This is a genomic window from Desulfuribacillus alkaliarsenatis (assembly GCF_001730225.1).
GTDB classification, from domain to species: Bacteria; Bacillota; Bacilli; order Desulfuribacillales; family Desulfuribacillaceae; genus Desulfuribacillus; species Desulfuribacillus alkaliarsenatis.
This window is the reverse complement of sequence record NZ_MIJE01000001.1, coordinates 1-115,343: the sequence shown is the minus strand read 5'-3', so window position 1 is coordinate 115,343 and position 115,343 is coordinate 1. Positions and strand designations below refer to the sequence as shown.

The window sequence follows — 115,343 nt, the reverse complement described above, 5'->3', positions numbered from 1 at the left end:
CTCGAATAGCTTCGCCAACTATAATATCACTTGGATTCCTCGCCAAGGTATATCCTCCCTTAGCACCACGAATGCTTTTAATTAAATTTGCTTTACGCAAATCAACAAATAGCTGCTCTAAGTATTGCTCAGGAATATTCTCACTAGCAGCAATAACACGTAGTGGAATTGGACCTTGATCAGCTTTTAATGCTAGGTGGGCTAATGCCATAAGACCGTAATGACCTCTCGTGGTTAGCTTCATTGCTTCAGCACCTTCCTCTTCTCTATAACAACCTACTAATCTCGACTAATTTAGTCTGGATTGTATGCATGTAAACTCGACTAATTTACTCACCATTAAGTATATGCCTATATTTTAGTATTGTCAACATAGATTATGTATATGAAAATATTATACCTAGAAAGAAAAAACTACTCAATTGAGCAGTCCATTTTCAAAAAAAATTAATTTAATTCTTGTTCTTGCTGTTGTTCTTTACATGCAGTGCATGTACCATATAGGTCCAAACGAACTGAGTCTATGTTATAGTCTGTCTTTTCTTCAGCTTCAGCTAATAAGTCGGTTATTGGAGATCCCCAGAAATCAGCAACTTTGCCGCAGCTTTTGCAGTATACATGGTAGTGTTCCTGTATATTTCCATCAAAACGGCTAGCTAAATCTCCATATTTAAGTTCAATCACTAGGTTATGTTCTTTTAACAGGTTTAAAGTATTATACACTGTAGCCAAGCTTAAGCCATAACAATTTTCACTGACATTCTGATATATCTCTTCCGCAGTCGGATGAGTATCCGTTGACTTCAAAAAAGATAAAATTTTCAAACGCTGTGGTGTCACTCTAACATTACAACTATGCAGCTCACGAATAATCTGTTGAGTCTGTGTAGCCATGCTCCCCCCCCCTAACCTTTATTCTAAGTTTATAAGCAATTTAATCTAATAATACCATACAATATTTACAAAAGCTATAATTAACATTTTATATATTAAACTGCTTGTATAAAGAAATCGATATCGACGAACACTATAACTGCACTACCATAGCAAATTAATCAAAGGAGGTACTAAATATGTCTGTAGTAGATAACTTTGATGAGTGGAAGAGCTATTTATCAAAGCGCATTCAGCAAGCAGAGTCGATGGGTGTCTCCCAACAGGATATTCAGCAAGCAGCTAGCCGAATTGGAGATTTTCTTGCTGAAAATGTTGAGCCTGACATTAGAGAAAACCAATTGTTAAAAGAGCTTTGGCTTAATAGTTCGGAAGACGAACAACAAGCAATTGCCAACGCATTAGTGAAAATGTTAGACAGGTAACGCAAGAAAGGCTGTCCATCTGGACAGCCTTTTACCTTTAGTAATACTTATAGCTATATCTAATATCATCAGCTATGACGCAAGCATCTAGCTTTGCATTGCCTGCTTCATTTCAGCCGCAAGCTGCTCCATAATAACTTTTACTGGTAGAATTTCATTTATTCGATGGGCATACTCACCTGAGAAAACTAACCCACCTGAAGCATCACCATCTACTGCTCTTTCTAATGCATCAAGAATACAGAAACGTTGACTGCATACCTTTAAGCAAGCTTTACACTTTTCGACCCCTATGTCTGTACCTGCTATTCGATCAGTAAATTCATTTCTAAGTGCACGACCTGGCAGACCAACAGGACTATCTATAAGCACTGTTTCTTCCTCAGGTACCGATTGTATAAATAACTGTTTAAAGGAATCAGCAGCCTCACATTCTTCACTTGCTACAAAACGTGTACCCATTTGCACACCACTTGCACCTAGCTTGAACATCTCTGCAATATCATAACCGTCAACTATACCACCAGCTGCAATTACTGGAATTTTAACCTCTTTAACAACCTCAGGTAAAATATCTTTCACTGATCTATCAGTGCCTAAATGTCCACCAGCCTCTTTACCTTCAACAACGATTGCTGCAGCACCTAAACGCTCTGCTAATTTAGCAAACTTTGCCGTTGAAACAATCGAGATAATTGGAACATTGTATTCTTTACTCCACGCAAACATATCGCGGGAAAAGCCTGCACCAGAAATTACGAAATCTATTTTCTCTTCCATAGCCGCTTTCGCTAATTCTGCGAATTTTCTAGCAGCAAATAAAATGTTCACACCTATGTAACCCTTACCAAGTGTAAGCTCACGTGCCTTTCTGATTTCAGCTTTGAGCTGCTCTATACTTAAACCAGTTCCTGCTATGATACCTATACCACCATTATTAGCCACTGCCGCTGCTAATGTTGCGGTTGAAACACGGACAGCCATTCCGCCTTGAATGATTGGTAGTCTAGGCATCATATGAGCGATTTTTAGTTGCGGTATTGTAAACACTTCTAACTCCTCCTATAGTCTAACTGTTCTCTATAACTATATAACACAATAATGATTATGCCATAAAAACTTGACCGAATAAAGGTTTTTTCTAAAGATTTGTATTTAGCTTGTACATCAATTATATTTATAATTAGCATATAGTTTATATTATTTGCTATTAAACATCAAAAAAATTAAGGAGTCAACGATGGAACAACCGTTATTATATTTGATGATTGCTATTGTTATCGGAGGCATAATTGGTGGAGGAACAAACCTCTTAGCCATTAAGATGTTATTTCGGCCTTATACTGCTCTATATGTTTTTAATTATAGATTACCCTTTACACCAGGCGTCATACCTAACAAGCAAGGCCAGCTAGCAGAAAAAATTGCATCCGTAGTATCTAATTATATCTTAACTCCCCAAGCAATTTCTCAAGGATTAAAGAATACTGGGATTCAAACAACTATTCACGGTAGCTTAATTAATCAATTTGACAAACTTAAGCATAACCAGGAACCAATTGGCAAATATCTATCTAGCCTTGGACTAAAGCAACAAACAATTTCAGAATATGTTACTAGTGCATTGTTTAGACAATTAATAAAAGCGAATAATCCAGCATTTGTTCAGGGTCAAACGCAAAAATTCATCGACCATTTCGGTGACATTCCTTTAAACAAGCTATTACCAGAAGCACTTCTATCATCAGTTGAAAACAATATCGATAAAGTAATCCCAGTAATTCTAAAAAACATTGCTAACAATTTAGAAGAAACAGAAACGAAAATTGCTATTATTCAAATGATTGATCAGACCCTAGAGGTGAAAAATCCACTTCTACGTAAGCTGTTATTCACACTAATTAACGATTCTCAACTGCAAAATCAGATTATCAAGAAATTGCAAAAGCTCATAGAAAGTGAAGCTATACATAATCACATAGAGCAACAGCTATCTAGCCATTGGCATAAAATTGTCTCCTATAGTCTTACAGACCTTAACAATAAGCATCCAGAGGATTTTGCCGAGGTTTTACAGGCTTTAAATCAAATAACACATAAAGGCCTCCAGCGTAGTCTACATAGCGAACAACTCAAGGACACAATAAAAGAAGAAATTGAACGCTTACTAATTAAAGTATGGCAAACACGAATCTCAACTTTCCATAGCTTGGCTGAACCTTACATCAATAATATTGTGGATTGGGTGGTCAGTAAGGTGCTAAAGCATGTTGAAGAAAATCTTGGGGAGTTATTAAGTCAATTAAACATTCATGAGATAGTTAAACAGCAGGTGTCATCTTTTCCAGCTACTAAGCTTGAGGAAATGATACTGCAGGTAGCTAAAAAGGAATTGCACTATATAGCCTATATTGGGGTCTTATTAGGAGGTATTATGGGCGTTATACAGTTTTTAATTCTATACAACACCCTTTAAGAAAATTACTTGTCACATACGAATATGCCACTTGGCGCATATTCGTCCTTCTTAATGTCTTTAACGAATACGTGAATTCTTTCCTTAGGTGCACCAGTTGTTTGTTCAACAGCTTCTGTGACTTTCTCAGCTAAAGCTCTTTTTTGCTCCATAGTGCGACCTTCTAGTAGTTCAACAGTAACAAAAGGCATTTAATTCCCTCCTCTTCTTGAAGTACGTTATTTTTTTTAAAATTTTATGTAGTCAATGATATTATATCTTAAATCTTATTCAACTTAAAGCAATAGACACAGACATAAAAAAACAAAGACCTGTACACCGTACAGGTCTAACCTCTATGCTATCACTGATTTTGTGGAAATTGAGACTGCATATAGCCCTGAAACTTCTGGTAAGCTTGACTAACCTGTTGCTGATCAGCATTTTGCGGGCTGTACCAGCCCTTCTGACTCATAAGCTGGAATAGTTTCCGTTGGCACTGTAGAGTCTCTTGCATGATATTACTACAGGATTGATGTAAGCTAGGATTACTTGCTTCAATAGTAGCAGTATGATAAAGATTAGAAGCATGCTTCTCAAGAGAAATCATTTCGTTAAGAATATCCCTATCATTTAACATTGGAGTTTCTGGCACTTGCTGCTTCTGCTGCATCTGCCCTTGCCCTTGTTGAAGTTGCATGAATTATCCCCCTTTTAAATTAGTCGTACATTAATCAAATCAGATTAGTTATTGCATCTGCCCTTGAGTTGTACCCTGTAACTGAGTTAACATAGTTTGGTAATGTCTCTGGTGCATTTCGCAAGCTTGCTGGAAAGCCTGTTTTATTTCTGGACAGGCTACCGTTTGCATAGCATCGTGATATTTCTTCACCATTAACAATTCCGTATTTAATTCATCTTGAATATAAAGTAAGTCTTTGTCAGAGAGTTGATTTTGACCCATCATCTGTGTCATAGTTCAACCACCTTTCAGATTGGTTTTTGAAAAGCTTTTTGCAAAGCAGTCTTTGCAAGCTTTAGTTTTTGTTAATTCACATAGGCATATACGACACAATATTTACAATGTAACGTATTTAAAGGTTATATTTCTTGTTGCCTAATAAATGCTGAATAATAATGTATGTGTAGATTGTTAATAAAAAGCCAGTAATATTTATGAAAAAACTGTATAGAAAACGCCAATTCACATGTTCAAACATACCAGTTACAACCATAAACCATTCAAATGGTAAAAACATGGCGTTAGCTATTAGCAATAGCAAAACACCCCTCAGCGGATAGCCCCAAGGGTAAAAATAAGTTAGAAACACACCTCCCCCATAAAGTCCGATTATATAAAACAACGGCAATTCAAACACTTGAATTCCTGGGTTATGGAATGTATACATACCACCCTTCGCTAATGGTGAATCAATCATTATAACTAAAACCATACCAATAATACCAGCAATCCAAAGACGCTTGAAATTCTCCCATTTAACCAGCAAAATACAAATTCCCCAGATAGCTATCGCAAATAAAACCCAAATAATAGCCATTATAATAAACCCCTTTTATCAAGAAGCTTACACCAAGCTATAATTGCAATTGATATTAAAATAATAATCACTAAATATATACTCCCCATGCAAATACCTCCTAATTTAGTTTTTTTACAAATTTTGTTCCATACCACCCTAGAGCCATAAAAACAGTTACATCAACGAAAATACTACCTAGGTGATTCCAATGCACATATTCCAATGCGTCAATAATCTCAATAATAACTTCAAAAACAAAAAACAACGACACAAACACTAATATATGTAAGCTTTGCCACCACTTATCCTTAGGCAAATATTGTACAAACAGAACCGCCATTGTAAACACCGGCCCAAATGTAAAATACAAAGGTGAACCATGAAAAAAATAGCCATCTCCATGAATATAGTACAAATCTAAATAGCGGGCATTTACATCTATGGAGAGCTGAAAAATAATCGCTAATGGACCTGCAAGGTAAGCTTCGATTGGCTGATTTTTTCTAATTAAAATAAAAAAAATAATCCAACTAGCAATAAACACGGTAAGCCAAGGCAAATTTACTCCCCCTTTTCCATAAGTTATCTGTTATAAATTGCCCTAGTAAGCAAAAAATATGTTAAAGCAGCTTTATCAAAAAGATTCTAAAAAAATAATTTTTGAAAATTCGGGGGGATTATTAATGAAGGTAGCTATTATTGGTGCAGGCTTATCTGGACTTTCCTGTGCCCACGAATTAGAGAGAAACGGTATCCAACCTACAATCTTTGAGCTTAGACATACCGTAGGTGAGCTATATAACCACGTTGGCGCTTTACTTCAATTAATCTATAGACCAATTAAAGAGCCTTTAACATTTATTAGACGAAACTACGGCATACATCTTTCTCCATTGGCTCCGTTAGAGTCAATTGAAATGAATACGGTAAACCGAACGAGAACGGTTACGGGCAATTTAGGCTGGTTTTTTGTACGTGGTCAAACGCAGGGAACTTTAGAAAATCAAATGGCATCACAAATTAAGAGCCGCATTATTTTTAACACCTACGGTACAGTAAATGAACTAAAGGAAGAATATGACTACGTCGTCGTATGTACTGGCAATAATTCACAGCCAGCAATAGAAATGGGTTTAACACAGACAATTTTGCAAACATGGGTGCGTGGGCAGGTTGTATTAGGGGATTTTGATCCTAATAAGTTAATCATGTGGACAAACACCAATTACATGAAAAGTGGTTATGCGTACTTAACACCATTTAGTAAAGAAAAGGCATCATTGATTCTGATTGTTCCTAACACAACCAGAGAAGAGTTGGAATATTATTGGAACCTGTTCGTCGATATTGAGAAGTTAAATTACCACGTTGTCGAACAGTACGAAGAAGATCATGCAGCTAACCATGTATATCCAAAGCAAGTCGGTAATGTTATGTTTGCAGGGACAGTCGGAGGATTCCTTGATCCTTTCTTAGGCTTTGGACAATTCTCAGCAATAACTAGTGGACATTTAGCCGCCCGTGCAATAATAACTGGCGAATCATTCAATACCGTATCTCAGCAGCTATCTGACACTATCAACAGTTCTATTGCAATTCGTGAGCGTATCGATACATTAGACAATAAGAAATACGACGTCCTAGTTACCTTATTAGGCAACCCCATTATGTCGAAACTAATATATGGTACTAACTTTAACTATATTAAATATACAGCCAGTGCTTTAAATATGTTTAATAAAATCTTTCCAGTTAAGCCTGAAAAATAAACAGACAACTGACTTATAGCTTGCCTTTTACAACTTTGGATTAAAGTTTTTACGATATGAAATTACCAGTAGTAGTAAAGGGATGAAAACAGCAAATATTGCGGCTACATATGGAAGAATAGCCCGAAAAAAAATATTTAATATGTGTAAATTCGGAAACATTACAATTGATATCAAGATAATTAGCACCCCGATTGGAGGGATGATTGTCTTATAGCTAGGGATACGAAACCATTGGCTTGTCATAAGCACACTGAAGTAGTACATCATAATCATCTTCACAGTAATACCGCCGACCCAAATCGCAAATATGAACGCATCGAGTCGTTGAATAAAGTCGTGGATGTCAATGTTTCTGACTAAATATAAGGCTGGAAATATGAGTTTAGCAGTTCGTTCAGGACCAAAAATTGCAATCGCTAAGACGCCTAGCATCATCATGATACCAAGGACTGCAACTGAACTAACAGCTACATGAGTCAGTCTATAATCAAACTCGCGCAAATATGGAGTTACCATAAAAACTATAATAACAACTTGACTTAACCAAGTGAATATTAGTAATCCTCCATGTAAAGAAGGCATTATACCATGATACAAGATTGGCGTAAAATGCTTTAGCTGTATATCAGTTATATTAAACAAAATGACCAGTATTAGAATTAGTATCCCTAAAGGTGTTAAGATTTCTGAAACACGACTAAATGTCTCTAATCCATGGAATGCCCCATATGCAGCAACTAAAATCATTGCTATAGAAACCGCTAAAATTGGGGTTCTCATTAAAAACACATTTAACATAATCTCATTCAACTCACGCATAATTAGGGCCGCAATAGTTATAAAGGTGATTATATATAATAAAGATACAATTCTTCCAAGAATATGACCAAGCAATGTATCACAACTGTCGACAATATTTCTACGACCTACCCGCAACTGTAGTTTACAAGCAAGCCAGACAGTTACCATAGAAGCAGCAGTGCCAATAATAACTGATATCCAGGCATCTTCTCGGGCTACATCCGCTACATAGTTAGGCAAGAAGATATCCGCCGTTGAAATAACAAATATGATGCATAAAAAGAACAGCTGTTGCAAGCTGATTCTTCCACCTTCTATAGTCAATGTGTCTAACGGTCTTTTATCATTCATATTAACACTCCACTTATTTAAATGGACTAATTGTCACAGCTTCCTTAGGCCTTGTCATCGTATCTATTTTTTGCTGTAAGAGTATAATAAAGCGCATTTCATCATCACGCATTTGAGCAAATGTCTGTCTGGCTTCAGGATTAGTCATAAGTAGCATCCAATCGTTAAAGAAACGCTGTTGATACATACGGTCGTGTAATAAATCTTTAAACCACGAAACTTTATTCAATGTAATAACCTCCATATGTCGTAGTATTAATTAAACTAAGTGTAGCTTGTCCATCTTATCCTTGAGCATTTTAACATGCTGCTCATCTTGAACGATAAACTCCTCTAATAGTTTTCTTACTTCTATATCATCAATAATCTGAATAACTTTAGCTGTCTTCTTTATCATCTCTTCCTTACTTTCAACAGCCTGATCAAAAGCTACTTTAGTCAATTCAATTTGCGATACACCGCCAGCCATAATGCGTCCTCCTTTTTTTCACTTGTTTAATATAGCGATTTCTTCAATTTATTGTTCACATATCTTGGGGTTTTATGCAAAATTCTCAGATTCTGTGTAATACGATTTGACTACGGAAGTTTTCAAAAAAATCTGCTATAATGGAACATGGAGGTGAAATTATGCGTTCTACGTTATTATCTACTTTAGCAATGAGTATATTAGTCTTTTCTGTTATAACCATCGTGCACATGGAGCGTCAGTATGACATTAATGTATTAGCATATTTCACCGTAGCTTCTATTAATCAAGAAACGCATCGTAGCAATCAGCTTCCTAACGAACTAATTACTAACGAATATGATAAGGATAAGGAGCTTAAAGCTTCAGAGCGCCCTCATTATGTAATTAAAGCACAGCTTAATCCTAATAAGGCTGTTATACACGGCATTATGACTGTAAAAACTAGTTTGCCAGCTAGTAATAATCTAGTTTTTAATAATTATCCCCCTTTCAACATGAACAATATGAGCATTGACGAGGTTAGGGTATTTGACCAAGAGGTTAACTTTCAATTTAACAATAACCGACTAACTATCCCCCTGAATCTATCAGAGGAAGAAATATACAGAGCTAGTGCAGATAATCTATCCGTAGAGATTGCTTTCACTACTAAGGTTCCACAGCTAGGTACACGCTTTGGTGTTAAAGACGATATCTGGCTGTTAACTACCTGGTATCCATTACTCGGAGTGAAAAACCAGCATAACCAATGGTTTACTAGACCTATTCCCGTCGGTTTTGGAGACCCATTCTATTTTGAGCATGCTGATTATGATGTATACTTGCTAGCCCCCGATAACATTAAATGGGTTACAAGCGGTAGTCTCGTAAGCCAGACAACGCTGGAAAATAATCTAGTAAAATACCACTGGCAGGAAGAAACGATTCGCAACTTCGCCCTTGTCGGCAGCAAGCATTATACAATTTCTGAACTAGCAATGGATGATGGGGTAACTATCCAAATTGCTTTAACAAGTGACCGCTATCTTGAAACTACTAAACAGATACTAGAGTATAGCTATCCGTTGTTCAAAGATGTATTCGGTGCATTGCCATACAATACTTTGTCTGTAGCAGAAACGAGTTGGGGAACTAACTTTGCTTTGGAGTATCCGAATTTAGCAATATATTCAAAGGACTTATATTCACAGGGTAATCATGAGCACTGGCTAGTCCATGAGTTCGCACACAATTGGTGGTATAATGCCGTTGGTAATCATGAAATTACGGACGGCTGGATTGATGAGGGCTTAGTAGAACACGCCGTAGTACTATATTTGGAGCACCGTTATGGCAGAGAACGAGGTCAGGAGCTGAGAAATTATTTCCGTAACCAGAATAGACAACTGATAAACAGGAATCCGCTGATGCGAATGAATAAAACACTAATGGATTTTCAAACCCAATCTGACTTCTTCAATAGCTGGTATTATCGTTCGGCAGATATGTTCTTAACATTGCGTGAAGAACTTGGGGAGATTAAATATAACTACTTCCTAAGGACTTTATTCGAAAATAATATCGGTAGCATTATCGATATCGAGGACTTAAATAGAGTTTTACGTGAAACTATAAAAGGAAATCATCAATACTTTGACACATGGGTTAATCAGCCCTTTAGCATGACGCCATTTGAATTGCAGGCTACACCTTTACCAGTGAAAATTAACGGTCAGCATATCCCTGATAGTCAGGTTCATTACGTAGACTGGGAGCTGTATGTACCACAAAAGGCCTTTGAAGAAGTGCTATTTTCTAACACCAGCAGCGCTATAACTATTACTGAAAGTAACGGTCAAATTTACTATAATGACCAAATTGTCTTCAGTTTACCTGCTGTAATTACTGACAATCAAGTCCTGCTTCCACTTGAATTAATTAAGCACATTAGTGAGCATCAGTTTGTCTGGGATTACGAGCGAAATTTGTTAACGATTAATGTAACTAGATTGCATAGATAAGGGATTGGTTCAAATGAACCAATCCCTTATCTATGTCGCTTTTACTCTATTGAAATTAGCTTTATATAGTGCTAATTGATTTATTGTACGCCGTCAAGCGCCCACGTCTTTAACTGCTGTCTTGATAGCTTACCACTACGTGTCTTAGGCATTTTCTCTACCTGATAAAACTCGTGTGGTATGCAATCCTTAGCATACGTCTTCTCAACTAATGAAACCAACTCACATTTCAATTCATCAGACCATACATGACCATCCTTCAACCGAATGAACGCATGGCGTAGCTCACCCTTAATTATATCTGGAATACCTACGACACCAGCATCAGAAACTGCTTGGTGCTGCTTCAACAAATTCTCAAGTTCTAAATGATGGTGCTGGTAATAGAAAGGACTCCAAGCTTCAACCATTTTGAACACCTCACTTTTGTATTATTACATATGTAACATATTCAGACTGTTATATAACTATTATATGCACAAACTAGTTTTTTTGCAACAATAAATAAAGAGCCATATCATTTTTCAATGTATGACTCTTTATTTCATCACTAATGTCATTCACCAACTTATTATATTTTGCATAGGCTAATATCATCAGTAAACTAATATAGCAATTCTACAGCATTCTGACAATCAACCATTCCCATACCTTGCATATTTCGTTCAATTCCAGCTAGTTTTATTGCTGTTGATTTTAATATTTGTCGAACTTGCCCAAAATGTAATTGAGGATATCTCTCAAGCATTAAAGCAACAGTACCAGCAACGTGAGGCGTTGCCATAGACGTACCTTTTATTCTTCTTGTTCCACCATGCAACCAGCATGATAGGATTTCTACACCAGGTGCACAAATATTTACTTGCGGACCTCGGCTACTAAAGTTTGCAATTTCATTGTCTTCAGTAGTTGCGCCAACTGTAATTGTAAATGGGTATTTACCAGGATAGCCGACAGTCCCATCTGGTCCATTGTTACCTGCTGCAGCAACCATTATAGCGTCTCGCTCATATGCTTGATGGTATATTTCTTCAAGGGTTGGATTTGAACTACTAGTTCCAAAGCTCATGTTAATTAGCCTGATATCATTTTCAACACACCACTCTACCGCTTTACCTAAATCGGATAAAAGGGCTTTGCCATTTCCATCAAAGGCTTTAACAGGATATATTTTAGCTCTAGGTGCCACACCTATTAAGTTGCCAGCACCACCTATAGCAGCTATTGTCCCAGCTACGTGCGTTCCGTGACCATTATCGTCTTTAGGAGCTTTATCTGGATCTAATATGTTGATACCTTGTCGTAAATTCGGCTTAAGCATAGGGTGACTGAGATCTACTCCTGTATCGATAACTGCGACCCTTACCCCTGCCCCTGTATTTCTCTGCCATACCTCAGGGGCACGAATTCGATCAACACCCCAAGGAATAATAGTCTTTTTCGGTAGCTGCGGTGTAATAAAAGGAAACAAGTAAGGAATTGGTTTAATTGATATTTCTATGTCGTCGTCGACCCTTAAAACATTAGGATCTCGTAAGAGCTCTTGTTTATTACAGTTGGCGTCTAGTCCACAGCATATTGCCCTTATGCTAGGTAGTGCTCGTATCGGTATTACGCCTTTATGCTTTAAATAATTAATACTTCTAGTAATCTCATTTTCTGAGTACCAATTTTTAAAAACAATAATTTTTCTATTTTTCACTCTATTAGCGTACAGCTTTTTATAGTGTCTGCCAGCTACTGCTACGAAGGCAGTAACCGCTAGTGGAATATAAAAACGATATCCCATACACATCACTCCAATACTTTTTAAAAGAAGGTGATTCTATGACAACGATGAAGCGTCGTCATTTGTTCCATCCATTTATGCCTAGAAGATTTTCACAAACTCAACCAGAAAACGTAGAAGCTAGCAAAGAAACTAGTGCTACATACCCTGGTATACAATATCATCATCCATTCGGAAGATTGTTTGCACCCTATCCGAAGCTACGTCCTGACGAAACTACTGGATCAAATCAATACACTCCAGTTGATCCACTCTTTGGCCCTGATCAAGATGTTTCAGATTCAAATAACTTCGAGTTGGAAAAAAACATTTTACCAATAGGTGACTCCCTTAACATTAATGCGATTCATTCATTGACTAAAGATGTAATATCTACACTGCATACCGTTGATAAATCTTTAGATATTGTGGTGAAAACCCTGACCGTGCTTGACAACTATAATATAAATCTAGCCACTATTACTGGGAAATCCGCCTCTAGCTCTGGTGGTCCAAACATATTACGTTTAGCAACAGATTTTATAAAAAAAATAAATGTTAACCAACTCGAGCAAACAATAAGCATTTTACAGTCACCTATGGTAGTTGAATTATTAAAAAACGGCCTTGATTTTGATGCTGATGACTCAAATAGTGATAATAGTGAGAATACTAACTAATATTTTATTAGCAGTATATGAGCATGGATTCATATCGACTGTGTAAATAACTAGATTAATTAAAAATAGGCTAGCGTATATTAGATGGGTATAAAAAAAGCTGTTGCAATTGAACTTGTTTGTTCTGCAACAGCTTATGACTATTCCTATCTTCCCTGATACAAGTGAGCAGTATTATTAGCAAGCATAGCAAGCTATAATCACTAAAAGTATAAATAACACTAAAATCAATGATAGATTATCCGTTACGAAGCACATAATTTCACCACCTTTCTGTTCATCCGCTTAATAGAACCCTGGAGTGAAGAAAAAGAAGAAGAACAAAAATGCAATAATTAATATCCACCAAATTCCAGAACCTGATCTGCATCCACATGCAGTATGAGCATCTTTCATAGTACCTACCTCCTTCGTGTATTTAGTTTATTTTATGGCGCTAATATAGCATCTGCAACAAGCATACGCCTAATGTTTAGCCTATTTTAACTACTTACAGCTAACATCTTAAAAGTACTATGATTTGCTATGTTTATTTAGAAATTTTTCGATAGCCTGTGGATCCTTTGGGTTAAGCCCTGAGGTTTTAATATCCTTAGCTAGTTGATTTATTTGACTTTCAGTAATTGGTATATTACTAAACATGACTAACAACCTTAGCATTTTTTTAATTTGAACTTCGTCTTTTAATGTCTCTGGGTCTACATTTTTTAGCATATTTATAATTCTTTTTTCGTGTTTTCTAAGTAATTGCAACACCTTTTTATTTTCATATATACTGCTCAATAGATATTTCACTCCCTAGCAGAAATTGTTCATAGCAAAACAAACCGCTACACGCGGTTCGTTTGTTATTGCACCCTTACCTTAATCGTTATAAATACCATAGTCCCAACCACGACGACGTCTGCGACTATGTCCAGGCCCTATAAAAAACCCTGGGAAAAATCCTTGTCCTGGAAAGAACCCAAAACCAAAGCCAGGTGTTATGCGTCGATGTACACGGCGACGGCGTCTACGTCTGTGCCCAGGTGGATACCAATACTGTTGTGTTTCTCCTAAGCCTTTATAATCAAACTGATTACTCAATGCATTCACCCCCTTATGATATTCCTATTCACAGTATCTATTAAGATAGGATACGGCTAGTAAAACTAGCCGTATCTAACCAATATTTAACTAGCATCTAGGTCTGCCAACAGGACTGCAATAGCAAGCTATAATCACTAACAAAATGAATAATACTAATATTAACGAAATGTTATCAGTTAACCAAGCCATATTTTCACCACCTTTACATGGACATACTTACTAAACGTTACAATAGCAAGCTATAATCACTAACAAGATGAATAATACTAATATCATAGAAACGTTATCTGTTAACCAGCTCATGATTTCACCACCTTTCGCAGTTCAAACATGATTTTTCATAGAAACATATAAACTTTTGTTACCATGTTTCTTGATATATAGTCTATGGACGATTATCAGCTTTCGTAATCGACATTCACCCATATAAAGCGCCCGTTTTTTGTAAACTATTGACTCACCATCCCCAGTTAGCTCGCATAGGCTATAGGTGTATAGCTTATGAAAGGGCAGGTGACAACTATGAACAAACAAACCCAAAACGTATCCTTAGGTAAACAAAAGGCAAAATCAAGTCGAATAGTAAAATCTAAAGGCAAAAAGACTGCTATTAAAACAAAGCCAAAGTCTACCAAGGACAAATCTATTAGCAATCAGCAAGTAAGTACAGAAAGTGTATCTAACGCTCTCAACAACGTCTCAAATATCGATACAGTTACCATTAAGAATGTTCATAATATAACTAAGGAGTTAATAACTACACTCTATACAGTTGAAAAATCATTACTATTACTAAATAAACTAATATCAATCATGGATAACTATAAAATCAATCTTAATAGCTTAAACAAAACTGAACTTTCAGGTGTTCTGAAGAAATTGAATTTAGAGCAATTAGATAAGGCTGTGCATTTACTACAAAAGCCCGAAATTATCGGATTGCTAAACAGCTTAAAATCATCCACAGAGTCAGAGCAAAATAAACAAGTATAAAAACAAATACGACTAGCGCGAACTAGTCGTATTTGTTTTCTTTCTTATACATTACAATAGCAAGCAATAATCACCAACAAGATAAATAACACTAAAATCATCGGAAGGTTACCAGTAAGAAAGTGACTCATAATTTCACCTCCTTTTAAGTATTAGACTATTAAGTGATTTCTCATGATATAGTATGATAGATTGAGCAATATGTAATAAACAGATGCCTATTTTAGAGCCTAAAAAAAAGCTGCTGAGAATTATTAACTCAGCAGCTTTCTAACTATTCAAATTTTAGTTAATGTTATTTCTTTTTGTTCTTAATATCACTTAAAACCTTATTTATCGAATCTGGATCTTTAGGATTAAGCTTTTGGTTTTTTAACATATCAACGATATTGTCAAGTTTCGTGTCATCGGCTTTAATATTTGCTATTTGCGCTAGCGTCTTTAAAGTTTCCTTTAACTGTTTTTCGTTGTTTAGTGACTCTGGCGTTATCTTTTTCGCTAACCCTTTTAATTGATTACTATGCTGATTGAAAAAGTTTTTGAACTTTTCATCTTCAAAAATATTGTTCTTGCTCACCGTTTCTCACCCCTTCATTGTTTTCATTACTAATGTATGAAGGAGCTTAATAATTGGTTAGCCTATTTCTTGTGTATTATTATATTTTTCGTAAATTGCTAGGAAACATTTGACACCTACAGCTAAACTATCTTCATCAATATCATATTTGGGATGATGCTGCGGATAATTGAACTGCTTCGCGTGATTACCAGCACCTACAAAGAAAAAGACACCTGGAATTCGCTTTTGATAATAAGAGAAATCCTCTCCACCCATGACCGGGGGAATTTGTATAATGTTTTGAGTGTCAATAACCTTGCTGAGCTCTGCTGTCACTTCTTCAGTTAATGACTCATGATTATTAACTGGTGGGTAGCCCTCGATGTATATCAACGTATGTTCAGCGTTATATGTTTTACACACTAGAGTGACAATTTCATCAATGCGCTGTTTGATTTGTGCTCGAACCTCTGGTAGGAAGGTTCTAACTGTGCCAGTTAATTTTGCTTTATCGGCAATGATGTTAAAGTTCGTTCCAGCATGTACTGTCCCAATCGATAGAACAGCCGAATCTAAGGGGTTGATATTCCTACTAACAATCGTTTGCAGACTCTGTATAACTTGACTGGCCACAATGATAGTATCTACTGTTTGGTGGGGCATTGACCCATGACCGCCCTTACCCTGTATATTGATGATAAAGCGGTCTGCGGCTGCCATCATCACCCCTGGTCTGATTCCTATTTTGCCAATTTCTAAGGACGACCATAGATGTAAGCCAAAAATTCTCTTAACATTACCTAAAGCACCTGCTTCGATCATCGGTATAGCTCCACCTGGAACCTGCTCCTCTGAGTGCTGAAATATTAACCGTACACTTCTCTTCAGCTTGCCTTGTAGCTGCATTTCCTTTAATACCTTAGCTAGACCAAGTAATATTGCCATATGACCATCATGACCACAGGCATGCATGACTCCCAGCTCCTTGGAAGCGTATGAGCAGTCTTTACCTTCCTCGATAGGTAATGCGTCAATGTCTGCCCTGAATGCAATCTCTTCGTCTGTTAATCCAGGAATCAGCGCAACAAAGCCTGGCATGCCTTCGAACTCCATAATATCTATTTCCATATCTCTTAACCATGCTTTTAGCCGTTTGACCGTTTCCCATTCTTGGTTTGAGATTTCAGGAAATTGATGTAATGTTCTTCGCCATTCACTAAGCTGTCCTATAAGCTGACCATCTATATATTTAAACCAATCACTAATTGATTTTGGCAAAGGAATTACCCCTCTCGTTTTAAGCAGGATTATATTCGTTATTGTACTTCTATTCATTAAAATACGTTGTTATATCATACCAATCTGCCCTTTTAAATTGCAATGGATCATCGTGATACACAAACATATAATATGACACTTGTTCCTCTTTATTACCCATAATATCATATTGAAACACTTCTATATGTACACGTTTACTCAGATTTCTCATGTTTAGTTCAGCGTATTGTGGAAAGTATTTTTGCACGATGTCTGGATTGCTTAGCATCGCTTGCTTGCGCTTCTTGAAGCCTTCTGGTTGAAACTCCATAATAAAATCAGGAATTTTCCCATGGGGGCTAAGTCTGATAAAATCAAATTTCAATGTCTCTTGAATCCTTAACAAAAATACTTCATTGCATGCTGAAGGTTCTATTTTCGATTCCTCTAAGCAGCGTTTAGAGAAACCATATAAGGTATTATACATTGACCCTTGACTATGGGCGCGTTCAAAGACTCCCACTTCCTTACAATAATCTGCAAACTGCTCATAAAAATCGAACGGTTTAGTATTTAAGGTTTTTATTAAAAGCTTTAACGATTGATCGAACTGATGGGAATTATAATAATGGTCTAATGTATGCTCAATCTCTTTTAGTTTTATAATTTCCTTGTAGCTAAGAACGCTAGTCATTAACACTTCATACGGTGGTTCTGATGTATATACGAGTCCGTAATCACGTTCACGTGCTCTAATGCCCGAGCCTTTGAGGGCTTTCAGGAAGCCCATCTGTAGCTTGTCTGGCTGTAATTCATATACATCATTAAAGGATTTGGCAAACTGCTGATACCCTTCATATGGTAGGCCGACAATCAAATCTAAATGCTGATGAATATTGCCACCTGCATGAATCTCCTCAACTGCCCGCTTTAGCTTCTCAAAGTTCGTTGTTCGTTGTATCTCCGTTAATGTACGTTCATGGGTCGATTGTACACCAATTTCGAACTGAAACAAACCTTGAGGGGCTTTTTGTAGAAATTCAATCATATCATCCGTTAATAAATCTGCAGATATTTCAAAATGAAAGTTTGTTTTCCCTTGTTGATTATCAATAATCCACGTGAATAATTCCATGGCATATTTAGGGGCGCAATTAAAGGTACGGTCAACAAATTTAACCTGCTTTACCTCTGCTGCGATGAACTTTAATAAATCCCTTTTCACCCTGTCAATTGGAAAGAATCGCACACCTTGGTCTGTAGATGATAGACAGTATTGACATGAATAAGGGCAGCCCCTAGATGTTTCATAATAGATAATTCTGTGCTTGTATTGCTCTGAATCAAAACCCTGTTCATATGGTGACAATATATTGGATAAATCTTTAATCCTTCCTTGCTCTGTGGCTGGTCGTATCTCCTTTGCACTTGAAACTCGGTAGCTAACGTTATTAGGCAGAAAATAATCAAGGTTTTTTTGATATTTTTCTTGATGATGCCCCTGAAGTTCATAACAGATTACTTCAGCAAAGGCATACTCTCCCTCTCCACAAATAATATAATCAATTTCTGGATATTGTAGTAACAAATTATTTGAGTCAAAGCTGACCTCTGGCCCTCCAAGTATTATTTTAATATTTGGTGCAACTTTTTTTAGATTTTTAACAATTTTAAAAATCATTTCTATGTTCCATATATAGCAGGAAAAGCCGACAATATCGGCTTTCATTTCATATATATTAGCTGCAATATCTGAAGCATGCTGATTGATTGTATACTCCGCTTTTTGTAGCTCAATCGGACATTTTTTATAAGCATGCTCTAGGTAATAATTTTCTAGATACCTTATAGCAAGATTGCTATGTATGTATTTTGCATTTAAGGAGACTAGTAGTACCTTTCCCCTGTGGGCTGTATGTATCTTTTCTGTCATAGCTAGAATTCTCCTTTATATAACTTATACATTGCTATACTTTGTGAACTTAGTTTCACCTTTAATTATTGGTTATATAAAGACTTATTTCGATATATTACAGAAAAAATCCTGCATATACAGAATTTTATTTAGATTTAGATTTGTATTTACTGTTGTTTTAACATTTTTGCCGTTTTCTTTGCAACAGCCACTGACCCTTCTATTGAAGGCCAATTCAAATAATCACCACAGAATAATAGCCCTTTATTTATATTTTGTTGCTGTTTAAATTGAAAATCCTTGACCTCCTGTGCTTTATTCACGTAAGGATGTGGTAGCCCAATAGGTACATCATACAACTTTGACCATGTTACGTGTTCGCGATATCTTGTAATCAATTTTTCTGCTTCCTTAAGTATCATTACTTTCTTTTCTCTTTTATTGTATGCTGATAGTTTTTCCGTAAAATGGGTATGTGTGTATAATGTATGTAATCCATATGGCTCTGGTACATGCTTTCTGAATTTCTCATGTTCAAGCGTTATGCTTGATACACCAGATGTCTCCGTAGGAGGGACAATAAAGCTATATGCACCAGGTCTAATTCTATGATTATATCCAGTTATAAGACTAGTGGTTTGTGTATACTTCTGTTTTTCTAGAAAAATAGTTTGCTCTAATGTTAAGTCTAAAGCCTTTGGAAAAAGCTCCAACGCCTGCATGCTCGGTATAGCAACAATAACCTTTTTTGCACTCCAAAGCTCTTGATAGTTTTGACGATTACTTGTTACGACAGTCCAACCATACTGCGTCCTTATAAGCTGCTCCGCTTTTTGCTCTAGCTTGACATTTAACTTTTTTGCTAAGGCTTCAGGCAGCTTCTTCAAGCCTCCACGGAAAGTATATAAGTGAAAAGAGAGTACATTTTTAAGCATTGTCATAAATAATGGATAACTGGCCTCAGCTGTGCTCATAAAATATAAGGATGAAATCATAGGCGATATGAAGCTTCGTAGTATATGTGGATTTAAGCGTTTAAATGCGTACTCCTCCATAGTTAAATTATCAATCCCTGCACTTTTTTCAATATCCTGATGGCTAATTTTCGACCAGTTTTTCAAGGTGTCAAACATTAGGTTTTTTAGCTTGATACGATCTCTAATCTTAAGCCCTGGTGGAAGCATCAGATGCCAGGGTGACTCTTGGTCAGCTAATTGAAATACCCCTTTCATTTGTATAAACATTGCATTATGAAATCGTTCTAGGTCTTTTTCAATCCCGAGTTCTTTTATTAACCTAAAGGTTTCATTATAGAACCCCCCTAAAAACTGAGCACCCACTTCATATGTGAAGTCGTCAACCTGCTCCGTATATATTCTTCCACCAACACGGCTATTTGCTTCTAAGACTAGTACTTTGTGTCCCTGTTTCTGAACTTCATACGCTACAGTTAAACCCGAAATCCCAGCACCAACAACTATTATATCATAATCGCTGCCCTCAATTCCGTTAGTTGCACTTTTGCCAATATGCGTCTCCATCCAATCGCTCCATAGAGTGTATTTTACCTAACTGTCTTTTCTTCTTTTCTTCTCTATATATAATTTACTATGTTTGATTAAATATACAGAAATTTACATATAAAAAGCACACCTTCTAATTAGTAGATGGCATGCTTTTATAGCTTATGATTATGACTATTTCGATTGTAGCTTTAAATTTAATTTAAGAAATGACTAAATCTTCGATTACAACACTTAGCTGTTTATTCAAATCAATAACCTGTGATGAGGTATTTAATCCACCATCAAGTTTAATTATTGGTCTAGTTGGTACTTCAGGATTTGCTTGCATAACTTCTCCAATTCTACCGTCGTTCAAGCGAATTTTGCAGCCAACAGGGTAAATGGAACAAGAACGGAATAGCAAACGCAAGATATCTAAATCAATTTGTTTACCTGCAATCCCCCATAGAACTTCAATTGCCTCAGATGGTGTCATCCGTTTCCTATATGGTCTATTTAGAGTCAGTGCACTATAAACATCAGCAACGGAGGTGATGCGTACAAATTCTGGCAATGTCCCTTTGTGTAAATTAAATGGATATCCTTTACCATCAAGTCGTTCATGATGCATTAATGCGATACAGGAAATATTATAACTAACCCCTAAAGATGATTGGAGTAATTCATGTCCGTAGATTGTGTGTTTTTGAACTTCTATAAATTCTTGCTCATCTAATTTGTTCTTTTTATTTAAAATTTCAACAGGTATTCTCACTTTCCCAATATCATGTAAAGCTGCCCCAGTACCAAGCTCATATAATGTCCTTCTAGAATATCCTCTTTGACAGCCAATTAATATCGCTAGTACCGCAACATCGACGGAATGTATAAAGGTATATTTTTCCCTATGGCGAATATGCTCAAAGCTTTTTAATACGTTGTTGTTATTAAAAATCATATCTGCCATGTTTTTAATCGTATTGGCAACAGGATTAATATTAATAGCCCTATTATTTTGAACATCATAAAATAAGTTGTCCAAAACATTTTTTGCATCTTCATAGCATTTATTAAATTGTTGATCGACATCAGTTGCCTCAATGGCAATTTCTTGGACTCCCCACTTCTTGAGTCTGTCAATAATTTTATGATTTATTATTATTCCGCGAGGTAGCAACCAATTACTTCCGCTATAGATGTCTTCAGCTAGTACTTGTCCAGGTGTTATAAATTCTGTAGATACCTTCATTTCACTACTACCACCTTAATCATATACTTATACCAATAGGGCATTCGGTAATTCAGTTAGGTAAATTGCCAATTTAAAACAATACACCCAGTCACTTATTTCACACTATTTAGGCAAATTTTACAAGTATTGAAAACAACAAAAAACAAGACTCAGACAAGAGAGTCTTGCTTAATCTTCAATTCTCTAATATTCTTTTAGAAATACAGTTTTCTTATGGTTTCTTTCGTATTCGACATATTTCGACACACTTCGACATGCTTTGATTATTATATATAGCTTTATTCTGCTTGCAGCCGATGCAATGTTATCTCTGGTCTAGAATTATATCTAACATTGATAGCACTTTGCCCTAAGCCAGCACTGATATACATGCGTTTACCTTTGTAGTCTAATAAGCCTTTATACAAATTCTGCTTAGGTAGCACACCCATAGGGTATAACCTAAAGGCATAAGGAAAATCACATTGACCGCCGTGAAAATGTCCCGCTAAAAGATAATCGACTTTATGGCGCCCATCCATATGAAGTATTATGTTAGGATCATGGGTTATGACAATTGAAAGAGCTCGTTCATCTATGTTAGCGTACGCTAATTCTAAGTTGCTGCGACGTAAATGGTAATCATCAATACCAATAATATTGATATCCTTACCCTTATAATTAATTTGAATCGACTCATTCTGTAGAACCTTGCAATTATAGCTCTCCATAATCGCAATAAGCTCGTTAACCTTATCTCCAAGACGATAGTCGTGGTTTCCTAATACTGCATACATTCCGTATTTAGGCTGTAAACGTGCAATATATTGCATGTATACAGCCCATTTTGGCAAATTACCAGGCTCATCTAAATAGTCACCCGTTAAGACTATCATATCAGGGTTAGTACCCTTAATCTGCTCATACATCTTTTCTGGCGAAACTGAAATTCTTTCCATATGCATATCTGATAAATGCAGAATTCTCATCCCACATACATTTTCTGTACAGCCTGGCAGGTCAACATCTACCTCCTGAAGTATCGGACGGAATGTGTTCCAATATCCATAGGACAGGATAAAGCTAATTATAAACATTAAAATCACTATCAAACCTTCCACACACTCCCTTAAATTATAATTTACCGTATAGGTACCCAGTAACTATACTAAAGATTAGCCAGCTAATTACGCCATCAATGCGAATTAATCTAATTGCACTCTTTTCAGGCATTTGTAAAAAACCAACCCTTTGGTATAGCTTGAACACTAGTCTTGGTGAGACAATTTCAATCATAGACCAAACCGTCACTAGTGCTGAGATAATTAATAGTACGAGAATTAACATTACTGGACCACCTTGTTATTAGTTTACTACATATAAATTATTATATAAGGGTTTTCGCAAAAAGTTAACATAACATTCGATTTTCATTTATACTTCCTACATATTTTAACAAGAAATTAACGACATGTATAGTGGCTGACAAGTAAAAAGAGGAGCTCTTTAGCTCAAGCTCTCCCCTTTTGTTAACAATATTCAATTACAAGAAATACTGCTGATGTTTTCTACTACTGGAGCTTTTCTAATACTGCAAATATTTCCTCATTATTTGGCTGCTTCTCAATTGGATGAACATCTATGAAGCGGATAATCCCTTCTTTGTCTACAACAAATAAAGCACGCTCAGAGATACCCTCTGCTCTTAAAATGCCGTACTTGTCTGTAACTTCTCCATGGGGATAGAAATCTGAACAAAGCGGGAAAGATATACCTCCTAATGACTTCTGCCAAGCATCATGACTAGGTACACTATCAACACTCACACCCACAACTTGGGTGTTTAATCCTTCAAAACGCTGAATTTCTTTTTCGTATGAAGGAATTTGGTTCGTTCAGACAGGTGTCCAATCTAATGGATAAAATACAATAAACACATTTTTCTTGCCTTTAAAATCACTTAGCTTAACAAGCTCCTGTGGCCCACATGCCTTCAGTTCAAAATCAGGGGCAGGGTCGCCTACTTTTAATGTTTTAGTTTCAGTAGCACCTTCTGGCATAATTATCCTCCTTTTATTCTTAATTGGAATAATACTTATATTATTATTTGTATAATTCTGATTCAAAGTCAACTTTTTTCATGTAAACCACTAATAAATTGTGGAAGTTTTGTTTTAAAAACTGCCAGCTTCTTTATGCATGCTTTATGTTGTTTTAAGAAAAGATAACTATGAGGGAGATTAAGGAGGTGAGACTATATGAACTTTATTTGGTTTTTAATCATCGGTTTAATCGCAGGTTGGGCAGCTGGTAAAATTATGCAAGGAAGCAGTTTCGGAGTTGGTGGTAATATCATTGTCGGTGTAATTGGTGCTTTTATCGGAGGATTCCTATTTGACCTATTAGGCTTTACAACTTATGGGTTGATTGGATCCATTATTACAGCTACCATAGGTGCCGTATTACTACTGTTTATTGTTAACATGGTAAGGCATGGTGAAGCCCGTGTTGATAAGGATAACAGAGAATAAGAATAACTCCTCACATATAAATAAGCAGGGATACTAAAATTATATATCTTAGTGCCCCTGCTTATTTGATACTAAGATTCATCTTCGCAACCCTCTACCCTCGGCTGAGTTGGATCACATTTAGGTGCTGGTAATGAAGTTACTTGGGCCAGCTTATGCAAGTAATAGCATTCTTCCCGAGCCATATGGTCAAACATAAGTGTATCAGTCACTGTAAGAAATCTATTTTGTTTTTCTAATCCTTCTAGCTCACGTAGGAAAACCTTAAAGTCCCAAATGTCTTGGGCAACCTGTTGGTTAAAACGATCAAGCCTAGGAAAAGTGCGTAAACCTGTTCGCATATAATCGCAAAGTTCAACTGCTTTAATATACATTTCCTCAAATCTTAGTGTAAATGATTCGCTCTGGTCAATGACATTCTTCTCAATCATATCGGCATCACCCATGACTGCCGCCGCATGGCCTGCTGCATCGAGTAGCCACGCTAAATGTAAGTCAATCGCTTCTATGATAGGCATTTGCTGCTTTAGAAGCATACAGAGCACTTGTAAATACTCCTCCACTTCTGTAACCATATGATTTAGAAATGTTGGCGGTAAACCGATAGCAATATCTCCTACTAAATGACGCTTAATTAAGTGTAGCTTGAAGTTTCTTATTTTTTCTGAATATAGTTTAGCTTCCTTGGTCAATTCTATTAACTCTGCCTCACTAAGCTTAGCACGTGATTTATTTAGTAATTCGTCAAAGGTACATATAAAATAATGGGCATGCTTTATTTCTTCTTGCTCTGATGTTGACAGCGTATTAAAGATAAACCGCGCGTGGTCGCCTAAAACCTGTAACCAGAATTGATGTTCAAAAATTGCGGCTTGCCGAAAATCCATACTCAAATTCATCCCTCCTATGTTTCATAATTAAAAAATTAATCAAATCAAAAAACCACATACATACTAGATATATGTGCCTTTGTAGACATTTAGAAGGAATTATTATTAAACACAAAGGGACGGTGCATCACAGCAGAACCGTCCCCTTGTGTTCTATTTTAGATTGTCTGGATTTAGGCCTTTGAGTTCATCGATTACGAACAGACCATCTTTACGGATTAACCTACCATCAAAGTACATTTCTCCACCGCCGTATTCTGGGTTTTGAATGCAAACAAGATCCCAGTGGATGGCTGATTTGTTGCCATTACTCGCTTCGTCATAACACTTCCCAGGGGTTAGGTGGAAGCTTCCGCCAATCTTTTCGTCAAACAGCGTGTCCTTCATTGGTGTATGAATATAGGGATTTACGCCAATGGCAAACTCACCGATATAGCGGGCACCTTCATCTGTATCAAAGATTTCGTTAATCTTTTCTGTGTTATTAGCAGTTGCCTTAACTATCTTGCCTTTTTCAAATTCTAGTCTTATATTCTCATAGGTGTATCCCTGATATACTGCTGGTGCGTTATATGTAATATAGCCATTAACAGAATCTTTGACTGGAGCTGTAAATATTTCTCCGTCCGGGATATTCATCTTACCATCGCACTTAACTGTTGGTATATCTTTAATAGAGAACGTAATATCCGTGCCTTCTCCTTTTATATGAACTTGATCTGTTCCATTCATTAGTTCAACTAATGGATTCATCGCTTTAGACATTTTTTCATAATCCATGTTACATACGTCAAAGTAGAAGTTCGTAAAAGCTTCTGTGCTCATATTAGCAAGCTGTGCCATAGACTCGTTCGGGTAACGCATTACGCACCATTTAGTGTTCGGAACACGCTCTTCACCATGCACCTTATGCATTAGCTTTTCCATATAGAGCTTCATCTTATCTCCAGGCACATCTGCTAGCTCATTAGCGTTATTGCCGCCACGAATACCTATATAAGCGTCCATAGTCTTCATTCTAGCTAATTCCCATTCACCCACTTTACTGAGCTGCTCGCCAGTAGCTTCCATTAGTAATTGGCGAGTAATTTGCGGGTCTTTGATTGTTATATATGGATATGCTCCTACTTTATAAGCTTCCTTAATCAGCTCTTTAACAAGCGGAATGTTCTGCCCTACAACTTCAATGAGAAGCTTCTCTCCTTGCTTTAATTCAGTCGAATAATTCACCAGTTTGTTAGCTAGTTCTTGTACTCTAGGGTCCATATTTGCCTCCTACTTCATTTGTTACCTATAGTATATTCCCTCAGCATTCTTTTACAATTCACAGGATAATCATCTGCAACCCTAATTATTAACCCTAATTATTACTGTTGTCTAATTCTTCATTAACCATTCGGTTTAAGATATGATTAATACCAACTGTGCGCTCGACCTCTAGTACAAAAGCAATGCCTTTCCCTGGCTTATCTAATTGTGCTTTTTTCACGATAGCTTCGAGTACTTTATTGGTTAAACTACGCTCTATTAATGTAAGTACAATTTCCTTTTCAGGCTCAATTTGAAACGAAAACAGTTTTGCCTGTTCATGTATACCCGTGCCCCGTCCAAATATAATTGTCCCACCTTCTGCTCCAGCTTCCTTAGACGCATCCACGACTAAATCCGAGTTTCCCTTATTAACAATTGATACAATTAAATCATACAAAAGTGATTTATCCATCCCTCTGCCTCCTAACAGTCCATGCATATTTGACCTTTTAACAAATGACAAATACCTGCTAATTTTTTCGCATCTATTACAAAACCTACACCTGTTCCAGGTTTATCTAATTTGCCAGCTTTCTCAATTGCCTGTAATACTATATCTACCTTATCCTCACTAACTAGAGTTAGGGTAATTTCTTTTTCAGGCTCGATTGGAATTCCCAGGAACGTGTGCTTCTCGTGAATCCCCGTGCCCTTACCAAGGATAATCGTACCTCCTTCAGCCCCTGCTTCCTTTGAAGCTTTGACTATCTTTGATGCTATTCCTTTTTTTACAATGGTAACTAGAAGCTTATGATTCGTATTCAATGTCACGTTCATTCTCTTTCTCCTTCCTACCATAGAGCGCGCCGAGCGTTAGTACTGCTAATATCGGCGCAAGCGCTACTAGCGTTATCATTCCAAAACCATCCATTAGCGGGTCTCTACCTTCAGTAACTGTTGCTACACCGACTGCCATCGCCATAATAAACGTAACAGTCATCGGACCTGTCGCAACGCCTCCTGAGTCAAAGGCAACTGCTGTAAATGTCCTATCATTAAAGTAAATCATCAGTAGTGCTAACAGATACCCTGGTATTACAAAATACCAAAGGGATATTCCTAGCAATATTCTTACCATCGATAATGCTACGGATACGGCTACACCAATTGACAAAGTATAAAGTAATACCTTTTGCGGTATGTAACCACCAGATACCTTTTCCACTTCGTGATTTAAAATTCTTACAGCTGGCTCAGCGTAGGTCGCTACAAAACCAAAGACAAATCCGATGGGGATTAAAAGCCATTTGTAACGCATCTCGCCCATAATAGTTCCCATCATTTCACCTGCTGGTAAAAAACCAACATGTACCCCTTGCAAGAAAAATGCTAGTCCTACAAAAGTCAGGGCCATACCGACAAATATATCACGTACTTTTTTCATCGGTAGCTTTAGAAATACAAACTGAAAAAATAAAAATAAAACCAATAATGGAATGAGCGCCATTGAAACTTCAACTAATACATGCCCAAAGCCCTCGAAAATTTTAATCTTCATTGATAAATCACCCCTAGTATTAAGACAGCCAATACTGGTCCTATAGAAGCTAATGCCACTAGTCCAAAACCATCTGAAGATGCAGTTTTACCTCGTAGAACTGAAGCAACACCAACACCTAAGGCTAGAATAAACGGCACCGTCATCGGACCCGTTGTAACCCCACCCGCATCAAAGGAAATTGGTACAAAATGCGGTGGAGTAAAAGACGCAAGCAAAAATACTAAACCATATCCTACTACTAAAATATAGGTGATTGGAATACTTAAGATAATCCGCACCATTGCAAGACCTACAAATATAGCTACCCCTAATGCTACGGTATAAATCAGTAAATTCCTTGATATTTCACCATCTGAGACTAAGTCTACCTGTATTGCCAATACCCTTACATCAGGCTCAGCCACTGTTACTACAAACCCTAACAAAATACCAAAAAAGATTACCATCCAGCTCTTTCCTGTCTTCGGCAGTGCTGATCCTATCATTTCACCTACTGGCAAAAGACCAATATGTACTCCTAATAAAAAAAGAATTAATCCTGTAGAGACGAAGAATAATCCAATTAAAAATTGAATAAATGTCTCCATCGGCATCCAAATGATTGTAAACTGTAGTAATATAACCACTATGGTTATCGGTAGCACTGCATAAACTACCTCCATAACGGTATCTTTGACATTATGCAATCAGGTCACCTCCTTTATTTCTATATAATTCAACTTCTTCTAGCTATAAACATCTGCTCGCTAGAACTAACTCTCTTCTAGCACCAGCGGTACGACCTTATCTTCTAGTAATGACTGTTTCATGTCAATTACGCGCTGATTTTTAGAGCCTCTAAACTGTAGCTGTAGGCTTTTCTCTTCGATGCGAAAAGGCCCGTCGACCAATACATCAACGTATTCCATCATCGGCAAATCTTTCACCCTGTCAAAGGTAAATCCACTGAAAACCCATACGTCTAAATTAGGTTTTACTTTCTTAACAGCCTGAATTACTTTATGTACTGCTTCCGCTTGTAGGGTTGGTTCTCCACCAGAGATTGTTAAGCCCTTATGTAATGGATTTAGGTTCTCAAGGATTAACCGCACTAGCTCTTCTTCAGTAACTTCCTTACCTCCATCCAATGGTTGTAGCCCTGGATTATGGCAGCCCTCACAGGCAAGCTTGCACCCCTGTAAAAACACTACAAGCCGAATGCCTTTCCCATCAACAATTGATTCTTTAACTATATCAGCGTAACGTATCATTTACACACCTCATTTTATGCTAAATTTTGATAAAAAGCTAGAAACTATGCCTTGAAACTATAGGTTTAAGAAAACGGCCCGGATTTTCCGGGCCGTTCATTTTAATTAAGCTGTTGTTTAGCGTTAATTCCGTGCTTCACACGCTCGCGCTCTTCAGCAATCTTACCGTCATTCCATTTATCCATCGTTCCAACTAGATAGCCCGTAATTCTACGGATGCGCTCTATCTGTGGAGCTGAATTGGCGTCACGTCCACAGCCTGGACATACATCGTCGATAATTCCCGTATAGCCACACAATGGATCTCGGTCAATTGGGTGGTTAATCGAGCCATAACCGATGTTATGCTCTTTCATGGCACGAATTAATTGCTCAAATGCCTCTATGTTATTCTTAGCAGCCCCATCAAGTTCAATGTAGCTGATATGGCCGGCGTTACATAGTGCATGGTATGGAGCTTCTTTGACAATCTTGTCATAGGCAGAGATTTCGTAGTGCACTGGAATATGATAACTATTTGTATAGTATTCTCTATCCGTAACGCCTTCAATTGTTCCAAATTCCTTACGGTCGATTCTCGTAAAACGCCCAGCTAAGCCCTCTGCTGGTGTTGCAATCAATGTATAGTTGAGACGATATTTCTCCGCTGCTTCATCTAAGCGCGTACGAATACGATCTACGATAGCAACCCCTAGGTTCTGTGCTTCCTCTGACTCGCCATGGTGAGTACCAACCATTGCTGTTAGACATTCTGCTAGACCTATAAAACCACAAGTTAACGTACCATGCTTTAAGACTTCACGGATTTCATCCTCAGGCCCTAATTGATCAGCTCCAAACCAGATTCCCTGACCCATTAAAAACGGGAAGTTCTTCACACGCTTGCGTGCCTGTAGCAAATAGCGTTCATGCAGCTGGCTAATAACCAACTCTATCTTTTCGTCTAAGGCTTCAAAAAAACCAGCAATATCATTCTTATAAATAATACCTAGTCTTGGTAAGTTAATCGTCGTAAAGGATAGGTTTCCACGCCCGTAAGATACCCCATCGCTCTCAGGGTGAACAGATCCTAACACGCGCGTCCTACAACCCATTGTTACTACTTCTGTTTCTGGGCGCCCTTCTTGATAGTACTTTATGTTATAAGGTGCATCAAGGAATACGTAGTTCGGGAATAATCTCCGAGCAGAAACACGGAATGATAGTTTTAATAAGTCATAGTTTGGATCTTCTGGATTATAGCTAACGCCTTCCTTTACCTTAAACACTTGAATTGGGAAAATAGCTGTTTCCCCATTACCCAGACCCGCCTCTGTCGCTAATAAAATCTGGCGAGTGACCATTCTGCCCTCTGCACTAGTGTCCGTTCCATAGTTTATACTTGAAAATGGCACCTGTGCCCCTGCACGGGAATGCATTGTATTTAAATTGTGTAAGAACGCTTCCATCGCTTGATACGTCTTCTTCTCTGTTTTGCGATGAGCGTCACGGAAGGCAAAGGTTTGTAGTTTATTCACTTGTTCTTGATCAAGTGCAAATTTCTCTACTAAAGCTGCTTGTTCTTTCTTCTTATATTGATCAAAGTTACCGATGCTAAGCTTGTCCACAAAAGCATTAGTTAACATCTTTATTTCTTCTAGTAGTTCTTTAAATTCCTCTGAATCTAGCTCCCAAGCAAGTTTTTCCGTCAATGCTTCACGGTACTCTCGTACAAAGGTCTTACGGACACCCTTGGCTAATCCGTAGTCGAAGTTCGGGATTGACTGCCCTCCGTGCTGATCGTTCTGATTTGATTGAATCGCAATCGCAGCCAATGCACCATAGCTAGATATATCCTGTGGTTCACGTAAGTGACCATGTCCCGTACTAAAACCCGATTGAAATAATTTTTCTATATCTATTTGACAACAGGTTAATGTGCCTGTCGGTAAAAAGTCTAAATCATGGATATGAATTTCACCGTCTAAATGGGCTTTGGCATGCTTTGGCTTAAGTAAGTACATTCTAGCAAACTCTTTCGCAGATTCAGAACCAATCTTAAGCATTGTACCCATGGCTGTATTGCCATCGACATTAGCGTTCTCCCTTTTCATTTCGCTATCTTTAGCATCTGTAAAGACTATGTCATTATATGTTTGCATAAGTATTGATGCCTTGCTGCGTACTTCACTACGTTTTTGACGATACAATATGTATGCTTTCGCTACTTCATAGTAATTATGTTCAACTAATTTTTGTTCAACTATATCTTGTATCTGCTCTACCTCAAAAATCTGTGATTTCGCCGATGTTAAAAATTCCTCTACTTCAAAAGTTACCTCAGATGCAATTTTAGTTGCAATTTCCACTTCTTCTTTTTTTACATTTAGTACTGCTTTTTTGACCGCATTATATATCTTTTCTGAGTTGTAGCGGTCCATCCTACCATCACGCTTAACGATTTGCCAAGTTAGTTCTGATAACTTTAAAGCCATTAACAAATCCCCTCCCAAAAACACTACAATTTGTGTTCCTAAAACATATCACAGTCTATATATTGTATCAAGGTGCTAAAGTCTTATATATTGGACAAGTAAAAAGACAAGCTATAAAAGCCTGCCTTTTTCTCAATATTTGATTGTTTTTAAATTTTTTTTTACTAAATTACACCTTCAAAAAAGCTTGCTATTTACTCGCCTGAAATAGGCTTATGGGCGCGCTCAAATTCTGCTTGGATTTCTGCCGATGGCTCTTTATCCATTAAACTCACAACCACAATTGCTATCGATGAGAATAAGAAACCTGGAACCATTTCATACATAGCTGAGCCTGTGTACTCCCATAGAATTACTGTAAGGCCACCAACAATCATACCGACTAAGGCACCATTGCGAGTCATACGCTTCCAGAACAATGAGAAGATAATCGCAGGACCAAAGGCCGCGCCAAAGCCTGCCCACGCATATGCCACCAGTTCAAGGATACTTCCCTTATTCCAAGCAAGCATAACGGCTACAATTGCTATTACAATAACTGCAAAACGACCAACCCAAACCAATTCCGTTTGTGATGCGTCTTTACGGAAGAAAGTGCGATAGAAATCTTCTGTCAAAGCACTCGATGATACAAGCAACTGTGAGTCGATTGTACTCATAATAGCTGCTAAAATCGCCGCTAATAAAATCCCAGCTACCCACGGATTAAAGATAATCTGCACTAAATCAATGAATACGGTTTCTGGATTTGCTAGCGGTTGATCTGCAAACAATGCAATACCGACAAACCCGACAACAATAGCACCGTATAGAGATAACACTACCCAAACAACCGAGATTAGACGTGCCTTAGGAACATGCTTCGCCGAGCGAATTGCCATAAATCTCGCTAATATATGTGGTTGACCAAAATACCCAAGACCCCACGCTAGAGCAGATACGATTCCAACGAAGGATAAAGCCCCTGCTGACGTCCAAAGAATTCCTTCACCTAGATTATAGGATACATTTTTATTGACATCTAATAAATCAACGTTAATAGAACCAATAGTGGCGAACAGTGCATCTAATCCGCCTATATGTTGGATAGCTACAATTGGAGTAATTAATAGTGCAAAGAACATCAAACTACCCTGAAACAAATCTGTCCAGCTTACAGCAATAAAACCACCTAAAAATGTATAGGATATGATAACTAAAGCACCAACTAACAATGCTGTTGTGTAATCAATTTCAAAAACTGATTCAAACAGTACCCCGCCCGCTACTAAGCCTGAAGCCGTGTAGAATAAAAAGAAGATTAAAATGAATATGGCAGATACAACACGTAGAAGTCTTGATTTGTCATGAAAGCGGTTTTCAAAGTACTCTGAAATAGTAATTGATTCCCCTGCTAGCTCTGTATACCTACGCAATGGCTTTGCAACATATTGCCAGTTAATCATAGTACCAACTGCTAAACCGATTGCAATCCAGATGCTCCATAAACCCATTCCCGAAGCATAAGCGGCACCTGGTAATCCTAACAGTAACCAACCACTCATATCACTGGCCTGTGCCGATAATGCGGCAACCCAGCTATTTAACTTCCTACCACCTAGTACATAATCAGATAAATTCGTTGTCATTCGATAGGAAATAACACCGATTGCAAGCATTCCCACTAAATAAAAGACAAATGTAATATACGTTGGACTCACGACTGATCTCCCTCCCGTTCACGAAAATATGTCCAAAGTGCCCAAACAATTAACAAGGGCATTGGCACCAGAAACCAAAACCAAGTAGCTAAGGTTAATGAATATTCCACGTTAAACCCTCCCTTTTTATGTACTTGCATATATTACCACTTTAACACCGTAAAGCTCTTAAAAAATTATACACTTTATCCCATGATTTGTACATGTTATGGGTAAAATTGCACATTATTTCTATCCATTATTTACTATTAAGAGCTATGTTGGACTTAGCATACGTTACTACTGCTTTGGGGAATTATACTTAATATATATGTCAAGAAGGAGTGATTTATTTTGTCTATGAAAGTGGCTTTACTCGGAACCTGTATAGCAGATATGTTCTACCCACAAGCAATTGAAAGTACATATAAACTATTAAAACGTCAGGGTGTTACCGTTGATTATCCTGAAGATCAAATCTGCTGTGGTCAACCTTCCTTTAACTCTGGATATTTTGATGAAGCAGCCCGTGTAGCTAAGCATTTAATTAAGTCCTTTGAAAAAACTGAATATATCATTACACCATCTGGCTCATGTGCAGCAATGATTCGCGATAATTATCCTAGACTGTTTAAAGACGACCCACAGGCTTTAGAGCAAGCAAAGACGTTTGCCAATAAAGTTTATGAGTTCTCTGAGTTCTTTGTAAAGGTGCTCGGTGTTAAAGATTTAGGTGCTAAATACGATGCCAAGGTAACATATCATCACTCCTGCCATATGTCACGACTATTGCGGATTAAGGATGCACCTGTTGAATTAATCAAAAACATCGAGGGTGTAGAGTATGTAGAGCTGCCTAATAATCAGGACTGCTGCGGTTTTGGTGGTACATTCTCTGTAAAAATGGCCGATATCTCAAGCTCCATGCTTAACGAAAAGATAGAAAACGTGAAAAAGACAGGGGCAGAAATATTAGTTGGTTCAGACTTGAGCTGTCTAATGAATATAAGTGGTGGTCTAAGCCGTCAAGGAATAAATGTAAAGACTATGCATGTAGCAGAACTATTAGATAGGGGGCTACAATAAATGATGAATACTGATTTTCGCAAACGAGTTGACGAGGCATTGCATGACGATTTCCTCCGTGGTGCCATCAAGAACGCCACCGAACTCCTACGTACACGCAGAGTAAGTCAATGGGAAACCTTAGAGGATGCTCAGGAATGGCGAGCGAGAGCGCAAGCGATCCGAACCCATACCGTACTTAATTTAGATAAATACCTCGACCAATTCACTACTAAGCTTGAGGAAAATGGCGCTAAAGTTCATTGGGCTATGACGGATCAAGAGGCTGTGCGACACATACAAGCCATCTGTAGTGAAAAAAATGCAAAAATGGTCGTAAAATCGAAATCAATGGTATCAGAAGAAATCCATCTTAATCATCACCTTGAGAAAGATGGTATTGAGGTTGTAGAGACAGACTTAGGTGAATATATCATCCAATTAGCTAAGGAAACACCATCGCATATCATAGTACCATCGATTCACCATACACGAGGCTCTGTTTCGAAATTGTTCTCTAAAGTGGCTAAGGAAGAGCTACCTGCAGAAACGCCAGCACTAACGGCCTTCGCTAGAAAAGTATTAAGACAAAAGTTCATCGACGCTGACATTGGTATTACAGGCTGTAACTTTGCTATCGCTGAAACTGGTTCTATCGTTCTTTTCACCAATGAAGGTAATGGTCGCATGGTTAACAGTATGCCAGATACACAAATTGTCATTATGGGAATGGAACGGATTCTGCCATCCTTTAAGGATTTAGATCCAATGCTCGCGTTACTTCCAAGAAGCGCTACAGGCCAAAAGATTACAAGTTATGTATCAATCCTAAACGGGCCAAGACGTACCAACGAAGCAGACGGAGCGAAGAACATCCATGTAGTAATCGTAGATAATGGTCGCTCGCGCATATTAGGCAGCAAATATCAGGAGGTGCTTAACTGTATTCGTTGCGGCTCTTGCCTAAATGTATGCCCTGTATATCGACAAATTGGTGGACATGCTTATGGTTGGGTGTACCCTGGGCCAATCGGTTCCGTTATTACTCCATTACTAGATGGCTTAGAGCGCTGGGGCGAGCTACCCTATGCATCAAGTTTATGTGGCGCATGCTGGGAGGCTTGTCCAGTTAGAATTCCATTGCACGAATTGCTGCTTGAACTAAGGAACGACAAGACTAAGCTCGGCAAAAACACTAAAGAGAAGCTTGCATTCAAAATGTGGAGTAAAGCCTTCTCTAGTCCTGGGCAATACCGCATGATGCTAAAGGTCGGCAGAAAAGCACAAATACCATTTGTTAAAGATGGTAAGATTCGCGGTGGCGTTCCAGCACCTGTCTCAGAATGGACAAAAACCCGAGACCTGCCTCCTATAGCGAAGCAACCTTTCCACGAACGCTGGAATGAATTAAAGCGGGGTGATATATAATGACTACTAAAGAAACCTTCCTACGGCATGTAAAAGAACGAATGGCTAGAATGCCTGATACAAAGAAGGCCGAGGTTTTTGGCGATATTGAAAAAATCCGTGACAATTATAAGCTAACCTATGTAGAAATTGCCGACTCGACAGACGGAATGATTGAAAAGTTTAAGCAAGAGCTTAGTGCCCTTAATGGAATTGTCAAGATAACTAATTCTCCCGATGAAACATTTCAAGCCCTTAAGCAGGTGCTAGAAACCCACGGCTCCAAGAAAATCATAGCTTGGGACGATAGTACCCTTAACGGATTACCATTAGCACAACTAAATCAACAAGGCTATGAGATTATGACCAAGCCTAATGATACAATAGAATATAAGCATTTTGCTAAGGATGCTGACACAGGTATTACGGGCGTAAACTTTGCCGTAGCTGAAACTGGTAGTATTGTATTAAAGGCTGGTGTAGGCAAGGAGCGCAGTATTAGCTTATTACCAAATTTCCATATTGCTATTGTGAAAAGCAATCAATTTGTAAAACGCACAGCAGATATATTCGATTATTTAGTCAAAAATAAGGAGTCTTTACCTTCGTCTGTTAATTTCATAACAGGACCAAGCCGCAGTGCGGACATCGAAATGGATTTAAGCATTGGGGTTCATGGCCCTGCACAAATATGTGTGATAATTGAAAAATAAACATCTAAAGGAGCTAATGCGACATCACTACTTGTTGATGTTGCATAGCTCCTTTTTCATAGCCATCGTTAATTATACAAGCTTATAACCGACGCCCCAGACAGTTTTTATTAGCTCATCAACTTGAATTCCGTTACTTCTTAGCTTCTCCCTGAGGTTCTTAACATGTGAATCCACAGTTCGTAAATCTCCGTAAAAATCGTAACCCCACACAATTTCTAGAAGCTTTTCCCTACTCAATACCTTGCCTACGTTCGTAAGGAATGTCTGTAGCAACTGGAACTCCTTCGGAGTTAGTTCAATCTCTGCGTCATTATAAAAAACTTGGTGCGATCCTAAATCTAAACGAACATCCTTATAGGTTAGTACATCTGCATCGTCGTCTTTTGCCTCAGCGTTAGACCTACGAAGAATAGCTTCTATCCTAGCAAGCAATTCAATTTCTTCGAAGGGTTTAGTTACGTAATCATCTGCCCCTATCGTTAGACCCTTTACCTTATCTAAGGTTTGATCCCTAGCTGTAAGCATAATAATCGGCACTTTACTAAAATCTCGGATTAGCTTACATGCTTCGAAGCCATTCATTTCTGGCATCATAACATCAAGAATTACTATATCGTAATGATTTTTCTTAAGCTCTTGAATCGCATCCAGGCCAGAGTCCATTGTCATTACACTATAACCATTTTTCTTCAAATAAATTTCAATCAATTTCCGCATAGGTGCTTCATCATCAACTACAAGCACTTTCACTAATTCAGACATACCCTAACCTCCATGATTCTGTAAATATATTTCAAAAATCGTACCCTTGCCTAACTCACTGTATGCATATATTTCTCCACCGTGTAGCTCAATTATTTTCTTAACAATAGCTAATCCCAAACCTGATCCTCCAGTATCGCGGGAGCGTGACTTTTCTGCTCGGTATAGTCTTTGCCAGATGAGCGGCAGCTCCTGTTCTGGTATGCCTGGACCATTATCTTTGACTGCAATTTTTGTTAATTGATTGGTATGAGTAAGCTCTACAGTTACTTCACCAGATTCGGGAGTGTAGCGGCGAGCATTATCTAGTAAATTCAGTACTACTTGTGCCATTCTTTCCTTGTCCAGAGGTAGCTCCATCTTATCCTTGTCATAGATGAAGTTAAGCTTTATCTGTTTGTCTTGAAAAAGCGGTAAAATAGTGTTTATTGTGTCCTTAATCAATGCCACTAAGTCCGTTGGTTTTTTCATTAATGTAAACTGAGTTTCGTCCATTTTGCTTAAAGTCATAATATCTTGCACTAGACGTTGTAAACGCTTTGACTCATCATATATGATTTGACTATATTGTTGTACTTCTTTAGGGTCTGTAACATCACCATTTGCTAATAGCTCCGAATAGCCTTTTAGATATGTCAAAGGTGTACGTAATTCGTGAGAGATATCTGAAAGAAATTCATGTCTACTTGTTTCGTAATGCTGTAGGTTTTGGGCTAATGCATTAATAGTATTTCCTAAGTCTGACAGCTCATCATTTCCAGTAGACTTTATCTGTACATCATAGCGACCATTTGAAATTAGCTCTGTAGCATTTTTCATCTCTAAAACAGGCCTTGTGATTAGCTTTGATAAGAAGTAAATAAAGCTTATCCCTATTAAAATACTACCTACCCATACAGTAAATAATATCTTGAATTGGATGGCAACAGCATCTCGTATAGGCTGGGTTGGCGTATACATATAGACCATCGCTAGTACATGGTTATCCCTAATAACAGGTGAACTGGTTACGACATAAGGCTGATTTCTCCAGTCCGTCTCGATTGCCTGTTCGTAGACCAATATCGCTTCCATTGGTCGGCATATTTCTTCCATAGTGCCACAATTTATTTGATCTGAGGCAACTAATATATGTCCATCACGTCCAACAACTACTACATCTGTGATTGCCGCTTTCTCCATATGTGCAACATGACTTAGTGTAGTCGCATCAAACTGATCAGCCAACACCTCTGCATGTCCATTTCCCCGATGTAATAACTCGTCTGTCACATACTTTACAAAAAAATTCGTGAAATAGCTATGAGTAATAACAAGGATAACCGAAATAATGACTAACAGTATAATAGAAAACAGGATGCTTAATTTTACGGATATGTGTCGTAGCACTAGTAACACCTCCCCATCAAGTAACTTCTAATTATCTGAGTTAATAATACATTGATTTTACATTAAATAGTTAACTTTTCAAAATGATTTACGATTTATCCAAAACTCCTACACTATTTCTACAAACTTTTTCAGTAGAATGCTAAGTAGTTAGAATCAAAATCAAGTGCATAATATGCATTTATAATAAGGAAGGGGTTTATATTATGTCAAAAAACAAAAAACAACAATTTAATGAGGAAAGCCGTAAGAAAGGAACAAACTTAGTAATTGCAGGTTTAATCCTTGTTTTCATAGCAGGATTTGCCGCTTATATGTTTTCAAGCAATCCGTCATCTGCCGAAGATCGCCTGCGATTTGAGCCTGGTAACTTTAATATTGGAACAGCCTATGCATACGAACAAGTGACACCTATGACAGTAATAGATAATGAAATCCAGGGCGAAAATGTTATCATCTCATTATCTGACGTATTAGATGTAGGCTTAGCGGCAACACGTGTTTATGTTGAAAACAATTACAAGGACTATATGCCTTTAACAGCTTTTATTAATCCATCAGGTCAACTTGTAGTTTCCCTTGGTGTTTGTGAACCCTGCCGCTCCGAAACACTGCGTATAGATGGCGAATACTTAATTTGTGAATCTTGCAGAACGGTATGGAGATTAGATAACCTGCAGGGTGTTAATGGTGGTTGTATGGATTATCCACCAGAGGCTATTTATTACGAAGTTGTTGGCGATGATATAGTCATTCCACATGAGCAACTTTCAAGCTGGACTCCAAGGCCACTGTAAATCAGACAAGACTTATTAACAGGTTAACTGAAAGGTGAGACTATGAGACTAGAGCTAATTTCTATCAAGAGTATACTCAGAAGAAAAAAACGTGTGTTTTTCTTACTATTCACTATAATTATGGCTGTAGCTATAGTTAACACGTTATATAAATTGAACGATTCAATGTATCTAGAAATAGGCGATACCTTTGACAAGCTAGGGCCTAATATAATTATCACTTCCTCTGCTAATGATTTAGACCTAGCTTACGGTGGCGTCACTTTACCTTCAGCAAGAAATGAAGGTACACCATTGATTGCCGATGACTTCATGAAGATTTTCTCGATTATGGATGCAGATAGTATTGCTGCCGTCTCACCAAAGCTTTTGGACATTGGGCAAGTTAATAGTGAACGAAGTGCTGTATTATTAGGTGTGTACTTCCAATTCGAAGAATTAATTAAGCCATGGTGGAGCTGGCAAGGACAACTTCCATTTGCAAACGATGAAGTTCTATTAGGGAGTACTATTGCGAAGCAACTAGGCAAGGACATTGGTGAGCAGCTTATTATTGAAGACGAAACATTCTTAATTACAGGAATACTCGATGTAACTGGTACAGATGAAGATCATGTAATCTTTATGCCACTACTTACATTACAAGACTTGAAGGGTCATGGAGAAAACATCTCCTTTATTGAAGTAGCGGCGTTGTGTACTACCTGTCCATTACCTGAAATAATGGAACAAATTCGAGAAGTACTTCCACATGCGAATGTTGTTGCCCTGCAAGAAGCTGTTGAGGTGCGTATTAACACGGTCGAACGCATTCAAGAATTCATGCTCTATGGCTCTGTTATTATTATTGTTATTAGTAGTTTGGTTATTGGTATGGCAATGATGAATTATGTATTCGATAGGAAAGTGGAAATAGGTGTTCTTCGTGCTGTCGGTCTTAGAAGATCCCACGTGTTCGAAGTATTAATGACAGAGGCACTTATCATCGGACTTATCGGTGGATTGGCAGGTTATAGTTTGGGAACTATGTTTGCAAAATATATAACTCCGTATGTCGTAAGCATCCCACTTACGATTGAGTTTAATCTAGCAATCGGTGGCACCTCAATTCTAACAACAATTGTGATTACATTACTAGCTAGCCTGCTACCGATTTATCGTGTTACCAAATTAGATCCTGTTGAAGCACTTCGAATGTAATGATGATAAGCTACAAAATTAATTCTTAACATTAAGGGGGATTTTTCGTGGGATTTATTCAATTAAACAATGTAAATAAAACATACAATTTAAAAGGAACTGCCGTTACAGCTTTGCAAACAACTAATTTAGCAATCGAACAGGGTGAATTCGTGGCACTCATGGGGCCGTCAGGTTCTGGTAAAAGCACCTTACTTACAATCATGGGCACACTAAATCCACCTAGTACAGGAACTTTATTGATTGATGAAATGGACGTTTATGAGCTAAACCAGGAACGTCGCGCTGACTTTCGCTATATGTATACAGGTTTTGTTTTCCAGCAAATGCACCTACTTAACTATCTAACGGCAATTGAGAATGTTATGGTGCCACTAGCTGTTAGTAAATACTCGAGAGCAGAACAATATAAAATGGCAGAAGCCGTGCTTGACCAAGTTGGATTATTGAATAAAAAGAATCGACTTCCGAATGAATTATCTGGTGGAGAACAACAACGTGTTGCGATAGCGCGCGCAATTGTTAATAAACCTCCGATAATATTTGCCGATGAGCCAACTGGAAGCTTAGATACTAAGACGGGAGCAGAAATACTCCATTTATTTAAAGACTTGAACAAGTCTGGACAAACAATCATTATGGTTACCCATAACCCTGAAACCTTGGCTTATGTATCTAGAACAGTCGTAATCAGAGATGGTGTTATTGAGTCAGATACATCCATAACGCAAGGGGTGTAGCTATGCGCTTATATGATATAGCTTATAGAAGCCTTTTACAGAGAAAAGGCAAGTCCGCTTTTCTAATTATTGGACTTAGCCTTGGACTTATAACAATTTTAGCTCTCATGAGTGTTACACAATTCTTAGAAGACTCTATTGATCAGTCTTTACGAGAGCATGGAGCAAAGATATTAGTGTCGCCTAGTTCTGAGGATATTCAACTGACCTATAATGGTATAACCGTCGCTGGTAACCGAATTCAAGAGCATATAGATATATCTATATCAACAATTGACAAAGTACAAACTATTTTAGATGAAAATGCAGACTTATCAGGAACATTAGTACAAAAAACTGTTGATCTTGGTAATGTAAATGGTCAGGATACGATTATTGTTATTACAAATATTGCACAGGAAATTGCAGCTAACCCAAGCTGGGCAATCCGCGGTTTGTCTGCCGACGCTTTACCTAGGGTAATTGTCGGTGAGCAGTTCGCTAATCAAAATGATATTAGCGATGATAACTTGAGCATTAACTACGGATCAACCGTCCTACAATTAGATAATTATCTTGTATTAGAAAACCAAGGTACAGAGGTCGACCGACTAGTGCTGATTGACCGTAGCTTAATCGATGATAGTTTAGCAATCAATGTGATGGATCTCCATGTAAAAGTTGACAATATGGATGGAGTCAACAAGCTTATTACAACTTTAGAAAACCAAGTGCCTGAGGTACAAGCAAATGTTGATTTTGGAACACTCGAAGCACGCAAACAGCTCTTCGAGGAGTTTAAAACCTATACAACCTTTACAATCATCACTATCATAATTGTAGGTTTGTTTTTAATCACGACAACAATGATGTCATCAGTAAACGAACGCATCAATGAGTTTGGAGTAATTAGAACTGCTGGGTACCGCAAGAAACATATTGCTCAGATAGTTCTCACGGAGACATTCTTCCTGTTTGTAGCATCCTTTGTTGTTGCTGTAATCATTGGATTAATCGTCACTAATATTGCTATATACTCGATTTATGGATCTGATTATTATCTATTTATACCAATCGCTACTACCCTTCTCATAGGTGCAGTAGGTGGTATCATTAGTCTAGCTGCAGCGCTATATCCTGCAATGAAGGCAGCAAATCTTGATCCTGTTGAAGCAGTTAAAAAGATATAGGAAGATAGCAGGAGCACAAACCATGTACTCCTGCTGTTTTTATGATATAATTTCTCTTGTGCTTTTATTTATGAGTTAATTTTTATCCTTATCTAGGTGGTGATTTTTTGTGAAAAGAAAAACATCTTTGCTATTACTCCTATTAGTTATAACATTATTACCTACCTCTGTATTAGCAACGACTGAACCAATCGACTTAAATCCTGATTTGGGAACTATAGAATATCCAATTGAGACTGAACCGCTACAGCAGCCTTTAGAACAACCCGAACATGTAAAGGGTAAGGTTATTGCCATTACTGAAGAAATCAAAGGTCAAGATTTTGGTGGCATGCGTGCCGATATTCAAATTTTTGAAGTAGAAATTTTAACTGGCGAGCATAAGGGGACTATTATCGAATCAGAAAATACAATGTTTGGTAATCCTGCCTATGATTTATGGGTTTCCGAAGGCGATCGGGTTTTATTAGTCTTAGAAACTGGTCCTGACGGCAATATCCAAGCATACCTAATGGACTTTTCTAGGGATAGTTATTTATACGCTATTATTGCCCTGTTTATCATTCTTCTCTTAATCGTTGGGCGCTTCCAGGGTGTTAAAGCTGTAATAACACTTGGTTTAACCGTGTTCATAATCGGAATGTTTATGCTTCCACTGTTATTCCAAGGACATAGTCCCGTTCTTTTAGCACTTGTTACAGGCTTTCTTGTCTCAACAATCACCTTTGTTATCATAGGTGGCTTTAGTAGAAAATCCCTAGCTGCCATTCTAGGGACAATTGGCGGTCTTGCTGCCGCTGGCATCTTATCAATTTTAATGACAAATTTAATGAACTTGAACGGACTATCCTCGGATGAAGCACAAATGCTAATGTATATTCCACAGGCTGTTGAATTTGATTTTCGTGGTCTTTTATTAGCTGGAATTTTAATTGGGGCCCTAGGCGCTGTAATGGACGTGAGTATGTCGATAGCGTCTGCAATGGAGGAAATATACAAGAAAAGTAAGCAGTTGAGCTTTAAAGAGCTATATGAGTCAGGCATGAATGTTGGAAAGGATATAATGGGTACAATGTCGAATACCCTAATTCTTGCTTACACTGGTACTTCTATACCTTTACTGTTAGTGTTAATGGCCTATGAGCAACCGTTTATGAAATTGATTAACATGGACTTTTTTGCAACTGAGATTTTAAGGGCACTGTCTGGTAGTATTGGATTAGTATTAGCTATACCAATTACTGCTTTAATAGCTGGTATATTACTAAAAGCAAATGTTAAAGATATCCCAGACAGTACAACCTCTGAATCTCAAAAAAGCTAAACAATATACATTATGCGAGACTCCATTTGAATAAGTCTTGCTTTATAGTAGCCTCTTAAGTTTATGGAGTGCACAATTCAAGCCAATGATTTGACCAGCAATGAATTTTTTTCCGATTTCCGTTTCTCTGCTGATGTCATATTCAACGGCTTTTTCTTTTAACTCCAGCTCAATTTCATGCAGTATTTGCTTTAATTCTTGCGGATCAATTACCTTCATGTCTTTTCACACTCCTTATAGTTACTGATAAATCGTAGATACTATATCCTATGCATCTTGCTCATTCTAGGTTAGTAATAACAAGCTACGTGAAAATGTATGATTACTCCCTAAATTTACATACTAATTATAAGGAGGGATAAATTCATGCGTTACAATCTTGATTATAAGAAAAACCTTGGAGACACTGACCGTATCATCCGATTCGTACTGGGTGTTTTCCTATTAGCCCTTTTCTACGATCGTAGAATTGCTGGCACTAAAGGATTCTGGCTAGCGATAATTGGCGCCTCTCAGGTTGTGGAAGGAATACTAGGCTACTGAATTTTTTACGATTTTATGGGTTGGTCAACCCGCGATAAAGAATACATAACATATAGCAGACGTTTTTAACGTTACACAGAAAGACTGACTCATTTTTAACCTAAATGTGTCAGCCTTTTTTTATTGTCTTACAAATTAACTTACATTTTGATGTCAGTAGTCAGGCTAAAATCACCTCTTGATTATTAGACAATCTCCTGTCTCTAGTTCGAGAATATCTGCTAGAAATGCCCTTGAAATGGCAAAAGATAACCGTTGTAGCTCTTCTTTATCCTTTGCTAATAATGATAGTTGATTACCACCTAGATAGCGATTTTTATCAGTAGTTATGTAGGCAAGTATACCCTTTACATCACCATTATCACTCATTAGCTCGAACCTCCTTGTTTAACATCCATTAGCTCAGGGGACTTTTTCACCGTTTCTAATAGTGGTGTTAATAAGATTGTCTCCTTCAACAATTCAGTGCTATGGATGATAGGCACTAATGCAATTACAACCTTACCATCGCCTGGGTTCTGGAAGCTATAAATTCTTTGTCCCATCCTTCTAGTTACTTCAAAGAGTATTGCCTGTCTTTGTCCTGGATTTTCTAGTGTTATCCTGAAATGTTCTTTGTTCGGATGTATTACGGCAGCTATACCTTCCTCTTGAAACCATTGCTTACCCTGCTCATTACCTAATAGGTTTGTAATAAACATATCATCTACATAAAGCTCTGAACCACGAATATCAATTTTACCAACGGTTACCGTTGCAATGTCCCGTACACTTTGGCGTTTAGTAAAATGCTTGAGGGCATAAAAAATAGTGAAACCAACAGCTGCGCCCGCAGCAATCTCTAACCAGGTGTCTACAGGACGAAACTCCCGCAGTAATTGAATAGTAAGTGCTGTGCTAAAGGAAACAATTAGTGCTACATAATTTCGCGACTCGAAGATTTTAGCTATGCCATCGATATAAGCCTTGCCCCGTTCAGCAAACTCATTACCTTCTAAGTCTAATAGGCTTTCACGCTCAATTTTACGCACTTCACGGAATTGCTGAATCGCTAGACCCAGGAATGTTACAGCTGTAAAATTCTCAGTCATCAACGTAGGTATAATAAATGCACCTAACGCCGCCGCTAATGCACCTGTTACGATATGAATTAAGTAGCCATTAGGATAGTTTGGGTACTGTCTATAATCTAGTTTGATTGACAGGATGCGCGCAATTGTACCAACTAAGGTAGCTGTTAAAATTAATATTAAAACCTCTGGTGATATGATATCGTTGTTATTTTCCATCGCCATAACTCCCATCAAAGCATTAAAAGTTGAAGTTTTCTTAATGCTTTTAGAATATGTTGGATGGAAGTTTTTATACAAAAAAGACAAGACCTAGCTGTAACTCAGTCCTGTCTAATCGTATTATATTTTGTTTTTTCATATAGCATATTTTTAGTCATACATAAATTCAACGTTATATCCACGTAATGTTTCCAAATCATCCGTGTAAAGTACTATAAACAGATTATCTTGTTCAAATCTATGGGCATCATTCTCAGCAACACTAAAGCCGTTATCTTGCAATATTGTCACTACATCTACCAATGCATCTCCTACAGTGAAATCAAATAACGAGTGAGTAGCATTGTATGTAGTTATCCGACGGACTTTATTAGTATTCCCATCGAAACCTATGTTCAATTCTAATTGCTCATAGTCATAATTATAGCCATGTATGCATCTACGGTATTCACCTTGATAGCCTATTAAGCTTTCTACGTCTTTATTTGTTTGTAATAGTTGGATTCCTTCTACGTCGATACTAGCATTTACCTCTTTCACTGCTGTCGTTTCTAAATTAGCTGAACACGCAACTAACAAAAAAGAAACAACGATTAGTATCCAGCATCTTGCCATGCTTTAATACCACCTGGATGACGATATACATTTTCATATCCTAGAGAAACTGCATATGCTGCTCCTGCGTCACTTCTCGTGCAAGCTACAAATCCGCAGTAAACAACAATCTTCTTACTCTTATCATCACCTAACAATGCGGCAAATGCTTCTTTTTGTGCTGGTGTAGCATCATCCATAGTACCTATTGGCATTTCAGCGTTTACAGCCCCTGGGATACGGGTGTTTTGATGGAAGCTTGCTGGCATAGTATCAATAATCAATACGTTCTCTCCAGCATCAATCCATTGCTTTAATGTCTGAGTATCTACTAATTCATAACCTCCGGCTTGCTGTTGTTTCATTAAATTTATTGACGCTCTTTCAATGTTGATTTCGTTACCATCGGGTGCTGTTCCAATCCCTCCGCCTGAAACATAGCCATTGGTAAAGAAACCGATACCAAACCCTGCAACTAACATAGCTGCAATAATAATTCCTACTACTAATTTGTTTTGCATGCTTAAACCCCCAAAATATAAGTATAGATTGCGAGTTAATTATAGCACGCTTGGAATTCTACTAACATAATCATGCCAAAAAGTATTCCTAATGCAATTATTTAGTAAAATAAGGAAAGAAATAGGTTTACTTTGATTAGTATCCGTTTGTTTGGAACAATTTCTTAGTACATTAATTAACTTACATCATGCTAGTTATCAGGCTAACGAATGGTATTGTTAATAAGCAAGCCAATGTAGTAACGAAAATTATCTCTGTAGCATATTGATCATCTGACTGATACACAGTAGCTAGCATAGCAATAGTAGTCATCGAAGGTAGGCCAATAATAATCGCTAAAATAGACCTTGGAATATCCTCCATAAAAAATCCTAGAAAGTAGAATGCTGTTACAGGTACGACTAACAGTTTAAATACTACCAATACGAAAATGCTAGGCTTTTTCATGATATTGTTAACTGATAAATACGCTAGCATCCCACCTATGTACATCAGAGCCAAATACGGTGTTGCATTACCAATCCCAGCAACTGCATCCTGCAGTGGACTAGGAACAGGAATATTAAAGAATACAAATACCATACCTAGTATCAACGATATTGTCATCGGATTTATAATGTTCTTTAAGGCGCTTAATTTATCGACATCATCCCTATGTCGACTACATAAATAAACACCAAAGGTCCAGAGTAATGTAATATCGATAAAGGCAAACACCGTAATACTTACAGGAACTACAGGGTCGTCAAAAACTCCTTGGATTAGCGGTATTCCCATAAAACCTACATTGCCAAAGGTCATAAGTGCTATAAAAATATTTGCCTGCTTTCCCTCTAGTTTTAGCAACTTACTTAGAGCTAAGCCAGTAATTATTAGCAAGGCAAAACCCAGCATTGCCCCTAGTATGAATCGTCCACTGATTAGAAAATCCGCTGTCGTTACTCCGCTTAGGGCAACAATACTAAAAATCATTGCAGGTAAAATAACCTTCACTATCAACCGAGATAGTGAAGCTAAGGCTTCTTTTGTTAAGACTTCTGCTTTAGCTGCTGCATATCCAATTGCCATTAAGATTGCAAAAATTATTATTTGATTGATTAAAATAGCTATCTGCTCACCCAGCTGTAATCACCCTTCTATCACTATTGTTGTAATCTAGTTAGTATATTATATCAATTGAGTCTATTAATTCCATCCATATCCCACAAAGGAATACCTAACATATTAGCAGCCAGAGGGCATATATCAGTAATACAGCCTCCTGACAAAGCTTCACCTTGCTGTATTCCTTTGCCTACCGCAAGGTAGAACGGAGTATACCCTGCCCGCTCCAACGCATAGCCATGCTGCGCCTTATATCCAGGTTTGCCAAAGTAATACCCGTCAGTTGCTTCTATACCAACCATATACTCCTTATCCATGCCACTAACCTGCATTTCCTCATTCGTTAGCTTCCTTGCGACATAAGGTTCTTTAAGAAATAAATCAATTGCTTGCCTTACACCGTGTTCTGCTTTAGGGTTATACAGCTTTAGAAATGTTGTTCCTCCAGCATTATGGAAGTAGGCATCATAGCGATTAAGCTTGTCCTTCGTTTGCTGTATGATGCCTTGTTCTATTAGAAAATTGTTTGGATTAATTCCCGTATGTACAGGCAATGAGTCATGATCACTAAAGATAATGATGCTTGTTTTATCTGACGTTCCAGACTTCTCTAAAGCGTCCATGAGAATGCCAAGACGCTCATCCTGTCTATGTAATGATTCTAGCGTTTGTTCACTATTTATGCCATACCTATGCTTTTGCATATCCGTATCTATAAGATGTAGTGCAAGCAGATTTGGCTTATAGCGTACTAGTCCGTCTGCTGCTACAGCTGTAGTCAAATCATCAAGGGCAGGCTGTCCAATGCCTTTGATATATTTTCGAAAACGCAGAAGATTCGAAATCAGGTAACGAGCGCTCCCATGCCGTAGCATGATATACGCACGTTTTAAGGGATTCATCTCGCCTGCAATCTCTAGTATATTGTAATCTATTTTCGCTGAACCAGTTACAGGGTAGAGAATCGAGCATGTTGTTAAGCCCTGCTCCTTTGCCTTATGAAATAATGTTGGGACTTTTATATCGCCTGTGTGATAACGCCATTTGGCCGACTTTCTCTCTGGTAGAAGTAGGGTATTATCGATGACACCATGCTTGTTTGGGTGTGTACCAGTGATAATCGACGTGTGAGCCGGATATGTATTTGAAATCAGAACTGATTTGACATCTCGAACCAAGGTGCCTTTTTTACGAAGCTTTGAAAAGTTCGGTAGCTCTTGTAATATTTCCAAATCATCGCTTGAAACTGCATCCAATGATATCATTAGCAATCTACGTTCAGTCCCCATAAAAATTCTCCTTATAGTCATTCTTGAAATATTCCATCTGAACTAAGTTTTCTTTACTAAGTTTTCTTTACTAAATTTTCTTTATAATCACTAACACAACTAGTATATCAGCAATAACATGATTCTACCATTTATGTGGATGATAATGTGGGCTTTGCCAGCATTATAAAAGCGCCTAAAACGGCGCCTATATAATTTATTATAGCTTAGTTTATGTTACTGTTTAGTCTTATCTAAAGGATTTAAGATATCAAAGCGTTTATTACTAAGTGGGATTGGTGACCTGAATAATAGCTCTTTAAAAGCTTTAGCATTAAAAGGTATTAATGGCCATAAATATGGCGTATTTAATGTCTTTGTTGATGCAAGCATAACAAACCATAGCAGTATAGCAACTATAAAGCCCCAAATACCAAATATTGCAGCGGCAATTAGAAATAGCACGCGAAAAATACGATTGGCCAAACTAAACTCATAGCTCGGAGTTGCAAACGTTCCCATGGCAGCAACGGCAGCATATAAGACCACTTCACTAGTAAATATTCCTACTTCGATGGCTATTTCTCCGATAAGTAAAGCAGCAACCAAACCTAGTGCTGTAGCTAAGGCATTCGGTGTATGTATAGCCGCCATACGCACGATTTCAATACCTACTTCTGCAATTAGAAACTGCCAAAACAGCGGAATCTCTCCTGCATTTTCTACCCCTATGAAGTCTAACCAGTCTGGAAGTAGCTGCTGATTGGTTGCAAGCACATACCATAGTGGCAGTAGAAATAAGGATGCCGCAATCGCTGCAAATCTTACCCACCTTAAAAAAGCACCAATTACTGGTTTTTGTCTATATTCTTCAGCATGCTGTACATGATGCCAAAAAGTTGCAGGGCATATCATAACACTTGGACTGCCATCTACAATAATTAGTACATGTCCCTCCATCAAATGTACAGCACTAGTGTCTGCTCGTTCAGTATAACGTACCATAGGATACGGATTTAGATGTCGTCCGAAAATAAATTCTTCCAGTGTTTTCTCACCCATAGCTAGACCATCTATACTTATTTTTTCTATTTCTTTCTTTAAACGTTTGACTAACTCGGGATCGGCGATAGAGTCGATATAGGCTAAGGCTATATCGTTCTTAGAGCGCTTACCAACTTGCATGTATTCCATAATTAGAGATCTATCTCTAATTCTTCTACGAATCAAAGCACAGTTAAAGACAATCGTCTCTACGAATCCGTCTCGAGGTCCACGTACAACCCGCTCAATGTCAGGTTCTTCTGGGGAACGTATTGGGTATTCACGAATGTCTATTAGCAGTGCTTCTTCACAACCTTCAACTATAAGCGCCGCTTGTCCAGCTAGTGTCTGTGAAATTATTTCTTCAAGATCTTCAGTCGTTTCTATCTCTATATGAGGAATAAATGTCTGTGATAGTTTCTTAATTGTGTCATGCTCAATATCTTCAGGCTTTAAGTGTTCTAATTCACGCATTATAAAAAGCATGACATCATCTTTCGCAAACCCATCAATGAAGAACATGCCTATCTTCCTACCTGCATGCTCCATCTTATGGTGTATGACATCGAAGTTTTTTTCAATGCGTAGCTCGTTGATTAGATAATCAATATTTGCGCTAAAACTCTTGTCTAATGGTACTTGGGTAGTTGGTTTCCCCATAATCAGTAGCCTCGTTTCTCTCTAGAATGTGCTATTATTATGGGGCATTTTACTGCTATTTATGCTAAATTCTCTGAGCCTAAGCCGTTAAAATGAAATATGCAAAACTCGAATCCCAGTAAGAGATTCGAGTCTTAAAATTTCAAACAATTTTTAAATTCATCTTAGTACGAATATATACCTCTATTTATACCATCCATGATTGCAGAGAAAATTTTATTGCCACGAATTGTTGCTCCTGTAGCTCCATCTATATCGTCTACAAAATCACCTGTATTGTGTAAATCAAATATCGCTGAAACTGGTTTTCCTACAAGGTACTCAATCGCCTGTCTGTATTGTGTATCCCATGCCTTCACAGCATCAGGAGCATCTTGTGGAAGCGAACGATAGTTAGTTCCACCGTATTGTAGCTCTCTAAATGAAACTGCTGTGAAAACACCATCTGCAATGTCAAACTGTACTCCTACTTGCTCAACGTTACGGTCTGTGTAAATACCGCGATAACGTCCATCTTCAAGTTCTGGTAATTCAGTGCTAAAGCCGTTCGCTGGAGAGTATAATCCTCTATTTAAACCGTCTTTAATTGCAGAGAATATTTTGTTGCCACGGATTGTTGCTCCTGTAGCTCCATCTATATCGTCTACAAAATCACCTGTATTGTGTAAATCAAATATCGCTGAAACTGGTTTTCCTACAAGGTACTCAATCGCCTGTCTATATTGCGCATCCCATGCCCTCACAACATCTGGAGCATCTTCTGGAAGCGAACGATAGTTAGTTCCACCGTATTGTAGCTCTCTAAATGAAACTGCTGTGAAAACACCATCTGCAATGTCAAACTGCACTCCTACTTGTTCAAGACCGCGATCATAATATACGCCTCTGTATCGTCCATCGTCGTAGTCAGGTAAACCCGTGCTAAAACCGTTAGCCGGTGAGTATAAACCTCTGTTCAGACCATCTTGAATTGCCGATGCAATTTTGTTACCACGGATTGTAGCACCTGTTGCCCCATCAATATCTTCTACGAAGTCACTTGTGTTGTATAAATCCTTAAATGCCTCTAAAGGCTTACCTACTAGATACTCAATCGCTTGTCTGTACTGAGTGTCCCATGCAGCAATCAATGGATCAACATCTTCTGGAAGCGAGCGATAGCTAATCCCACCATAAGCTAACTCTCTAAATGAAACCGCTGTAAAAACACCGTCTGCAATGTCAAACTGCACTCCTATTTGTTCAACACCACGATCAGCATAAGTACCTCTGTATCGTCCATCATCATACTTTGCTGCTTCTTCAACTGGCTCTTCAATAGCTGGTTCTTCAACTACTGGCGCTTCACCTTCATCAACTGGGTCTTGATCTACGACGTCATCACACCCAGTAAGTGTTAAGGCTAGAACAAGAGCCATCATCATTAATAATAATGATAATTTTTTCATTACTTTACTCCCCCTATTATAATTATTCACTTCAATATCAAGGATATCATGATTGTGAATAAATTATAAAGGTGGCATCTGTCCCGTACACTAGGTACATTTGTCCCTGAGGTTGTACTAATTTGTGTTGTTTGCCCGTTTTTGTCTAATCCAAAAACTAGCTGCTTCTGTGCGGTTTGTAACATTTATTTTTTTGAAAATTTTACTTATATAATTGCGGACTGTTTTATCTGAAACGCCCAGACTGCTAGCTATCTCTTTGTTTACTTTGCCCATAGTTAGCATGTCAAGTATCACAATCTCTTTGTCAGTAAGATTGAATTCAGCCCTTTGATCCTTTTCTGCAATTTTCAAGCTATTAAACACATCATCTGTAACTGATGAATCTAGCACAGACTTACCTTTAGATACAGCACGAATTGTTGAGACTAGTTCATCCCCTTCAATGTCCTTCAGTAAGTATGCATCTGCCCCCGCTCTAATAGCACCAACAATTACGTCTTCTGTGGCAAAAGCAGTAAGGATAATTATCTTTATATTTGGATGAGTATTTTTGATATTTAAGCAGCCTGTTATTCCATCACCGTCAGGAAGTTTATAATCTAGTAGAACTATGTCTGGCTTATGCTCTCCTACAATATCTAAAGCTTCCTTAAGCGTGCCTGCTTCACCACATACTGTAATCTCGTCATTTGAATCTAAAAACATCTTCAAGCCTTTCCTGACAACACTATGATCATCAACTATAAATACTTTAATCGGATTTTTCATCATTCCCACGCTCCCACGGCATTATAATCTCAACTTCTGTTCCAGGATTACGTTCTTGAATAGTTAGCTTTGCACCGATATCCTCTGCTCGCTTATACATCGATTTCATACCGAGGTGCATTACGGGATTAATGTGGTCCAATTGAAGACCCACACCATCGTCTATTATTTTAAACTCTAGCTTATCACTATATACTTTCATAGCTACTCTAATGATTGAGCCTTTTGAATGCTTAGCAGCATTATTAATAGCTTCTTGAATAATGTAATAAATATTCGTTGAGGATTTCGTAGATAGGTTCCCTTCAGCAAGTGAGTCAGCATCTTCAAGAGCTACCGCAATCGCTACACCAGAGTTATTATTATAAGTTTCTACTAGTGTGCGCACCTTGCTTTTCAGTTCCCTTAGTTCGACCTGTTCAAATGTCGTTTGTGATATGAACTCCCTAGTTTTCTTAATTGCATCGCCTAAATCAGCTTTAACTTCATGCAAAATCTCTGCCTTTTCCTGATCTTCCATCTTACTACTTGCCTTATTACTAAGTAAGAATTGAATCTTCAAAGTAGCTGCATACATGTTCTGAATAATGCTATCATGTACTTCTAAACCAAGCTTTTTTCGTTCCTCGTTTGCTATCCTTTGCTGTTCAAGCTTTTTCAGCTTTTCTTTTTGTTCCCAATCAAAGGTACTTATAACATCAATTAGTAGGTAATTAATTGCGATACCAATGAATATCTTTAGAAACTGAATTGGAAACCCAAACAGTTCAATAAATAGGGTGTTGTTGATTACGCTAGCTGGAAAGAAATCCATTTTCCGAACGAATAGGCCATCGACAATCCCATAACAAAAAAAGATTGTAGCGAGTCGTTTGTATTTTATTTGTATTAAAAAAAGCTTTTTCTTTGCTAATGAAACTGCTTGCAAATATAATGCCCACGCTGTAATCATTGCTCCAGGTAAACCCATAAAATACCGTAACAAGACTACGTTAAACTCTGGGCTATCAAGATGGTAGAATGCCCCATTTTTAACTACTAACCAAATTATGCCTGCGCACCATACGAGAAAGATAACTATCGGTAACAGTTTTACATACTTTAGATATGTCTCTACCTTTCGCACGAGCAAACTTAATCCAAAATACATTAAAAATACAAAGGAAACTGCCTTCAGTGTTTGCTTTATATAAAACATGTACAAGTAGTATTCGTCATAAAGACCAGTAATCACAACCATTGTAACCCATTCAGATAAGCCATGGGTCACACCAAAGGCCCCAAGGTATTTTAATGATCTCACTAAAGGTATGTGGTTGACATCTTTATCCTTTTTGTAGCTGGCGTAAATCCCCATAGCTACGAAAACCAAGCCGTAAATTAAGTATAAAAAAAAGTATTCCCGTTCCATGACGTTCCCCTTTTAGAGCATATTAGCTTAGCGTGAATAATCCCGTAATTAATAAACCAAGACTAAGCACCATAATTACATCCAGCTTTGAAACTGACAATTTATATGAAAACAATTCTTCATTTTCAATTTGCTTTACATACTCTTCAATTCTGCCAAGTCTTTGGAATGAATCTACAATAAATGAAACTAGTATTTCACTAATACCTCGCAGCCACAAACAGCTTGATTCCACTATCCATGATTAAAAATCCCTTTTTTCTTAATCTCAGTGATTGCCATCTCCGCAATACTACCTGTAATAAATCCTGTAATAACTGCCGAGACTAATAATATCGGCAAATAATAAAGTATTACTACTTGACCTAATATCAATGAAGCAATGACAATCTGCGTTGTATTATGAACAATAGCACCCGCGATACTTATTCCCTTTATCGAAAAATAATTAGAGAATTTCTTATACAAGATTGACATTACAATTGCACTCATTATGCCACCAGTTAGGCTAAACGCAAGCATCATTACACCTCTAGTTAAGACGGCGATTACTAAGCTCCGCATTGTAACTATGAGCATAACATCCTTAAAGCTTAAGAACACAATTGCTAGTAAAGTAATTATGTTTGCTAAGCCCAATTTTACCCCAGGTACAGGAACTGGAACAGGTATGAACAATTCCAGAAATGATATTAATATCGCATTCGTTACTAATATAATTATGAGCCCGTAACGCTTATACTTGCTCATATAGACACGACCGTCTTCGAAGGTAGACATACTGCAATATGACCCTCCCTCGTTAACCAGCCAGTCATAACGCAAATTTGGTCAGGACAATCGGAGTGTAAAAACCGGATTCTCCCTGGCTCTGCTTCAATTGTAACTTTGATTCCTTCATCAAATTCAATATATTGTGTCTCTGTGATTTCATTAAGGTCGATTTCCGCTACTTTTTTCCCATCGCGTTCAATCTTTGCCATCAAACGATTATCGGCTGCACTTCTTCTAACCCAATCTGTAGACCAAGTCCAGACAAACAGTGCACCTGCAACGATTCCAGCAAATAAAAGCATGATAAAATCTCCACGCTTTAGCTTTGCAATTTTTTTCACGAAAATTCCTCCCCTCATGCTGTCGTTATTTATTTATTGTTATTCACTGATTGTTACTTCTAACATGTGATTGCATGCCCTCTGTCATTACTACCGTGCCGTCATCTAGTACCCATAGTGCTTCTATTTCAGTTAAACTGTCAACCAAATCCCGTCCCTTATCGTACGGTAGTAAAAATAGCTCTGTAGATAAATAATCTGCTATACCAGAGTTTTCTGCCAGTACAGTAACACCACGATGGTAATTTCCAGGCATTAATGTGTCTGGGTCGATAATATGATGTACTCTTATATCTTCTACCATAACATATCTTTGATAATCACCACTTGTATCTATTGACTGGTCCGTTAATTGCACCCTTTCTAGAATCCCCGATTCATCTAGGGCGTAAGGTACATCAGGGTTTTGAATTGCAGCTATCCAATAATCTCTGTCACTCGCCAAAGGCTCACCTAGTATCTTCCAGTTACCTCCTGATATAATCGCCCCTGATATAAAACCTTTCTCAATCATTTCTCTACCAACTATTTCTGCTGCATAGCCTTTGGCAATCGCTCCGAAGTCAAGACTCATATTGCTATCAGCTAAATATACGGTCATTGCCTGTTCATCAACAATAATATTATTAATATCGATATGCTCTGATGCTATTTCTAAATCTGCCTGCGGTGGCAAATACGCAGAATCATAGTCAACATACAGCGCATGCTCCATAACATCATCCCAAACTTTAATTAAGCTGCCAGCGGCTATGTTCATTTTTCCATAGGTACGTCCGTACCATTCCTTAGCAAATAGTATTAAATCAATGATTTCTTGTTCTACCTCAACAGGTTGAATCCCGGCGTTATCATTTATTGTTTTCACATTATTTATACCTGTATAGGTATTATATTTGTCGAAAAGCTTATGGAAATCCCAAAAACGGCTTTCAATCTCATCCACATATTCATAGAACTCTGCTTCCGATTCTGTAAATCCAATAACCTGAACTACCGTATCAAAGGTATCAAGAAAATTAGTTGCATATCTTTGATATTCTACTTGTTGAGATTCTTTACTACATCCTGTCAGCACAAGAGTCAATAGCAGTAGTACAATGAAAAACCTTTTTGCTAGTATCATAAATCTTGCTCCTCGTTAATTGTAAATGTGGTTGCGATTGCAGCCTCTCAATCAATTTAATTTGTACCGTTTTGTTCAAATAATTGTCGATAGATTGAAACTTGTCGTTACTAGGCAGCAAATAACGCTCTGACAAAACAAGCTTTTTTATCGAATATTTACTACATCCGTAATCAAATTCTTGTATAAGTTCCCGTAAATTGATACGAACGTCCAATCAATTTTTCAGTTTCTCTTACTTCTCCCTGTTTCAGTAATTTGCGAATCGTGCTACTAGAAATCTTCTCATTTCCATACATAATACTATAGTAAATCGCCGTTACGTGTAAACAAGTACATATGTCCCTAAGATTATTTGTTTTGCAAGTTTCATAAAAAATAAGATGACACGATTTACAATAATTAAATCGTAGCATCTTATATACTTAAATGACTTAATAATAACATCTAGTCACTATAACTTAATTCTGCCTGCTTTATTTTCTGCTTACGAATATAAATTATCAAAGCACTTGCCGCTAGTATAATTAAACCCAATGCAATACCAACAACATTAAGTGCTTGTCCAACCAGTTGAATATAAGGACTTAAAAATTTCCCAACTAAAAACAAACTTAATCCCCATAATAATGCTGTTGTGTAAGAATACAGTGCAAAAATTGGATACGGATAACGATTCGCTCCTAATAGAAAAGGTACCGCGTGACGTACTATTGGGACAAAATAGCAAAGAGAAGCTGAATATGAACCATACTTTTCTGAAAACTTCTGAGCTTTAGTGATATAGCTTTTAAATCTTAAATTGTTAATTCTTTTCTCTATCAGCACCTTACCAAATACTCGACCTATCATATATAGCACTGTAGCATTAACTGTTAAAGCTAAATATATTAGAAAAAATACATAATATGGATTCATATCTGTTATTGCTGCTAAAAACCCTCCTGTCATTATCAATACCTCATTAGGGATTGGAACTCCAAGTAGTGCAATATAGAACGATAGAAAAATAGCACTATAACTAATATAGAAGTAGTCTGAAATAAAAGTTGCATCCATTTTCAAGCCCCTCTCAATAAATACTTTCGATTTTAAAACTCTAAGTTAGTATTGAAGCTATCCTTGAACAAAATAGTATACTACCAACGATACAACCATTAGAGTTGTTACAACTATCGAAATATTAACGATGTCTCTTTTTTCAACATGACTAACTTCTCTAGTAGGGTTATTTTTCTTTAGGTAGTTCATCAGATATAGTGCAAAAACAATCCCTGCCAAACTCATCATGTGACTAACACTAAATGGCCCAAAAACCATCGGATTAATTCTTGAAAATTCTACAACACCTCTGATAGCTAAGAATCCGATTAAGTAGTGTAAGAAGATTCTATTGCCCAAGGGATTCCACTAGAAACTGGTGCACCAAATACATCGCATCCAATTCTACTTATACCTTGTGCTAATATTACTGCAGGTGCCGCTATATCCAGTGTTTTCCAAATCGGAAATTTCGTTTTGCCTCCTGTATAAAAACAAACAAACCCACTAAAAACCCAATTCCAATCATTACTCCAAACAAATGAATATTTAAAGGACCTATACTTATTAAAGGCTCCATTCTTGCTCCCCTTCCACTGAATACATTCTAATGTTAAAACAAACTGAGTGCCCTACTTCACCAACGGTAGTAAGGCACAAGTTAATTATCCCTGAAAAGTATGTAGATGGTGTGGTGAATGTATAAAATAATTATAAAGAAAACTAGGCATTCGCCCCGCCTTAATTTATGTATCCATAAACCTAAAGCAAGTCTAACCCTCGTGTGTGTTACATGAGGGTTAGACTTTAGTGTGTAATCATATTTACATAATACTATTGTGAGAGTAACCAGCTTGCAATATAGCCTGTCGTAGCACCTGATTTAACTTGCACCCAATCATTGTCTGTATCTAGTACCTCAACAGTATTTCCACTACGGGCAACTCCTACGATACTATGGTTCGTGCTTGGGCCGCTTCTTATATTAACTACCCCACCAGTAACAGTAGCCGTTTGTACTGCTGTTCCTGGATCTGATGGTGCTGAATTCCCTGTACTAGCTACTGGGGTTGATAGTAAAAAGTCAGCTACGTATGCAGATTGGCCATTCCAATCTATTTCATACCATCCACTTAATTGACGTTTTACAACTACTTCATCCCCATTACGGACAACACCTAGGATTGAACTATTAGTTGATGCTGCTGCTCTAACATTTACAATATTTCCAGTAACTCTACTCTTTAACGTTTCTGAAGTTACAGATACCGAACTTACTAACCAATCAGCGATAAAACCATTTCCATTTGCAATACGAACATTTAGCCAGCTTCCCGATTGTCCAATAACATCTAGGACATCACCATTTCTGACAACACTAATTACGGAGTGATTTGTCCCTGGTCCTGAACGAACGTTAACTGAATTTCCAGTTACACTAACCTGCCCAATTATCGACGGACTGCTTTCGTTGTCATTACCTGAATTCGAAGACTCTTGCTGATTTCCATTTAAAACTTGATTATTTGGCATAACTATTGGCATTTGAGGCGGCAAGTAGTAATTTGTTGGAATTACAGGTCCTGTATCAGTATACCTATGAGCTGCTGCAGGGTTCCAAGCGTCGTTAGGCAGAACACGGCGCGCCTCAAAGAAGTTCGATCCATACCAGTAAGAGAAATTAGTAACAATCCCTAATGCTGTAGGCCTGTTTTGCATTGTTTTTAACACGGCTGGTTTACCATCAATTACCCCCATGTAAATTCCTACACTAGAAATGTGCTTGTTATTTTCTGGACCTCCCCAGTACGTCATAATATCCCCAGGACGAAGATTTTCAATACCTTGAATACCGTATAAAGCCTGTCCAGATATACTTGTCCCAACTCTAACTGATGATACGCCAGGAACTCTAGTTCCAACCTTGTCGTAATCTCGTGATCTTGAAGTCATATTAATTCCAAAATCACGATAAACCAACTGTGTGAAATTAGAGCAGTCAATTAAACCATTAGTTGGATAACCTCCTGCAAAATTATAAACCATGTAGCCATGTTCCATATACCAGATTGCACGAGCGACAACCTGATGGGCTAAACTACCATCATATTGCTGTTCAAACGCCCTAATGATTGGAACTTCATGATTGTTATAAGTTGCAAGATTGTTATGGTATTTTTCAACTGCCTGCTGTCTTGTGATACTAACAGCTTCTGCTTCTTTAGTACTTATTGGTGAAACGAAGATACTAGCAAATACTAAACATGTTGACATTACCAAAGCTGTGAGCTTTTGCTTTTTATTCATAATTCACCTTCCATTTTAAGTTTTTATTAAAGTCTTACTACGACTGGTTTACATAATAACGAAAGAATGTGTGATTTCTGTGCAGATTCAATAAATTAATTATAAAGTTATGTAAACTAATGTACCTGATAACGCTCACAACATTTGTTCAATGTCTAGTTTTCCAGTATAATATCAAGAGGATGTGAATCAACAACTTAGTCAGGGAAAGGGATTTCAGGATGGAACTTACAGAAGAACGGGTTATACCCAAATTAATGAACCCAAAAAGTGGCATATTAATTGAGCATATAGCAAGATATGAGTTTGCCCGCAAGTTCGCTCAAGGTCGTGTTTTAGATATTGCCTGTGGCGTTGGCTATGGAACGGAGATTGTTTTTGATGATAATCCAGCTATTAGTCAGTTTGTTGGGATTGATATTTCTGAGGTAGCAATAGAGTATGCGAAAACTCATTATAATTACCCTGAGGCTGAGTACTATGTTGATGACGCTTTGAATGAAAATCTACATAAAACTTACGGTACCTTTGATACGATCATAAGCTTTGAGACGATTGAACACTTCTACGGAGATGAGATTTTTGTTAAGAATTTATATAATCTGTTAAACCCAGGCGGCAAGCTGATTATATCAACACCATTTGGTCGCGGAAAAAATGAACCTTGCTCTGCGCCGCACCACGTTTATCAATATACTGAGGCAGAGTTTTTAGAAGTATTGTCGCCTTTTGAGCAGATAACTATGTATCACCAAATAGACAATATCATTGAAATTCCTAAACCAGAAAAAAAATATTATTTAATGGTCGCAGTATGTAAAAAATAAATGAGTGATTCAAAAAACACGGCCCTCTTAACGAGAATCGTGTTTTTCTTCATTATTAATCTTTATGGCTGATAATTATTTCTTACTAATTCTATCTTTTGATTTTCTAATACATATTTAAAGCTACGATTTTGCTGTCTACTACCGATGTTCATTATTTGTAAAGTGTACGCATTTGCATTCTCATAAGAACTAACAACAAAGTTCGTCGAAATTATCGTTCTTCCATCTTTTTCTTCTATAAAGAAACCTTGACGACCTTCAATAGTCTCTCCTTTATCATTAGTTAACTTCATTTCAAACATATCATAATCTCCTAATATTGTATCGAGGGCAAAGCGAATATTAAACGAACTGGGAGTTGCAGTAGCACTTAATAACTCGATATCTGAAGAGCTATTTTTTTCGATATATTCGTATGATAATGCCTCCATATACCTTTGATCTTCTATATCTTTATTACCTTCTATGCCTTCTATAGCAAATAACCAACTTCCATCAATGCTTCTTAATTCTCCTCTATCATTGAACAATTTTACGGTTTCTATATCAATTTCTGCATTATTTAGTGGAGGAATTTCGCCCATTAACGATTCGAGTATAATATAAATATTCACCTTGCCTTGCTCTGGATTTATTGATTCAATTATACTTCCACTATTAATAACATGTGGTAATTCACCTTTCAAAGGCTTTGTATCTGGAATCATCTCAGCTAAATACTCTCCATCTCCATTCCTTATCCTAAAGTCTAAATTAACGATCTTTATTGAATCTAGTATTTTTTCATCATCAAACTGGACAAGCAAATTCAATGCTATTTTGTTACTATCATAATAATAACTATCAAGCGTGATTCCAATGTCCTCATTATTTATCGTTTCATTATTTGTTTGAAATAAACCTTCCTCAAATACTTTCACAATCCCTTTGTCATTAAAAAAAGTCTTCACTCCTGCAACGACCGAGCTATTAGTTGCCACCAAACCTACAGCAAGCAGACAACTAGCTGCCACTATCGTTTTTTTAATAAATCTACTTCTCCACTTGCTCTTGCTTTGGCTTTTTATATGATTATAGGTAACATCAAGTGAGTTTCTAACTGCCTCTGGAATTTCACTTTCTTTTGCTAATGTTTTACGCATTTCTTCATCAAAGCGACTGCTCATATGCGTCTACCTCCTCATTATTAAAATACAGTTCTTTCAAAAGTGCTCTCGCCCTGGAAAGCCTAGACTTTATAGTGCCTTCTGGGTCCCCTAAGAACTCTCCAATTTCTCGAGTATTCAGCCCAACGATGTAATATAAAATCACAACTTCCTTGTAGTCTTTGCTTAGACTGTTAATTGCATCGTTTAACTCAAAATGTATAGTATCATCCTTGGCTTTTTTATCAGGTAATACTTCTTCAACATAGACAACTTTGCTTTTTTTGCGTAACATTTCATTGCATTTATTAATCAATATTTTACAAATCCATGTTCTAAAATACTGTTCATTTTGTAACGATTGGATTTTCTCAAAGGCAACCATAATCGTTTCCTGCATAACATCGGCAACGTCTTGCTCGTTATTCAAAAACCTCTTTGCTATGTTATATAAGATTTTCTCATATTGCTTTATCGCATTAACAAATGCTTCTCCGTCTCCTTTTTTTGCCTTTTTTACTAAAGCAGCTAGTTCCACTTACTGACCCCCTTATATTTGTTTTACACTCTATTAGATTGTTATAATCCTCAATTCGTTGCATCCAAAAAAATATTTTAATTGAACGGCATTGCAATATAATAAGCACTTATAATGAGCAAAAGCACGACTCTCTTTATGAGAATCGTGCCTTTGTTGATCAATATTAATATTGGTGGAGACTAGCGGGATCGAACCGCTGACCTTTTGGCTGCCAGCCAAACGCTCTCCCAGCTGAGCTAAGCCCCCATATTTGTGTTGATAGCTGACGCTTATTTGCGTCAGCTATTACATTATAAAATAGAACTATGATTGTTGGCAAGTACAAATATTGACAAAGGTAAATGCACCAATACCATATACTAATTTTAATAATCAGCAGCTTGTAACACGATTTCTGCCCGCGCTTTTAACATTGTAAAGGCAGGCATCCGCCTTTTTAAATAAATCGTTCTTATCGTCTATTGGGTCTGGGTAACTAGCTACACCTATCGAGACAGTTATATTGATTTTTACTGATTCATTCTGTAAATCTGAGATTGGAAATTCGTGTATCTCTACAGCTTGCCTAATTCGCTCCGCTACTATTATTGCCTGTTCTTTTGCGCATTCAGGCAAAATAATTGCAAATTCTTCTCCACCTACTCGAGCAACATAATCGAACGGCCTGGTATTGTTCTTTAAAACCTTTGCAAATTCTTTAAGGATTATATCACCAGCAAGATGTCCATATGTGTCATTTACAGTCTTAAAATAATCGATGTCTAAAAGCAATAATGACATACGCTCATCAGCTCTTTTAGGATTGTCTACATACTCGCTTAAAACTTTATGAAATTGTCTAACATTATTTAGCCCTGTCAGGAAATCAACCTGAGCAGATTCCTTATACAATCTATAAGATTTATTTGCTCTATCAATATAATCAGCTATAAAAAACACTATAATTCCACCTAAAAAAGCGTATATTGCATATTTGAACATGAAATCTTGAGCAACTTTAATATCTTCTGTTATAAAGAAAATAGTAGTTATATATAATAGAACATTAACTATATTCATACAGTTAAATTTCCAAAATGTGGACAGTTTTTGTTTTACAATATAACCACTTACAAAAGCCATTATATATATAAGTACCACACCTGCAATTGCAGCTTCATTAAAATCAAAAAACACTACCCTGTTTATTGCTATTACTGTTGCCGCAGCCAAGCTACTAACTAAACCACCATACATAGCTCCAATAATTACTGCAAAGTTTCTAAAGTCCAGTAAAATTATATCGTTATAGGGTATTGCAAATATCATCAATAAAGAGCCTAGTATCCCTGCAGCAATTCCACTATACACTTTACTTTTAATAGAAGCATTAATATTATAATTGCGGGAAAGCAACCCTGAAATTGTTAAGAACGAAATTACTAAAGCTAAGTTTAGTATAATGTCTTTATCCATCTACTTGTCTCCCCACATACATTTATACTATGCATTATATAGGAATTCTTTACTAGATGCCAAATAATAAAACATCCAATAGTCACGTTTTTTCGTGACAAACTGGATGTTTTCACCGATTTGTTCAATAATTTACACTAGCTTTCTGTACTGATCACAATATTCCTATCATCTTGTTGTATCTTCAGTAATACATAAGGATAAGTAAATGACTGTGTGACGAACTCGCCCTTTTGTGGTTCTCGAGTTAGGGCTACTAGCTCAATTTTATCTTCGTATCCCCTTACCTGCTCTATTATGATTTCATATCCTCCCGTAGGCTTCTCACCTTTAGCTAACAAAACAAGGGTAAATGCCTGTGAGCGTTTACCTGCATCTAATGTATGCATACCAGGCTTGTAATAATTGTTAGCAAACCATTCCAGTACTTCTTCATCGGTAATTTCGTCTATGTCTATTAGCTCAAATTCAATCTCTGCGTATGAAGTAGCAGAGATTACAGCTGTTTGGTTTGTCCCTGAACAACCTAGTAATAATAATGATACAACGGCTAATATAGTTATTAAAAACCATCTTAATTTAAATTTCATTTGGTTATTAAGATATCTTGATGGCAAATTAATCTCCCCTATGTTCATATGTATACGTTAATTATAACGTATTTATCTAAATTTAACATAGGGGATTTTAATCCATTATTAATTTTTTTCATTAGTGAACTTAATACTATACTTATTGTTCTAATAAGGACATTTTTTCAATGTATGAAATGCGGTTCTGTTGTCCTTCGATTGGCTCAAATTCAATGTAAATATGGTCACCCTCTTCAATACCAACCAGCTGTTCCTTGGCTTCATCAGTTAATTGAAATGCACGGTGTTCTTCTGGGGTTAATTGAATTTCAATTGAATTCTGATCAATCATGCCAGTGAATATACCGTATGCGCTTCCTTCTGATGCTTCATATGGCTCAGCCGCTTCAGGTTCTAATTGTGTTAAACCACTATAGACAAACTGGCTATCATCTGCTGCCCTTGTTAATAATACATTTGGATAGGTTAATGCCTGTATAACCATATCACCTTCAGCAGGTGGCTGTACTTCACCAGTCACATAGATTTTCTCGTCTAACTTTTTCAGTGAAAGGTTAATAATTTGGTAACCACCAGTAGGTCTCTCTCCTGCACTTACTATAATGTACTGTGTATCTTCAAGAACAATCATATGCAGACCTTCATTTTGATAATTCTCTAAATACCAATCCATTAATTCTGCAGGTAATTCTTGTTCCGTGATAACTTGGTATTCCACCTCTACACCACCCTCAGCTGGTTTTTCACCATTTTCATTAGGTGCAACTGCATCATCACAAGCTGTAAATACAAACAATAGCGATACAGCTAATAATACTTGTAGCAATCTTTTAATTTTCATATTTCATCTCTCCTTGCAACATTTTTTGTTTTGTCATTATTTCTGACGTAAGCTGCAGGAAAAATGTTTCAAAACTTAGTGTTTCAATCTGCTTTTTTACAGCTTTTATTAATAATATAGCTTTGATACTGCTGTAACACCTGCTGATTTTCGTTTAAAAAACCTACAAACTGATTTATCACCGTATATGTATTCCAGCTTACGTAATGCTCCATTTGTTCTACGTCTTTTTGGAGGTTATCTTTGATTCCAAGCATCGATAGAAATTCTTTTACAGTATTATGTCGGTTCAAAAAAAACTCTCCTAAATTACTTCCCTCTTCTGTCAATTGAATTAAACCATACCTTTCATAGTGGAGTAGCTTCTTCTCGCTGAGTTTTTGCACCATTTTTGTAACAGAAGGTGGTTGTACATTAAGGCTGTCTGCTAAATCATTAACACGGATTTGTTGTTTTATCAAGCCTATACGATAAATCATTTCTATATAATCCTCCATGCTAGGCGTTAATGTATTTTCTCCTGCCGTTATCTCGTATCCCCTCGCAGTATAGAACTGTTCATTGCTATTTGGCATTTTAATTCACCTCAAAATTGTTTAGACGACTTATATATTATTCATATTCGGAAAGGCACCATTTAGAATTGCTTTTAATATAGTACTATCAGTAGGATTTTTAGTCGTGGTTAACTTTTAACATTATTAATAAAAACCTGATTACTGGAGGTTTGTACTGTGAAGTCTGATACTGTAATTGAGGTGCGAGATTTGTGCGCTTCATATCATGATAAGAAGGTTTTTGACAATATTTCTTTCACCGTAGGATCAAATCAGATAGTTGGTATTATTGGTCCAAATGGTGCAGGAAAATCAACATTAATAAAAGCAATGCTTGGATTCTTACCTATTAGAAAAGGCTGTATCACTTATAAAAAGCAGCCAATTTGTAAGTTGCGAAAAGAAATAGCCTACGTTCCACAACGATCATCAATCGATATGGATTTTCCAGTGTTAGTTGAGGATGTGGTGATGATGGGACGTTTCCCGCACATTTCTTGGTGGGGTATCCCGTCAAAAAAAGATCGCGAAATCGTAGCTGAGAGCTTGGAGCAGGTTGGAATGTATCAAGCTCGCAAAACCCAGATTGGTCAATTATCTGGCGGACAGCAGCAGCGGGTTTTCTTAGCTCGAGCTTTAGCACAGAAAGCTAGCTTATTCTTCCTTGATGAACCCTTTGCTGGAATTGATATGAGCTCAGAAAGTAAAATCATGGATATTTTAAAAGCACTCCGCGATACTGGTAATACACTTTTTGTTGTTCATCATGACCTTAGCAAAGCAGATAGCTATTTCGATAAACTATTATTACTTAAGAATAAGCTTATCGCCTATGGACGAAGCGAGGATGTATTCCAAGTTGATTGCCTGCGTGAGGCTTATGACGGCAAGGTAGCTACCTTCAACAAGCAAAAAGGGATGCTGGTGGTGAATGGCTAATGGATAATATTTATATTTTCATTGATGCTTTGACCCGTTATCAGTATTTGCAAAATGCTATGATTGCTGGTGTTCTAGTCGGTATTATTTGCGGAGTAATCGGTTGTTTTATCATCTTACGTGGTATGGCGCTTATGGGTGATGCAATATCCCACGCTGTTCTACCTGGGGTCGTCATAGCTTATATATTGGGCTTTAGTTTCTTTATTGGAGCAGTTATAACTGGTTTACTCACTGCCCTCGGTATTGGCTACGTAGCCCAAAACAGTAAGATTAAAGATGATTCTGCAATCGGCATCCTATTTACAGCAGCCTTTGCCTTAGGAGTTGTAATGATAACAGGAATCCGTGGAACAGGAGTAGATTTGTGGCATATCTTATTTGGTAATGTGTTAGCAGTATCCCGTGCAGATTTATGGATGATATTAGGAATTGGGCTATTTGTGCTTATTACTGTTGCCTCATTTTATAAACAATTGCTAGTTAGCACCTTCGACCCGACTATGGCGAAGGCAATTGGTCTACCTACGAAAGCTATTCATTATGGCTTAATGCTCCTTCTGTCCTTAGTTACTGTAGCGTCGTTGAAGACTGTAGGAATTGTATTGGTAGTCGCGATGCTAATCACTCCAGGGGCAACAGCGTATCTCTTGACTGATCGCTTACCAACTATGATTGGTCTTGCTGCTTTGTTTGGAGTTTTCTCGTCAATTGTAGGAGTTTATTTCTCCTATATTTACGACGTTGCTACGGGAGCTTCGATTGTACTTGTAGCATCTTTATTGTTTGCAATAAGCTTTTTCTTCTCACCAAAGCATGGACTTATTACATTAAAGTGGCGTTCCTATGCTACTAGTGAACAAAAGTAAATGGAGGAATAAACAGTGGATTTGTATTTCGTAAAAAAACTAAGAAAGATTGTCGTACTTAGTCTTTCTATTACCTTAATTGCTGCGTTTATGATTGTTGGATGTAACCAATCCAATTCACCTACAGGCTTACAAGTACAATCAAACGATGAATTATATGTAATTACAACCCTATCAATCCTGGCAGATATGGCTAAAAATGTAGTAGGTGAATATGGTAAGGTAGAATATATCGTCCCTGTCGGCAATAATCCAGAAGACTACGAATTGATTCCTAGTGATATACGTAGAATTGATGATGCTGATGTGTTATTTGTTAACGGTTTAGGCTTAGAAGAAACGATAATAGAGTCGTTAGGCAACGTAGGACGCACACAAATCGCATACGTTACAGATGGTGTACCTACAATAAATCTAATTGGCAGCTCAGATCCTGACCCACATGCATGGCTTGATGTATCATTAGCAAAAATATATGTCGAAAATATCTACAAGATTGTAGCAGAAATAGACCCAGCTAATTCTCAACACTACAGCACCAATGCTGATGCTTATATTTCAGAGCTTAACAAGCTTGATTCATATATAAAGGATACCCTTAATAGCATACCAGAAAATAATCGAGTTATAGTAATTAGCGAGAATGCTATGAAATATTTTGGTGATGCCTATGGATTTCACACTGAAGGAATTTGGGAATTAAACTCCCATGAGGAAGGTACACCACAACAGATTTCGAGAATCATCGAAATTGTCAACGACAGGAATTTGCCAGCTATTTTCAGTGAGACTACTCTAGACCCAAGATACATGGAGATGATATCAAAAGAAACTGGAGTTCCAATAGCAGGAAGTTTATATACTGACGCATTAGGTTATAAGGGTAGTGAAGGTGATACGTATATTAAAATGATGAAATATAATACTAACTTATTAGTAGAAGGTTTGCGTTAATACGCAAAAAGGTCCAGCTATCAGTTAATGAACTGTGCTGGGCCTTTTTCTAATGTTTTCACTCAAGATTGTTGTTTACATACTATACTTACTATTCTGAAAGCAAACGCTTTTCGCCAGTAATTGTTTGGATATGCTTAATGTTTTGGGTAACTTCGATAGTCCCCATAAACTCACCGTTCTCATCCCTAACTGCGAAATAGCGGATAAGTACAAACATATCACCTAATGGAATCCAGAAGTCTTCACTATCCTTCTTGCCAGATTTAAAATCGGCTACTAATTTCTCAACTATGTGTACGCTATGTGGTGGGTGGCAGTTGGAAACATTCCTTCCGATAATCGACTTCGTCCGCATAAATACGCGATCTTCACCGTGGCTAAAGTACTTAACAATATCATCCTTATCTACGTATGTAATGTCGATTGGCAGGTGATTAAAGATTGCACTAATTTCTTTAACCGTTAGAATACCAGTTTCAAAACGGATATATCCGCTCGGTGTCTGTGCCTGATCCACATCTGCATCTGAAACATTAGCAGGCCTCCATTTAGCTTCTGGAGAAGTTAAGCAATACCCAACTTCTTCACTCTCTAAAGCAATCTTATACCATTCCTCATCAGTAAGAAATCTTGTTGCTGTTGGTAAAAGTATATCTTCTTCTTTAAAAATCATACTCTTTACCTTTTCAACTGCAGATGAAATGTTTGCCAATACCTCTGTCCGATTATCATCTGTATCTTTTAGTAGCTTAATTGCTGCTTTAATTAAGCCACGGATTTCGTCATCTGCTCCCCACATAACTTTAGCAGGACCCGTTACGCCGTGTTTTTCCATATAAGGAAATAGCAGATTTTCTTTGCGGCTGTAATGCTTGTCTATGTCCCAAAGCAAGTTTAATTGTTCAAGAACTTTATAGCCATTGTCCATTGTTGGGTCTTTCTCATACTCACTAACAACTTGCTCTAAAGAGCTAACAACTTTTTCTATTTCACGGTTCTCTAATTTAAATGTATGTATTGGATGACCTGGCTGATCGTCATAGTTCTTTGTCGGTCTTTGTACTTCTTCAATATTGTTTCTAAAGACTTCAGCGTGCACATCACATAGCTTGCGGATTACGTCTGCTGACATGCCCTCCTGCATTAACTGCTGTTCCATCTGCGCAATTTCAATTGTTGATACTGTACCAAACTTAATCAAGAACTCATTTTTCACATCATCAAACGGTACACCCTGATGCAGCTTCTTGATTAGGTTTTTTAGTTCCTCTTTTCGCTTCTCACTGTTATTGATTAATTCACTCATAACTTCTTCCTCCTCAACTTAATTTCTTACCTAAGTTTAACCGTTTTACTGTTCTAATCGCAATGAATTAAATCAATGGAAAATATGAACAATATCACACTATAATTAAGATACAACACTATGTTTCTGCCTATCAATATATAGTGTGCTAATAGTTGGAAGATGTTATACCTGGCTAATGTTATAAATAATAATTACTTGGTTGCCTTTTTCGTTATATGTCATACCTGTACTTAGCATTTTAGACATAACAACACCTCGTCCACGTTCATTATCCGCAAGCAAACAACTCTTAAAGGCCATTTGCTTTCTCCAGTCAAATCCTTCACCTTCGTCAGTAATGATAAATACTATGAAATTGTCAATTATCTTTACCTCTACAAAAGCTTTTTTATTTGCAGAAAAACTGTTGCCATGCTCTATAGCATTTGCGAGCATTTCTTCAAAACACCATAAATTTAAACATACACTATTCAAGTGTAATCTCAAGAAATCATTTGCCTGTTCTACAGTTTGCTTAATAGCTTTAAAGGAGCTTTCCATCTCCTTAGTAAAAGACGCTTCTACTTTATTTAAATTAATTACAATGTCATTTACAATAATGTGGTTATCAGTCATTACTAAAGAGTTGATGTATTCCATAGCTGCCTCCGCACATGGTTTATTACTTTCATAAGTAGATTATACCAGGACTTTTGTCAGTTTGCTAAATCGTATACGCTCAAATTGCACATATTTATACAAAAAAAATAACATCGGCATAATGTATACTGCCAATGCTACACTTTATCACATCTTAAGAGGCTCAACCATCGGCGCTTAATTCAGTAATAACAGTCTTATAAACTATCGTTCTTTAACTACCGAATATCAAACACCAACTCGTAATACAAAACTTCTTTGTTCTTTCACAAAATTGAAGCTTACTCTGTACTCAACCAACAAAATTCTTAATCTTACCTACTCTTTAAACACACTTACTAAAGTTAACTACTCATTACCTTAACCTTACTAAATTTCAAATAGGTGAAACTTACAAATTTCCTCTAGCTACAGTTACCATTTAACAAAATAGCACCGACTAGATGGTTGAGCCTCTTAAAATGTGATTTTTATTTATCTCTTTTTCTTGTTTATAGTGTACCACAAAATCTCGGCTTTATCAATAAAATTATACACATTTCCGCTTTTTATTTTTTCCGAGAGTCCAGCAAGTGATATAAGGCTAGGATTGGATGCTTATAAGTCATTCTTGGGCCTGCATAACGCATAACATCAATCACTTGTTGACGCTTATCTTTTTTATAACAATGAATTTTACAATTCCCACATACTGGTTTGCTTTCACCATGGGGACACATATGAAGTCGCTTTCTAGCATATTCAAGTAGGTTATGGCAATCACTGCATAATATACCGCCTGTGCCATGCTTATCTTTGCAGTAAATATAAATCATCTTTTCAATTGTTTCTAACTCTCTAATTATTCTTTTACCAACCATCGCTTTACTCCTTGATTATAGTTTGTTTAGTTAGGTATAATGTTTAATAAGAAAATATATTGAGGTGGATTGATTGATGAGTCAGACATTTACAGATTCAAACAGTAACAATAGTTTAGTCAAACGCTATACGATTAAAGAAGAAATATTCAATAGTGTTACACATGGCATAGGCGCATTGTTAAGCCTTGTTGCTTTAGTGGTATTGGTTTCCTTTGCCAGTATCCAAGGTGACCCATGGCGTATCGTTAGTTTTAGCATCTATGGGTTTACTTTATTCTTCTTATATTTGTCTTCTACTCTCTATCATAGCGTATTTCACGAAAAAACCAAAAGGGTTTTGCGCGTTTTTGACCATGTTTCAATATATTTGGTTATAGCAGGTAGCTACACACCTATCGCTCTAGTAGCAATTCATGGTCCTTGGCGTTGGATAATTATAGGGCTTATCTGGTCTATAGCTATTACTGGTATAGTATTGAAGATCATTAACTTAAATAAAACGAAGAAATTCTCAACTGCCTTGTACGTCGCAATGGGCTGGCTCGTGATTATAGCTATTAAGCCTATGCTAGAAATGGTACCGACTGGACTATTAATTTGGCTGTTAGTCGGCGGATTATTCTATACTTTTGGAATTATCTTTTACGCCTGCAAGCGTATTCCGTTCAACCATGGTATCTGGCATATATTTGTATTGAGTGGTAGCATTGCACACTTTATAGGTATTCTCTTCTATCTGGCGCTATAAGGAGCTTTTAAATAATCTCTTTAAAAAGTCTTAAAAGATTAAATTACAGCCACACACTAGACATCACCTTGATTAGATGATGCTAGCTGTGTGGCTTTATATTTTGACTACAAAGATGATGTTGTTGAAGTTTGTTCTTGATTAACGATATGCTTTTCTTCAGAACTCGACACTACTACGGCACAGGAAGCGTCCCCAGTAATATTCACTACGGTACGCATCATATCTAAGATTCTGTCTACTGCAAGCACTAGGGCAATTCCTTCTACTGGTAATCCCACGGAGGTTAATACCATCGCCAGCATTATTAAGCCGACTCCAGGCACCCCAGCTGTTCCAATGCTAGCAAGTGTAGCTGTAAGAACAACTGTAACTAAATCTCCAAACGATAAAGATACCATATAGACCTGCGCGATAAACACAGTCGCAACAGCCTGCATAATTGCCGTACCATCCATATTGATAGTTGCACCTAATGGTTGAACAAAGCTACTAACAGGCTTTGAAACATTCAAACGTTCCTGAGCCGTTCTCATGGATATTGGTAATGTTGCATTACTACTTGAAGTACTAAAAGCAACTATCATTGCTGGTGAAAAATTCTTAAAGAATTCTATTGGATTTCTTCTAGCTAAAAAGGTAATAGCTGAACCATAAGTTATAATTGCATGTAATATAAGTGCTGATGAAACTGCCAGCATATATAGCAGCATAGCCTGCAAAGCTGGTATGCCAAGCTTACCAATGGCAGAAGCAATTAATGCAAAGGCACCATAAGGCGCTAAATACATAACTAGCTTAACTAAATACATCATGACTTCATTACCCTGACGAACTAGACTTAAGAGACCTTCCGTTTTTTCGCCAAGTCGTGCTAGGGCAAATCCGACTAATACGGCAAAGGCAATTATTTGTAGCATATTCCCTTGTGCCATAGCGTTTATTGGATTCGTCGGTAAAATATTTAACAAAGTATCAACTACTGGTGGTGCTTCCCTTGGTTCGAAATTTGCAGCTTCTGTTGCAAAGGCTCCGCCAGCACCTGGCTGAATAATAAAGGCTACTGTTAAACCAATAATAAGTGCAATACACGTTGTAATTAAATAATAAGCAATTGTCTTTCCGCCTATTCTGCCTAATTTCTTAGGGTCTGATATACCTGCCGTCCCTAGAATGATTGAAAAAAACACCAATGGGACTACGAGCATTGTAATCGCCTTTAGAAATATCGACCCTATCGGCGTTAGTGCGTAGGCGTCCAATAATTTAAAAGCCTCAGGTGCAAATATATTAAATGCTAATCCTGCACCTAAGCCTAATATTAAAGCTAGAATAATTTTTTTAGTTAAACTCATGGTCTCACTCCTAGTGGAATCATATTGAATCTATGACCATTATATATTAGTTTCAATCGAAAAAAAGGTATGAAAAAATAGTCGCAATTATGCGACTATTATCGAGTTATTCTATATAATTGCTCTTATATTTGATTGATGTTATTCGATACGAATATTTCCGTTCGTAGTTCTTAGCTCCAGCTTATGGGTTCCCGCTCCTATTGTATGTCTGAAATTCTTTTCTGATGAGTCTGTTAAGTTCTGGATAACCCGCCCGTTAGTAGTGCTTGCTGTAATATCTACTTGTTCTTCAGGTGCTAGCCCGATGTCGATATTACCATTAACTGTGCGTAATGATATATTGCCCTGTGTATAAATAGCACTTGCTTTAATATTTCCATTAGTTAGGGTGGCATCGAGACTTCCATGAATATTCGATAAATTAATTCTACCGTTTGTATTTTTCACGAAAACATGACCAGTTATATCTGCTACATCAACCACTAAATTCATACCATATATTTCTACACCAGAGTGGATATTTTTTGCATCTACTTTACCGTTAATAACGTTAATCTTTGCCATAAGATGCTCTGGAGCTTCAATAGCAAGTGTTGCCGTTTGATTAGCTGCCCAATTAAAATAGTTGTTAGGTAGCTCTAAATTTACAATCAGCTTTTCACCTATTTGTGTTACAGTGAATTCGTTTGCAACTAGCTCTTTAACAGTATTTTCATCGCTGCCACCGACTCTTATAACACCAGATATGTTTACAAGGCTATCAGATGTAGTTCCAATTAGTTGTATATCAGCGTTTGGGATATCGATTTCTATTTGATTAACTCTGTTATCTATAGTTAAAGATTCTTCTATAGTTACTGGATATGAATTTGACAATATAGAGTTTTTCACTAACGGTAGTACGCCAACAGAGTTAACTGTATAGATTACTAATGTAGCTGCACCTGCGATAAAAATCAAAAATATACTAAACCCATCAAATGACCACTTATCATCCTTACGGAAAATCTGGAACGCTAGAACTTCTATACCTAAGACTATCAGCAATATCGGCCATCCAATTGAAAACACCTTATCTATAGGTATTGTTGTAACTGTATTTAGTGCTAACAGTGCACCAATGCTAATTAAGAAAAGACCTAATGTGATTCTGCCTACCTTCCATTCTCTCATACTTCTTCACCCTCTGACTTTGTATCAATATTTTTTGTCGTCTTAGTAGTCGGAATAATTGGCTTGCCAGTTAATAACCTCCAGCCAACATATATAAGGATAGCAGCGAGTAAAACACTTCTAAGCACATGCATCCCCTGCATACCAAACAGGTAACGCATTACATCTTGGAATGGCCTAAATTGAAATACCACACGTTCTAAAAGAATATAACCTCCTACTCCGATAAGTCCCCATCCCCAAAGTTTAGATTTGTTAGAGATGGATGCAATAACAATCAACGGTTTATCTTCTACAGCCCCAGTTTCCCGAATTTTCGTGGCGTGCTGTAATGCATCAAACATACTAAAAAACCAGATAATTGGAATTACAAACGGAAACGCATGGATTCTAAGAAAATCTAATAAGAATATTGAACCGAAAAACAAAATCATAAATTGTAATCCGCGATTGATTAGGCCAAGATACATGTGACCTAGTCCTGGCACAAATGAGAATATGAAGGTTAAAAACTTAGATTTATTTGTAGTGCTCATGTAATACCCCTCTTTTCAATGTTTTAGTTAATTTCTATAATCGTTTTAGTTAATCTCTTTAATCAATACACCTTTAGCTGCTCTATATATCCCGTAATATAGTAGTTGATACCCTTAATTAGACCCAAACCTGCCTCTGTTGCTTGATGGATACTGTCATTAGTCTCATATATTCGTTCTGGCATTACTTCAAGAGAGCCAAGCATTTGCTCAAAACCACCTAGGTACACTAGAAGGAATGTTGCCGCAGCAGCAGTAAGGTAGTGAAGGACGTCTAATACTTTGACTTTGCGCTTGCGTACAATTTGACTCATAACATTGTCGACAAAAACATCTGGAGGCTGCTCGCATTCATCGTTCCATGCATGCTGAAACTGATATAACTCAGCGATACGTTCGGTACAGTGCTCACAAAAGTCGATATGGTTTTGCAGCCTTTGCCGTTCAGTTTCAGATAATTCTCCAAGAAACCATTGCAACAACATCTGTTCATCTACCTTGCATTTCACATGAATTCCTCCTTTGCACTTAGTTCCCTTAGTTTTTGCTTTGCCCGATAGAGGCGGGTTTCTACCGTTTTCTCTGGTATTTGTAAAAGTTCAGCAATCTCTCGATAAGACTTATCCTGAAAATGATACATCTGTATTACTTTTTGATAATGCTCAGGTAAAGTTTTAATTTTGCGATGAAGTTCTAATTCTGATTCTTTTGTAAGTACTATAGCTTCTGTGCTTAGCTGCTGATTGTTAAGTGTTACCTGAGAGCCGCACTGCGCTTGCTGTGTTTGCGACGTCAACTCTTCTATAACTGCCTTACTACTATGTTTACGTTTCCAATCCAGAGCTTTATGGACTGCAATTTTAAACAGCCATGTAGAAAAGCTCGATTCAAAGCGAAATTGCTGTAAGCTTCTGTAAGCCTTTAAGAAAATTTCCTGAGCTAAATCCTCTGCCTCTTTTCGATCTCGTGTTGCCTGAAAGGCTGTGGCATATACTTTAGCTTGATAGGTGGAGACGATGGTGCGAAACGCATCACGATTTCCCGCTAGTACTTCTTTTATAACAGCTGTTATTTGTTGATTATCAATTATCGTCTCCTCCTTTCTTTTTAGCCACTTATATATTTAGACGTATCTGTTTTCAAAAACCCTTCAAAGTTTTTTAAAACTTTTTTTAATGCTTTATTTCATTGCTTTTTTCCTTATACTTTAAAGGATTTTCTTTCATATGTAACGAATAATTTATAGTACTAAATATTTAGCAAACATTTTTCAGTCAAATATAACGCGGAGGTGTTTACAACGCGAATTCTCAAAACATTTATCTGCATAATTTGTGTCTCTATAATCATCCTTGGTGCGAGTGCAACAATAATCCAGGCTTCACAGGCACCAGTAGCTGTTTTTGGAGAGTTGAATTTAATAGACTGGGATTGGGAAACAGATGGAATAGTATCTTTAGACGGACAATGGGAGTTTTACTGGGAGCATTTACTTACACCTGAAGATTTTAATAATTTTAAACTAACAAATACTACACTCCCTAATGATAACAGCTATATAACTGTGCCACGAGCTTGGAACAAATTTGAACTAGACGATACAACGCTTACAGGTGAAGGGTATGCTACATATAGGCTATTAATCCATAACACCGATGCAAAACTGCTTGCTTTGAAAATCCCAAGAATCTTCACGGCTTATACCCTGTGGATTAACAATGAAGTAATCGCTTCTGCAGGACAGGTTGGCATAGCAAAACAAGTATCTACACCTCAGTATTTGCCACAGGTTAATACCTTCTATACAGACGCAGAAATTATAGAAGTCGTAATTCAGGTATCTAACTTTCACCATCGCAGTGGCGGTATACTTGAAGCGATATATTTAGGAACTGAAGCACAAATTAGAGATCAGAAAAATAGCAACCTAGCATTAGAAATGTTTCTCGTTGGTAGTTTATTTATAATCGGTTTCTATCATTTGGCTTTATATTCTTATAGAACTAAAGATAAATCAACGTTATACTTTGGAATATACGCTCTGTTGATTAGCTTACGGACGATGCTTGTAGGAGAAATATTTTTTATCCAGATGGTTCCGGCCTTCAGTTGGGAGCTAGCCCATAAGCTGCAGACACTGGCTTTCTATTTAAGTATTCCGTTGTTGTTTATATTCTTAAGGTCAATCTATCCGAACGACACTTCTCGAAATATTAACAAAGCGATAATTATAGTTGGTCTAAGCTTTGCGCTGCTGGTTGTACTTACACCTGCTAGAATATTTACACTTTTCAATCCATTGTACCAAATATTCACAGTTATGTTAATTCCATATGCATTGTACATCTTATACTCTATTAACAAAAATCAACGCGATGGCTGCTACATTATAACTGCTGGTTTAATATTTCTTATAGCTTTTACAATGAATGATATTCTATTTCTTAGTATTCTATTAAATGATGCTGATAATCACATCTTGCGAAATATTATCACTAGAGGGAATTTATCTTCCTGGGGACTGCTGATATTTGTATTCTCCCAGTCACTAATCATTGCTAAAAAGTTTTCTAAAAGTTTTACAAACGTAGAATTAATGTCAGATAAGCTGCAACACCTTAATGAAAACCTTGAAGCAATCGTTAATGACAGAACGCAAGCATTAGAAACTTCAAAGCAAGAGCTAGAAGAAGCATATGAAGCCTTATCAAGATCTGAGAAGTCGCGACAGCATTTAGTCCAGAATGTTTCTCACGACCTGCGAACACCGCTAACTACTATAAAAGGCTATATAGGTGCAATCTTAGATGGAATTATTGCAGACCCTGAGCAACAGAAGGCATACCTAAAACGAGTAAATGACAAAGCAAATAGTATCGACTTCATGGTGCAAAGTCTGATGGAGTTATCACAGTTAGAGTCTAGGCAGCTACAGTTAAATCTCAAATCTTTTACACTAGATACTTTTCTAAATGACTATACAAAGAAACTAACGGCTGACATGCATGTATCAAAAATCGAATTTCACACTCATATATCCAGTGAATTAAACAATAACACTGATAAATTTTATGTCCGTGTTGATACTGAACAGTTAAACCGAGTTTTTACAAATTTATTAAGTAATGCCATTAACCATACGCCCGTGACTGGTAAAATTAATCTTTACTTTGCTGTTAACGAGGACAAGACTAATCTAGTAATTCAATTGTCCGATACTGGATCTGGAATTGCTGAACAAGATTTACCCCATATTTTTGAGCGCTTTTATAAGGTTTCAAAAGCTAGAAGTATAAACGCTAAAAGTGTTGGATTAGGTTTAGCCATTACAAGAGAAATAATTGAGTACCACGGCGGGCGCATCTGGGTAGAAAGTCAAGAAAGTAAAGGTAGCAGTTTCTATTTTACTTTGCCGGTACACTATGAGGAGAAGGAGGGCTAAGCATGGCAGGAGAAACAATTTTAATAGTTGATGACGATTGCGATATCAGAGAGATAATAAGCATGTATTTGCAAAAAGAGGGCTATATAGTTCAGGTAGCTACGAATGGGTATGAAGCAATAGAAATGACTGCTAATTGCAACCCAAGCTTAATCATCCTAGATATGATGTTGCCTGGTTTAGACGGTATTGAAGTCTGCCAAGAAATTCGTAAAACTTTATCTACTCCTATTCTATTCCTTAGCTGCAAAGGCACACCTTTAGATAAATCTATGGGGCTGACTGCAGGAGGAGACGACTATATGAGTAAGCCCTTTGACGCCGTTGAGCTTTTAGCAAGGGTAAAGGCACAGCTTCGTCGAAATAGGATACTAAGTAATGTTAGTGGCGCTCCAAAGAAATTAGAATTCGAAGATTTAATAGTTGACCTTAACAGCCATTCAGTTATAGCTAGAGATAAACTAATAGATTTATCACCTAAAGAATTTCAATTGTTAGCCTTACTCGCACAAACTCCTAATGTAATTTTTAGCAGCGAGCAAATATTCCAATCTCTCTGGGGTGCCGATAGTATGGGTGATCATCGAACTGTAATGGTTCATATTAGCAACATCCGCAAAAAAATTGAGCTTGACCCTTCAAACTCGAAGTATATCCACACTGTTAAGGGCGTAGGATACAAGTTCATATATTCGCAAATCGATTAATAGCGCTAGTTTAAGAAAATTTTATGATTTCTTGAGATTCCCTTAAGACTAAACCCGAGGATATCATGTTATTATTAGAGCAATAGGTAAACTCGGGGGGGATTTATATGATTTCAAGTAACTCAATGCATGATAACATGTATCACACCGACAAGAAATTCGAGTATAATATCCATAAAGAAACAAATAGACTATTAGTTAAAATTATCGACCCTACCGACAACACAACATTAAAAGAAATTCCTTCAGAAGCACACTTAGACTTAATTAATAGTATACGACAAAACCTTGGCAGTAATATTGATGAGCGAATTTAGAAAACAACAGTATAGAATGTTTCCAAATAAAAAGCATACGTTTTAGTCGTATGCTTTGTTTTTGTTGTTACTCTCTTTGAGATGTTTTTGTATGTCAGTGTAAAATGCAAAATTATTCTTTCCATGCTCCTTAACCCAATACATAGCTGCGTCAGCTCTTCGTATCAGTATACCAAATTGATCGCCATCTTCAGGATATTGGCTAATTCCAATACTTGCTCCAACCTTACATGTATGCTCACCAATTACATGTGGATTTGTTATAGACATTAATACCCTTTTTGCAATATCTCCTACAAGCTCCTTATTATCGACTTCATGCAGAACAAGTAAAAACTCATCTCCTCCAAGCCTTACAGCCAAATCCTTATTCCTAACGCATTCTTGTAAAATTTCTGAAATTTTCTTTAATAGCTTATCTCCTGTATCATGTCCATAGTTATCATTTATATTTTTGAATCCATCTAAATCAATGAACAAAATAGCAATGCTATCTTTTGTTTGTCTGAGCTCTTTAATTGTATGATTAACATAATAATGGAGATAGTTTCTGTTTGGCAGCCCAGTTAAAGGGTCTTTTGTTGCAAGTTCATTTAATTTTTGATTCGTATCATAGAGCTCCTGCTGTTGACCATTAAGCTGTTCAATATAATTTTGTATTTGTCGATGAATGTTAAAAAACTCAAAACGGTATTTATCTTTATAGCTTATAAACAGCCCTATTCCTACACTTATAAAGCTTAACAGATATAAGTTGTGTGCAAGCCACCATAGTAATCCCCAAGGGGTAGAGATCATAAATAAAACAACGGTTTGCATAATCAAAATACTAGCAACTATTAGTGTTAAGATAGGAGGATTTTGCAAAATACGATAGGAATCATAATACCTTGTTGCCGCTACACCAAGCAGAACTAGAGTTATTACTTTAATCAATATGGCAAAATGGGTGTCTTTACCATCTGCGCTCTTAATGTCTGGGAAAACATCTGGAAAATATAATATAGCTATTGATAGTAAGACTAGTATAATAGCCACGACAGATAATAATAACAGTTTATTAAAACGATACTCTACATTTCTGTAGCTCATAACCTGAAAAAACATGAACATACCTATCCAAAATCGACTTATATCACCGAAGAATACAAAGGCATTTATATGATCAGTGCCAGATTCAAAGCTACAAATTGATTTTCCTGGTGTAATAAGTCCATGAAAGCCATACAAAATAGTAATTCCTATAAATCCAATACTTAAAAGATATACTTTGAAATCTCCTGTGCGGCTATATTCACGATATGCAAAAATCCCTACTATAAAACTAGCTACACAGCTTAAAGCAATATAGTAATAATGAAATAGCGGTGCGTTTATAATTACATCTGAATACTGAGATGATACAAATCCGAGAATAATGGGGACTATAATTACAGCAAATATCAATGCATAGCCTTTATTAAGAGTAGATACCATGTCCCCACCTCCATATCTGTCATTAAAGTTAATCGTAATTTATTTAATTATAATTCGTTATTCTACAAATCTTTTCTATATCCTGCTTAAAAACCTATCAGTATCGGTTTTTTCTTATTTAGTTCTACAGATAAAATACTTTAACTCTACAGATAAAACATTAAAGGGATAGCTCCGCTATCCCCTGTAAAGTCCTATATTGATATAAAATAATTCAAAATTAACTGGCTTACTACTAGCCTCCTAAAATAGTTCTGATAAACAAGCGCACAACATCCGCTCCGCCAATCATTGTCCCAAGTGTACTACCTATATTTGTTAGTGCTACTACAAGTAGAATACGGGTTACTTTATTTGTCCAGAAGCCCTTGACGCTTATTACGTCATCAGAAAGCCTTTCAAAGTCTCCTACGTTCGGACGTCGAATATAAGCTTCAACAATACCAGCAAACCAACCCGCAGCCAACAACGGACTTAAGGAGCTTAATGGTGCTACTAATAAGGCTGTTAATATTGTTAAGGGATGACCAAAAGCAATTGCTGCTCCTATAGCCGATAAGCTCCCGTTCCAAAGCACCCAGCTTATTGTCTGACTTATACCAGCCTCATAGTTTAAATAGAAAGTGTATGCAATAATACTTATGATAAAAATAGGTATTGCCCAGCCAAGTATTTTTGGCACTTTCGATTTAGGCGGAATTTTAGTTAATGTTTGTAAATTGTGCTCATTATGAATTTCCTTTTTAATACCTGGAACATGTGCAGCACCTAAAACAGCAACAACTTTATTACCAGGTGCGTCTTTAATTTTTTGTGCTAAATACTGATCACGTTCATCTATTAGTGGCCTCTTTAAGTCTGGGTGGGCTTTAGTAAATTCTTCAAGCATTGAATTAAGCATATCCTGGGATTTGAGCTTCTCAATTTCTTCCTCAGATATTTTCTCGTCATTAAAAAGACTGTATAGTATCGTCAACAAAAGCTGCGCTTTACCCTTTAAACCTATAGCATGCCAAACCCTAGCAAAGGTAATTTGAATATTTCTGTCGGCTAGAACTAATTCGGCCCCAACCTCTTTTGCAGACTCAATTCCTTGAATCATTTCTTGCCCTGGTTTAATGCCGAATTGCTTTGCTAAGCGTTTTTGAAAAGATGAAATCACTAAGCTCATTAAGAGAAATGTAGCCTTTTTATTTTTTATCACCTTAAAGATGTCCATATCTCGCCATTTATTTCCATCAACGATTGTCTGGTATCTTTGCTCATCAAGCTCCACACAAACTGAGTCAGGTCTTTCGAGCTCTATTAGCTCTTGAACTTCTTCCGCACTTTTCTTAGATACATGAGCAGTGCCGAGCAGTATAATCTCTTTGCCATCTAAATCAATTCTCGTTATATTTTCTTCTGTCATTGCTTACCTTCCTCATAAACAGTCATTAATTATAAATCTCTGCTTATTTTAACACAAATATAACACTTAAGTGGATAATTTTTAGAAAATTACAAAGCCGATTAATAATCCTAAAATCAAACCCAAATTGGCAATGTGCGCATGCATTTTATTTGCCTGAGGTATCAATTCGTCATTTACGATATAAAACATAGCCCCTGCAGCGAAAGCTAGTGATCCTCCAATAAATACTGTTGATATATTAAATAATAAGAGTCCTAAAGCAGTACCAACAACAGTCATCATCCCCGCTACAAAGGTAAACAAAATAACCATTAGTGAAGATAAACCTCCAGCTAATAGTGGCCCCGCAACGGCAAGCCCCTCTGGAATATTGTGCAGTGCAATGGCTATAGCAATGGCCATCCCTAGTTCAGGGCTCGACTCCACTCCAGCACCGATTGCTAGTCCCTCAGGCACATTGTGTAATGCGATTCCGAAAAATATCAAGTACCCAGTTCTTAAGAGTGCTTCTTTCGATTCTTCTTTTTCAGGCATGCGTTGCTCATTCTCAACAACTAGTTTATCAGTTGTTGACATATGTGCGTGTGGCATATAAATATCTAATAAATACAATAGGCCACAACCTAGTATAAATCCAACTATCGTCACGGTCATACTACTAAGCTCAAGGGCTTCTGGCATAAGCTCAAAAACAGATATCGCCAGCATAATTCCTCCAGCAAAACCAAGCAAGCCAGCCATCAAACGCTTCCCTGGTGAGCCTAAAACCATAAACACAATTGCACCTAAAACCATAGAAGAACCTGCTAAAAAACTATACAATAAACTCTCGATGTCATCCACCTCCAAAGGAATTATTGTTACTATCTTATCTTAGCATATTACATTAACACTTTAGCAACAAACTTTTTAATGTTATGGCGATAACTAACATAATTCAACAAGTACTGAACATGTGAAAAAGCCCTTACATGTAACTTCATAAGGGCTTACAATATTGATATTAGTTCATTAAACATCCAAGCGGATACTGCATTATTACTTCTGCATTTGTTTCATTATCTCATTTGCATAAACAGCTGCGCCTGTAACAAGTATTCCTTGTATGATATTTTCTGCAGTAAACCCACCTAACAGCCATGCTGTTAGTATTATTCCTACAGGCAACAAAATTAAAGGTATAAATTTACTTGCGATTACATTTGTTCCTTTAATAATACGACCTAAAATCCATAGAGCGACAACAATCGGTAACGCATTGTCCATAATTAAACTCATAATGTCCATTTACCCCACCCTTTCAGCTTTATATATACCTATGCCATAAAAGAACTTGAAATTCCTAGTGGCATCTTATAATTTGCATTGCTAGAAAAATAAAAAGTCTCACGTTTTGTGTGAGACTTCAAGCATTATAACGTTTGGTTTTGGTTAAAGTTTTATATCCCATCTTTCTTCAGTAAAGTTTTTTGCCCATGTATTATTTTCTTTAGTTTCTGTGATTGTAAATCCATATTTTCGATATAAATGTCGAGCTGTGTCCAGTTTGTCTAGTGTCCAAAGAAAAGCATGTTCATAGCCCTTGTCTCGACAAAATTCAATAGCTACATTCATTAATCGCTGACCCAATCCCCGACCGCGCACCTCTGGTTCAAGTAAAAACCATCTGAGTTGAACTGTACTATCGTCTACCATAACTGCCGCTATTGCTCCTACAACTTTGCTATTAGTTTCAGCAATCCAAACTGCTTCTTTTTCTTTATTATGTGTTTGCTGAAACTGACGGATATATTTTTCAACATAGCTGATGAACTCACTACCCAATCCATATTCTTTACCATAGATGTCACGATGCTTATCTACTATATAATCAATATCATTGCTGTCTTTAAAAAATCTAATTGTAATTGGCTCTACACCGTCCAGCAATGCACTACGGATTTGTCGCATAGATTTAGCTAAACTGCGTTGCTCTGCTCTAGTTAAATGATTAATTAGCTTCTGCACCTGACTACTAGACGATGTCTCCAAGGAAGCCAAAATATCTTTGCCGATTTCCGTAAGCTTAAGGTTAACTTTTCGACCATCGGTTGTTGAGCTATGTTTTGCTATAAGTCCTTGTTTATGGAATTGCTTTAAAATTCTACTTAGGTGCCCACGATCTAAATTTAACTTGCTCATTAATTGGTTCGCCGTACACAGCGGATGTTTATTAATCTCATAAAGAATTCTTGACTCTGTCAAGGAGTATTCACTATCTAGCACGTGCCTATTCAGCAAGCCAAGTACATCCGTATAAAATCTATTAAAGCCTCGGATATCATCAATAACGTTCGTTTCAATTCCATGCTCATGCTTAACAATTCTGCCTTGCTCTTTCATAAATCACCACACCCTACAACATCAATTTATTAACGTAATAATATAAGATTTAGTTGACTATGTCAACTAATTTTCATGTCAATTAAATGTGCTCATGTTGTTTTTATGTGATATTTGTGGAGTTTTTCTGTAGTTACTGCAAGATTGAATGATTGCCGATTAGTCCTCATATAACTTTTAGTAATTATAATTATTGGGGTGATATCATGAATTGGGCAATGCAAAGATTGCCTGAGTACTCGTACTTAGCTATCTTATTATTTAGTCTTTTTGCGGGTTTATTAACAACTTTTAATCCATGTATGTGGGCTATGGCATCCTTTAACTACTCCATTAAAGTCCGTTATCGAAATAATTGCAGGCATACGATCCCTCTCTTTTTATTCTAGTACCATTACTTCAAAGGTTAAATAGCATATAAAAAGCCCCACTTATCAAGTGAGACTCCGTTTAATATTTTCTCCACAAACTATCTTGATTGTGAGTTTACTGTTGTTTAAAAATCTACATAGCTAATACTTTCTTCTTTTCTCAGTCATCGTTACGGTATTCATGTGCAATTGGCTTCTAGTCTTTAGTCTCTCCCGCTCAATCATACACATCCTCAAATAATACTTTATGAATAGTTTTTATTCCTTGTGTAGAAAAATCATCAAAGCCCAGTTCGTACAATAACATCATATTTGCCCGTGAGAGTTCGGCTTCAGCTAATTCTAATTTCATTTCGTCACGGATATTTAACAAATTGCGTAAAACAGAGCCTTCTTTGTAAAGGTATGGATCGCTCATTATTTGAACCTAAAGCGAAATGTTTGTACTTTGCTACTAGAGAAGCTTTCATTTCTGCACCCGATATTTCACCTCGCGCCCATTTAGCTGATAGCTTTTGAGCCTGGGAAGATACTTTCACACCTTCTATTTTATTCACAGCATTTTCTAGAGTATATTACACATCCTATGCGATGTGTTTAAGTGTAATCGATGGAATCGGTGTTAATAAATCGTGTCCATTTTCCAGTTGCATATAGCAAAAGTCGATGCATCGCACGCGTACATGCTGTATAAAAGAGTTTGCGCTCACTTTCCCGATGATACATCCTCGAAGAAGCATCATAAATCAGAACTGCATCGAATTCAACTCCCTTCGCTAGGTACGCGGGTATGACCATTGTTCCTTTCTCAAATGTGGGTGTTTGTTTAGTAATAAGTCGCAGCGACGTACATCCTTGTTCAGTCAATAAGTTGAAAGCTTCTCTGCTTTCTGCAGCGGTTTTCGTAATAACAGCAATGGATGCGAAGCCATCCGAATTCAGAGCTTCAATGTCCTTTACCATTCGTACTGTCAACTCCTTACGATTGTCAGCACACGATAGAACTGGCTTCGCACCAGTTCTCTTTATTGGGATAATATCCTCCCCTCCATGTAATAACGACTTAGTGAACTCTACAATTTCCTGGGTTGAACGATAACTACGGAGAAGGCGAAACAAGTTAGTATTAGACTCTCCATATAACTGTATTAGCGGCGAATCTGCTTCGTATAGTTCTGTCGCTTGATAGAATATTGCCTGGTTGAAATCTCCAAGTACAGTCATGCGCGCCCGCGGAAACAGTTTTTTAAGAAATTCATATTGAAACATCGAATAATCCTGACCCTCATCGACGAAAACATGTCGCACCCCAGTATTTGTCCGAATCCCTTCGACGAGCTCTTTCAAATACAGGTACGGTGTCGCGTCTTCATAGAACAATTCAAGCCTGCGAAGCTTTTCTTTAGTTAGAATACATATAGTAGACCATAACTCAGGAACATTTGTCTCATTCGTCATCAATTTGTATGCTTCAAAATTGTCGAACAACTGAGCGTACAGTTCATCTATGTCTATGAACAACATTCGCTTCACGCATCGTTTCAGCGGCTTAAAGTGCTTGTTTACCACCATCTGGAGCAGCAGTTCTTCTTCTCGTTCGGCATAGTCAAAGTCGCCTTCGTCTCGCCGGCGTTTGTTATTCAGTTTCTCTTGAATTTCCTCGTATTGTTCTGCGAAATCAAAGACACCTTTGTCTTTATGCAGTTCGTTAAACACGACTGCTAATTGCTCTTTATCAAGGTAATTGAGCTCATCCTGCACCCAAAGTTTATTTCGCTCCTTACGCTCTAACAATGTAAGTTCCTTCAACAGCCACTCTTGAAGCCTGCTCACTCGATTGGCCAAACTAATCGAAATGTCGTAACTATAAAACTGTGCTTCCATTTGTTTTGCAGTTATCAAATCACGATTTTGGAAACGGATGCTGTTAAATCTCATGCCCTCCTTCCCCAGCCACACTGCATAGTTCTGGATAGCTTTAAGGAACGCAACAGATGCCTTATATTCGATTCCTCTCAACCGTGCCTCATATTCTAATGTGGATTGTTCTAACAGCACATATTCTATCTGATCGAATTGGTCCTCTAGACGTAACGTTGAATCAATTTCATATTCAAGATACTCCTGGAAGGTCGTCTGCTGCATATTTTCTTCACCGAGCTCTGGTAGAACGGTTGATACGTAACTGTTAAACATCGGATTTGGCGAGAAGAGAACGATTTGATCAGCCTTTAGTCGTTCTCGGTGTTTATACAACATATAGGCAACTCTCTGTAGAGCGACAGAGGTCTTTCCGCTTCCTGCTACTCCCTGTACAATAAGCATATGGCTTTTATCGTCACGTATAATAGTGTTTTGCTCCTTTTGTATGCTCGCAACAATGCTTTTCATTTGTGAGCCTGCGCTTTTACCAAGTACCTGTTGCAATAATTCGTCGCCTATAGTTACACTTGTATCAATCACATTTTGAAGTTTGCCATCGCTAATCTGATACTGACGCTTCAACTCCATTGTTCCCGTTATGCGACCGCCAGGCGTATCATAGTATGCATCCCCAGGAGAATGATCATAATACAAACTCGCAATAGGCGTACGCCAATCATAAATCAGAAAATTAAGAAAATCTGTATCAACTAATGATGATACACCAATGTAAACCTGCTCATTAGATCTCATTCCATCTTCACGAAAATCAATGCGTCCGAAATATGGTGATTGCAATAAACGTTTCATACTTTTCCATTGTTGCAATCGCAACTGGTAACTACGCTCCCGTTCTGACAACAACGCCTCTTGTTGTTTGATACTGTAATAGGTCTCCCCGAAATCCTCATCGGTGCTCGTGTTAACAGTCACCTCTTCCCAGAATTTTTTTCTGATTTCCCCTGTTTGATTCTGTAAATCGGCCACTTCTGGCTCTAGTTCGGCGATTCTCTCTTGAATTTTTTCCGTTATCCTATTTAGTCGTTCCTGATCAAGTTTCCAATCTTTGTCCAATATCATTTTCTATAGCACGTCCCCTCAATTAAACTTGAAAAAAAATTTGACATATCACCGCATCTCGTGTTATATTTAAAGAAAGGATATGATAGGATATTCGCGGCATTTGTGAGTGATAGTAGTAATCTTTTTATTTTACCACAGTGTTATTTTGTGCGTAATTTAATATTTTTTTCTTGCAATTTACGGGAGTGTCGCAAAACTACTTAATTTAGTAGTTAGCGATACTCCCTTTAATTTCTCTAGCTATTTTGGGTTTCTGCCAGTTAACAAAAGCATGTCATTAACTAGGCGTTAATTTTTTGACGACATAGCAAATAAACCTATATAATAGGCTATTTCCATGGATATATCTATGCAGTTATTAGCTCATGAAGGTGTTTGCCTACCCTTTTATTTTGTATCTTTGCGTGTAGCTTATTGATGTTGTAGCCTAGGCATAAAAGGATAAACTCATTTTTGACACTTGCTTTTCCGCGCGTTAAAAAGCGATTAAATTGATAGTCGGTTTTTAATACTCCAAAAGCTTGTATAGACCTATTCATTCTGAGTAATATGCCTCGTTCTGAGCTTATGTTTTTGTACGATTCTTGACGTTTTTCTATGAAGGTTTTAGATACATACATTTTGCGGTTACTTACGGATTTTGTACAATTAGTTTTGTAAGGGCAGTCGCTACATTTTTCACACTCATATATAGTTATCTCTGACCTATAACCTGTAACTGATTTTCTGTAGGTAGTTCCAACTGGGGTAAGTTTTTTGTTATTGTGACAAGTGTATTGATCAAGTTCAGAGTCGTATGCCATATTTTCTCTTTTGCTAATGTTGTTTTTGAAGCTTCTTTTTTTGCTCTGCTCATATGTTTGTGGTTTTATGTAGTAGGTATAACCTTTTTCTTCGAGGTAGATGTAATTTTCTTCGCTTTCATAACCAGCGTCTGCAATTATATTTTCATAACGGGTGTTTATTTTGGTTTCCATATCATTAAGTAGCGGAATGAGTGTATTGGTATCACTTCTGTCTTGAAAGATGCCTAGTGTTGTTACGTATTCACTTTCAACACCTATTTGTACATTGTAGGCAGGTTTTAATTGGGAGTTTTGCATATGGTCATCTTTCATTCTCATGAAAGTAGCATCTGTATCTGTTTTGGAGTAGCTATTTCTTCCTTCTAAATATTTTTTATGGGTTATATATTTTTGCTGTCGATTAAAGAAGTCCTGTAGTTGCTCAATAAATTTTTGTAGTTTTGATTTGCGTTTACCAGGACCGTGCACAAAGGTGATTTGCTCATTTTGTCTTTTTGTTTCTAAATATTCAAGCACTGCCTTGAGGTCATCTAAGATATTCTTTTTGGTCACTGTAAAGTCAGTTTCATAGGCATCGTTCATGTCTTTTATTAAAGAGTTAATTCTTAGAAACATTTTTTCTTCGTTTTTAGTCACTACTTTTTTCCATACAAATGTATATCGGTTAGCGTTTGCTTCTATTTTCGTTCCATCTATAAATAGATTTTCATAGCTAATCTCACCAACCTGATGCAAGTGCTCAATGACCTGATAAAAAAGTTCTTCTGCAGCATTATCTAGATATTGCTTTCTAAATCTAGCGATAGTGCTATGATCTGGTGCTGGGTTCCCTTCTAGTAGCCACATAAAGTTAATGTCTCTTTTACACGCTGTTTCTATTTTTCTGCTGGAGTATATGTTGTTCATGTAAGCATAGGTAATTACTTTAAATAGGATTTTAGGTTCGACTGCAGGTTTTCTTCCAGTGGAAGAGTATGTCTGATACAACTTACTAAAATTTAATCCCTCCAATATGTGGCTTAGCAGTCGCACTGAGTCATCCTCAGGTATTACCATTTCTAAATTAAATGGAATAACTAATTGATAACCTCCACTTAATTCTGTATAATTTTTAGTGTGTAATTTAGTTAGTCGCATAACTTAATTATACCACTAACTGCGAGTCCATTGGGCTCGCAGTTAGTATTTCAAGCACAGAAAAAAGGGGCGTTGATAACGAATTTTAATCATTCGTTTTGCAACAGCCCCTTAATAATCAATATTTACTTCATCAATTGGCGCTCAGTGAAACCGTTCTCTTGTGTTCCTGGCCTGTTCCCTAGTGTGTTGTTGGTTGACGTAATAATATTCCCTATTCCTTCTGTTCACTTATTGGTTTTGCTTCGATTATATAACGTTGCGGGGCGTCTCCAACAAAGGAAAATGGGTAACAAGTTGTCAATAATAAGATTTCCTCGTCAATACTAAAATCGATTACTGTTCGATCATCAGCCTCAACGATGTACGTGTGGACAATATTGTATGAAAACGTACCATCAATGGTTTCTATATTCACTTGATCACCTATTAGTAAGCTGCCCAGACTTCTAAAAACAGTATCTCGATGTCCAGATAGAACGATTTGACCTGCTTCCCCTGGCAACTTCGAGCCGACATAATGTCCAACTCCTCTTTTCAGTTGCTCTTTATCAGTACCGAATAAAACAGGCAGTGATTTTTGTAATTTGGGGATTCTTAAAACCCCTAAAATTTCATTCAAATTAAAATCTATTTCTTGTTCTATTAGAGGCTCTACGTCCATCTCATAGTATTCATTGACACTATTGTCAGCTTGAGTATCTATTATTTCATCTTGAAAAGCTTTTCTCTCCGTACTTACGATTTCAATAGCTTCTGATAAAGCAATTGAAACTTGCTTTTCACCATGCCAGATCTTAAAACTGCTATAACATATTGTTAATATGCCTATAATAAACAGTAGTCTTGTTAACCATTTAATTATCATTACTAGCATTACACCCCGCATATGAAAATATCAAAGGGTAACAACCTCAGTTAATCACCCTTTGATATTTAGTTAAGGCTACAAATCTCCTAATCTTTAAACGAGTTCCTTTGAAGCTACTTTTCTTTTTTGCCAAAATGACATGGTTCCTGCTACCACAAGTAATAATGTGCCTACCATTAACAGATTATAGTTATCCCCAGCTGTGTTCGGTAATTGATGACCTGCTTGCGCTTCTTTAGCAATTGCGCTATCATTATTATCTATCACTACTTCTTTTACTGTAAATAGCTTAGGAATCTCCGTCAATGCTGGCTCTAGTTGAGCAGGTGTTGTAAATCCATCTCCTGCTTGCCCGTGTTGGTTAGCCCCCCATGCTACTACGGTTCCATCGTTAAGTAGTGCTACTACGTGATTGTTTCTAGATGCAATTTGAATTACTCCTTCTAGGTAATCACCTTCTGTAAATTCAATATTGACAACTCTCACAGGCACTATAGAGAATGCTTCTGCTGGATCTGTTGAAACTTGATCTGCAGCACCTAAACGACCGTGACCGTTATCGCCCCACGTCCATGCTGAACCATCATCTAAAATTGCAAAGGAGAAATTCCCACCGACTCCAAGTTTTTTTGGTGCTAAATCTGTTATTGGTTGCACTAATACTGGTGTTGATCTATCCTCAGTATCACCTATTCCTAACTGACCTCTATGGTTATTTCCCCATCCAAATACCTGGCCCTTATTATCGATAGCAAAACTATGCTCATTTCCTGCGATAATTGTTTTAATATTTTGTAATGAAGCAAGCTCAACTGGTGACCATTCTCCATCTTCCTTATTAACTCCTACTGTTCCGTTCCCAATCTTACCAAGTTTAGTTTCTCCCCATGCCCAAACAGTTCCGTTCTCTTTTAATGCTAGCACATGACCATTACCTACTGCTAATGATACTACATTAGTTAATCCTTCAATTTGTGTAGGTACTAAGATATTTTCTGAAATCTCACCTTGACCTAGGCGCCCATTTTCTTGTAGCCCCCATGAATATACTGTTCCATCAGTTTTTACTACCATTGAGAAGTTATTTCCTGCGTATATTTCTTTTACGTTGTCTAACCCACTAATCTGTACTGGAGAAATAAAGTGTGGTTCAGTATGTCCTTGACCTAATTGTCCCATATTATTTCTTCCCCAACCCCATACTGTACCGTCATTTTTTAATGCAATGATATGATCACTACCAGTAGCTAACGTCTTTACATTTGTGAAATTAGGGATTTTTTCTGGAATAACCGCTCTACCTTCATCGCTAAGATCGTCCCTGCCTATTCCAAGTTTACCATGCTGATTAACACCCCATGAATAAACTTCTCCCTCTGCAGTTACCGCATAGGAGTTGTTATTCGCTACATATACAGCAGCTGAGCCAATATCTCCATTAGCAAATACACTAGAAAGTGGTGATATAGTGATTGCTAATATTAAAGCTATAGTTACCATAAACATACACTTCTTTTTGAAAACAATATTCATTCTCATTATAATAATTCACTCCTATATTTTTTTATAATTAGTTGTATAATGCCTCAACTTCACTTAATAGTTGTAATGCGTCTTCGTTTTTCTTTAAGCTAATTAATTCTGAAATGATCTTCCTTAGTACAACAGCTTTTTCATAAGGATCTACCATTTCTTGTGTAATGAGCTTTGATTTGTCTAATAACTGAAGGGCTTCATCATGCAGCTTATTTTTAATCATATTTTTAGCTACACGTATATAGCCTTCCACTTTGTAAAAAGGGCGTTTAATAATATCTGCAGTTTCTATACCATTCTCATATTTAAAGCTTTGACCAAAATTTCTGGAAATCTCGCTTAAGACAGCCCACTTCTCTTCATTTTCTTCAATAGTAGCGGCTACATCTACGCCTTTTAACAAGTATTCATATGCTTTTTCGCGTTCTCCTTTCTCTGCTAACTCTCCACCAAGCATAGCTAATACTTGTGCTATTTGAATTGGGCTAGAAATGTTATTTGTTAAAGAGAAGGCTCTATTAAAGGACTCAAGTGCCTTTTCTTTTTCTTTAACATCAATAAGATTAGCGCCTACCTCGTTATAAAGAATTGCTTGATTGTATGAATCATCTAATGTTGCTATAAGCTCATAAGCTTCATTCACTAAGCCAACCCCTCTAGAATATTCAATATGTCTGAAGCTAGCTCCACTTCCTGTAAGTAATTCAACTTTTACATATGGGTCTTCAATGTTGTTAGCAATCTCTACAGCTTTAGCTAATAATTTTTCAGCTAACGTCATTTTGCCTGCTTTTGCAGATTTATTAACTAACTTCCAAGTCGTTTTTACATACACCTCTTGGTCTGTAATTTTTTCTAAATATTCTATTGCTTTGTCAAAATCATCGACTGATGCAAATTCGTTTGCAAGATGGGCATACATATTCTCCTGCTCTTTTTTGTCAGTCAACAGTTCAGTTTCAATAACCGCTTTGTCAAATAGTCTAGCAGCCTTTTCTTGTTTGCCTAATTTAGAGTACTGATTTGCCAATTCTGCTGTTATTTTTACTTTTTGCTTTACTTCTGTAATGACCATTGATACATCTCCTTTATGCTGTTAGTAAAATCTTTTATTATTTGTAGCTTCCCTTCAGAATCAGGACCTAACTCCATTCTGATAGAAGGCAATACTAGTTTCCCATTTTGTTGCCTTGCTCTTTCTTCGAACATATCAACAACCACACAATAGTTAGGATAAGCGAAATCTCCAGAGCCAAAAACACCGACAATTTTACCCGTTAAATCATACTTGCTTAATAGTTCATAGGTTTTTTCAGCTTCGAAAGGTAAAATCCCGTCTCCCCAGGTATATGCCCCAAAAAGCAGAATCTCGTAATCTTCCAACATAAAGTCAGCTTCACAATCAATATATTCCATTAAATAAATATCAACTTGAAATTCATACAGTTGTTTTTTTATCTCATTTCCAATTGCCTCGGTATTACCAGTCATACTCGCTAAAAACATACCAATCTTTTTCATAGACCATTACTCCTACTAAACTGCCACAGGTTCTTTTGTTTTTGTGAGGGAATAAGGGATACATAAAGGCATTTTGTGAATTGGATCTAGAATGACTTCTGCTTCTAGTCCAAATACGTTTGAGAGCATTTCTTTTGTAATCACATCTTTAGGACTCCCTTCGTACGCTAATTCTCCTTTCGAGATGGCTATTACATATTGTGAAAATCTAGCAGCATGATTCAAATCATGAACAACCATAATAATAGTTTTCTTTTGTAGCTGATTCAGTTCTTCTAGTAATTGTAAAACTTCAATCTGGTGTGCTAAGTCTAGATACGTGGTAGGCTCATCTAGTAACATATAGTCTGTTCCTTGGGCTAATGCCATCGCTATCCATGCCCTTTGCCTTTGACCGCCGGATAGAGAATTAATTGGTCGATCAACAAACTCCTCTAAATTAGTAACTCTGATAGCCCAACTTATCATCTCTAAATCCTCTTTGCTCTGAATTCCAAAGCCTTTCTGGTACGGGTACCTTCCATAGGACACTAATTCTTCGACGGTCAAACCATCAGGTGCATCTGGACTTTGTGGTAGAAATGATAGTTTTTGAGCTACTTTCTTCGTAGGAATTGTTTGTATTTCTTTACCGTCCAAAAATACATGCCCATTTGTTGGTTTTAATACTCGAACTAATGATTTTAAAATCGTAGATTTGCCAGATCCATTAGGACCAATTAATGCTGTTATCTTTCCTTCAGGTATATTAATATCTAAGTTTTTAATAATTGTGTCCTCATGGTAACTCAGACTAAGTGATTGTGTTTGAATCGCACTCATTTTTTACCCCTCTTTACTTTGTTTTAATTAGTAAGTATAGAAAATATGGTGCTCCTATACCTGCAACTACAACTCCTACTGGAATTTCTACTGGATGTACCAAAATTCTACCTATCATGTCAGCTATTAGTACAAGAATCCCTCCTGACAATGCTGCCGTTGGAACCATAATCTTATGATTCACACCAACTAGTTGTCTAGCAAGATGCGGTGCAATTAAGCCGACAAATCCTATAGAACCGGCAACAGACACACATACTGCCGCTAAAGCTACAGCTATAGTAATTAGAATAATTCTTTCCTTTGTAACGTAAGCTCCAACACCAGTAGCTACTAGTTCGCCTAAATTCATAACATTAAGTGTTCTTGCTTTATAGATTGCTAGAGGAAGTAAGAAGCTTAGCCATACAAAACTAATCCCAACATAGGCCCAGTTAGTTCCCCATATACTTCCTGTTAACCAGATTTTCACGAACTCATATTGATAAGAACCCATATAATAGGTTGAAAACAGCATAAGTGCACCAATTCCTGAACCTACAGCTACACCCATTAGAACTAATCGTATCGGATCTACAGTGCCCCTCTTTAGACTTAGGACAAATACTATGGCAGCCGTAATCGCTGCGCCTAAAAAAGCGAATATTGGTAACGCAAAAGCTGAAGCCATGCCAATTCTTTCGTGAAATAACGATATATATAATACAACTGCAAATCCAGCGCCTGCATTAAGACCAAGTATTCCTGGGTCGGCTAATCCATTTTGAGATACTCCTTGCATAATTGCTCCCGATACAGCGAATCCTGCCCCTACTAAAACTGCAATAACAATTCTAGGAAGTCTAGCGTCGAAGATTACAAAATTTTGTTCAAAGGTTCCAAGCCCTACTAACGTTCGAAGTATATCTTGAACTGGAATTCTTGTGTAACCCATATTGATACTAATAAACATAGATACTAGTGTTATTGATAGTAATATTAAAATCATAAACAAAGGATTCATTCGTTTTCCCTTTGGTTTGACCACTGACAGAACTTTCATTATAATCCCACCTTCTTATTTCCTCGTGCTAAATAGATGAAGAATGGAACGCCGATCATTGCCGTTAAGACACCTACTGGCGTTTCAAACGGTGGATTTACCATTCTTGAAGCCATATCAGCTACGACCAAAAGAAGTCCACCTAATAACGCAGAGCAAGGGATAACCCAGCGATAATCTACACCTATTAAAAATCTAGTCATATGCGGAATTACTAAGCCTATAAAGCCAATTGGTCCTGATACGGACACTGCTGCTCCAACTAATATGAATACAGATAATGCAGCTATAGCTTTGATCCACTTTATTTTCTGACCGAGTCCTGCTGCTACCTCGTCTCCTAAGCTTAATAGTGTCAGCTGCCTTGCGATTACCATTGCTAATAAAAGCCCCGCGATAGACCATGGTAAGATTGTTTTTACCTCGAACCATTTGACTCCAGCTACGCCAGCAGCATACCAATACATGACATTCGTCATGACACCGTAGTAAATTTCGATTCCTTTAGATAATGAACTTAATAATCCTCCGACTGCTGCACCTGCCAATGCGAATTTAACATGTGCATATCTACCACGTGATTGGAACGATGCTGCTGTTCCCACACTATAAACAATCATAGTTCCAAAGGCTGAGCCTACTAGAGAAACAAGGATTAGTTGATGGTATTTAAAATCTGGAAAAAAAGCAAAAGCTATAATGACACCAAAACCTGCACCGGCAGATACACCCATTAGTCCAGGGCTCGCTAATGGATTACGTGTTACCCCTTGCATAATTGCGCCCGCTACAGCAAAGCAAGCTCCTATAAAAAATGCCATTACGGCTCTTGGCAGTCGTAGTTCCATAACCGTATAGTGTTTGACATTTGTTTCATCATAACTAACGATTGATTGAACCACCGTTCTGACATCTATATCTGCTGCACCCACCATGATAGACGCTAGCATTCCGACAACAATGCCAATTAGAGAAAGAATAATAAGTAAAGTCCTTTGAAATGTTCTATTTTTGTTTTTTTCCTTATTGAAAAGGGTTTGCTTAATCTCGCCATCCTTGTTCGCAATTAATGGTACTCCCATTCTGTTCTGCATCTCCTTTAACTTACATTCTTACTGATTATAGTTTCACTTTCAGGGCTGTTCTCATCTAAGTTTTGTATTATAAACAATTGATAATAACTACCTTTTTGCTCCATCAACTGTTCATGAGTTCCTTTTTCAACTATTTGCCCACCATCCATCACTATAATCGTATCTGCGTGTGTAATAGTAGCTAACCGATGTGCTACAATAATTGTTGTTCTATCTCTTGACAGCTCGTTAATTGAATGCTGAACATGTTTTTCCGTCTCTAAATCTAGAGCAGATGTTGCCTCATCTAAAATTATGATCTGCGGTTTTTTCAGGAACAACCTAGCGATTGCAATTCTTTGTCTTTGACCACCTGAAAGTTTTACACCTCTCTCGCCAATTTCAGTATCATAGCCTTCTGGAAGATTCTCAATAAAGTCATGAGCTAACGCTTTTTTAGCAGCGAATATCATTTCTTGTTCACTAGCTTTGGGATTGCCCATCATAATATTTTCTCGAATTGAATGACTAAATAAAACCGGTTCTTGAAGTACCATGCCAATTTGCTTACGCAAGCATGAAATGCTATAATCTCGCACATCAATACCATCAATAGTAATAGCTCCTTGGTATACATCAAAAAATCTTGGGATTAGACTTATAAACGATGATTTACCACCGCCACTTGCCCCAACAAGTGCAACTGTTTCACCTTGGCGGATATCGATATTAATATCTTTTAATACGGATTCACTCTTGTTGCCATATTGAAAGCTGACGTCCTTAAATGAGATGTTTCCTACTACTTTTTCTACCTGTACTGCGTCTGCTTTTTCTTGTAAATCGTATGGTTCTTTCATTAACTCGACAACCCTATCCATTGCGGCCAGTGATTGTGTAAGATGTGTAGTTGAATTTATCAGCCTTCTTAATGGGTTGTAAATTCTTTCAGCGTATACATAAAAGGCTAACAATGCACCTAATGTAAGATTGCCCAAAATAACCTGATAGCCCCCAAAGGCAATGATTAGTAGTGGTGCTATATCAGTTATTGTATTTACGATTGATTGTGTTTTGGCTTCATAACTAACTACACCTAGTGCTCTATTGTGAAAAAACGTATTTTGGTTGTCAAATACTTTTTCCTCGTGTTTTTCTAATGCAAAACTTTTTACAACACTAATCCCTTGAATCCGTTCGCTAAGGTGAGCATGTACTTCTGCTAGCGCTTTAGATCGTTGTTTACTTAGATCTCTAAATTTGCTGAAAAAATAACGCATTGCTACGGCATAGAACGGTAAAATTAGTAACGATACAAATGTTAGCTGAATATTTAACTTAAGCATAACTGCCACAGCTATAATAATTGCTACTATATCTAGCCATAAATTGATTAAACCAGTTGTTACAAAGTGCTTCGTATGTTCTACATCGTGAACAACTCGGGAAACTACTTCCCCAGATCGCTTTTCGTGATAAAACCGTAGGGATAGTTTCTGTAAATGTTCAAATAAATTTTTCCGAATATCATACAATATCTTGTTACCAATCCATTGCGTCACATATGTGCTATAGTATTCTACTGGCACTCTTAGAATTGTATATATCAAGAAACTGCCTAGCATGATTACAACCAAGAGATACACTTTTTGATCTACTACCATTTCGTTGTTGCCAATTATATTGTCAACGATGTACATCATAATAATTGGCAGCAACATCGGAATAGCATTTCTCACAAATCCTAGAACTATAGCTATAAAAATTTTAAATTTATATGGGCTTACGAATCTTAAAAAATATTTTATGCTCTCCATTATTTAAGCAACCCATCCAAAATCCCATCGACGATTAGGTTATATAGAACTAAACTTTTTCCAGCTCTACTATCATTTAAATCTCCTAACAAATGTACATTTCCATTCTGGACGGCTTTCGTATTCTTCCAGATTGGATTTTGTTGCATTTCTTTAATTACATCTTGATTTTCTTTTTTTGCCGTATCTAGTAGAAATATGTGGTCAACTTCAAACTCTGGCAGCTTTTCTAAAGCAATTGGTAATTCAGCTACATTTGTCGGTGTTATAGATGGTGGTCTTAAACCTAGCCCCCCATAAGCTATTTTGCCGATATGACTGTTAGTGCCAAATAGACGTGATTCTTTGTGGTGGACTCTCATAAAGAGTACTGTTTCGCCGTTATTAAGTTTTGTAGCAATGTCTTGTTTCCCTTTACTTAATCGATTGTCAAACTCTTTCAAACGAGCCTTGGCTACGTCTTCTCTACCAACTACTTCAGCTATATATTTATAAATTTCTCGCCAGTCAGCTTCCATGTCTTGCAGTAAAACAGTAGGTGCAATTTTACTTAATGATCCATATGCTTTTGAATTATGCTTTTCTACGCCCAAAATCAAATCCGGTCTTAATGATAGAATCATTTCTACGCTTGGCGAATGAAAGTGACCAATATATGTCGTTCCAGGCATTCTGTTATGAAGCCAATCAACCTCTCGCCCACCTGCACCACTTATTGATCCAATTGGAGTAATACCTAAAGAGATTAAATGATCCGCATGCTGGGCAGAAAGTACAACGATTCGCTCTGGTTTAGCAGGTACTTCCAATGACCCCATTGCGTGCTGAATAATTCTCGTCTTCGGTTGTTGTGTTGTGCTTACATTCGTATTTGGACTAGTGTTGCTGACATTATTACCGTTATTGTTGGTAGTCGTTTCAGCATTTGTATCGCCTATTGCTTGAGTATCTGATAATTCTTGAGCCTCTGTTCCTGACTTTTCAATGTCTTCGTTATTACTTACTTCTTCTGTTGCTTCTTCAATTATCTTCTCTGATACAACTGTTTCATCTGCAACATCTTCGTTCGGCAGTAGAACAGAAGTCTGTTTATTAGCACATGCCCCTAATATAAGGACGGTAGTTAATAACACAATTAAAAATATTATTTTTTTCATTAATTTACCCCCATAACATGTTTTGATATTTCATTGAGAATTTTTGTATAATGACGAACGCATCTACCTTCGTTACCATCTTTTAAGCTTCCAAACCGATAGACCTGATCATTCTTAACACAACTTAAATCATTCCATAGAGAAGATTTTTCTATTTCTTTAAAAATCTCTTCTTGTTTAACTCCAACTGTATTAAATAAGAACAAGATATCTGGGTTAATGGATGCAATGCTATCTAACTTATGTGGAAACATATACTTGTATCCAATATATTTATCTTCAATATGCAGTGGGCTTGGTTTTCGTAGACCAATTTGTTGGTATAGAATTTTTCCAAGGTGGCTATCGAAATTATGAACTTGAAGACCCTCTTTTTTCCACACATTTGCCAACAATACGGTTTTATTAGCAAAAAATGTTTTGAAATGTGGTTTATTCATATTGATTTGTTCATCTAATTCATCTAGTTTTTGTCGTGCAATCTGTTCCTTGTTAAGAATGTGACTGAGAAACAGAAGGATTTTTTTCCAATCAACGCTTAGATCTTTAATCAATATTGTAGGTGCCAGATTATCTAATGCTTTGAATAGATGAATATGCTTTTTTGCTTCGCCTAAAATCAAGTCTGGTTTTAGTTCTTTTATTATGTCTAACTGTGGTAATTTGCTTGTTCCAACACTTATTACTTTTTGTTGGGCGGGAATAACACAGTCATCAAGTGTTGTTCCATTGTCATCTTCACTTACAACGCCAATAGGTATACTATCTAACGTTAGTAAATAATCGACAAAATGTGGTGCCAAAACTATTATTCTCTTAAAGCCCGAATGGTTAAGATTACTTATCGGTTGACCAATGTAACGAACTTCTTGCTTAAACAATCTTTTGCACCTCCTTACTCTCACTCGATATTGCATGAAATAGGTGTTGGATAATTTGGTTGTAAAGAATTAAACCTTTGCCTTCAATCCCATCTTTAAGTCCTGGCAAATAATGTATTTGAGGTGGGTGCTTTTGCTTATCATGATCAAAGTACTGTTGTATGTGAATTCGCTGTGGATTTGCCGTATCTGTTAAAATAAACAGTTCATCAACTGAAGTTTGCATAATATCATTGATACTAAGTGTAATTAAAGGTTTTTCTATCGATTCATAATCATAACCAGCATACGGTAATTGAATTTCTTCGTATAATATCTTGCCTAAATGGCTTTTATGAGAGTAGACCCTAAAGAGATTTCGCTTCCAATGATTTGCGAATAAGATGTTTTTTGAAAACAGAGTTTTATTTTTGAAATTTTTTATGTCGTTAATTTTTTGTTTGAACAGTTCTAGCTCTTTAGCTACTACAGACTGGCGCCCAAACATATTTCCAATTATTTTAAACACTAGTTGCCAATCAACTGTTAAATCTTTAAATAGGAACGTAGGTGCAATAGAAGAAAGTTTATTAAGATAAAATAAGTGCTTTTTCCCCTCACCTATAATAATGTCTGGTTTTAAAGAGGCAATCGCCTCCAAATTTAACTCTATAGAACTGCCGATTACCATGCTGTTCGTCAAATATTTTTTTAGATAACCATGAAATTCTGTTTCATAATCATTTACCTTAACTGTGCCAACAGGCACAATTTTTAGCGATAGTAAATGGTCCGTTATATGAGGCATTAAACTGACCACTCTAGGTTCATCTGGTAATGAAAATTTACTTTTATGAAGTGAATAGTATTCAAGTTGCATTTAAGCTCTCCTGATAATAATTATTATTTTCATTTAGAATTATAAAATATAATTGTGAGAAATTTGTTAGCAATTTGTTAGAAAAGTGTGAGTTTGTGATAAATAAAAAAAGTCCCATATATAAGCAAAAAACTGTTGAGCAATTTCCTCAACAGTTCTATGATCATTGGTTTTTAAGCGACCCACACTTTGGGTTTTGGTAGTTTAATTAATAGTGTGCAACCACTTTCAAAAAGCTTTGGTTTGAAGATAGAGATTTGTCCACCGTGATATTCAACAATTTCCTTAGTAATAAACAACCCAAGACCAGAGCCACTATCTTTTTCCTTTTTTCTACTAGCATCTCCCTTATATAGTCTTTCAAAAATGTAAGGTTCATCCTCAAGTGCTATGCCTGTTCCATTGTCTGCTAGGAAGATGTCGATGTGGTGTTCAGCTTCTTTGATAACAATTCGAAAAACAGAATTGCTTTTATTTGAAAATCTTATTGAATTGTTAAAAATATTAAAAAATGCCTGATACAGTCTGTTTGAATCAATCAGGAGTTCGTAATCATTGTTTAAATCATTAATCACTTCGTAACGCATTCCTCTAGAGTTACACACTAATTCAAAGTTAGCAGTTATATGGTTCAAAAATTTAGATAATTTATAGCTTTTAAGTTTGCCTGTTAAATGTAATGCGTCTAACGATAAATCTAATTCATCAACTAATTTTGTGACTCTATCTATTTGTTGAATAGAAAGTTCTAGTGTTTTCTGATCAGCTGGCATTATACCATCTAAGATGGCTTCCATTTGTCCTCTCAATGTACTTAAAGGTGCTTTTATATCGTGGCATAAATCCTCTACCATGTGTTCTTTAATCTTTTTCTCGTATAATATCTGCTCTTCAAAAATCTTTTTTTCATGATTATAATATGTGTATAACTTTTTTAATTGATAATAAGTAATGAGTAAGTGTAGCCCTCCACCTATGACATAAACATAAAAAAATGGATAGAGATAACTCATTATCAAGAGAATTGAGAAGGATAAGACTACGGTGAGCGCTGAATTTGTAAATCTGTTGGAAAATAATTTTTTGATTTTAGGGTTCACATTCATTATCTTCATCCTCTGTTTGCTGAAATTGATAACCCATACCCCATATCGTTTTTATATAAGTTGGATTTTTAGGGCTTTTCTCAATTTTTTTCCTTAGATTTGTTATGTGAAAATCAATTGCTCGTTCAGTTAAGTGTAAATGATCAATCCCTCTTAAATTAGACATTAATTCATCTCGACTAAATATTTTCCCTTGATTTTTTAAAAACAGTACCATTATAAGATACTCTGTATTTGTTAAGTCTAGCTCCTTGTCTTTGAGGAATATTTTTCTTTTGTCGTAATCAATGTATAACCTTGGTTTAATAGCAACTTTTTCTTCAATACCTTCCCAACGCCTTAGTAAAGCCTTTACTCTGACAACCATTTCATTCATACTAAAAGGTTTACATAGGTAATCATCTGCACCTAGTTCTATACCATTGATGCGATCCGTAACATCACTCTTAGCAGATATCATTAATATAGGTGCGCAACATTTATTACATCTCAAATGTGTACATAATTTAAAACCATCTATTCCTGGTAACATCACATCTAAGATAATTAAATTCGGTTTTAGTTTTTGGCAAAGTTGGCCACCAGTTACTCCGTCTTCAGCCCAATAAACTTGATAACCATTTTTCTGTAAATACATAGTCATGATCTGAACTAGTTGTTCGTCGTCGTCAATAATTAATATTGTTTTCATCAGATCAGTCCTTTTTGCTGTATTTTGAAGCTATAAGGTTGTAAAGCCTTTAAATTTATGATATGCGTTAATGATTTATATGATAATGATAATGATAATGATAATCAATATTATTATACTCCACTTGTGTTTTTTGTCAATTATTTTTTTCAACACCGTAATTCAATATTATTATTTTTATTGCTTTAGATAAACACGACTATGTAAAATTAGTTCAACTAAAGTTCCGGTAGAAGTGTATCTTCTTTATACATACAAAAAAGCCCCTGCATCTCCGCAAGGACTCCAATAATCAGTATGTACTCCACCAACTGTTTGTGCTAATTGGTAAATTTCATTGGAGGCTAGGCGTGTCTCACTATACCCATGTCCATTTCAAGAGTTCATTTATACAGAGAAATAGCCCTAATCCCGTAAGTTTATCTTCTCTAATAAATAGTAGATAATTTTCTTTGAGTCAGTAACTATTGATGCTTCTGTATCCATTCCTATTCTTATTTGGGCTTCTTCTCCTCTATAGCTGTATACGGGATGATTCTCTATTGTAGCCTCAACAAGGAAGTAACGACTCCCGTCCTGCTGACTCATATTAGCATCTGTACTAATGCGGCTAATTTCACCTGTTAACTCACCATATTCGCGATATGGTAAAGCAGGAAAACGATAGCGCACATAATCCCCTACTTCTATTTGGGCAATATCTTTGCTTTGTACAAATAGTTGGATTTTATATACGTTGCTATGTTTAGGCACGATTGTAAGTATTTCTGTACCTGTTTGCAATAAATCTCCTATATTTGTTTCTCGAGTAATATTGATATTGCCTGATATTGGTGCACGAACATAGGAATCTTCTATATTAATTTGCCGTGAACGATATTGTTCTTGTAAATTTTCTATAATCCTTTCTTGTTCTCTAATTCGTTCATTAATACGAACTAACGTATCCACCTCTAACTTATCAAGGCTTACTTTGCGACTATTTAATGTGCTCTCTAGTGTTTCTGTAGACCGTATTGCTTTCTCTCTCGTATTATTGATTTCTCTTAATCTTTCTCGCAGCTGTTCTTGTTGTCTGCTTATATTGAGCATATATTCGTTTTGATATCGTTCTTTTTCTAATAGTGCTAACTCATATCTTTCTTTGTCTTCTTGAATTTGGTTTCTCGGAATATTATCTTCGCCTAATACGTTTGAAATATCATAAGTTCGTTGTGCTTGAATTATGTTTTGTTCAAGCCCGCGTACCGATAATGTGTAGTCTATGTAGGCTAAATAGAATTCATCTTCCTCTTTTTCAAATTGATTCTGCTCCTGCTCTATTGAATACTGTAACCGCTCTACATTTTCTAAACGTCGTTGTAATTCTTGTTCTTCTTGATCGTAAATCTCAAGGTCTCGCTGATTATTCCTGTTTATTAAGTTTAGTTCTGCTTGTATCTGTTCTATCTCTTGCAACAACACTTGTCTTTGAATCATATACTGTCTAAACTGTTCATAGTAGTCTTGCTGTCGATCTTCATCAGAAATAAATAAATTTACTCGAGAAGTAATGCTGTCTCTAAATGTTCGTAGTAAGCGTAATTCTTCATCAGTTTTTTGTAGTTCTTCTGCTAGAAATTCTTTTTGAATAATTAGTTCTTGATGCCCTATTACATAAAGCAAATCTCCCTCTTCTACTTCTAAACCTGGCTCGTAATACATTGTTTCTACACGACCCAGTACTTTGTTGGTTACTGTGCTAATGTTCTGCTCAGGTCTGACAACACCTTGGGCTTTAACAACTTCATCTAATTCTCCATAATAGCTCCATACTAGTGCACCAATAATAATGAACGCTATTAAGTAGACGAAAATAATCCCCACTGGACTAGTCTTTGATTCTAGCAACTCTCTGCTATCGCTTAGTTCACTCCACTCTTTAATGTCTACTCTCATGCGTCATTCTCTCCCTTGTCATCTGGGATTGATGGAAGTTGATCTTTCCATAGTTCGTAATATTTGCCTTTATCTTTCATGAGTTCTGTATGAGTACCTAATTCAATGATTTCTCCATGCTCCATCACGTAAATTTTGTCACAACGCATTATTGTGCTTAGGCGATGAGCGATGATTATAGTTGTTATCCCTTGTGTTAAATTCTGTATTGTATCTGAGATTGCCTTCTCAGTAGTAGAGTCAAGATTGCTGGTTGCTTCATCCATTATTAAGATATCTGGTTGCTTTAGTATTGCTCTAGCTATAGCCAGGCGTTGTTTTTGACCTCCTGATAGGTTGGTGGCATTTTCTTCTAAAATGGTGTTATACCGCAAAGGTAGGTTGTTAATAAAATCATGTGCCTTAGCTAATTTCGCTGCTTCTACTAATTTCTCCATACCTACTTCTTCCATCATACCTAATGATAGATTTTCCCTAATTGTTCCGCTAAAGAAGAAGGTATCTTGTGGTATGTAAGCAGTTTTTGAGCGTAATACATCACGATTTATATCTAAAATATTGTTGTCATCTATTAAAATTTCACCTTTTTCAGCTTGATAGAAGTTAACGAGCAACTTTACTAGGGTTGTTTTACCAGAGCCGCTTTCTCCCACTAATGCAATTTTTTCTCCCTTGTTTATGTGCATATTGATGTTTTTTAGTACCAGTTGCCTTGTTCCATATCGAAAATCGATATTTTTAATTTTTATATCACCACGAAGGGATTCTGGGTTGATTTTTTTATCTTCATTATCTGATTTTTCTGCTTCTATATCTAATATTTCCCCTAAGCGGTCAGACGCTACTGTAGCCGATTGAAGAGTTGGCTGTAAATTAATCAAACGCTGTAATGGTTCAAGGAAATATGCTAATAATGCATTGAATGTAATTAGTTGTCCTGCACTCAAATGTCCATTTAAGACCTGATAAGAACCAACCCAAAGTATCATGGTTCCGCCTACCAATTGCAAGAACATTTTGAGGGAGCTTTGAACGTTGTCAATAACCCCGTGCTTGAAAACTGTTTTTAAGTATTTAACAAATCTCTTCTCTGTTTCATCATTAACTTTTCTTTCTGCGTTATATGCTTTTACTGTCTCTATTCCATTAATCGATTCTACTATATTGGCTGTTAATTGAGCGTTATCTTCCATTTCTGTACGGTTAATCTTTTCATATGGCTTTACAAATATCCATACAACTAGTGCATAGAAAGGTACTAATAATAACGTTACAAAAAACAAAGTAGCATTCTGATAGTATAGGATTCCACCAACTAGTAGAATCATTGTTACATCCAAAATCACCGTCAATGCAGCACTGGAAATAGCCTCGGTGACTTTGTTAGCGTCCATAAAACGTGAGATGATTTCTCCGACCTTACGCGTACCGAAAAATTTAATAGGTAGCTTTAATACATGCCGATAATAGCCAAGCATGATGGTTATGCTTAGTTTTTGGCTAATATATAATAGTAAGTGTGTTCTAAATGCACTTAGCATAGTTTGAAATATATACATTACGATAAGACCAATTGATATAATATGTAAGGTTTTATTTAAGTTATAAGGTAGTATTTCATCTATCAAAAATTGAAAATAAAAAGAGCCTGCTATACCAAAAATAGTGATTAGTATAGAAGCTAACATTACATGTAGTATTAGTTTTTTATGAGGTAATATAATTCCGAAAAAACGCGAAAAAAGCCCCTTTGTCTCATCTCCTCTTTGGAATTGAGCAGTTGGAACCATTAATATTAATACGCCTGTCCAAATTTGAAAGAATTCTTCTGGTGTTAATTTAACGATGCCTTTTGCTGGGTCAGCTATAATTATCTCTTTTTTACTTATCTTATGGATAACTACATAGTGTAATAATTTCTGATCAATTACTACATGAGCAATGGCCGGCAACGGGAATTCTTCAAATAACGCTTCCTGATTACCCTTTACTCCTTTCGCTGAAAATCCCAGTTTCTCTGCAGCAGTGATTAAACCGTATGCGTTTGTGCCTTGCTTATCTGTTCCTGCTATTTCTCGAATCTTTGAAATAGGAATTTTCAAGCCATACTGTTTAGCTATTGTTGCTAGGCAGGCTGCTCCGCAGTCTTTTTCATCGTGTTGCTTGATGCAAGTGTATTTTTGGAATGGATTTCTAAGCATTGTTATTTCCTTTCAAATATGCATATAAATGAATAATTTAGTCCTTGTAGTGATTAAAATTAAAACACATAAGTCTAAAATGTTGACTCAAATCTAGGTATTATGAAATTAATTCACTTGAAAATATAAAAGATTGTTAATTAGCTATCCTACAATACTGTAAACTACAACAAGCGATACTAAAGTCTTAATAACGTTAACCTCAGTTCAAACGCATCACATTGTCGACCACACAATCACAGCAAACGTATTCCAAAGTATATGTAATAGTATCGACGGGATAATAGATTTCGTCATCTTGAATAAAACAACCATAACGATTCCCATAATCGTTGCCGAGATAGGGAAGCCAATGTGCAATAAGCCGAATACAAGTGAAGAGATAGTAATTCCCACCCAAAAATTGTATCTTACCTCTAAAAAACGATGTAGTACTCCCCTGTATAATACTTCCTCATACAATGGTACCAACAACGCTATAGAAACGAAAAACAGTATATATTCTAGACTAAACCCTGAAAGATTATTAAAGCCCAAATCGGCTGGTTGTTGTGAAGCATCCTCTATCGCTACTAGTTCTATTAAGATGTATTGCGTCAGGTAAAATATCAGAAAACCACCAAGCATAAAACCATATGTTTTCATCTCTTTTAATGGTGAAATGGAAAAAGATTCCCATACTAAACGGCGAATTTTTTTTTGAAACATTAACGCCACCATAATTACTAAGAATTCTATAATTCCAGCCTGATAACCTGTAAATATCTGCTCAATATCAATGTTATTACTAGCACCAATAATCCCCACTACTATACCTATTGTAAAGCTAATTCCTAGATAGATTCCGATAAAAATTAAAAACTGAGGCCACCCGATGAGTCTATCAGTGTCCTTTTCATTTAATAATTGTTCAGCTTGCTCATTATTATGTTGTAGCTCTGCTTGTTCACTACTTAGTTGCTGTTCGGTATCATTATCAACTAGCTCTATTTTTGCTTGCTCTTCTAGATCTAAATTTGTCACGTTCTCCAATTCCTCTCTTTGTATCTTCTCGTCTTTATAATGCAACATAGTCCTAAACTAGTAGATCTACTTACTTTAAAAGTAAAATAGGTTTTTTTTGAATCAATAATATAGGTACTACCTTATAATGAAATAATATAATTTCGAAAAAACACGAAATTAGTCCCTTGTCTTATCGCATTTTGGAATCGCGCTGTTAGAGCCACAAAATTAATATAACAGCCCAAATCAGAAAAGTTTTTCAGTGTTAGATTTAATTCTTCCTCTAGCTAAATTAGCTATAATTATTCACCTTGGATATTTTTGTAAATAAATACAGTGTAGTATTTTCCATCTATAACCAAGTGAACTAAAGTTTGTAATTAAATTCCTTGAAATTATGGCTTTATGGCTTTCGATTTTCTTCTTTTTACCTAAAACTTACTTCTCAGAGTGACTAATCGTATGCGCTTGTTCTTTTTTGTTAGTACCAGCAACTATTCGAATTTCACTCACTTATGACATTACCACTGCTTTTTTGCGTTTTACTTTTACATTGTAACAAATGCGATATATTCTAAATACTATTGTCCTATTTACACATTTTTGCTTCCGATTCTTTCCACATGTCTTCAACGATGTTCCAAAATAAAATCGCTAGCAGCTTTGAGGCAATTACAGTACCTATCATTCCAATAGTAAGTATAAACATTAAAAAAACGCTTGTATCTTTATTTGCATTTACTAACAGAAAGTAAATTGCTATAATACTCGATACTAGTATTGAAAGAAAAAATCCTGCATAGGACGCTTTTTTCAGAAAATTGTCTTTTCCTACGTTCCTAAATTTTCCCCATCGCAAGTAAAAATAGGCTGGCAACAGTGGTATCCTCACATTTTCATTTTTATTTACATTATTATAATTTTCCCTAATTTGCCATAAGGCCATGCCGAAAATATAACTTACAATTATATACCACGGCAAATACAAATATATGTATAATAAATAATAAGGAAGTTGTTCTTTGATAGTTATCCAGTCGATTATATATATATACAATGATGAGTTTCCAAATAAGATTGGGAGTATAATTAAATCGAAACTTGGAGAAACTATAGTAATAAAGATAAAAATAAACCAAAATTTTTTTGAAATAAATAAATTATAAAAACGACTTACAGTTTCTTTCAAACATAACACGTCCTTTAAATATTTTAAATATCTTATCCATATGATTAATATACAATAATTTGCGAATTAGATTTATTATAGAAAAAACAAAAAACTCATAAAGACCGCGCAAACATCAATCACCCTAGTTGCTAAGCAGATATAAACAGACAGATCACTAAATCTGCCTGTTTATTTATAAAAGTACGTTTATACTCTAAAACGTAAAATAATACTATTATAATATATCTTATCGAAAATGATTTACGATTTCTTTTGAAATGATTTTTCTCCCAGCCAATCCTACTCCTACATGAGCACCGACAAACGCACCAGCAAAACCGCCAGCGACAAAACCAAGTGCCGCCCCTCTAGCAGCACCTTTGAGTAAGTCTGTACCGTACCCCCCTTCAATACCTATTAATTCTTCGTGGCTAAGTGCTTGAAGATTAGACATGTTATTTCTCCTCCCTTTAAATTGAATTTTTAAACTATATTAACTGATAAAATCATTCCCTGCGCGCAAAAAGAAAAATCCATCAGATAATATCACGTTGGGTTATACCAACTTAACACCAATTATACATAAATTATCCAATTGTAAAAGGAGTAAATTTTTAGCCCTTGTTTAATTACTCTATCAATGCTAAAATTATTATTTTAAGCCTCTACTTTTAACTTTTTCTATTATTTCCTCTCTATTACTCCCACCTAATTTCTCATATATTTTTCTTATCTGGTTTTTCACTGTGCTTTCAGATTTATATAAGATATTTGCAATTTCTTTACGACTATAGCCATCTTCTAAATGAACGTAAATTTCCTTTTCTACAGGGGTTAACTCTTCCAATAGTTCCTCTTCCTTCAACCTGTGGTATTCCTGTATCAATATCTCTACTGGTGATGTTTTGTTAACTGTAGAACGAATGACTTGTGGAAGTTCCTTGTAGTCAGTTTTTTTTACGAAGTTTACGGCACCAGCTGTAAATGAGTCAATAATCACGTGTTCCTCTTCCAAGCACGTAAGCATAATAATTTTAATATCAAATTTGTCTAGTATATCCTTAGCCAAATATATCCCATCAAGATTATTCTCTGTTAGGTTAATGTCCATCAGTATTACATCTGCTTTCGTATGCTGTAATAATTTGAATGCTTGCTCTGCATTGGTAGCTGACCCATACACCGTAATGTCTGAATCTTGAGTAAAGAAATTTGTTAATGCCTTAATCCAGTTAACATCATCATCAACTATTATTACTTTGATATTTTTGTTTTTGCTCATCTAAGCTCTCCTCTCTCACTAAACTAGACCTAGCTCTAACTATTGATTTTGGAAAATCAACCTAACTGTAGTCCCTTTATTTTCTTTGCTGTCAATTTCTAATTTACCCTCATGTTGACGAATCACATTATAGCAATACGACAGACCCAAGCCAAAATTATTATTATTTTCTTTCGTTGTAAAAAATGGTTCTATAACTTTAGATATATAGTGCTTTGGTATTCCCTTGCCGTTGTCTTTGACAGTCAAAGTTACACCATCCCTTGCTTGAAATATTTCAATTACAATCTCCCCTCCTGTTTGTACTGCTTCAATTGCATTTCTAATGATATTAATTAAAACTTCCCGGATGTGTGTTTCGTCGCATATGATTTCACCTTTATATTGAAAATGCTTGATAACTTTAACGTCTTTACTTTGCAAACAAGGCTTCAGGATTTCTAAAGTGTTTTCAGTCAAACTTTTCAGGTTATTCTCCCTTTTTTCAATTACCAACGCATCTAGCTTGTCGTTAATTTTATTAGTCATTGCTAACAAATGATTGGTTGATTTAAGAATTATTTCAGCGTTGTCATCAATTCCTTCCTTAGTGGCATTGACCGAACTTTTAATGTTCTCTGTACACATCGATATTTTTACTAGCTCATTTTTAATCGTATGGGTAATCATCATGGTGCCCGATGTTATTGCTTTCATATTGCTATCTAGCCGCTTTTTTTCAAATCTAATCCTCAATCCCATGATTCCACGCTTGATTAACAGGACTATAAAAATCAGAAATATGATTGCTACAACCCAAGTGTTATACATCCAAATTGTATGTATCTCAATTGCTCGTAAGATATAATTCGTAATCATTACAAATAAAGTTCCTGGCACAACCATTAGGCAGATACTAAGTCTTTCTGTTTTAACCTGTTTGTTTTGCTCCTGCAAGTATGCATAAATTAGCATCGCATTAGCTCCCAGGATATAAGGAACGGTCCAGAGAGATAGTATTATAAATGACGGATGAAACTGTGGATAAACAGGAAAAATTACATACATTATTATAATAGGTATTAGTAAAATGTACGGTAGCTTTCTCTTCCATTCGCTTCCCTTGACATTAATTAGCCCTGAATAATGAACGCTAAACATCAACAGAGTGTATGGAGCAAAATTATGAGCTATTGAAGAAAAAAGACTGGCAATAAAATCATGTTTTTCACTCAATTCAACTGATAAACCACCTAGACCAGAGGAAAAAACAAAGGTACTAAGCCAGCGATTTGACTCTCTGTGTCTGTCTGCTATTAGTATGATGATTCCTATCGTCCATAGGAATAAGAAAAGCAAAAGCATTTTTTCAACTCCAATTGGCTACTTCTTAGTTTCAATTACTGGTTCTACTTATAAAAGAAATTGTGTCTTCTACAATTTGACCTCTATTTAATACAATCCCAGCATGACCGCAAGGATAACTAATCAACGCAGGTTTCCCCCATTTTTTCCATAGTAACTTTGTATCTTCAGCCCCCATGTATTGATCGTACTTTGCAGAAAGTAGTAGGATATTCTCCTTTGGTATGATTGGTGAAAAATTACTTGGAACAGTTACAGCCCAATAATCATTCAATTTTTCATAAGTCACGTCGTTGTCCTTCAGTTCTTTTTTTATATACTTGCCAGGTATGGTTTGCCAAACTGAATATGCTAAATTATTTGCATAAAATATTGACACAAGTCTGTCAATCTGTTTTTCCACGACCCCCGTCAGATTGGTAATCAATCCTCCTAAACTTATACCAATGACTATAACTTTTTCTTCTTTTGCCTTAATATGGTGAATGAGTGCTCGTAAATCTGTTACCGCCTGCTTTATTGCCATAAACGTTCGGTCAATATTTGCACTAATCATATATTCCCCACTATATAGTGAATGCTCTGGTGTTCTTGAGAGATGATAGGGTAGTGCGAAAAGATAGATGTTGTATCCATGCTTTTTCAAATCTGCTAAAAACATTTTCTCTATTCGGCTATAATTACTTGCTCTCCAACCATGGACAAGAATAATACTTATGCTTTTATTCTTATTCTCATTAATACAGTACCTTCCTGTTACAATATCATTGGTAGCATTACCCGAGTCAATTTCACTTTGATAAGAAAAACTGCCTGTTTCGTATCCATTTTCCTGTATAGATTTTATAAAGCTGATTCGCGGCACATCAGGAACTGGATAATATCGATAAATATCTAAAACCTTAAGAGGCTCCTTCAATAAATGAGAAAACTGTGGGGCTTTACTTCGCTTTTTGTGAAGTTTAGATAATGCATAGTAATCAATTACTTTTGATAACAGTTTGTTCAATTTCATTTCTCCATTTCTGTAAATTATATACATTCTACATAGCGCCCAATGCAAATTCAGTCGAAATTTGTCGAACCAAGATGCTTTTGTCCAATTAGTATTGAGCATATGTAAGTTAAAGCAAAAACCACACAACAAAAGCCCTTGCATCTCTGCAAGGACTCTCATATTCAGAAAAACAAAGGTTTTTCTTATAGGTTTTTATCTCAGTTCAAACGCATCACATTGTCGACCACACAATCACAGCAAACGTATTCCAAAGTATATGTAATAGTATCGACGGGATAATAGATTTCGTCAGTTTGAATAAAACAACCATAACGATTCCCATAATCGTTGCCGAGATAGGGAAGCCAATGTGCAATAAGCCGAATACAAGTGAAGAGATAGTAATTCCCACCCAAAAATTGTATCTCACCTCTAAAAAACGATGTAGTACTCCCCTGTATAATACTTCCTCATACAATGGTACCAACAACGCTATAGAAACGAAAAACAGTATATATTCTAGACTAAACCCTGGAAGATTATTAAAGCCCAAATCGGCTGGTTGGTTTGAAGCATCCTCTATCGCTATTAGTTCAATTAAGATGTATTGCGTCAGGTAAAATATCAGAAAACCGACAAACATATATCCATATGTTTTCTTTTCTTTTAACGGTGAAAAGGAAAAAGATTCCCATACAAAACGACGAATTTTTTTGTAAAACAATAACGCCATCATAATTACTACGAATTCTATAATCCCAGCCTGATAACCTGTAAATATCTGCTCAACATCAATGTTATTACTCGCACCAATAATCCCCACTACTATACCTATTGTAAAGCTAATTCCTAAATAGATTCCGATGAAAATTAAAAACTGAGGCCACCCGATGAGTCTATCAGTCCTATCAGTGTCCTTTTTATTTAATAATTGTTCAGCTTGCTCATTATCAACAAGCTCTTTTTTTGCTTGCTCCTCCAAATCTAAATTTGTCACGCCTACCAGTTCCTCCCTTTATGTTATCATAATTACAACAGTCAAGTTCCACAGAGCGTGTAGAACCATTGATGGTATTATTGAATTAGTAATTTTATAAAGAATGACAAGTACAAATCCCATTATTGTAGCTGATATTGAGTACCCCGCAAACAAACCAAATATTAGAGAAGAAATAATTAGTCCAAGAAGTAAAGCATTAACGAAATCACAAATGTTTATTGCACTTAAATAGAACCACCAGTGTGATGAGTCAGAGCCAGTATGTGCATCAAATTGAGCCAGTATGTGCATCAGTGAGAGCCACACTAGTTTTATCTTTATTCTTTTTTAGATTTTTAATAGCATCAACCAACTACGCAGGTTGTCAAGGGCGAGCGGTTTTTGCTCGCGAAGTTCACCCTTGACAGCCACGCAGTTTTACATCCTATTCTTGGTGTCTGTGAAAACAGGCACCTGCCT

The 115,343-nt window shown here is 36.6% G+C and carries 123 protein-coding genes and 1 tRNA gene (1 of these 124 running past the window's edge); 24 read left to right on the top strand and 100 right to left on the bottom strand.

What is annotated here, in order from left to right:
• Together BHF68_RS00595 and BHF68_RS00590 are read right to left on the bottom strand one after the other, a co-directional pair.
• Positions 1 to 244: the 5' portion of an RrF2 family transcriptional regulator gene (locus BHF68_RS00595; RefSeq protein ID WP_069641712.1), read on the bottom strand. It extends 200 nt beyond the left edge of the window; only the first 244 of its 444 coding nucleotides appear in the window; it begins with the start codon at positions 242 to 244; the stop codon falls past the left edge of the window.
• A gap of 203 nt (positions 245 to 447) precedes the next feature.
• Positions 448 to 894 carry a Fur family transcriptional regulator gene (locus tag BHF68_RS00590; protein ID WP_069641711.1) on the bottom strand — a complete coding sequence of 149 codons (447 nt, stop codon included), beginning with the start codon at positions 892 to 894 and terminating at the stop codon, positions 448 to 450.
• 179 nt (positions 895 to 1,073) lie between these two features.
• Here BHF68_RS00590 and BHF68_RS00585 point away from each other — a divergent pair, with 179 nt between their 5' ends.
• Entirely contained in the window at positions 1,074 to 1,319 is a 246-nt protein-coding gene (locus tag BHF68_RS00585) for a DUF3243 domain-containing protein (protein WP_069641710.1), read from the top strand.
• 87 nt (positions 1,320 to 1,406) lie between these two features.
• Here the strand turns inward: BHF68_RS00585 and BHF68_RS00580 are convergent, their stop codons facing one another.
• Positions 1,407 to 2,336 carry an NAD(P)H-dependent flavin oxidoreductase gene (locus BHF68_RS00580; protein WP_069642246.1) on the bottom strand — a complete coding sequence of 310 codons (930 nt, stop codon included), beginning with the start codon at positions 2,334 to 2,336 and terminating at the stop codon, positions 1,407 to 1,409.
• A 223-nt stretch (positions 2,337 to 2,559) separates the two neighbouring features.
• On the opposite strand from BHF68_RS00580, the gene BHF68_RS00575 reads away from it, so the two are divergent.
• Complete coding sequence (locus BHF68_RS00575) at positions 2,560 to 3,795, top strand: DUF445 family protein (RefSeq protein WP_069641709.1); 1,236 nt, start codon at positions 2,560 to 2,562, stop codon at positions 3,793 to 3,795.
• A gap of 5 nt (positions 3,796 to 3,800) precedes the next feature.
• On the opposite strand, the gene thmT is transcribed toward BHF68_RS00575, so the two are convergent.
• The 5 genes from thmT to BHF68_RS00550 all read right to left on the bottom strand — a co-directional run bounded on the left by thmT (position 3,801) and on the right by BHF68_RS00550 (position 5,874).
• Entirely contained in the window at positions 3,801 to 3,986 is a 186-nt protein-coding gene (thmT, locus tag BHF68_RS00570) for a 2-hydroxymuconate tautomerase (protein ID WP_069641708.1), read from the bottom strand.
• Between the two features lie 152 nt (positions 3,987 to 4,138).
• On the bottom strand, positions 4,139 to 4,474 hold the full coding sequence (locus BHF68_RS00565; RefSeq protein ID WP_069641707.1) for a spore coat protein: 336 nt from the start codon (positions 4,472 to 4,474) through the stop codon (positions 4,139 to 4,141).
• Positions 4,475 to 4,522: 48 nt separating this feature from the next.
• Positions 4,523 to 4,750, bottom strand: a complete 228-nt coding sequence (locus BHF68_RS00560; protein ID WP_069641706.1) for a hypothetical protein — start codon at positions 4,748 to 4,750, stop codon at positions 4,523 to 4,525.
• A gap of 118 nt (positions 4,751 to 4,868) precedes the next feature.
• The gene (locus BHF68_RS00555) at positions 4,869 to 5,333 is read right to left on the bottom strand and encodes a hypothetical protein (RefSeq protein ID WP_069641705.1); all 465 of its coding nucleotides are present in this window, start codon (positions 5,331 to 5,333) and stop codon (positions 4,869 to 4,871) included.
• Positions 5,334 to 5,433: 100 nt separating this feature from the next.
• A complete protein-coding gene (locus BHF68_RS00550; RefSeq protein ID WP_069641704.1) occupies positions 5,434 to 5,874 on the bottom strand; it encodes a hypothetical protein in 441 nt (146 codons plus the stop codon).
• Positions 5,875 to 5,998: 124 nt separating this feature from the next.
• On the opposite strand from BHF68_RS00550, the gene BHF68_RS00545 reads away from it, so the two are divergent.
• A complete protein-coding gene (locus BHF68_RS00545) occupies positions 5,999 to 7,084 on the top strand; it encodes an NAD(P)/FAD-dependent oxidoreductase (protein ID WP_069641703.1) in 1,086 nt (361 codons plus the stop codon).
• Between the two features lie 27 nt (positions 7,085 to 7,111).
• On the opposite strand, the gene BHF68_RS00540 is transcribed toward BHF68_RS00545, so the two are convergent.
• From BHF68_RS00540 to BHF68_RS00530, 3 genes are read right to left on the bottom strand one after another with little or no spacing between them, the layout of a single operon-like run.
• Complete coding sequence (locus BHF68_RS00540; protein ID WP_069641702.1) at positions 7,112 to 8,239, bottom strand: GerAB/ArcD/ProY family transporter; 1,128 nt, start codon at positions 8,237 to 8,239, stop codon at positions 7,112 to 7,114.
• A 13-nt stretch (positions 8,240 to 8,252) separates the two neighbouring features.
• Positions 8,253 to 8,468, bottom strand: coding sequence for a hypothetical protein (locus BHF68_RS00535; RefSeq protein ID WP_084019097.1), 216 nt, complete (start codon positions 8,466 to 8,468; stop codon positions 8,253 to 8,255).
• 30 nt (positions 8,469 to 8,498) lie between these two features.
• Entirely contained in the window at positions 8,499 to 8,708 is a 210-nt protein-coding gene (locus tag BHF68_RS00530) for a ferritin family protein (protein WP_069641700.1), read from the bottom strand.
• Positions 8,709 to 8,869: 161 nt separating this feature from the next.
• Here BHF68_RS00530 and BHF68_RS00525 point away from each other — a divergent pair, with 161 nt between their 5' ends.
• Complete coding sequence (locus BHF68_RS00525) at positions 8,870 to 10,711, top strand: M1 family metallopeptidase (protein ID WP_069641699.1); 1,842 nt, start codon at positions 8,870 to 8,872, stop codon at positions 10,709 to 10,711.
• Between the two features lie 80 nt (positions 10,712 to 10,791).
• Here the strand turns inward: BHF68_RS00525 and BHF68_RS00520 are convergent, their stop codons facing one another.
• Complete coding sequence (locus tag BHF68_RS00520) at positions 10,792 to 11,121, bottom strand: AMP-binding enzyme (RefSeq protein ID WP_069641698.1); 330 nt, start codon at positions 11,119 to 11,121, stop codon at positions 10,792 to 10,794.
• Positions 11,122 to 11,315: 194 nt separating this feature from the next.
• Positions 11,316 to 12,500, bottom strand: a complete 1,185-nt coding sequence (locus tag BHF68_RS00515) for a S8 family peptidase (RefSeq protein WP_069641697.1) — start codon at positions 12,498 to 12,500, stop codon at positions 11,316 to 11,318.
• 38 nt (positions 12,501 to 12,538) lie between these two features.
• On the opposite strand from BHF68_RS00515, the gene BHF68_RS00510 reads away from it, so the two are divergent.
• Positions 12,539 to 13,159 (top strand): hypothetical protein, encoded by a 621-nt coding sequence (locus tag BHF68_RS00510; protein WP_069641696.1) that lies wholly within the window; start codon positions 12,539 to 12,541, stop codon positions 13,157 to 13,159.
• Positions 13,160 to 13,672: 513 nt separating this feature from the next.
• On the opposite strand, the gene BHF68_RS00505 is transcribed toward BHF68_RS00510, so the two are convergent.
• Both BHF68_RS00505 and BHF68_RS00500 read right to left on the bottom strand, forming a co-directional pair.
• Complete coding sequence (locus tag BHF68_RS00505) at positions 13,673 to 13,942, bottom strand: stage VI sporulation protein F (protein ID WP_069641695.1); 270 nt, start codon at positions 13,940 to 13,942, stop codon at positions 13,673 to 13,675.
• An 81-nt stretch (positions 13,943 to 14,023) separates the two neighbouring features.
• Positions 14,024 to 14,245, bottom strand: coding sequence for a hypothetical protein (locus BHF68_RS00500; RefSeq protein ID WP_069641694.1), 222 nt, complete (start codon positions 14,243 to 14,245; stop codon positions 14,024 to 14,026).
• Positions 14,246 to 14,770: 525 nt separating this feature from the next.
• Between BHF68_RS00500 and BHF68_RS00495 the strand changes: the two genes are divergently transcribed.
• Complete coding sequence (locus BHF68_RS00495; protein ID WP_141706202.1) at positions 14,771 to 15,241, top strand: hypothetical protein; 471 nt, start codon at positions 14,771 to 14,773, stop codon at positions 15,239 to 15,241.
• Between the two features lie 295 nt (positions 15,242 to 15,536).
• On the opposite strand, the gene BHF68_RS00490 is transcribed toward BHF68_RS00495, so the two are convergent.
• The 8 genes from BHF68_RS00490 to BHF68_RS15520 form a co-directional block, all read right to left on the bottom strand.
• Positions 15,537 to 15,818, bottom strand: a complete 282-nt coding sequence (locus BHF68_RS00490; protein WP_069641692.1) for a stage VI sporulation protein F — start codon at positions 15,816 to 15,818, stop codon at positions 15,537 to 15,539.
• A 57-nt stretch (positions 15,819 to 15,875) separates the two neighbouring features.
• Positions 15,876 to 17,078, bottom strand: coding sequence for an amidohydrolase (locus BHF68_RS00485; protein WP_176719853.1), 1,203 nt, complete (start codon positions 17,076 to 17,078; stop codon positions 15,876 to 15,878).
• A 49-nt stretch (positions 17,079 to 17,127) separates the two neighbouring features.
• Positions 17,128 to 18,990, bottom strand: a complete 1,863-nt coding sequence (locus tag BHF68_RS00480; RefSeq protein ID WP_069641691.1) for a B12-binding domain-containing radical SAM protein — start codon at positions 18,988 to 18,990, stop codon at positions 17,128 to 17,130.
• Positions 18,991 to 19,139: 149 nt separating this feature from the next.
• Positions 19,140 to 20,513, bottom strand: coding sequence for a protoporphyrinogen/coproporphyrinogen oxidase (locus tag BHF68_RS00475; protein WP_069641690.1), 1,374 nt, complete (start codon positions 20,511 to 20,513; stop codon positions 19,140 to 19,142).
• Between the two features lie 184 nt (positions 20,514 to 20,697).
• Positions 20,698 to 21,726: an HD-GYP domain-containing protein gene (locus BHF68_RS00470; RefSeq protein ID WP_069641689.1), complete on the bottom strand. Its 1,029-nt coding sequence runs from the start codon at positions 21,724 to 21,726 to the stop codon at positions 20,698 to 20,700.
• A 281-nt stretch (positions 21,727 to 22,007) separates the two neighbouring features.
• Entirely contained in the window at positions 22,008 to 22,829 is an 822-nt protein-coding gene (locus tag BHF68_RS00465) for a metallophosphoesterase (protein ID WP_176719852.1), read from the bottom strand.
• A 13-nt stretch (positions 22,830 to 22,842) separates the two neighbouring features.
• Positions 22,843 to 23,055, bottom strand: a complete 213-nt coding sequence (locus BHF68_RS00460; RefSeq protein WP_069641688.1) for a hypothetical protein — start codon at positions 23,053 to 23,055, stop codon at positions 22,843 to 22,845.
• A 224-nt stretch (positions 23,056 to 23,279) separates the two neighbouring features.
• Entirely contained in the window at positions 23,280 to 23,768 is a 489-nt protein-coding gene (locus BHF68_RS15520; RefSeq protein WP_245669611.1) for a redoxin domain-containing protein, read from the bottom strand.
• Positions 23,769 to 23,966: 198 nt separating this feature from the next.
• Between BHF68_RS15520 and BHF68_RS00450 the strand changes: the two genes are divergently transcribed.
• Positions 23,967 to 24,239, top strand: coding sequence for a GlsB/YeaQ/YmgE family stress response membrane protein (locus BHF68_RS00450; protein ID WP_069641686.1), 273 nt, complete (start codon positions 23,967 to 23,969; stop codon positions 24,237 to 24,239).
• A 71-nt stretch (positions 24,240 to 24,310) separates the two neighbouring features.
• Here BHF68_RS00450 and BHF68_RS00445 read toward each other — a convergent pair whose 3' ends face one another.
• The 9 genes from BHF68_RS00445 to putP all read right to left on the bottom strand — a co-directional run bounded on the left by BHF68_RS00445 (position 24,311) and on the right by putP (position 33,365).
• Positions 24,311 to 25,126 carry a DUF2935 domain-containing protein gene (locus tag BHF68_RS00445; RefSeq protein ID WP_254006219.1) on the bottom strand — a complete coding sequence of 272 codons (816 nt, stop codon included), beginning with the start codon at positions 25,124 to 25,126 and terminating at the stop codon, positions 24,311 to 24,313.
• Positions 25,127 to 25,282: 156 nt separating this feature from the next.
• The gene (locus BHF68_RS00440) at positions 25,283 to 26,395 is read right to left on the bottom strand and encodes an aminopeptidase (RefSeq protein ID WP_069641684.1); all 1,113 of its coding nucleotides are present in this window, start codon (positions 26,393 to 26,395) and stop codon (positions 25,283 to 25,285) included.
• 94 nt (positions 26,396 to 26,489) lie between these two features.
• Positions 26,490 to 26,852, bottom strand: a complete 363-nt coding sequence (locus BHF68_RS15515) for a P-II family nitrogen regulator (protein ID WP_069641683.1) — start codon at positions 26,850 to 26,852, stop codon at positions 26,490 to 26,492.
• 11 nt (positions 26,853 to 26,863) lie between these two features.
• A complete protein-coding gene (locus tag BHF68_RS15510) occupies positions 26,864 to 27,217 on the bottom strand; it encodes a P-II family nitrogen regulator (RefSeq protein ID WP_069641682.1) in 354 nt (117 codons plus the stop codon).
• The gene (locus BHF68_RS00425) at positions 27,189 to 27,938 is read right to left on the bottom strand and encodes a DUF1538 domain-containing protein (protein WP_069641681.1); all 750 of its coding nucleotides are present in this window, start codon (positions 27,936 to 27,938) and stop codon (positions 27,189 to 27,191) included. The genes BHF68_RS15510 and BHF68_RS00425 overlap by 29 nt, the downstream gene beginning before the upstream one ends.
• Positions 27,935 to 28,627, bottom strand: coding sequence for a DUF1538 domain-containing protein (locus tag BHF68_RS00420; protein ID WP_069641680.1), 693 nt, complete (start codon positions 28,625 to 28,627; stop codon positions 27,935 to 27,937). Before BHF68_RS00420 ends, BHF68_RS00425 begins: the two co-directional genes overlap by 4 nt.
• Positions 28,628 to 28,693: 66 nt before the next feature.
• Entirely contained in the window at positions 28,694 to 29,191 is a 498-nt protein-coding gene (gene nrdG, locus BHF68_RS00415; protein WP_069641679.1) for an anaerobic ribonucleoside-triphosphate reductase activating protein, read from the bottom strand.
• A 101-nt stretch (positions 29,192 to 29,292) separates the two neighbouring features.
• On the bottom strand, positions 29,293 to 31,665 hold the full coding sequence (locus BHF68_RS00410) for an anaerobic ribonucleoside triphosphate reductase (protein WP_069641678.1): 2,373 nt from the start codon (positions 31,663 to 31,665) through the stop codon (positions 29,293 to 29,295).
• A 194-nt stretch (positions 31,666 to 31,859) separates the two neighbouring features.
• Complete coding sequence (gene putP, locus BHF68_RS00405) at positions 31,860 to 33,365, bottom strand: sodium/proline symporter PutP (RefSeq protein WP_084019092.1); 1,506 nt, start codon at positions 33,363 to 33,365, stop codon at positions 31,860 to 31,862.
• 339 nt (positions 33,366 to 33,704) lie between these two features.
• Between putP and BHF68_RS00400 the strand changes: the two genes are divergently transcribed.
• Genes BHF68_RS00400 through BHF68_RS00390 form a run of 3 tightly spaced genes read left to right on the top strand, consistent with a single transcriptional unit; the run spans position 33,705 to position 36,529 of the window.
• Entirely contained in the window at positions 33,705 to 34,430 is a 726-nt protein-coding gene (locus tag BHF68_RS00400) for a (Fe-S)-binding protein (protein WP_069642242.1), read from the top strand.
• Positions 34,431 to 35,837, top strand: a complete 1,407-nt coding sequence (locus tag BHF68_RS00395; RefSeq protein WP_069641677.1) for a LutB/LldF family L-lactate oxidation iron-sulfur protein — start codon at positions 34,431 to 34,433, stop codon at positions 35,835 to 35,837.
• Positions 35,837 to 36,529 (top strand): LutC/YkgG family protein, encoded by a 693-nt coding sequence (locus BHF68_RS00390; RefSeq protein ID WP_069641676.1) that lies wholly within the window; start codon positions 35,837 to 35,839, stop codon positions 36,527 to 36,529. Before BHF68_RS00395 ends, BHF68_RS00390 begins: the two co-directional genes overlap by 1 nt.
• A 72-nt stretch (positions 36,530 to 36,601) precedes the next feature.
• Here BHF68_RS00390 and BHF68_RS00385 read toward each other — a convergent pair whose 3' ends face one another.
• Together BHF68_RS00385 and BHF68_RS00380 are read right to left on the bottom strand one after the other, a co-directional pair.
• Entirely contained in the window at positions 36,602 to 37,294 is a 693-nt protein-coding gene (locus BHF68_RS00385; protein ID WP_069641675.1) for a response regulator transcription factor, read from the bottom strand.
• 3 nt (positions 37,295 to 37,297) lie between these two features.
• Positions 37,298 to 38,683, bottom strand: coding sequence for a sensor histidine kinase (locus BHF68_RS00380; RefSeq protein WP_069641674.1), 1,386 nt, complete (start codon positions 38,681 to 38,683; stop codon positions 37,298 to 37,300).
• A gap of 206 nt (positions 38,684 to 38,889) precedes the next feature.
• On the opposite strand from BHF68_RS00380, the gene BHF68_RS00375 reads away from it, so the two are divergent.
• The 5 genes from BHF68_RS00375 to BHF68_RS00355 all read left to right on the top strand — a co-directional run bounded on the left by BHF68_RS00375 (position 38,890) and on the right by BHF68_RS00355 (position 43,913).
• Positions 38,890 to 39,480: a Fe-S-containing protein gene (locus tag BHF68_RS00375; RefSeq protein ID WP_069641673.1), complete on the top strand. Its 591-nt coding sequence runs from the start codon at positions 38,890 to 38,892 to the stop codon at positions 39,478 to 39,480.
• A gap of 42 nt (positions 39,481 to 39,522) precedes the next feature.
• Entirely contained in the window at positions 39,523 to 40,680 is a 1,158-nt protein-coding gene (locus BHF68_RS00370; protein WP_069641672.1) for an ABC transporter permease, read from the top strand.
• 47 nt (positions 40,681 to 40,727) lie between these two features.
• Positions 40,728 to 41,420 (top strand): ABC transporter ATP-binding protein, encoded by a 693-nt coding sequence (locus BHF68_RS00365; protein ID WP_069641671.1) that lies wholly within the window; start codon positions 40,728 to 40,730, stop codon positions 41,418 to 41,420.
• A 2-nt stretch (positions 41,421 to 41,422) separates the two neighbouring features.
• The gene (locus BHF68_RS00360) at positions 41,423 to 42,589 is read left to right on the top strand and encodes an ABC transporter permease (protein WP_069641670.1); all 1,167 of its coding nucleotides are present in this window, start codon (positions 41,423 to 41,425) and stop codon (positions 42,587 to 42,589) included.
• A 109-nt stretch (positions 42,590 to 42,698) separates the two neighbouring features.
• A complete protein-coding gene (locus BHF68_RS00355) occupies positions 42,699 to 43,913 on the top strand; it encodes a YibE/F family protein (protein WP_069641669.1) in 1,215 nt (404 codons plus the stop codon).
• A gap of 42 nt (positions 43,914 to 43,955) precedes the next feature.
• Here the strand turns inward: BHF68_RS00355 and BHF68_RS15280 are convergent, their stop codons facing one another.
• Positions 43,956 to 44,132 (bottom strand): hypothetical protein, encoded by a 177-nt coding sequence (locus BHF68_RS15280; protein ID WP_176719850.1) that lies wholly within the window; start codon positions 44,130 to 44,132, stop codon positions 43,956 to 43,958.
• A gap of 147 nt (positions 44,133 to 44,279) precedes the next feature.
• Here BHF68_RS15280 and BHF68_RS14980 point away from each other — a divergent pair, with 147 nt between their 5' ends.
• A complete protein-coding gene (locus BHF68_RS14980) occupies positions 44,280 to 44,456 on the top strand; it encodes a YgaP family membrane protein (protein WP_084019091.1) in 177 nt (58 codons plus the stop codon).
• Between the two features lie 171 nt (positions 44,457 to 44,627).
• Here the strand turns inward: BHF68_RS14980 and BHF68_RS00350 are convergent, their stop codons facing one another.
• The 18 genes from BHF68_RS00350 to BHF68_RS00270 form a co-directional block, all read right to left on the bottom strand.
• Positions 44,628 to 44,825, bottom strand: a complete 198-nt coding sequence (locus tag BHF68_RS00350; RefSeq protein WP_069641668.1) for a capping complex subunit for YIEGIA — start codon at positions 44,823 to 44,825, stop codon at positions 44,628 to 44,630.
• Positions 44,825 to 45,745, bottom strand: a complete 921-nt coding sequence (locus BHF68_RS00345; protein WP_069641667.1) for a YIEGIA domain-containing protein — start codon at positions 45,743 to 45,745, stop codon at positions 44,825 to 44,827. Before BHF68_RS00345 ends, BHF68_RS00350 begins: the two co-directional genes overlap by 1 nt.
• Before the next feature lie 153 nt (positions 45,746 to 45,898).
• Positions 45,899 to 46,363 (bottom strand): hypothetical protein, encoded by a 465-nt coding sequence (locus BHF68_RS00340; protein ID WP_069641666.1) that lies wholly within the window; start codon positions 46,361 to 46,363, stop codon positions 45,899 to 45,901.
• The gene (locus BHF68_RS00335) at positions 46,342 to 46,863 is read right to left on the bottom strand and encodes a rhodanese-like domain-containing protein (protein WP_069641665.1); all 522 of its coding nucleotides are present in this window, start codon (positions 46,861 to 46,863) and stop codon (positions 46,342 to 46,344) included. Before BHF68_RS00335 ends, BHF68_RS00340 begins: the two co-directional genes overlap by 22 nt.
• 181 nt (positions 46,864 to 47,044) lie before the next feature.
• Complete coding sequence (locus BHF68_RS00330; protein ID WP_367114260.1) at positions 47,045 to 47,950, bottom strand: AEC family transporter; 906 nt, start codon at positions 47,948 to 47,950, stop codon at positions 47,045 to 47,047.
• An 86-nt stretch (positions 47,951 to 48,036) separates the two neighbouring features.
• Positions 48,037 to 49,257 (bottom strand): alkaline phosphatase family protein, encoded by a 1,221-nt coding sequence (locus BHF68_RS00325; protein WP_069641663.1) that lies wholly within the window; start codon positions 49,255 to 49,257, stop codon positions 48,037 to 48,039.
• Between the two features lie 216 nt (positions 49,258 to 49,473).
• Positions 49,474 to 50,940: a spore germination protein gene (locus tag BHF68_RS00320; RefSeq protein WP_069641662.1), complete on the bottom strand. Its 1,467-nt coding sequence runs from the start codon at positions 50,938 to 50,940 to the stop codon at positions 49,474 to 49,476.
• A gap of 164 nt (positions 50,941 to 51,104) precedes the next feature.
• Positions 51,105 to 52,388 (bottom strand): hypothetical protein, encoded by a 1,284-nt coding sequence (locus tag BHF68_RS00315; protein ID WP_069641661.1) that lies wholly within the window; start codon positions 52,386 to 52,388, stop codon positions 51,105 to 51,107.
• Positions 52,389 to 52,505: 117 nt separating this feature from the next.
• Entirely contained in the window at positions 52,506 to 53,162 is a 657-nt protein-coding gene (locus BHF68_RS00310; protein ID WP_084019088.1) for a response regulator, read from the bottom strand.
• Positions 53,143 to 54,570, bottom strand: coding sequence for a sensor histidine kinase (locus tag BHF68_RS00305; RefSeq protein WP_069641659.1), 1,428 nt, complete (start codon positions 54,568 to 54,570; stop codon positions 53,143 to 53,145). The genes BHF68_RS00310 and BHF68_RS00305 overlap by 20 nt, the downstream gene beginning before the upstream one ends.
• 22 nt (positions 54,571 to 54,592) lie before the next feature.
• Complete coding sequence (locus tag BHF68_RS00300) at positions 54,593 to 54,790, bottom strand: hypothetical protein (RefSeq protein ID WP_069641658.1); 198 nt, start codon at positions 54,788 to 54,790, stop codon at positions 54,593 to 54,595.
• 14 nt (positions 54,791 to 54,804) lie between these two features.
• Entirely contained in the window at positions 54,805 to 55,350 is a 546-nt protein-coding gene (locus BHF68_RS00295) for a Gx transporter family protein (RefSeq protein WP_218070310.1), read from the bottom strand.
• The gene (locus BHF68_RS00290; protein ID WP_069641657.1) at positions 55,317 to 55,685 is read right to left on the bottom strand and encodes a NusG domain II-containing protein; all 369 of its coding nucleotides are present in this window, start codon (positions 55,683 to 55,685) and stop codon (positions 55,317 to 55,319) included. The genes BHF68_RS00295 and BHF68_RS00290 overlap by 34 nt, the downstream gene beginning before the upstream one ends.
• 43 nt (positions 55,686 to 55,728) lie before the next feature.
• Positions 55,729 to 56,811: an FAD:protein FMN transferase gene (locus tag BHF68_RS00285; protein WP_069641656.1), complete on the bottom strand. Its 1,083-nt coding sequence runs from the start codon at positions 56,809 to 56,811 to the stop codon at positions 55,729 to 55,731.
• Positions 56,812 to 57,258: 447 nt separating this feature from the next.
• Entirely contained in the window at positions 57,259 to 57,870 is a 612-nt protein-coding gene (locus tag BHF68_RS00280) for a DedA family protein (RefSeq protein WP_069641655.1), read from the bottom strand.
• A 57-nt stretch (positions 57,871 to 57,927) separates the two neighbouring features.
• Entirely contained in the window at positions 57,928 to 58,212 is a 285-nt protein-coding gene (locus BHF68_RS15505) for a prolipoprotein diacylglyceryl transferase (RefSeq protein WP_069641654.1), read from the bottom strand.
• Entirely contained in the window at positions 58,182 to 58,298 is a 117-nt protein-coding gene (locus BHF68_RS15750) for a hypothetical protein (protein ID WP_367114259.1), read from the bottom strand. The genes BHF68_RS15505 and BHF68_RS15750 overlap by 31 nt, the downstream gene beginning before the upstream one ends.
• 388 nt (positions 58,299 to 58,686) lie before the next feature.
• Complete coding sequence (locus BHF68_RS00270) at positions 58,687 to 60,159, bottom strand: SH3 domain-containing protein (RefSeq protein WP_069641653.1); 1,473 nt, start codon at positions 60,157 to 60,159, stop codon at positions 58,687 to 58,689.
• Positions 60,160 to 60,380: 221 nt separating this feature from the next.
• On the opposite strand from BHF68_RS00270, the gene BHF68_RS00265 reads away from it, so the two are divergent.
• A complete protein-coding gene (locus BHF68_RS00265) occupies positions 60,381 to 60,986 on the top strand; it encodes a class I SAM-dependent methyltransferase (RefSeq protein ID WP_069641652.1) in 606 nt (201 codons plus the stop codon).
• Positions 60,987 to 61,048: 62 nt separating this feature from the next.
• Here the strand turns inward: BHF68_RS00265 and BHF68_RS00260 are convergent, their stop codons facing one another.
• The 7 genes from BHF68_RS00260 to mntR all read right to left on the bottom strand — a co-directional run bounded on the left by BHF68_RS00260 (position 61,049) and on the right by mntR (position 66,139).
• On the bottom strand, positions 61,049 to 62,155 hold the full coding sequence (locus BHF68_RS00260; RefSeq protein WP_069641651.1) for a DUF4179 domain-containing protein: 1,107 nt from the start codon (positions 62,153 to 62,155) through the stop codon (positions 61,049 to 61,051).
• Positions 62,139 to 62,672, bottom strand: a complete 534-nt coding sequence (locus BHF68_RS00255) for an RNA polymerase sigma factor (protein ID WP_069641650.1) — start codon at positions 62,670 to 62,672, stop codon at positions 62,139 to 62,141. Before BHF68_RS00255 ends, BHF68_RS00260 begins: the two co-directional genes overlap by 17 nt.
• Before the next feature lie 173 nt (positions 62,673 to 62,845).
• Positions 62,846 to 62,921, bottom strand: a tRNA-Ala gene (locus BHF68_RS00250).
• Positions 62,922 to 63,047: 126 nt separating this feature from the next.
• Positions 63,048 to 64,130, bottom strand: a complete 1,083-nt coding sequence (locus BHF68_RS00245) for a diguanylate cyclase (protein ID WP_069641649.1) — start codon at positions 64,128 to 64,130, stop codon at positions 63,048 to 63,050.
• Positions 64,131 to 64,267: 137 nt separating this feature from the next.
• Entirely contained in the window at positions 64,268 to 64,747 is a 480-nt protein-coding gene (locus tag BHF68_RS00240; protein WP_069641648.1) for a protease complex subunit PrcB family protein, read from the bottom strand.
• A gap of 115 nt (positions 64,748 to 64,862) precedes the next feature.
• On the bottom strand, positions 64,863 to 65,564 hold the full coding sequence (locus tag BHF68_RS00235; protein WP_069641647.1) for a protease complex subunit PrcB family protein: 702 nt from the start codon (positions 65,562 to 65,564) through the stop codon (positions 64,863 to 64,865).
• 83 nt (positions 65,565 to 65,647) lie between these two features.
• Positions 65,648 to 66,139 carry a transcriptional regulator MntR gene (gene mntR, locus BHF68_RS00230; protein WP_069641646.1) on the bottom strand — a complete coding sequence of 164 codons (492 nt, stop codon included), beginning with the start codon at positions 66,137 to 66,139 and terminating at the stop codon, positions 65,648 to 65,650.
• A gap of 159 nt (positions 66,140 to 66,298) precedes the next feature.
• On the opposite strand from mntR, the gene BHF68_RS00225 reads away from it, so the two are divergent.
• Genes BHF68_RS00225 through BHF68_RS00215 form a run of 3 tightly spaced genes read left to right on the top strand, consistent with a single transcriptional unit; the run spans position 66,299 to position 68,883 of the window.
• Positions 66,299 to 67,060: a metal ABC transporter ATP-binding protein gene (locus BHF68_RS00225; protein WP_069641645.1), complete on the top strand. Its 762-nt coding sequence runs from the start codon at positions 66,299 to 66,301 to the stop codon at positions 67,058 to 67,060.
• A complete protein-coding gene (locus BHF68_RS00220; protein ID WP_069641644.1) occupies positions 67,060 to 67,929 on the top strand; it encodes a metal ABC transporter permease in 870 nt (289 codons plus the stop codon). The genes BHF68_RS00225 and BHF68_RS00220 overlap by 1 nt, the downstream gene beginning before the upstream one ends.
• A 15-nt stretch (positions 67,930 to 67,944) precedes the next feature.
• Positions 67,945 to 68,883 (top strand): metal ABC transporter solute-binding protein, Zn/Mn family, encoded by a 939-nt coding sequence (locus BHF68_RS00215; RefSeq protein ID WP_245669610.1) that lies wholly within the window; start codon positions 67,945 to 67,947, stop codon positions 68,881 to 68,883.
• A gap of 91 nt (positions 68,884 to 68,974) precedes the next feature.
• On the opposite strand, the gene BHF68_RS00210 is transcribed toward BHF68_RS00215, so the two are convergent.
• The 3 genes from BHF68_RS00210 to BHF68_RS00200 form a co-directional block, all read right to left on the bottom strand.
• Positions 68,975 to 70,192 carry a DUF438 domain-containing protein gene (locus BHF68_RS00210; protein WP_069641643.1) on the bottom strand — a complete coding sequence of 406 codons (1,218 nt, stop codon included), beginning with the start codon at positions 70,190 to 70,192 and terminating at the stop codon, positions 68,975 to 68,977.
• 165 nt (positions 70,193 to 70,357) lie between these two features.
• Positions 70,358 to 70,834: an ATP-binding protein gene (locus BHF68_RS00205; protein ID WP_069641642.1), complete on the bottom strand. Its 477-nt coding sequence runs from the start codon at positions 70,832 to 70,834 to the stop codon at positions 70,358 to 70,360.
• Between the two features lie 548 nt (positions 70,835 to 71,382).
• Positions 71,383 to 71,694, bottom strand: coding sequence for a nitrous oxide-stimulated promoter family protein (locus BHF68_RS00200; protein ID WP_069641641.1), 312 nt, complete (start codon positions 71,692 to 71,694; stop codon positions 71,383 to 71,385).
• 76 nt (positions 71,695 to 71,770) lie between these two features.
• Between BHF68_RS00200 and trhA the strand changes: the two genes are divergently transcribed.
• Complete coding sequence (gene trhA, locus BHF68_RS00195; RefSeq protein ID WP_084019085.1) at positions 71,771 to 72,445, top strand: PAQR family membrane homeostasis protein TrhA; 675 nt, start codon at positions 71,771 to 71,773, stop codon at positions 72,443 to 72,445.
• Between the two features lie 107 nt (positions 72,446 to 72,552).
• Here the strand turns inward: trhA and BHF68_RS00190 are convergent, their stop codons facing one another.
• The 5 genes from BHF68_RS00190 to BHF68_RS14975 form a co-directional block, all read right to left on the bottom strand.
• The gene (locus tag BHF68_RS00190) at positions 72,553 to 73,800 is read right to left on the bottom strand and encodes a dicarboxylate/amino acid:cation symporter (RefSeq protein ID WP_069641640.1); all 1,248 of its coding nucleotides are present in this window, start codon (positions 73,798 to 73,800) and stop codon (positions 72,553 to 72,555) included.
• Positions 73,801 to 73,941: 141 nt separating this feature from the next.
• A complete protein-coding gene (locus tag BHF68_RS00185) occupies positions 73,942 to 74,976 on the bottom strand; it encodes a DUF4097 family beta strand repeat-containing protein (RefSeq protein WP_069641639.1) in 1,035 nt (344 codons plus the stop codon).
• On the bottom strand, positions 74,973 to 75,512 hold the full coding sequence (locus BHF68_RS00180) for a hypothetical protein (RefSeq protein ID WP_069641638.1): 540 nt from the start codon (positions 75,510 to 75,512) through the stop codon (positions 74,973 to 74,975). The genes BHF68_RS00185 and BHF68_RS00180 overlap by 4 nt, the downstream gene beginning before the upstream one ends.
• A 62-nt stretch (positions 75,513 to 75,574) precedes the next feature.
• Entirely contained in the window at positions 75,575 to 76,021 is a 447-nt protein-coding gene (locus tag BHF68_RS00175; protein WP_069641637.1) for an anti-sigma factor family protein, read from the bottom strand.
• On the bottom strand, positions 76,018 to 76,584 hold the full coding sequence (locus BHF68_RS14975; protein WP_301553589.1) for an RNA polymerase sigma factor: 567 nt from the start codon (positions 76,582 to 76,584) through the stop codon (positions 76,018 to 76,020). Before BHF68_RS14975 ends, BHF68_RS00175 begins: the two co-directional genes overlap by 4 nt.
• 219 nt (positions 76,585 to 76,803) lie before the next feature.
• On the opposite strand from BHF68_RS14975, the gene BHF68_RS00165 reads away from it, so the two are divergent.
• The 3 genes from BHF68_RS00165 (at position 76,804) to BHF68_RS00155 (ending at position 79,978) form a co-directional block, all read left to right on the top strand.
• A complete protein-coding gene (locus BHF68_RS00165) occupies positions 76,804 to 78,954 on the top strand; it encodes a sensor histidine kinase (RefSeq protein ID WP_176719849.1) in 2,151 nt (716 codons plus the stop codon).
• 2 nt (positions 78,955 to 78,956) lie between these two features.
• Positions 78,957 to 79,661: a response regulator transcription factor gene (locus BHF68_RS00160; protein ID WP_069641634.1), complete on the top strand. Its 705-nt coding sequence runs from the start codon at positions 78,957 to 78,959 to the stop codon at positions 79,659 to 79,661.
• 107 nt (positions 79,662 to 79,768) lie between these two features.
• On the top strand, positions 79,769 to 79,978 hold the full coding sequence (locus BHF68_RS00155) for a flagellar protein FlaG (protein WP_069641633.1): 210 nt from the start codon (positions 79,769 to 79,771) through the stop codon (positions 79,976 to 79,978).
• 42 nt (positions 79,979 to 80,020) lie between these two features.
• Here BHF68_RS00155 and BHF68_RS00150 read toward each other — a convergent pair whose 3' ends face one another.
• The 32 genes from BHF68_RS00150 to BHF68_RS14965 form a co-directional block, all read right to left on the bottom strand.
• A complete protein-coding gene (locus BHF68_RS00150; protein WP_069641632.1) occupies positions 80,021 to 81,454 on the bottom strand; it encodes a GGDEF domain-containing protein in 1,434 nt (477 codons plus the stop codon).
• Positions 81,455 to 81,689: 235 nt separating this feature from the next.
• Positions 81,690 to 82,865 (bottom strand): TraB/GumN family protein, encoded by a 1,176-nt coding sequence (locus tag BHF68_RS00145; protein ID WP_069641631.1) that lies wholly within the window; start codon positions 82,863 to 82,865, stop codon positions 81,690 to 81,692.
• 81 nt (positions 82,866 to 82,946) lie between these two features.
• Complete coding sequence (locus BHF68_RS00140; protein WP_084019172.1) at positions 82,947 to 83,702, bottom strand: ZIP family metal transporter; 756 nt, start codon at positions 83,700 to 83,702, stop codon at positions 82,947 to 82,949.
• 204 nt (positions 83,703 to 83,906) lie between these two features.
• Positions 83,907 to 84,155: a phage holin family protein gene (locus BHF68_RS00135; protein ID WP_069641629.1), complete on the bottom strand. Its 249-nt coding sequence runs from the start codon at positions 84,153 to 84,155 to the stop codon at positions 83,907 to 83,909.
• Positions 84,156 to 84,299: 144 nt separating this feature from the next.
• Positions 84,300 to 85,250 (bottom strand): bifunctional helix-turn-helix transcriptional regulator/GNAT family N-acetyltransferase, encoded by a 951-nt coding sequence (locus BHF68_RS00130; RefSeq protein ID WP_069641628.1) that lies wholly within the window; start codon positions 85,248 to 85,250, stop codon positions 84,300 to 84,302.
• Between the two features lie 588 nt (positions 85,251 to 85,838).
• Positions 85,839 to 86,039, bottom strand: a complete 201-nt coding sequence (locus BHF68_RS00125) for a hypothetical protein (RefSeq protein ID WP_069641627.1) — start codon at positions 86,037 to 86,039, stop codon at positions 85,839 to 85,841.
• A complete protein-coding gene (locus BHF68_RS15745; RefSeq protein ID WP_084019083.1) occupies positions 85,978 to 86,178 on the bottom strand; it encodes an antitoxin VbhA family protein in 201 nt (66 codons plus the stop codon). The genes BHF68_RS00125 and BHF68_RS15745 overlap by 62 nt, the downstream gene beginning before the upstream one ends.
• A 40-nt stretch (positions 86,179 to 86,218) precedes the next feature.
• Complete coding sequence (gene helD, locus BHF68_RS00120; RefSeq protein ID WP_069641626.1) at positions 86,219 to 88,624, bottom strand: RNA polymerase recycling motor HelD; 2,406 nt, start codon at positions 88,622 to 88,624, stop codon at positions 86,219 to 86,221.
• 350 nt (positions 88,625 to 88,974) lie between these two features.
• Complete coding sequence (locus tag BHF68_RS00115) at positions 88,975 to 90,570, bottom strand: IS1182 family transposase (RefSeq protein ID WP_069641625.1); 1,596 nt, start codon at positions 90,568 to 90,570, stop codon at positions 88,975 to 88,977.
• 214 nt (positions 90,571 to 90,784) lie between these two features.
• Complete coding sequence (gene srtD, locus BHF68_RS00110) at positions 90,785 to 91,438, bottom strand: class D sortase, LPxTATN-specific (protein ID WP_069641624.1); 654 nt, start codon at positions 91,436 to 91,438, stop codon at positions 90,785 to 90,787.
• Positions 91,439 to 91,534: 96 nt separating this feature from the next.
• Positions 91,535 to 92,980 (bottom strand): RCC1 domain-containing protein, encoded by a 1,446-nt coding sequence (locus BHF68_RS00105; protein ID WP_069641623.1) that lies wholly within the window; start codon positions 92,978 to 92,980, stop codon positions 91,535 to 91,537.
• A gap of 31 nt (positions 92,981 to 93,011) precedes the next feature.
• Entirely contained in the window at positions 93,012 to 94,052 is a 1,041-nt protein-coding gene (locus tag BHF68_RS00100; protein WP_069641622.1) for a tetratricopeptide repeat protein, read from the bottom strand.
• Positions 94,034 to 94,498, bottom strand: a complete 465-nt coding sequence (locus tag BHF68_RS00095) for a flavodoxin domain-containing protein (protein ID WP_069641621.1) — start codon at positions 94,496 to 94,498, stop codon at positions 94,034 to 94,036. Before BHF68_RS00095 ends, BHF68_RS00100 begins: the two co-directional genes overlap by 19 nt.
• 15 nt (positions 94,499 to 94,513) lie before the next feature.
• Positions 94,514 to 95,320, bottom strand: a complete 807-nt coding sequence (locus tag BHF68_RS00090; protein WP_069641620.1) for an ABC transporter ATP-binding protein — start codon at positions 95,318 to 95,320, stop codon at positions 94,514 to 94,516.
• A gap of 13 nt (positions 95,321 to 95,333) precedes the next feature.
• Positions 95,334 to 96,362 (bottom strand): FecCD family ABC transporter permease, encoded by a 1,029-nt coding sequence (locus BHF68_RS00085; protein ID WP_069641619.1) that lies wholly within the window; start codon positions 96,360 to 96,362, stop codon positions 95,334 to 95,336.
• Positions 96,362 to 97,444: a FecCD family ABC transporter permease gene (locus tag BHF68_RS00080; RefSeq protein WP_069641618.1), complete on the bottom strand. Its 1,083-nt coding sequence runs from the start codon at positions 97,442 to 97,444 to the stop codon at positions 96,362 to 96,364. Before BHF68_RS00080 ends, BHF68_RS00085 begins: the two co-directional genes overlap by 1 nt.
• Before the next feature lie 17 nt (positions 97,445 to 97,461).
• Positions 97,462 to 99,252, bottom strand: coding sequence for an ABC transporter ATP-binding protein (locus BHF68_RS00075; protein WP_069641617.1), 1,791 nt, complete (start codon positions 99,250 to 99,252; stop codon positions 97,462 to 97,464).
• On the bottom strand, positions 99,252 to 100,409 hold the full coding sequence (locus tag BHF68_RS00070) for an ABC transporter substrate-binding protein (protein ID WP_069641616.1): 1,158 nt from the start codon (positions 100,407 to 100,409) through the stop codon (positions 99,252 to 99,254). Before BHF68_RS00070 ends, BHF68_RS00075 begins: the two co-directional genes overlap by 1 nt.
• Positions 100,409 to 101,290, bottom strand: a complete 882-nt coding sequence (locus BHF68_RS00065) for an ABC transporter substrate-binding protein (protein ID WP_069641615.1) — start codon at positions 101,288 to 101,290, stop codon at positions 100,409 to 100,411. The genes BHF68_RS00070 and BHF68_RS00065 overlap by 1 nt, the downstream gene beginning before the upstream one ends.
• Positions 101,283 to 102,149, bottom strand: coding sequence for an ABC transporter substrate-binding protein (locus BHF68_RS00060; RefSeq protein ID WP_069641614.1), 867 nt, complete (start codon positions 102,147 to 102,149; stop codon positions 101,283 to 101,285). The genes BHF68_RS00065 and BHF68_RS00060 overlap by 8 nt, the downstream gene beginning before the upstream one ends.
• Before the next feature lie 173 nt (positions 102,150 to 102,322).
• On the bottom strand, positions 102,323 to 103,255 hold the full coding sequence (locus BHF68_RS00055; protein ID WP_069641613.1) for a sensor histidine kinase: 933 nt from the start codon (positions 103,253 to 103,255) through the stop codon (positions 102,323 to 102,325).
• Positions 103,239 to 103,946, bottom strand: a complete 708-nt coding sequence (locus BHF68_RS00050) for a response regulator transcription factor (protein WP_069641612.1) — start codon at positions 103,944 to 103,946, stop codon at positions 103,239 to 103,241. The genes BHF68_RS00055 and BHF68_RS00050 overlap by 17 nt, the downstream gene beginning before the upstream one ends.
• A gap of 405 nt (positions 103,947 to 104,351) precedes the next feature.
• Positions 104,352 to 105,884, bottom strand: coding sequence for a beta-barrel domain-containing protein (locus BHF68_RS00045; protein WP_069641611.1), 1,533 nt, complete (start codon positions 105,882 to 105,884; stop codon positions 104,352 to 104,354).
• Positions 105,881 to 108,085: a peptidase domain-containing ABC transporter gene (locus BHF68_RS00040; RefSeq protein WP_069641610.1), complete on the bottom strand. Its 2,205-nt coding sequence runs from the start codon at positions 108,083 to 108,085 to the stop codon at positions 105,881 to 105,883. Before BHF68_RS00040 ends, BHF68_RS00045 begins: the two co-directional genes overlap by 4 nt.
• A 216-nt stretch (positions 108,086 to 108,301) precedes the next feature.
• A complete protein-coding gene (locus BHF68_RS00035) occupies positions 108,302 to 109,108 on the bottom strand; it encodes a CPBP family intramembrane glutamic endopeptidase (protein WP_176719847.1) in 807 nt (268 codons plus the stop codon).
• Positions 109,109 to 109,679: 571 nt separating this feature from the next.
• Complete coding sequence (locus tag BHF68_RS00030; protein ID WP_069641609.1) at positions 109,680 to 110,279, bottom strand: hypothetical protein; 600 nt, start codon at positions 110,277 to 110,279, stop codon at positions 109,680 to 109,682.
• A 229-nt stretch (positions 110,280 to 110,508) separates the two neighbouring features.
• Positions 110,509 to 110,715, bottom strand: a complete 207-nt coding sequence (locus BHF68_RS00025; protein WP_069641608.1) for a Blp family class II bacteriocin — start codon at positions 110,713 to 110,715, stop codon at positions 110,509 to 110,511.
• A 198-nt stretch (positions 110,716 to 110,913) separates the two neighbouring features.
• Positions 110,914 to 111,543 carry a response regulator transcription factor gene (locus BHF68_RS00020; RefSeq protein ID WP_069641607.1) on the bottom strand — a complete coding sequence of 210 codons (630 nt, stop codon included), beginning with the start codon at positions 111,541 to 111,543 and terminating at the stop codon, positions 110,914 to 110,916.
• Positions 111,544 to 111,582: 39 nt separating this feature from the next.
• Complete coding sequence (locus BHF68_RS00015) at positions 111,583 to 112,887, bottom strand: sensor histidine kinase (RefSeq protein ID WP_069641606.1); 1,305 nt, start codon at positions 112,885 to 112,887, stop codon at positions 111,583 to 111,585.
• 31 nt (positions 112,888 to 112,918) lie between these two features.
• Entirely contained in the window at positions 112,919 to 113,902 is a 984-nt protein-coding gene (locus tag BHF68_RS00010; RefSeq protein ID WP_069642237.1) for an alpha/beta hydrolase, read from the bottom strand.
• 214 nt (positions 113,903 to 114,116) lie between these two features.
• Entirely contained in the window at positions 114,117 to 114,881 is a 765-nt protein-coding gene (locus tag BHF68_RS00005) for a CPBP family intramembrane glutamic endopeptidase (protein WP_084019079.1), read from the bottom strand.
• A gap of 18 nt (positions 114,882 to 114,899) precedes the next feature.
• A complete protein-coding gene (locus BHF68_RS14965) occupies positions 114,900 to 115,175 on the bottom strand; it encodes a CPBP family glutamic-type intramembrane protease (RefSeq protein WP_084019078.1) in 276 nt (91 codons plus the stop codon).
• Positions 115,176 to 115,343: the final 168 nt, after the last annotated feature.

What these genes read in the sequence shown, in the direction of transcription:
- BHF68_RS00060 (WP_069641614.1), bottom strand. Translation starts at nt 102,149, where the DNA reads ATGCAACTTGAATACTATTCACTTCATAAAAGTAAATTTTCATTACCA.
- BHF68_RS00565 (WP_069641707.1), bottom strand. Translation starts at nt 4,474, where the DNA reads ATGCAACTTCAACAAGGGCAAGGGCAGATGCAGCAGAAGCAGCAAGTG.
- BHF68_RS00575 (WP_069641709.1), top strand. Translation starts at nt 2,560, where the DNA reads ATGGAACAACCGTTATTATATTTGATGATTGCTATTGTTATCGGAGGC.
- BHF68_RS00270 (WP_069641653.1), bottom strand. Translation starts at nt 60,159, where the DNA reads ATGAATAAAAAGCAAAAGCTCACAGCTTTGGTAATGTCAACATGTTTA.
- BHF68_RS00325 (WP_069641663.1), bottom strand. Translation starts at nt 49,257, where the DNA reads ATGGGGACTGAACGTAGATTGCTAATGATATCATTGGATGCAGTTTCA.
- BHF68_RS00260 (WP_069641651.1), bottom strand. Translation starts at nt 62,155, where the DNA reads ATGAGCAGTCGCTTTGATGAAGAAATGCGTAAAACATTAGCAAAAGAA.
- BHF68_RS00560 (WP_069641706.1), bottom strand. Translation starts at nt 4,750, where the DNA reads ATGACACAGATGATGGGTCAAAATCAACTCTCTGACAAAGACTTACTT.
- BHF68_RS00320 (WP_069641662.1), bottom strand. Translation starts at nt 50,940, where the DNA reads ATGGGGAAACCAACTACCCAAGTACCATTAGACAAGAGTTTTAGCGCA.
- BHF68_RS00115 (WP_069641625.1), bottom strand. Translation starts at nt 90,570, where the DNA reads ATGCGACTAACTAAATTACACACTAAAAATTATACAGAATTAAGTGGA.
- BHF68_RS00480 (WP_069641691.1), bottom strand. Translation starts at nt 18,990, where the DNA reads ATGACAGAAAAGATACATACAGCCCACAGGGGAAAGGTACTACTAGTC.
- BHF68_RS00280 (WP_069641655.1), bottom strand. Translation starts at nt 57,870, where the DNA reads ATGGATGCAACTTTTATTTCAGACTACTTCTATATTAGTTATAGTGCT.
- BHF68_RS00205 (WP_069641642.1), bottom strand. Translation starts at nt 70,834, where the DNA reads ATGGAATACATCAACTCTTTAGTAATGACTGATAACCACATTATTGTA.
- BHF68_RS14965 (WP_084019078.1), bottom strand. Translation starts at nt 115,175, where the DNA reads ATGCACATACTGGCTCAATTTGATGCACATACTGGCTCTGACTCATCA.
- BHF68_RS00395 (WP_069641677.1), top strand. Translation starts at nt 34,431, where the DNA reads ATGATGAATACTGATTTTCGCAAACGAGTTGACGAGGCATTGCATGAC.
- BHF68_RS00085 (WP_069641619.1), bottom strand. Translation starts at nt 96,362, where the DNA reads ATGAAAGTTCTGTCAGTGGTCAAACCAAAGGGAAAACGAATGAATCCT.
- BHF68_RS00425 (WP_069641681.1), bottom strand. Translation starts at nt 27,938, where the DNA reads ATGAAGATTAAAATTTTCGAGGGCTTTGGGCATGTATTAGTTGAAGTT.
- BHF68_RS00390 (WP_069641676.1), top strand. Translation starts at nt 35,837, where the DNA reads ATGACTACTAAAGAAACCTTCCTACGGCATGTAAAAGAACGAATGGCT.
- BHF68_RS00335 (WP_069641665.1), bottom strand. Translation starts at nt 46,863, where the DNA reads ATGCAAAACAAATTAGTAGTAGGAATTATTATTGCAGCTATGTTAGTT.
- mntR (WP_069641646.1), bottom strand. Translation starts at nt 66,139, where the DNA reads ATGCCAAATAGCAATGAACAGTTCTATACTGCGAGGGGATACGAGATA.
- BHF68_RS00010 (WP_069642237.1), bottom strand. Translation starts at nt 113,902, where the DNA reads ATGAAATTGAACAAACTGTTATCAAAAGTAATTGATTACTATGCATTA.
- BHF68_RS00350 (WP_069641668.1), bottom strand. Translation starts at nt 44,825, where the DNA reads ATGAGTGATAATGGTGATGTAAAGGGTATACTTGCCTACATAACTACT.
- BHF68_RS00125 (WP_069641627.1), bottom strand. Translation starts at nt 86,039, where the DNA reads ATGAGCGATCCATACCTTTACAAAGAAGGCTCTGTTTTACGCAATTTG.
- helD (WP_069641626.1), bottom strand. Translation starts at nt 88,624, where the DNA reads ATGATATTGGACAAAGATTGGAAACTTGATCAGGAACGACTAAATAGG.
- BHF68_RS00400 (WP_069642242.1), top strand. Translation starts at nt 33,705, where the DNA reads ATGAAAGTGGCTTTACTCGGAACCTGTATAGCAGATATGTTCTACCCA.
- BHF68_RS00315 (WP_069641661.1), bottom strand. Translation starts at nt 52,388, where the DNA reads ATGAAAAAATTATCATTATTATTAATGATGATGGCTCTTGTTCTAGCC.
- BHF68_RS00135 (WP_069641629.1), bottom strand. Translation starts at nt 84,155, where the DNA reads ATGGACATTATGAGTTTAATTATGGACAATGCGTTACCGATTGTTGTC.
- BHF68_RS00580 (WP_069642246.1), bottom strand. Translation starts at nt 2,336, where the DNA reads ATGATGCCTAGACTACCAATCATTCAAGGCGGAATGGCTGTCCGTGTT.
- BHF68_RS00245 (WP_069641649.1), bottom strand. Translation starts at nt 64,130, where the DNA reads ATGGATAAAGACATTATACTAAACTTAGCTTTAGTAATTTCGTTCTTA.
- BHF68_RS00190 (WP_069641640.1), bottom strand. Translation starts at nt 73,800, where the DNA reads ATGAGTTTAACTAAAAAAATTATTCTAGCTTTAATATTAGGCTTAGGT.
- BHF68_RS00445 (WP_254006219.1), bottom strand. Translation starts at nt 25,126, where the DNA reads ATGGATTTTCGGCAAGCCGCAATTTTTGAACATCAATTCTGGTTACAG.
- BHF68_RS00145 (WP_069641631.1), bottom strand. Translation starts at nt 82,865, where the DNA reads ATGACAGAAGAAAATATAACGAGAATTGATTTAGATGGCAAAGAGATT.
- BHF68_RS00050 (WP_069641612.1), bottom strand. Translation starts at nt 103,946, where the DNA reads ATGAAAACAATATTAATTATTGACGACGACGAACAACTAGTTCAGATC.
- BHF68_RS00070 (WP_069641616.1), bottom strand. Translation starts at nt 100,409, where the DNA reads ATGAAAAAAATAATATTTTTAATTGTGTTATTAACTACCGTCCTTATA.
- BHF68_RS15280 (WP_176719850.1), bottom strand. Translation starts at nt 44,132, where the DNA reads ATGAAGGTAATTGATCCGCAAGAATTAAAGCAAATACTGCATGAAATT.
- BHF68_RS00440 (WP_069641684.1), bottom strand. Translation starts at nt 26,395, where the DNA reads ATGGACCCTAGAGTACAAGAACTAGCTAACAAACTGGTGAATTATTCG.
- BHF68_RS00055 (WP_069641613.1), bottom strand. Translation starts at nt 103,255, where the DNA reads ATGAATGTGAACCCTAAAATCAAAAAATTATTTTCCAACAGATTTACA.
- BHF68_RS00510 (WP_069641696.1), top strand. Translation starts at nt 12,539, where the DNA reads ATGACAACGATGAAGCGTCGTCATTTGTTCCATCCATTTATGCCTAGA.
- BHF68_RS00410 (WP_069641678.1), bottom strand. Translation starts at nt 31,665, where the DNA reads ATGGCTTTAAAGTTATCAGAACTAACTTGGCAAATCGTTAAGCGTGAT.
- BHF68_RS00360 (WP_069641670.1), top strand. Translation starts at nt 41,423, where the DNA reads ATGCGCTTATATGATATAGCTTATAGAAGCCTTTTACAGAGAAAAGGC.
- BHF68_RS00295 (WP_218070310.1), bottom strand. Translation starts at nt 55,350, where the DNA reads ATGTCTACCTTCGAAGACGGTCGTGTCTATATGAGCAAGTATAAGCGT.
- BHF68_RS00180 (WP_069641638.1), bottom strand. Translation starts at nt 75,512, where the DNA reads ATGAGCACTACAAATAAATCTAAGTTTTTAACCTTCATATTCTCATTT.
- nrdG (WP_069641679.1), bottom strand. Translation starts at nt 29,191, where the DNA reads ATGATACGTTACGCTGATATAGTTAAAGAATCAATTGTTGATGGGAAA.
- BHF68_RS00375 (WP_069641673.1), top strand. Translation starts at nt 38,890, where the DNA reads ATGTCAAAAAACAAAAAACAACAATTTAATGAGGAAAGCCGTAAGAAA.
- BHF68_RS00590 (WP_069641711.1), bottom strand. Translation starts at nt 894, where the DNA reads ATGGCTACACAGACTCAACAGATTATTCGTGAGCTGCATAGTTGTAAT.
- BHF68_RS00265 (WP_069641652.1), top strand. Translation starts at nt 60,381, where the DNA reads ATGGAACTTACAGAAGAACGGGTTATACCCAAATTAATGAACCCAAAA.
- BHF68_RS00090 (WP_069641620.1), bottom strand. Translation starts at nt 95,320, where the DNA reads ATGAGTGCGATTCAAACACAATCACTTAGTCTGAGTTACCATGAGGAC.
- BHF68_RS00045 (WP_069641611.1), bottom strand. Translation starts at nt 105,884, where the DNA reads ATGAGAGTAGACATTAAAGAGTGGAGTGAACTAAGCGATAGCAGAGAG.
- BHF68_RS00515 (WP_069641697.1), bottom strand. Translation starts at nt 12,500, where the DNA reads ATGGGATATCGTTTTTATATTCCACTAGCGGTTACTGCCTTCGTAGCA.
- BHF68_RS00470 (WP_069641689.1), bottom strand. Translation starts at nt 21,726, where the DNA reads ATGAAGGTATCTACAGAATTTATAACACCTGGACAAGTACTAGCTGAA.
- BHF68_RS00130 (WP_069641628.1), bottom strand. Translation starts at nt 85,250, where the DNA reads ATGAAAGAGCAAGGCAGAATTGTTAAGCATGAGCATGGAATTGAAACG.
- BHF68_RS15510 (WP_069641682.1), bottom strand. Translation starts at nt 27,217, where the DNA reads ATGAACGTGACATTGAATACGAATCATAAGCTTCTAGTTACCATTGTA.
- BHF68_RS00370 (WP_069641672.1), top strand. Translation starts at nt 39,523, where the DNA reads ATGAGACTAGAGCTAATTTCTATCAAGAGTATACTCAGAAGAAAAAAA.
- BHF68_RS00040 (WP_069641610.1), bottom strand. Translation starts at nt 108,085, where the DNA reads ATGCTTAGAAATCCATTCCAAAAATACACTTGCATCAAGCAACACGAT.
- BHF68_RS00015 (WP_069641606.1), bottom strand. Translation starts at nt 112,887, where the DNA reads ATGCTTTTGCTTTTCTTATTCCTATGGACGATAGGAATCATCATACTA.
- BHF68_RS00545 (WP_069641703.1), top strand. Translation starts at nt 5,999, where the DNA reads ATGAAGGTAGCTATTATTGGTGCAGGCTTATCTGGACTTTCCTGTGCC.
- BHF68_RS00095 (WP_069641621.1), bottom strand. Translation starts at nt 94,498, where the DNA reads ATGAAAAAGATTGGTATGTTTTTAGCGAGTATGACTGGTAATACCGAG.
- BHF68_RS00285 (WP_069641656.1), bottom strand. Translation starts at nt 56,811, where the DNA reads ATGATACTAGCAAAAAGGTTTTTCATTGTACTACTGCTATTGACTCTT.
- BHF68_RS00475 (WP_069641690.1), bottom strand. Translation starts at nt 20,513, where the DNA reads ATGGAGACGCATATTGGCAAAAGTGCAACTAACGGAATTGAGGGCAGC.
- BHF68_RS00585 (WP_069641710.1), top strand. Translation starts at nt 1,074, where the DNA reads ATGTCTGTAGTAGATAACTTTGATGAGTGGAAGAGCTATTTATCAAAG.
- BHF68_RS00210 (WP_069641643.1), bottom strand. Translation starts at nt 70,192, where the DNA reads ATGAGTGAATTAATCAATAACAGTGAGAAGCGAAAAGAGGAACTAAAA.
- BHF68_RS00105 (WP_069641623.1), bottom strand. Translation starts at nt 92,980, where the DNA reads ATGAGAATGAATATTGTTTTCAAAAAGAAGTGTATGTTTATGGTAACT.
- BHF68_RS00450 (WP_069641686.1), top strand. Translation starts at nt 23,967, where the DNA reads ATGAACTTTATTTGGTTTTTAATCATCGGTTTAATCGCAGGTTGGGCA.
- BHF68_RS00540 (WP_069641702.1), bottom strand. Translation starts at nt 8,239, where the DNA reads ATGAATGATAAAAGACCGTTAGACACATTGACTATAGAAGGTGGAAGA.
- BHF68_RS00460 (WP_069641688.1), bottom strand. Translation starts at nt 23,055, where the DNA reads ATGTTAATTCTCGTACTATTAATTATCTCAGCACTAGTGACGGTTTGG.
- BHF68_RS00160 (WP_069641634.1), top strand. Translation starts at nt 78,957, where the DNA reads ATGGCAGGAGAAACAATTTTAATAGTTGATGACGATTGCGATATCAGA.
- BHF68_RS00525 (WP_069641699.1), top strand. Translation starts at nt 8,870, where the DNA reads ATGCGTTCTACGTTATTATCTACTTTAGCAATGAGTATATTAGTCTTT.
- BHF68_RS00220 (WP_069641644.1), top strand. Translation starts at nt 67,060, where the DNA reads ATGGATAATATTTATATTTTCATTGATGCTTTGACCCGTTATCAGTAT.
- BHF68_RS00025 (WP_069641608.1), bottom strand. Translation starts at nt 110,715, where the DNA reads ATGTCTAATCTTCAAGCACTTAGCCACGAAGAATTAATAGGTATTGAA.
- BHF68_RS00555 (WP_069641705.1), bottom strand. Translation starts at nt 5,333, where the DNA reads ATGGCTATTATTTGGGTTTTATTTGCGATAGCTATCTGGGGAATTTGT.
- BHF68_RS00530 (WP_069641700.1), bottom strand. Translation starts at nt 8,708, where the DNA reads ATGGCTGGCGGTGTATCGCAAATTGAATTGACTAAAGTAGCTTTTGAT.
- BHF68_RS14980 (WP_084019091.1), top strand. Translation starts at nt 44,280, where the DNA reads ATGCGTTACAATCTTGATTATAAGAAAAACCTTGGAGACACTGACCGT.
- BHF68_RS00080 (WP_069641618.1), bottom strand. Translation starts at nt 97,444, where the DNA reads ATGGGAGTACCATTAATTGCGAACAAGGATGGCGAGATTAAGCAAACC.
- BHF68_RS00155 (WP_069641633.1), top strand. Translation starts at nt 79,769, where the DNA reads ATGATTTCAAGTAACTCAATGCATGATAACATGTATCACACCGACAAG.
- BHF68_RS00150 (WP_069641632.1), bottom strand. Translation starts at nt 81,454, where the DNA reads ATGGTATCTACTCTTAATAAAGGCTATGCATTGATATTTGCTGTAATT.
- BHF68_RS00520 (WP_069641698.1), bottom strand. Translation starts at nt 11,121, where the DNA reads ATGGTTGAAGCTTGGAGTCCTTTCTATTACCAGCACCATCATTTAGAA.
- BHF68_RS00020 (WP_069641607.1), bottom strand. Translation starts at nt 111,543, where the DNA reads ATGAGCAAAAACAAAAATATCAAAGTAATAATAGTTGATGATGATGTT.
- srtD (WP_069641624.1), bottom strand. Translation starts at nt 91,438, where the DNA reads ATGATAATTAAATGGTTAACAAGACTACTGTTTATTATAGGCATATTA.
- BHF68_RS00100 (WP_069641622.1), bottom strand. Translation starts at nt 94,052, where the DNA reads ATGGTCATTACAGAAGTAAAGCAAAAAGTAAAAATAACAGCAGAATTG.
- BHF68_RS00310 (WP_084019088.1), bottom strand. Translation starts at nt 53,162, where the DNA reads ATGATGAAAAATCCGATTAAAGTATTTATAGTTGATGATCATAGTGTT.
- BHF68_RS00235 (WP_069641647.1), bottom strand. Translation starts at nt 65,564, where the DNA reads ATGAAAATTAAAAGATTGCTACAAGTATTATTAGCTGTATCGCTATTG.
- BHF68_RS15515 (WP_069641683.1), bottom strand. Translation starts at nt 26,852, where the DNA reads ATGGATAAATCACTTTTGTATGATTTAATTGTATCAATTGTTAATAAG.
- BHF68_RS00345 (WP_069641667.1), bottom strand. Translation starts at nt 45,745, where the DNA reads ATGGAAAATAACAACGATATCATATCACCAGAGGTTTTAATATTAATT.
- thmT (WP_069641708.1), bottom strand. Translation starts at nt 3,986, where the DNA reads ATGCCTTTTGTTACTGTTGAACTACTAGAAGGTCGCACTATGGAGCAA.
- BHF68_RS00200 (WP_069641641.1), bottom strand. Translation starts at nt 71,694, where the DNA reads ATGGTTGGTAAAAGAATAATTAGAGAGTTAGAAACAATTGAAAAGATG.
- BHF68_RS00340 (WP_069641666.1), bottom strand. Translation starts at nt 46,363, where the DNA reads ATGGCAAGATGCTGGATACTAATCGTTGTTTCTTTTTTGTTAGTTGCG.
- BHF68_RS00495 (WP_141706202.1), top strand. Translation starts at nt 14,771, where the DNA reads ATGAACAAACAAACCCAAAACGTATCCTTAGGTAAACAAAAGGCAAAA.
- BHF68_RS00385 (WP_069641675.1), bottom strand. Translation starts at nt 37,294, where the DNA reads ATGTCTGAATTAGTGAAAGTGCTTGTAGTTGATGATGAAGCACCTATG.
- trhA (WP_084019085.1), top strand. Translation starts at nt 71,771, where the DNA reads ATGAGTCAGACATTTACAGATTCAAACAGTAACAATAGTTTAGTCAAA.
- BHF68_RS00075 (WP_069641617.1), bottom strand. Translation starts at nt 99,252, where the DNA reads ATGGAGAGCATAAAATATTTTTTAAGATTCGTAAGCCCATATAAATTT.
- BHF68_RS00185 (WP_069641639.1), bottom strand. Translation starts at nt 74,976, where the DNA reads ATGAGAGAATGGAAGGTAGGCAGAATCACATTAGGTCTTTTCTTAATT.
- BHF68_RS00305 (WP_069641659.1), bottom strand. Translation starts at nt 54,570, where the DNA reads ATGGAACGGGAATACTTTTTTTTATACTTAATTTACGGCTTGGTTTTC.